107 protein-coding genes and 3 pseudogenes (1 of these 110 cut by a window edge) are annotated in these 112018 nt (G+C 63.8%); 56 read left to right on the top strand and 54 right to left on the bottom strand.

The window, feature by feature from the left end; all coding sequences use genetic code 11:
* Window positions 1-1002 carry the 3' portion of a LysR family transcriptional regulator gene (locus AC1DW2_RS03080; protein WP_477005212.1) on the top strand. Its footprint begins 141 nt before the window's first position, so 1002 of the gene's 1143 nt are visible here — the last part of the coding sequence; its start codon lies beyond the left edge, outside the window; it ends in the stop codon at window positions 1000-1002.
* 74 nt (window positions 1003-1076) lie between these two features.
* On the opposite strand, the gene AC1DW2_RS03075 is transcribed toward AC1DW2_RS03080, so the two are convergent.
* Together AC1DW2_RS03075 and AC1DW2_RS03070 are read right to left on the bottom strand one after the other, a co-directional pair.
* Window positions 1077-1586, bottom strand: a complete 510-nt coding sequence (locus AC1DW2_RS03075; protein WP_014498377.1) for a YkgB family protein — start codon at window positions 1584-1586, stop codon at window positions 1077-1079.
* 45 nt (window positions 1587-1631) lie between these two features.
* Window positions 1632-2168 (bottom strand): carboxymuconolactone decarboxylase family protein, encoded by a 537-nt coding sequence (locus AC1DW2_RS03070; RefSeq protein WP_477005211.1) that lies wholly within the window; start codon window positions 2166-2168, stop codon window positions 1632-1634.
* Between the two features lie 129 nt (window positions 2169-2297).
* On the opposite strand from AC1DW2_RS03070, the gene AC1DW2_RS03065 reads away from it, so the two are divergent.
* The gene (locus tag AC1DW2_RS03065; protein ID WP_477005210.1) at window positions 2298-3293 is read left to right on the top strand and encodes an AraC family transcriptional regulator; all 996 of its coding nucleotides are present in this window, start codon (window positions 2298-2300) and stop codon (window positions 3291-3293) included.
* Between the two features lie 29 nt (window positions 3294-3322).
* On the opposite strand, the gene AC1DW2_RS03060 is transcribed toward AC1DW2_RS03065, so the two are convergent.
* The 4 genes from AC1DW2_RS03060 to AC1DW2_RS03045 form a co-directional block, all read right to left on the bottom strand.
* Entirely contained in the window at window positions 3323-3640 is a 318-nt protein-coding gene (locus AC1DW2_RS03060; protein ID WP_071916798.1) for a hypothetical protein, read from the bottom strand.
* A gap of 111 nt (window positions 3641-3751) precedes the next feature.
* The gene (locus AC1DW2_RS03055) at window positions 3752-4672 is read right to left on the bottom strand and encodes a DUF427 domain-containing protein (protein ID WP_208089006.1); all 921 of its coding nucleotides are present in this window, start codon (window positions 4670-4672) and stop codon (window positions 3752-3754) included.
* A gap of 161 nt (window positions 4673-4833) precedes the next feature.
* Entirely contained in the window at window positions 4834-10353 is a 5520-nt protein-coding gene (locus tag AC1DW2_RS03050) for a trifunctional serine/threonine-protein kinase/ATP-binding protein/sensor histidine kinase (RefSeq protein ID WP_477005209.1), read from the bottom strand.
* Between the two features lie 512 nt (window positions 10354-10865).
* The gene (locus AC1DW2_RS03045) at window positions 10866-11393 is read right to left on the bottom strand and encodes a YkgB family protein (protein ID WP_208089005.1); all 528 of its coding nucleotides are present in this window, start codon (window positions 11391-11393) and stop codon (window positions 10866-10868) included.
* Between the two features lie 476 nt (window positions 11394-11869).
* Between AC1DW2_RS03045 and AC1DW2_RS03040 the strand changes: the two genes are divergently transcribed.
* From AC1DW2_RS03040 to AC1DW2_RS03015, 6 genes are all read left to right on the top strand, one after another.
* Window positions 11870-12235, top strand: a complete 366-nt coding sequence (locus AC1DW2_RS03040) for a response regulator transcription factor (RefSeq protein WP_063980875.1) — start codon at window positions 11870-11872, stop codon at window positions 12233-12235.
* On the top strand, window positions 12232-12891 hold the full coding sequence (locus AC1DW2_RS03035; protein ID WP_208089004.1) for a sigma-70 family RNA polymerase sigma factor: 660 nt from the start codon (window positions 12232-12234) through the stop codon (window positions 12889-12891). The genes AC1DW2_RS03040 and AC1DW2_RS03035 overlap by 4 nt, the downstream gene beginning before the upstream one ends.
* A gap of 56 nt (window positions 12892-12947) precedes the next feature.
* Window positions 12948-13928 (top strand): L-histidine N(alpha)-methyltransferase, encoded by a 981-nt coding sequence (gene egtD / locus AC1DW2_RS03030; protein WP_441498328.1) that lies wholly within the window; start codon window positions 12948-12950, stop codon window positions 13926-13928.
* Window positions 13929-14062: 134 nt separating this feature from the next.
* Window positions 14063-14317 carry a hypothetical protein gene (locus AC1DW2_RS03025; protein WP_063980878.1) on the top strand — a complete coding sequence of 85 codons (255 nt, stop codon included), beginning with the start codon at window positions 14063-14065 and terminating at the stop codon, window positions 14315-14317.
* Window positions 14318-14354: 37 nt separating this feature from the next.
* Window positions 14355-15041, top strand: coding sequence for an HWE histidine kinase domain-containing protein (locus tag AC1DW2_RS03020; protein ID WP_477005208.1), 687 nt, complete (start codon window positions 14355-14357; stop codon window positions 15039-15041).
* A gap of 19 nt (window positions 15042-15060) precedes the next feature.
* A complete protein-coding gene (locus tag AC1DW2_RS03015) occupies window positions 15061-15573 on the top strand; it encodes a YkgB family protein (RefSeq protein WP_208089001.1) in 513 nt (170 codons plus the stop codon).
* 48 nt (window positions 15574-15621) lie between these two features.
* Here the strand turns inward: AC1DW2_RS03015 and AC1DW2_RS03010 are convergent.
* Window positions 15622-15891, bottom strand: a pseudogene (locus AC1DW2_RS03010) (TMEM175 family protein); the annotation flags it as partial.
* Window positions 15892-16257: 366 nt separating this feature from the next.
* Between AC1DW2_RS03010 and AC1DW2_RS03005 the strand changes: the two are divergent.
* The 7 genes from AC1DW2_RS03005 to AC1DW2_RS02975 all read left to right on the top strand — a co-directional run bounded on the left by AC1DW2_RS03005 (window position 16258) and on the right by AC1DW2_RS02975 (window position 23208).
* On the top strand, window positions 16258-17904 hold the full coding sequence (locus AC1DW2_RS03005) for an ATP-binding protein (RefSeq protein ID WP_477005207.1): 1647 nt from the start codon (window positions 16258-16260) through the stop codon (window positions 17902-17904).
* Between the two features lie 2 nt (window positions 17905-17906).
* Window positions 17907-18521, top strand: coding sequence for a response regulator transcription factor (locus tag AC1DW2_RS03000; protein WP_166078228.1), 615 nt, complete (start codon window positions 17907-17909; stop codon window positions 18519-18521).
* Window positions 18522-18785: 264 nt separating this feature from the next.
* Window positions 18786-19799: a helix-turn-helix transcriptional regulator gene (locus AC1DW2_RS02995; RefSeq protein WP_477005206.1), complete on the top strand. Its 1014-nt coding sequence runs from the start codon at window positions 18786-18788 to the stop codon at window positions 19797-19799.
* A 186-nt stretch (window positions 19800-19985) separates the two neighbouring features.
* Window positions 19986-20855, top strand: a complete 870-nt coding sequence (locus tag AC1DW2_RS02990) for an alpha/beta fold hydrolase (RefSeq protein ID WP_477005205.1) — start codon at window positions 19986-19988, stop codon at window positions 20853-20855.
* Between the two features lie 41 nt (window positions 20856-20896).
* Window positions 20897-21871, top strand: a complete 975-nt coding sequence (locus AC1DW2_RS02985) for a zinc-binding alcohol dehydrogenase family protein (protein WP_477005204.1) — start codon at window positions 20897-20899, stop codon at window positions 21869-21871.
* A 32-nt stretch (window positions 21872-21903) separates the two neighbouring features.
* Window positions 21904-22674, top strand: coding sequence for an SDR family oxidoreductase (locus AC1DW2_RS02980; protein WP_071916786.1), 771 nt, complete (start codon window positions 21904-21906; stop codon window positions 22672-22674).
* A gap of 123 nt (window positions 22675-22797) precedes the next feature.
* On the top strand, window positions 22798-23208 hold the full coding sequence (locus AC1DW2_RS02975; RefSeq protein WP_063980886.1) for a DUF2000 family protein: 411 nt from the start codon (window positions 22798-22800) through the stop codon (window positions 23206-23208).
* 29 nt (window positions 23209-23237) lie between these two features.
* Here AC1DW2_RS02975 and AC1DW2_RS02970 read toward each other — a convergent pair whose 3' ends face one another.
* From AC1DW2_RS02970 to AC1DW2_RS02955, 4 genes are read right to left on the bottom strand one after another with little or no spacing between them, the layout of a single operon-like run.
* Window positions 23238-23450 (bottom strand): hypothetical protein, encoded by a 213-nt coding sequence (locus AC1DW2_RS02970; RefSeq protein WP_071916785.1) that lies wholly within the window; start codon window positions 23448-23450, stop codon window positions 23238-23240.
* Window positions 23451-23495: 45 nt separating this feature from the next.
* The gene (locus tag AC1DW2_RS02965) at window positions 23496-23762 is read right to left on the bottom strand and encodes a DUF6510 family protein (protein WP_224580600.1); all 267 of its coding nucleotides are present in this window, start codon (window positions 23760-23762) and stop codon (window positions 23496-23498) included.
* Between the two features lie 5 nt (window positions 23763-23767).
* Complete coding sequence (locus tag AC1DW2_RS02960) at window positions 23768-24529, bottom strand: ferredoxin reductase (RefSeq protein ID WP_477005203.1); 762 nt, start codon at window positions 24527-24529, stop codon at window positions 23768-23770.
* A complete protein-coding gene (locus tag AC1DW2_RS02955; RefSeq protein WP_477005202.1) occupies window positions 24516-25133 on the bottom strand; it encodes a sulfite oxidase-like oxidoreductase in 618 nt (205 codons plus the stop codon). Before AC1DW2_RS02955 ends, AC1DW2_RS02960 begins: the two co-directional genes overlap by 14 nt.
* Before the next feature lie 222 nt (window positions 25134-25355).
* Between AC1DW2_RS02955 and AC1DW2_RS02950 the strand changes: the two genes are divergently transcribed.
* The 12 genes from AC1DW2_RS02950 to AC1DW2_RS02895 all read left to right on the top strand — a co-directional run bounded on the left by AC1DW2_RS02950 (window position 25356) and on the right by AC1DW2_RS02895 (window position 35396).
* Entirely contained in the window at window positions 25356-26894 is a 1539-nt protein-coding gene (locus tag AC1DW2_RS02950; protein ID WP_477005201.1) for an amidase, read from the top strand.
* A 246-nt stretch (window positions 26895-27140) separates the two neighbouring features.
* A complete protein-coding gene (locus tag AC1DW2_RS02945) occupies window positions 27141-27749 on the top strand; it encodes a cytochrome P460 family protein (protein WP_208088991.1) in 609 nt (202 codons plus the stop codon).
* Between the two features lie 24 nt (window positions 27750-27773).
* The gene (locus AC1DW2_RS02940) at window positions 27774-28355 is read left to right on the top strand and encodes a cytochrome P460 family protein (RefSeq protein ID WP_477005200.1); all 582 of its coding nucleotides are present in this window, start codon (window positions 27774-27776) and stop codon (window positions 28353-28355) included.
* Window positions 28356-28417: 62 nt separating this feature from the next.
* The gene (locus AC1DW2_RS02935; protein ID WP_166345429.1) at window positions 28418-29692 is read left to right on the top strand and encodes a beta-propeller fold lactonase family protein; all 1275 of its coding nucleotides are present in this window, start codon (window positions 28418-28420) and stop codon (window positions 29690-29692) included.
* Between the two features lie 231 nt (window positions 29693-29923).
* Complete coding sequence (locus AC1DW2_RS02930) at window positions 29924-30715, top strand: urease accessory protein UreD (protein ID WP_477005199.1); 792 nt, start codon at window positions 29924-29926, stop codon at window positions 30713-30715.
* A gap of 26 nt (window positions 30716-30741) precedes the next feature.
* On the top strand, window positions 30742-31044 hold the full coding sequence (locus tag AC1DW2_RS02925) for an urease subunit gamma (RefSeq protein WP_477005198.1): 303 nt from the start codon (window positions 30742-30744) through the stop codon (window positions 31042-31044).
* A gap of 6 nt (window positions 31045-31050) precedes the next feature.
* Window positions 31051-31629 (top strand): HupE/UreJ family protein, encoded by a 579-nt coding sequence (locus AC1DW2_RS02920; protein WP_477005197.1) that lies wholly within the window; start codon window positions 31051-31053, stop codon window positions 31627-31629.
* Window positions 31626-31964, top strand: a complete 339-nt coding sequence (locus AC1DW2_RS02915; RefSeq protein ID WP_477005196.1) for an urease subunit beta — start codon at window positions 31626-31628, stop codon at window positions 31962-31964. The genes AC1DW2_RS02920 and AC1DW2_RS02915 overlap by 4 nt, the downstream gene beginning before the upstream one ends.
* Before the next feature lie 12 nt (window positions 31965-31976).
* Window positions 31977-33680: an urease subunit alpha gene (gene ureC, locus AC1DW2_RS02910; RefSeq protein ID WP_477005195.1), complete on the top strand. Its 1704-nt coding sequence runs from the start codon at window positions 31977-31979 to the stop codon at window positions 33678-33680.
* A 23-nt stretch (window positions 33681-33703) separates the two neighbouring features.
* Window positions 33704-34402, top strand: a complete 699-nt coding sequence (locus AC1DW2_RS02905) for an urease accessory protein UreF (protein ID WP_477005194.1) — start codon at window positions 33704-33706, stop codon at window positions 34400-34402.
* On the top strand, window positions 34399-35088 hold the full coding sequence (gene ureG / locus AC1DW2_RS02900; RefSeq protein ID WP_477005193.1) for an urease accessory protein UreG: 690 nt from the start codon (window positions 34399-34401) through the stop codon (window positions 35086-35088). The genes AC1DW2_RS02905 and ureG overlap by 4 nt, the downstream gene beginning before the upstream one ends.
* The gene (locus tag AC1DW2_RS02895) at window positions 35085-35396 is read left to right on the top strand and encodes a chorismate mutase (RefSeq protein ID WP_477005192.1); all 312 of its coding nucleotides are present in this window, start codon (window positions 35085-35087) and stop codon (window positions 35394-35396) included. The genes ureG and AC1DW2_RS02895 overlap by 4 nt, the downstream gene beginning before the upstream one ends.
* A 77-nt stretch (window positions 35397-35473) precedes the next feature.
* Here AC1DW2_RS02895 and AC1DW2_RS02890 read toward each other — a convergent pair whose 3' ends face one another.
* From AC1DW2_RS02890 to AC1DW2_RS02870, 5 genes are all read right to left on the bottom strand, one after another.
* Window positions 35474-35827: a hypothetical protein gene (locus AC1DW2_RS02890; RefSeq protein WP_477005191.1), complete on the bottom strand. Its 354-nt coding sequence runs from the start codon at window positions 35825-35827 to the stop codon at window positions 35474-35476.
* A gap of 188 nt (window positions 35828-36015) precedes the next feature.
* Window positions 36016-36795, bottom strand: a complete 780-nt coding sequence (locus AC1DW2_RS02885; protein ID WP_477005190.1) for a copper chaperone — start codon at window positions 36793-36795, stop codon at window positions 36016-36018.
* Between the two features lie 9 nt (window positions 36796-36804).
* Entirely contained in the window at window positions 36805-38457 is a 1653-nt protein-coding gene (locus AC1DW2_RS02880; protein ID WP_477005189.1) for a tyrosinase family protein, read from the bottom strand.
* A 236-nt stretch (window positions 38458-38693) separates the two neighbouring features.
* On the bottom strand, window positions 38694-39731 hold the full coding sequence (locus AC1DW2_RS02875) for a thermonuclease family protein (protein WP_477005188.1): 1038 nt from the start codon (window positions 39729-39731) through the stop codon (window positions 38694-38696).
* Between the two features lie 243 nt (window positions 39732-39974).
* On the bottom strand, window positions 39975-40469 hold the full coding sequence (locus AC1DW2_RS02870) for a hypothetical protein (protein WP_071917756.1): 495 nt from the start codon (window positions 40467-40469) through the stop codon (window positions 39975-39977).
* Between the two features lie 284 nt (window positions 40470-40753).
* Between AC1DW2_RS02870 and AC1DW2_RS02865 the strand changes: the two genes are divergently transcribed.
* The 3 genes from AC1DW2_RS02865 to AC1DW2_RS02855 all read left to right on the top strand — a co-directional run bounded on the left by AC1DW2_RS02865 (window position 40754) and on the right by AC1DW2_RS02855 (window position 45908).
* Window positions 40754-43810, top strand: coding sequence for an ATP-binding protein (locus tag AC1DW2_RS02865; RefSeq protein WP_071916770.1), 3057 nt, complete (start codon window positions 40754-40756; stop codon window positions 43808-43810).
* Between the two features lie 347 nt (window positions 43811-44157).
* Complete coding sequence (locus AC1DW2_RS02860) at window positions 44158-45378, top strand: OpgC domain-containing protein (protein WP_477005187.1); 1221 nt, start codon at window positions 44158-44160, stop codon at window positions 45376-45378.
* A 41-nt stretch (window positions 45379-45419) separates the two neighbouring features.
* Window positions 45420-45908, top strand: a complete 489-nt coding sequence (locus AC1DW2_RS02855) for a DUF2059 domain-containing protein (protein ID WP_208088978.1) — start codon at window positions 45420-45422, stop codon at window positions 45906-45908.
* Between the two features lie 10 nt (window positions 45909-45918).
* Here AC1DW2_RS02855 and AC1DW2_RS02850 read toward each other — a convergent pair whose 3' ends face one another.
* The 6 genes from AC1DW2_RS02850 to AC1DW2_RS02825 all read right to left on the bottom strand — a co-directional run bounded on the left by AC1DW2_RS02850 (window position 45919) and on the right by AC1DW2_RS02825 (window position 54660).
* Window positions 45919-47415: a sugar ABC transporter ATP-binding protein gene (locus tag AC1DW2_RS02850; protein ID WP_477005186.1), complete on the bottom strand. Its 1497-nt coding sequence runs from the start codon at window positions 47413-47415 to the stop codon at window positions 45919-45921.
* Complete coding sequence (locus tag AC1DW2_RS02845; protein WP_477005185.1) at window positions 47412-48509, bottom strand: hypothetical protein; 1098 nt, start codon at window positions 48507-48509, stop codon at window positions 47412-47414. Before AC1DW2_RS02845 ends, AC1DW2_RS02850 begins: the two co-directional genes overlap by 4 nt.
* On the bottom strand, window positions 48506-50629 hold the full coding sequence (locus AC1DW2_RS02840; RefSeq protein WP_477005184.1) for an ABC transporter permease: 2124 nt from the start codon (window positions 50627-50629) through the stop codon (window positions 48506-48508). Before AC1DW2_RS02840 ends, AC1DW2_RS02845 begins: the two co-directional genes overlap by 4 nt.
* Window positions 50630-50706: 77 nt before the next feature.
* The gene (locus AC1DW2_RS02835) at window positions 50707-51723 is read right to left on the bottom strand and encodes a sugar ABC transporter substrate-binding protein (protein WP_477005183.1); all 1017 of its coding nucleotides are present in this window, start codon (window positions 51721-51723) and stop codon (window positions 50707-50709) included.
* Between the two features lie 41 nt (window positions 51724-51764).
* The gene (locus tag AC1DW2_RS02830; RefSeq protein ID WP_166078254.1) at window positions 51765-52736 is read right to left on the bottom strand and encodes an ABC transporter permease; all 972 of its coding nucleotides are present in this window, start codon (window positions 52734-52736) and stop codon (window positions 51765-51767) included.
* A 40-nt stretch (window positions 52737-52776) separates the two neighbouring features.
* Window positions 52777-54660, bottom strand: a complete 1884-nt coding sequence (locus AC1DW2_RS02825; protein WP_477005182.1) for an AMP-binding protein — start codon at window positions 54658-54660, stop codon at window positions 52777-52779.
* A gap of 279 nt (window positions 54661-54939) precedes the next feature.
* Between AC1DW2_RS02825 and AC1DW2_RS02820 the strand changes: the two genes are divergently transcribed.
* On the top strand, window positions 54940-55884 hold the full coding sequence (locus AC1DW2_RS02820; protein WP_028148873.1) for a helix-turn-helix domain-containing protein: 945 nt from the start codon (window positions 54940-54942) through the stop codon (window positions 55882-55884).
* Window positions 55885-55929: 45 nt separating this feature from the next.
* On the opposite strand, the gene AC1DW2_RS02815 is transcribed toward AC1DW2_RS02820, so the two are convergent.
* Window positions 55930-57135: an ABC transporter substrate-binding protein gene (locus AC1DW2_RS02815; protein ID WP_477005181.1), complete on the bottom strand. Its 1206-nt coding sequence runs from the start codon at window positions 57133-57135 to the stop codon at window positions 55930-55932.
* Between the two features lie 165 nt (window positions 57136-57300).
* On the opposite strand from AC1DW2_RS02815, the gene AC1DW2_RS02810 reads away from it, so the two are divergent.
* The 3 genes from AC1DW2_RS02810 to AC1DW2_RS02800 all read left to right on the top strand — a co-directional run bounded on the left by AC1DW2_RS02810 (window position 57301) and on the right by AC1DW2_RS02800 (window position 60774).
* Window positions 57301-58068 carry a FadR/GntR family transcriptional regulator gene (locus tag AC1DW2_RS02810; protein ID WP_085403530.1) on the top strand — a complete coding sequence of 256 codons (768 nt, stop codon included), beginning with the start codon at window positions 57301-57303 and terminating at the stop codon, window positions 58066-58068.
* A 68-nt stretch (window positions 58069-58136) separates the two neighbouring features.
* Window positions 58137-59750, top strand: a complete 1614-nt coding sequence (locus AC1DW2_RS02805; RefSeq protein ID WP_477005180.1) for an acyl-CoA synthetase — start codon at window positions 58137-58139, stop codon at window positions 59748-59750.
* Between the two features lie 16 nt (window positions 59751-59766).
* Complete coding sequence (locus AC1DW2_RS02800) at window positions 59767-60774, top strand: zinc-dependent alcohol dehydrogenase family protein (protein ID WP_477005179.1); 1008 nt, start codon at window positions 59767-59769, stop codon at window positions 60772-60774.
* On the opposite strand, the gene AC1DW2_RS02795 is transcribed toward AC1DW2_RS02800, so the two are convergent.
* Entirely contained in the window at window positions 60771-61460 is a 690-nt protein-coding gene (locus tag AC1DW2_RS02795) for a helix-turn-helix domain-containing protein (protein ID WP_477005178.1), read from the bottom strand. The two genes, AC1DW2_RS02800 and AC1DW2_RS02795, sit on opposite strands and share 4 nt — an antisense overlap.
* On the opposite strand from AC1DW2_RS02795, the gene AC1DW2_RS02790 reads away from it, so the two are divergent.
* The 5 genes from AC1DW2_RS02790 to AC1DW2_RS02770 all read left to right on the top strand — a co-directional run bounded on the left by AC1DW2_RS02790 (window position 61459) and on the right by AC1DW2_RS02770 (window position 65252).
* Window positions 61459-61599, top strand: a complete 141-nt coding sequence (locus AC1DW2_RS02790) for a hypothetical protein (RefSeq protein WP_231143863.1) — start codon at window positions 61459-61461, stop codon at window positions 61597-61599. The genes AC1DW2_RS02795 and AC1DW2_RS02790 overlap by 2 nt on opposite strands.
* A 272-nt stretch (window positions 61600-61871) precedes the next feature.
* Window positions 61872-62060: a hypothetical protein gene (locus AC1DW2_RS02785; protein WP_477005177.1), complete on the top strand. Its 189-nt coding sequence runs from the start codon at window positions 61872-61874 to the stop codon at window positions 62058-62060.
* Between the two features lie 249 nt (window positions 62061-62309).
* On the top strand, window positions 62310-63113 hold the full coding sequence (locus AC1DW2_RS02780; RefSeq protein ID WP_477005176.1) for an MBL fold metallo-hydrolase: 804 nt from the start codon (window positions 62310-62312) through the stop codon (window positions 63111-63113).
* 156 nt (window positions 63114-63269) lie between these two features.
* Complete coding sequence (locus tag AC1DW2_RS02775; protein WP_477005175.1) at window positions 63270-64289, top strand: alpha/beta fold hydrolase; 1020 nt, start codon at window positions 63270-63272, stop codon at window positions 64287-64289.
* A gap of 15 nt (window positions 64290-64304) precedes the next feature.
* Complete coding sequence (locus tag AC1DW2_RS02770; protein WP_477005174.1) at window positions 64305-65252, top strand: fatty acid desaturase; 948 nt, start codon at window positions 64305-64307, stop codon at window positions 65250-65252.
* Between the two features lie 56 nt (window positions 65253-65308).
* Here AC1DW2_RS02770 and AC1DW2_RS02765 read toward each other — a convergent pair whose 3' ends face one another.
* Entirely contained in the window at window positions 65309-65542 is a 234-nt protein-coding gene (locus tag AC1DW2_RS02765; RefSeq protein ID WP_477005173.1) for a hypothetical protein, read from the bottom strand.
* A 138-nt stretch (window positions 65543-65680) separates the two neighbouring features.
* Window positions 65681-66664, bottom strand: a complete 984-nt coding sequence (locus AC1DW2_RS02760; protein WP_477005172.1) for a helix-turn-helix transcriptional regulator — start codon at window positions 66662-66664, stop codon at window positions 65681-65683.
* An 84-nt stretch (window positions 66665-66748) separates the two neighbouring features.
* Between AC1DW2_RS02760 and AC1DW2_RS02755 the strand changes: the two genes are divergently transcribed.
* Both AC1DW2_RS02755 and AC1DW2_RS02750 read left to right on the top strand, forming a co-directional pair.
* Complete coding sequence (locus AC1DW2_RS02755) at window positions 66749-67393, top strand: glutathione S-transferase family protein (RefSeq protein WP_354175988.1); 645 nt, start codon at window positions 66749-66751, stop codon at window positions 67391-67393.
* Between the two features lie 17 nt (window positions 67394-67410).
* On the top strand, window positions 67411-67845 hold the full coding sequence (locus AC1DW2_RS02750; protein WP_477005171.1) for a DUF6157 family protein: 435 nt from the start codon (window positions 67411-67413) through the stop codon (window positions 67843-67845).
* On the opposite strand, the gene AC1DW2_RS02745 is transcribed toward AC1DW2_RS02750, so the two are convergent.
* The 4 genes and pseudogenes from AC1DW2_RS02745 to AC1DW2_RS02730 all read right to left on the bottom strand — a co-directional run bounded on the left by AC1DW2_RS02745 (window position 67846) and on the right by AC1DW2_RS02730 (window position 71690).
* On the bottom strand, window positions 67846-68631 hold the full coding sequence (locus tag AC1DW2_RS02745) for an enoyl-CoA hydratase/isomerase family protein (protein ID WP_085403538.1): 786 nt from the start codon (window positions 68629-68631) through the stop codon (window positions 67846-67848).
* A gap of 12 nt (window positions 68632-68643) precedes the next feature.
* A complete protein-coding gene (locus tag AC1DW2_RS02740) occupies window positions 68644-69753 on the bottom strand; it encodes a cyclic nucleotide-gated ion channel (RefSeq protein WP_085403539.1) in 1110 nt (369 codons plus the stop codon).
* A 159-nt stretch (window positions 69754-69912) separates the two neighbouring features.
* Window positions 69913-70130: pseudogene (locus AC1DW2_RS02735) on the bottom strand (hypothetical protein).
* Window positions 70131-70244: 114 nt separating this feature from the next.
* The gene (locus AC1DW2_RS02730) at window positions 70245-71690 is read right to left on the bottom strand and encodes a TAXI family TRAP transporter solute-binding subunit (RefSeq protein WP_477005170.1); all 1446 of its coding nucleotides are present in this window, start codon (window positions 71688-71690) and stop codon (window positions 70245-70247) included.
* Between the two features lie 402 nt (window positions 71691-72092).
* On the opposite strand from AC1DW2_RS02730, the gene AC1DW2_RS02725 reads away from it, so the two are divergent.
* Together AC1DW2_RS02725 and AC1DW2_RS02720 are read left to right on the top strand one after the other, a co-directional pair.
* A complete protein-coding gene (locus AC1DW2_RS02725; protein WP_038942474.1) occupies window positions 72093-72440 on the top strand; it encodes a DUF3307 domain-containing protein in 348 nt (115 codons plus the stop codon).
* Between the two features lie 309 nt (window positions 72441-72749).
* Entirely contained in the window at window positions 72750-73163 is a 414-nt protein-coding gene (locus AC1DW2_RS02720; protein ID WP_028148857.1) for a hypothetical protein, read from the top strand.
* Here AC1DW2_RS02720 and AC1DW2_RS02715 read toward each other — a convergent pair.
* Together AC1DW2_RS02715 and AC1DW2_RS02710 are read right to left on the bottom strand one after the other, a co-directional pair.
* Complete coding sequence (locus AC1DW2_RS02715) at window positions 73160-73483, bottom strand: YkgJ family cysteine cluster protein (protein WP_477005169.1); 324 nt, start codon at window positions 73481-73483, stop codon at window positions 73160-73162. The two genes, AC1DW2_RS02720 and AC1DW2_RS02715, sit on opposite strands and share 4 nt — an antisense overlap.
* A 5-nt stretch (window positions 73484-73488) precedes the next feature.
* Window positions 73489-74187, bottom strand: a complete 699-nt coding sequence (locus AC1DW2_RS02710; protein WP_135214676.1) for a helix-turn-helix transcriptional regulator — start codon at window positions 74185-74187, stop codon at window positions 73489-73491.
* Between the two features lie 113 nt (window positions 74188-74300).
* On the opposite strand from AC1DW2_RS02710, the gene AC1DW2_RS02705 reads away from it, so the two are divergent.
* Together AC1DW2_RS02705 and AC1DW2_RS02700 are read left to right on the top strand one after the other, a co-directional pair.
* Window positions 74301-74561 carry a hypothetical protein gene (locus AC1DW2_RS02705; RefSeq protein ID WP_477005168.1) on the top strand — a complete coding sequence of 87 codons (261 nt, stop codon included), beginning with the start codon at window positions 74301-74303 and terminating at the stop codon, window positions 74559-74561.
* Between the two features lie 68 nt (window positions 74562-74629).
* On the top strand, window positions 74630-75358 hold the full coding sequence (locus AC1DW2_RS02700) for a glutathione S-transferase family protein (RefSeq protein WP_477005167.1): 729 nt from the start codon (window positions 74630-74632) through the stop codon (window positions 75356-75358).
* A gap of 254 nt (window positions 75359-75612) precedes the next feature.
* On the opposite strand, the gene AC1DW2_RS02695 is transcribed toward AC1DW2_RS02700, so the two are convergent.
* The 9 genes from AC1DW2_RS02695 to AC1DW2_RS02655 all read right to left on the bottom strand — a co-directional run bounded on the left by AC1DW2_RS02695 (window position 75613) and on the right by AC1DW2_RS02655 (window position 84580).
* Complete coding sequence (locus AC1DW2_RS02695; protein WP_071916746.1) at window positions 75613-76764, bottom strand: ABC transporter substrate-binding protein; 1152 nt, start codon at window positions 76762-76764, stop codon at window positions 75613-75615.
* Window positions 76765-76854: 90 nt separating this feature from the next.
* On the bottom strand, window positions 76855-77274 hold the full coding sequence (locus tag AC1DW2_RS02690; RefSeq protein ID WP_071916745.1) for an acyl-CoA thioesterase: 420 nt from the start codon (window positions 77272-77274) through the stop codon (window positions 76855-76857).
* Between the two features lie 25 nt (window positions 77275-77299).
* The gene (locus AC1DW2_RS02685) at window positions 77300-78061 is read right to left on the bottom strand and encodes a 3-hydroxyacyl-CoA dehydrogenase (RefSeq protein ID WP_038933541.1); all 762 of its coding nucleotides are present in this window, start codon (window positions 78059-78061) and stop codon (window positions 77300-77302) included.
* A gap of 25 nt (window positions 78062-78086) precedes the next feature.
* On the bottom strand, window positions 78087-79970 hold the full coding sequence (locus AC1DW2_RS02680) for a feruloyl-CoA synthase (RefSeq protein WP_477005166.1): 1884 nt from the start codon (window positions 79968-79970) through the stop codon (window positions 78087-78089).
* A complete protein-coding gene (locus tag AC1DW2_RS02675) occupies window positions 79967-80776 on the bottom strand; it encodes a crotonase/enoyl-CoA hydratase family protein (RefSeq protein WP_071916743.1) in 810 nt (269 codons plus the stop codon). The genes AC1DW2_RS02680 and AC1DW2_RS02675 overlap by 4 nt, the downstream gene beginning before the upstream one ends.
* A gap of 247 nt (window positions 80777-81023) precedes the next feature.
* Complete coding sequence (locus AC1DW2_RS02670; RefSeq protein WP_477005165.1) at window positions 81024-81485, bottom strand: DUF3237 domain-containing protein; 462 nt, start codon at window positions 81483-81485, stop codon at window positions 81024-81026.
* A gap of 12 nt (window positions 81486-81497) precedes the next feature.
* Window positions 81498-82817, bottom strand: a complete 1320-nt coding sequence (locus AC1DW2_RS02665; RefSeq protein ID WP_071916741.1) for a TRAP transporter large permease — start codon at window positions 82815-82817, stop codon at window positions 81498-81500.
* Window positions 82818-82819: 2 nt separating this feature from the next.
* Window positions 82820-83329, bottom strand: coding sequence for a TRAP transporter small permease (locus AC1DW2_RS02660; RefSeq protein WP_071916740.1), 510 nt, complete (start codon window positions 83327-83329; stop codon window positions 82820-82822).
* A 234-nt stretch (window positions 83330-83563) separates the two neighbouring features.
* On the bottom strand, window positions 83564-84580 hold the full coding sequence (locus AC1DW2_RS02655) for a TRAP transporter substrate-binding protein (protein WP_247316117.1): 1017 nt from the start codon (window positions 84578-84580) through the stop codon (window positions 83564-83566).
* Window positions 84581-84840: 260 nt separating this feature from the next.
* Here AC1DW2_RS02655 and pobA point away from each other — a divergent pair, with 260 nt between their 5' ends.
* Both pobA and AC1DW2_RS02645 read left to right on the top strand, forming a co-directional pair.
* Window positions 84841-86010 (top strand): 4-hydroxybenzoate 3-monooxygenase, encoded by a 1170-nt coding sequence (gene pobA / locus AC1DW2_RS02650; protein WP_477005164.1) that lies wholly within the window; start codon window positions 84841-84843, stop codon window positions 86008-86010.
* A 231-nt stretch (window positions 86011-86241) separates the two neighbouring features.
* A complete protein-coding gene (locus tag AC1DW2_RS02645; protein ID WP_477005163.1) occupies window positions 86242-86661 on the top strand; it encodes a PaaI family thioesterase in 420 nt (139 codons plus the stop codon).
* Window positions 86662-86807: 146 nt separating this feature from the next.
* On the opposite strand, the gene AC1DW2_RS02640 is transcribed toward AC1DW2_RS02645, so the two are convergent.
* Window positions 86808-87692: a LysR family transcriptional regulator gene (locus AC1DW2_RS02640; protein WP_477005162.1), complete on the bottom strand. Its 885-nt coding sequence runs from the start codon at window positions 87690-87692 to the stop codon at window positions 86808-86810.
* A gap of 121 nt (window positions 87693-87813) precedes the next feature.
* On the opposite strand from AC1DW2_RS02640, the gene AC1DW2_RS02635 reads away from it, so the two are divergent.
* Window positions 87814-88449 carry a pyridoxamine 5'-phosphate oxidase family protein gene (locus tag AC1DW2_RS02635; protein ID WP_477005161.1) on the top strand — a complete coding sequence of 212 codons (636 nt, stop codon included), beginning with the start codon at window positions 87814-87816 and terminating at the stop codon, window positions 88447-88449.
* 192 nt (window positions 88450-88641) lie between these two features.
* Here AC1DW2_RS02635 and AC1DW2_RS02630 read toward each other — a convergent pair whose 3' ends face one another.
* From AC1DW2_RS02630 to AC1DW2_RS02620, 3 genes are read right to left on the bottom strand one after another with little or no spacing between them, the layout of a single operon-like run.
* Window positions 88642-89373, bottom strand: coding sequence for an ABC transporter ATP-binding protein (locus AC1DW2_RS02630; RefSeq protein WP_247316114.1), 732 nt, complete (start codon window positions 89371-89373; stop codon window positions 88642-88644).
* On the bottom strand, window positions 89370-91139 hold the full coding sequence (locus AC1DW2_RS02625; RefSeq protein WP_477005160.1) for a branched-chain amino acid ABC transporter ATP-binding protein/permease: 1770 nt from the start codon (window positions 91137-91139) through the stop codon (window positions 89370-89372). Before AC1DW2_RS02625 ends, AC1DW2_RS02630 begins: the two co-directional genes overlap by 4 nt.
* A gap of 5 nt (window positions 91140-91144) precedes the next feature.
* Window positions 91145-92185 carry a branched-chain amino acid ABC transporter permease gene (locus tag AC1DW2_RS02620; protein ID WP_477005159.1) on the bottom strand — a complete coding sequence of 347 codons (1041 nt, stop codon included), beginning with the start codon at window positions 92183-92185 and terminating at the stop codon, window positions 91145-91147.
* A 177-nt stretch (window positions 92186-92362) separates the two neighbouring features.
* On the opposite strand from AC1DW2_RS02620, the gene AC1DW2_RS02615 reads away from it, so the two are divergent.
* Window positions 92363-92884 (top strand): MarR family winged helix-turn-helix transcriptional regulator, encoded by a 522-nt coding sequence (locus AC1DW2_RS02615; protein WP_038933532.1) that lies wholly within the window; start codon window positions 92363-92365, stop codon window positions 92882-92884.
* A gap of 196 nt (window positions 92885-93080) precedes the next feature.
* Here AC1DW2_RS02615 and AC1DW2_RS02610 read toward each other — a convergent pair whose 3' ends face one another.
* The 9 genes from AC1DW2_RS02610 to AC1DW2_RS02570 form a co-directional block, all read right to left on the bottom strand.
* Window positions 93081-94364, bottom strand: coding sequence for a glycerate kinase type-2 family protein (locus AC1DW2_RS02610; protein WP_477005158.1), 1284 nt, complete (start codon window positions 94362-94364; stop codon window positions 93081-93083).
* Window positions 94365-94547: 183 nt separating this feature from the next.
* Window positions 94548-95777 (bottom strand): ABC transporter substrate-binding protein, encoded by a 1230-nt coding sequence (locus AC1DW2_RS02605; protein ID WP_063980937.1) that lies wholly within the window; start codon window positions 95775-95777, stop codon window positions 94548-94550.
* A gap of 240 nt (window positions 95778-96017) precedes the next feature.
* On the bottom strand, window positions 96018-97244 hold the full coding sequence (locus AC1DW2_RS02600; RefSeq protein ID WP_063980938.1) for an ABC transporter substrate-binding protein: 1227 nt from the start codon (window positions 97242-97244) through the stop codon (window positions 96018-96020).
* Window positions 97245-97386: 142 nt separating this feature from the next.
* The gene (locus AC1DW2_RS02595; RefSeq protein WP_071916729.1) at window positions 97387-98616 is read right to left on the bottom strand and encodes an ABC transporter substrate-binding protein; all 1230 of its coding nucleotides are present in this window, start codon (window positions 98614-98616) and stop codon (window positions 97387-97389) included.
* A gap of 40 nt (window positions 98617-98656) precedes the next feature.
* Window positions 98657-99676: a branched-chain amino acid ABC transporter permease gene (locus AC1DW2_RS02590; protein ID WP_028151939.1), complete on the bottom strand. Its 1020-nt coding sequence runs from the start codon at window positions 99674-99676 to the stop codon at window positions 98657-98659.
* 2 nt (window positions 99677-99678) lie between these two features.
* The gene (locus tag AC1DW2_RS02585; protein ID WP_063980940.1) at window positions 99679-100557 is read right to left on the bottom strand and encodes a branched-chain amino acid ABC transporter permease; all 879 of its coding nucleotides are present in this window, start codon (window positions 100555-100557) and stop codon (window positions 99679-99681) included.
* A 12-nt stretch (window positions 100558-100569) separates the two neighbouring features.
* Window positions 100570-101283 (bottom strand): ABC transporter ATP-binding protein, encoded by a 714-nt coding sequence (locus tag AC1DW2_RS02580; protein WP_014498266.1) that lies wholly within the window; start codon window positions 101281-101283, stop codon window positions 100570-100572.
* Window positions 101280-102077, bottom strand: coding sequence for an ABC transporter ATP-binding protein (locus AC1DW2_RS02575; protein ID WP_166345288.1), 798 nt, complete (start codon window positions 102075-102077; stop codon window positions 101280-101282). The genes AC1DW2_RS02580 and AC1DW2_RS02575 overlap by 4 nt, the downstream gene beginning before the upstream one ends.
* 66 nt (window positions 102078-102143) lie before the next feature.
* Window positions 102144-103010: an IclR family transcriptional regulator gene (locus tag AC1DW2_RS02570; protein WP_028151937.1), complete on the bottom strand. Its 867-nt coding sequence runs from the start codon at window positions 103008-103010 to the stop codon at window positions 102144-102146.
* Window positions 103011-103140: 130 nt separating this feature from the next.
* Here AC1DW2_RS02570 and AC1DW2_RS02565 point away from each other — a divergent pair, with 130 nt between their 5' ends.
* The 7 genes and pseudogenes from AC1DW2_RS02565 to AC1DW2_RS02535 all read left to right on the top strand — a co-directional run.
* Window positions 103141-105237 (top strand): 3-hydroxyacyl-CoA dehydrogenase NAD-binding domain-containing protein, encoded by a 2097-nt coding sequence (locus AC1DW2_RS02565; RefSeq protein ID WP_208088863.1) that lies wholly within the window; start codon window positions 103141-103143, stop codon window positions 105235-105237.
* Window positions 105238-105396: 159 nt separating this feature from the next.
* A complete protein-coding gene (gene pimA / locus AC1DW2_RS02560) occupies window positions 105397-107079 on the top strand; it encodes a dicarboxylate--CoA ligase PimA (protein WP_477005157.1) in 1683 nt (560 codons plus the stop codon).
* Window positions 107076-108263 carry an acetyl-CoA C-acyltransferase gene (locus tag AC1DW2_RS02555; protein WP_063980945.1) on the top strand — a complete coding sequence of 396 codons (1188 nt, stop codon included), beginning with the start codon at window positions 107076-107078 and terminating at the stop codon, window positions 108261-108263. Before pimA ends, AC1DW2_RS02555 begins: the two co-directional genes overlap by 4 nt.
* A gap of 52 nt (window positions 108264-108315) precedes the next feature.
* Complete coding sequence (gene pimC, locus AC1DW2_RS02550) at window positions 108316-109506, top strand: pimeloyl-CoA dehydrogenase large subunit (RefSeq protein WP_063980946.1); 1191 nt, start codon at window positions 108316-108318, stop codon at window positions 109504-109506.
* A 163-nt stretch (window positions 109507-109669) separates the two neighbouring features.
* Entirely contained in the window at window positions 109670-110812 is a 1143-nt protein-coding gene (gene pimD / locus AC1DW2_RS02545; RefSeq protein ID WP_477005156.1) for a pimeloyl-CoA dehydrogenase small subunit, read from the top strand.
* Between the two features lie 161 nt (window positions 110813-110973).
* A complete protein-coding gene (locus tag AC1DW2_RS02540; RefSeq protein ID WP_477005155.1) occupies window positions 110974-111747 on the top strand; it encodes an SDR family NAD(P)-dependent oxidoreductase in 774 nt (257 codons plus the stop codon).
* Window positions 111748-111828: 81 nt separating this feature from the next.
* Window positions 111829-112018: pseudogene (locus AC1DW2_RS02535) on the top strand (IS5/IS1182 family transposase); the annotation flags it as partial.

Genomic DNA, 112018 nt, shown 5'->3' with positions numbered 1-112018 from the left:
CCAGAGACTTTACCTTCGGGAGTGGCCTCCCTTGCTGGAGATCGATTTAAAGCTCGCCGTGAGCCGACAGAAGCCCGGCTGGAAGCTAAGCACTTTATCGATTATCGTTATAAAATGGATTTCGCAGATGTGGCCCTGTTTCGCAGCATCGTGACCGCCGGTAGCCTGTCTGCTGCGGCGCGAGAGATGGGCACAACGCCGATGTTGGTCAGTCGAAGGCTCGCAGCGCTCGAAGCTGAGCTGGGCGCGCGTCTGTTTCATCGGACCACGCGCTCGCTATCGCTCACCCCTGAGGGCGAGGCCTTTTTGCCTCACGCCGCCGCCCTGATAGCCGCCCGCGATTCAGCATTCGAGTCCGTGTCGTCCGCCGGCTCGGGCCTCTCAGGCGTACTCAAGGTCACCGCGCCGAACGTCATCGGCCATGCCGTCATCGTACCCGTCGTGGCCAAGCTGATCGCGGACAACCCGGCGCTTCGGGTCAATCTTGTCCTGAGCGACGATCGCGTCGACATCGCTTCGATGGGTCTCGACGTTGCGATCCGCGTTGCGCCGATGAAGCCTTCCGACATGATCGCAACAAGGCTCGCCGACAATCCCTACATCCTCTGCGCATCGCCAGCCTATATCGCTCGCTTCGGCGAACCGGCAACGCTGGGCGATCTGGTGAGCCACCCCTGCATCAAGCTTCATGCGATGGAGACCTGGCCGTTCGTACGTGGAGGTGAATTGGAGCAGATCCGGATCGCCGGCCCGCTGTCGGCCAGCACGGTCGACGCTGTTCGAGCGGCTTGTCTTGCGGGCGTGGGGGTCGCCATGATGACCTATTGGGATGTTTACGAGCAGATTGAACGCGGAGAGTTGAAGCGGATCGTTCTGGCGGATGCCGCGCCGGTTGAGCTTGGGATATGGGCGGTTTTCCTGACTCGCGCGCAAATGCCGGTCCGGGTAAGAGCGTTCATTGATGCTCTGCGAAAGCGGCTGCTTGCGGGCACACTGCCGTGATCGTCGCGACGTGCAATCGCCGGCGAGCGGGAAAGCTCGCCGGCGACGTGTCGCCTTGGGCAGAGTGCAACCTGTTACCGCGTCAGGCGAACCAGATCCTGCCTTAGCAGATAGAAGGAGACTGCGAGCAGCACGACGTCCTTCATCAGGAAGGGCACGTTGCCCGTCATCGCGGGGAAGCCTCCCGCGGCGAGGTCCCAGCCCTCCGGCATGAAGGGAATGATGGTGACTGTCGCGATGAAGGTGCCGGTCGAGCCGAGGGCGCCGAGCACGCCAAGCCGGTGGCTCCAGAAGCCCGCGAGCAGCAGCGCGCCGAAGGTCCATTCGGAAACGCCGAGGAAATAGCTGGCGCCGGCATGGCCGAACACGGGATAGAGCCACCAGATCAATGGGCCGTTGCTGATGAACGGGACCAACCGTTCGAATTCGTACGGAAACCACTTCTGGTAACCGAAGAAGAAGAACATGATCACCATCGAGGCGCGGACGACATGGTAGTCGAGATCTTCCGCGAGTAGGCCGGATCCCTGCAGGGCGCGAACGAGAGGATTTTGGGCAGTGTGGGTGTTGGCAAGCATGGTCATGGTCGTGATCCCTGATGTGAGATGAGCGACGTGGCGGCCGTCGCGTTAGGCGACCGCCGGGAAGTCGATCTCGGTGTCGTTGATGCGGTTGAAGACGTTGGTGAACACGGTGGTGGCAAAGGCGAGGCTGATGTCGACGAGCTGCGCGTCGCTGTAGCCGGCGGCCTTGATCGCGACGAAATCCTTGTGGCTGACGGTGCCGCTGGTGCGCGCAAGCTTGTCGACGAAAGCGACCAGCGCATCGCGCTGGGCATCACCGGTGGGCCGGCCATCGCGGATCTGCTTCAGGACCTCCGGCGCCAGGCCGACGAGCTTTGCGAGATGGCTGTGGGCGGCGACACAATATTCACAGCCGGCGGCTTCGCTGATGACGAGCTTGATGATCTCCTTGTCGGACTTGGTCAGTCCGCCGGAGGCGAGCACAGTGTCGGCAGCGAGCACGGCCTTGAGCGCAGCGGGGCCATGGGCGGCGATGGCCGCAAAGGTGTTCGGCACGCTGCCGATGGCCTTCTTGATCTGGGCATAGACCTGGCCGGAGGGGCCGGCGTCAGTTTCGAGGTTCGGGACGGAAAGTCGGGACATGGTGGCACTCCGTGTTGGGTGGTGAACGATTGCGGAGTGACAGTAGGGTCGCGATGTGAGATGTTGAATGCTTGATAGGCTTGTATATATGCTCAATCGTCTCAAATGACGTGCTGAGAGGTGAATACGATGGATTGGCTGAGCCGGCTGTTTGAGATGATGCCGGTGCGCGGCCGTCTGGACCTGCGCTGCTCCTACGGCGCGCCCTGGCGGATCGAGCAGGGGCCGGGCGAGGTCAACGAGATCCCGTACCATGCGGTGCTCGCAGGCTCGGCGGTGCTGGACGATCCGGCGGGAGGCCGGCCGTTGCTACTGGAGGCCGGCGACATTCTGCTGCTGCCGCGCAACCCCCGGCACGTCATGCACGACGGCAGCGGAGCCGCGCCGCTGAAGGCCCGCAACCGCGCGTCACTCAACTTCACGATCAGCGAGAATCCCGGCTCGGACGCCCGGCTCGATCTGCTGTGCGGACATTTTTCGATCGCCCCGCCGCACGACCGGCTGCTGCGCAACTATCTGCCGCCGGTGCTGATCGTGAGGGCCGGCGCGCAGGCCGGAGAGCGGGACACGGCGGGGCAGCTCGCGGGTCTCGTTGCCTTGATGCGCGGCGAGACCGCAGACGATCAGCTGGGTGGCCGCGCGATGCTGAACGCGTTGTCGATGGCGATGTTCGCGCTCGTGCTGCGCCTCGCCAGCGAGACCGGGGACGCGCCACGCGGGCTGCTTGCGCTCGCAGGTCACCCACGCCTCGCGCCGGTCGTTGCGGCCATGTTCAATGCGCCCGCGCGCGCATGGACGCTGCCCGAGCTCGCGCAGCTCGCCAACATGTCGCGTGCGACACTCGCTCGTCAATTCCAGGAGAAGGTCGGACGTTCGCCCAGCGAACTGCTGACCGACATCCGCATGACGCTGGCAACGAACGAACTGAGGAAATCCTCGCTCTCGACCGGAGCGGTGGCTGAAGCGGTCGGATATCTGTCCGAGGCGGCGTTCCAGCGGGCGTTCAAGAGCCACATGGGCATCACGCCCGCGCAATGGCGAAAGGCTGCGCAGACGCCTGCGACGATTGACGAGCTGGAGCTGGCGAAGAGCGCAGAGACGGCATCGGCTGGTGAGAATGCCTAGGCAGGCGAGCGTGAGGTGGCCGGGCTAGCTCAGCATCCGCGGCAGATGATGAGCTTGCGATCCAGCATCTGATCGCGCTGCTGCTGCTCGCGCTCCCAGGCCGACAGAGCATCCGATTGAGGCGCATCGGCCCGGCTCGGCTGACGGTGGCCGACCGGAGCGAGCCAGGGCAGGCGCGACGTCGGCTCGGCCGAGGCGAAACGCGCGGCGGCCCGCGACGGCAGATCGGGGAGGGCGTCGAGAGAGCTGTTCCGGTCGGAGGCATGTGCGGGCGACAGCAAGCCGATCAGGAGAAGGCCCGCAAAAGCGGAGCGGATCGAGCGTGTCTGGTTCGAACGATGGGACATTGTGGCGCTCCCGTAGTGGAGGCTCGGGATGAGCGGCTCCGTTGAGGGCCACAATAATCGTGGACGCGAAACGCTGAATGCTGTGCGATCTCGAAGATATGCTCGTTCGTCTCACGAGCGTCGATGGAGGGGACTGGTTGCAGCTTCAGCGGGCCGGCCACCAGGCGTTGGCTCGGCGACCACCTCGGCGATGTCAAGATTACGATCGGGGCCGTGTGGAACCACCAATTGGCCGGGTTCGAGACGAAGCTGCGTGCCATCGAGATGGACCGTCACGATGTCCGGCTCGAACGATACAAAATTGGAGATGCGGCGGACTTCGGGATAGGCGTCGGGATACGACCATGCCGCCTGGCGCGCGTCTCCGATGGAATAATAGCTGCAGAGGCCCTTGTACGGGCAGAAGGTCTGGAGCTTTACCGGAGTGAGGGCAGACTCATCGATGTCGGCACGTGGAACATACCAACGGGGTGCAAAGCCGGACTCGTAAAGGACCAGCGGCTGCTTTGTATCGGCGATGACCCGGCCCTGGTGGTTGACCACGAGGTTACGAGAGGTCTGGCGGATGTCGATGCGGTGATAGGGATCGGCGGCATGGCCCACGATGCGTTCGTCTTCCTCGTAGAAGGCATCCATGGCCCGCCAGGCAAAAGCGATCAGACCCTGCAGATCGCCTGCATGGGCGGGCAGGTTGGTGTGCCGCCATGCTCCGCGCGCCGTGATGCGTTGCTCGTCGACTCGAACGCTGTACCAAGACGTCGGCCCAAGATCGGCGTGTTGAGTGATGTGCTCGGTGCGTTCCAGCACATGTGGGGAAACATCGGCCTCCGCGAAATAGGCCACGGGATAACGGCCCGGTTCGAAAAGCAGGAGCACCCGTTCGCTATCGGCGATCCAGCTTCCCCCAAAGCGCACGCGGAGGCGGCGGCGTAATGGTTCGACGTACAAGATTCGCTTGGGCAGCGGCTCGGGGACGAGAAAGCGGCCGATTGCTCCCGTTGAAAGCGGGCCTTGTTGCCAGGACAGTCCCAACTGATCTCTCCTTGCAGCGCACCGTCGGTCGGTGGCGGACCTGTTCCGGCCCGTGCTTGGCTTCGCCGGCGCGATCCGATGGCTATATTTCGTCCGCGGCCCGGCCTTGGTTACAGGTCATCCCACCAATTTTGTGGTGTGATGACGCCAGCCGAGATGATTCAACCAACCGTAAAGCCGTCATCGATCGGAACAGTGAACTGGAAGACGGCTCCGCGCGGTTCGTTTGCAGTCGCCCAGAGCCTGCCGCCATGCGCAATGATGATCGAGCGGCATATCGACAGTCCGACACCGAGGCCGCCCGACTTGGTCGTGTAGAAGGGTTCGAACAGCCGCGCGAGGCCCTCCGTCGACAAGCCCGGTCCCGAATCCGTGATCGATACGCGTATGCTCTCGGCATCCGCTCTCGCGGTCTGGATCAACAGCTCGCGCTTGCCCCCCGTTGTCTCGCTCATGGCCTCGATGGCGTTCAGGATCAGGTTGAGCGTGACCTGCTGCAGCTCGACGCGATCCCCGATGACCTTGGGCAGACGATCGGCGAATACCGTCTGGATCGACACATCGTGCCGCGCTGCTTCGGCCTGCGTGAGTTCGATGACTTGGCCGATGACGTTGTTGATCGCCAGGGCATCCCGTTTGGGCGGTGATTTTTTGACGAGATCCCGGATTCGCTCAATGACCTCGCTGGAGCGAATGCCGTTCTCGATGGCGCGTGTCAGCGCCCTGCGCGTCTGCTCCAGTGCCGGTGGTTGGTGATCGAGCCAGCTCAAGGCCGCTTGTGCGCTGGCGATGACGGCGGTGTTCGGCTGATTGACCTCGTGGGCGATCGACGCCGTCAGCTGTCCCATCACCGCCACGCGGTTGGCGTGGGCCAGCTCCATCTGAGCCTCGCGGTAACGCTGCTCGTTCTCGCGTGCCTCGGTTTCGGCGCGCTTGCGCTCGCTGAGATCCAGCACGAAGGCAACGCCTTGCTCCTGCTCGTCGTCGAACAAGGCTCCGCCGGTCAGCACCGGCACCCGGCTGCCGTCCTTGCGGAAGAACGCCTTTTCGAACGGGTGGACAACCCGCGTCGCCTTCAATTCGGCCCGGGCGCGGTCGGTGCGCTCCTGCCATTCGGGCGGCGTCAGATCTGCCCAGCGCAACCGGCCTGCGGCGAGATCCTCGCGATCATATCCCATGGTCTTCAGGAACGCGTCGTTGGCATCGAGAATGTCGGGGGTGTGATCGAAGATGAAGATCCCGATGATGTTGGCCTCGACCAGCCGGCGGATCCGCGACTCCCGCTCCTGAAGCTCCCGGTACAGACGGGCATTGTCGAGCGAGGTCGCGGCCTCGGATGCGAGAAACTTGAGAATCGCGATCCGGGCGGGTGTGAAGACGCGCGAGGCGAGATTGTTCTCGAGATACAGAAATGCCACCGCCCTGCCTTGCTTGACGAGCGGCACGCACAAGGCTGATCGGACGTGCTTCTTCTGGATGTACTCGTCGCCGCCGAACGCGCTGCTCGTCGAGGCATCGTCGAGCACGACGCTTTCCTGGGTGCGAGCCGTGTAAAGCACGATCGACATCGGGACTTCGGCGGCGGAGATCGGTGAATCGGCGAGATCGAGAGTGATCGAACCGCCGCCAGTCACCGCGTCCGCCCGAATTCTCAGCTCGGAACCCCTCGGTAGAATCAGCACTCCGCGTTCCGCACCCGCATGCTCAATGGCCGAACGAAGCAGGGTCTCCGTGAGCTTCTCCAGCACGATCTCGCCTGAAACAGCCTCCGACACCTTGAGAACCGTCGCAAGGTCCAGCTGTTCGACAGGTGCACCGATCGTCCCTGCGGCGCTGAGCGCGGATCCTCGCTCCCGCAGGCCCGGATGGAGTTTCTCGAGCTGGCTCACCTTCGCCTCGGCGCCCCAGCGCGCGTAACAATCGCGCGCTTTTGTCAGGTAGGACAGAACTACCGTTCGAATGCCGCGCGCCTCGTAGAACCCTGCTGCGCGTTCCGCAGCGATCGCTTCGATCTGGGCGCAGCCGGATTCTTGCGCCAATCGGATCGATTCCTCGTACAGTTGTTCCGCCTCGAGTTCGCGACCTTCGATGCGCGCAAGCTCCGCCGCGACGAGCTTCTGCCGGGCAGCGTAATTCGCGGGGCAACGGTTGGACCAGACTGTCAGCTTGCGGTGGTGTTCGCGGAGGTCGTTGAGGCGTCGCTCGCGATCCTCGGGGCGCGATGCGTGATAAGCCCCGGCATGAGCGAGCGCCGTGTAGAACCGGTATTCGGTGAAATCCGAATAAGAGCGGGCGCACCATGAGAGCGCTTCTGCGCGTGCGGCGAGGGCAATCGCGACATCGTCACGTCCGGCAATGACTTCGATCTGAATTTGCGTCGCGTAGTAGAAGAAGGCGCTTATCGGTTCGCTCGCATCCGAGGGCTGAAGCGCCGCGKGGCTCTCGAAGTCATTCCGGCCATTGCGCCCCATAAGGCTCTGCGCCAGATCTCGTTGCCTGATGAGGCCCTCCGCAGCCAATCGGACGCCCAGACCCTCGGCGAATGCCAGAGACCGCTCGGCGCGCGAGCAGACGTCCATGAGCGGATCGCCGCAGAAGAGATCCACCGATATCAGTCCGCGATGCGAATACGCCGCGAATGCCAGATCTCCGGTCGTCAAGCAGATTGCGAGTGCGCGCCGAATGAACGGCCGTCCCGATCGGATCGGGAGAATCCATGGGGTCACGTGAAGGCCGAATACCAAAAGCGCCCGGCCGCTCAGCCCTGTCTGCGGCTGCCTGTCAGCAAGGGCTGCGCCAAATTGTGATAGCCGGAATCCAAGTTCAGCATCGGTTGAATTGCTCGCGAGCACGCCGAATATGGCGGTCAGCGGGTAGCACGCTTCAGGGCTGGTCCCGTGCTGGAGCGTCAGTCGAGTGGCCTCCAAGAGCATGGTGTCGGAGAGGTTGCGATCGGTGAGAAACGCAGGCGTGAGGAGGTCGGCCAGGACGCCCATGGTCGCACGATGATCCGGATCGGTCATCGGCGGTAGCGCATGAAGCTGCTCGTCGGACAGCTTTTCGGTCAAGCTCCGCAGGCGTCGCCGATCCTCGTCCACCTCGCTGCGGCTGGGATGAGGAGACCAGTCAATCCCGGTTCTGCGCAAAAATGCGAGGCAAACGTCGACCGCGCGCTCGAGCTGTCCCGCGGTGGTGTATAGCTGCGCCTGGAGTCTGGCGACCTCGGCGCTCGCCTGAATGTCCGAACAGCTCTGCGACAGGACCGTCAATTCCGCTTCCGCCGTGTTCAGCTCGCCGAGTAGGAATTTGCATTCGGCGTGGAGCAGGCCGATCGCGAAGGCGTCCCGGCTGCACCGCGGATGCCCTTCCTCTCCGAGCAGTTCGCGGGCGATTTCAAGGTAGGTTGCCGCCGCGTGGTAAGCCGTTGCATTTCGGGCGCGCCGGCCCGCGGCGAGATTGACGGCAATGACCTGTTCGCGTTCAGCGCCGTTCGTCAAAGCGGCGATGCCGCGGTTCAGCTGGTTGGCGACGATATAGACGCGCTCGTTGGTTTCGTCGGGCGTCAGCTGCGCTGCCAGGACCAGACCGATCCGAAGGTGCAGGGTCGTTCGCCTGTCCTGGTCCGGTTGAAGCGCATAAGCGGCCTCTTGCACGCGATCGTGCACGAACGCGTAAGAGCTCTTGAGGCGTCGGACCAGCTCGAGACGCGTCGCGTCTCGCAAATCAGCGTGCAGCGTCTGCTCCGATGCTCCGTGCACGAGGCAGAGCATTGCGATCTCGGCGCTGTTGCCCAGGCAGGCCAGCTCCAGCAGGGCCCGACGTGTCTCGTCGCGCAAACCGCTCAGCTTGCCGACCATGAGACGCGCGACGTTTTCGGCGTAGCTCTTTTCCTTGATGCGTTCGAGATCCCAGTGCCACTGTCGCCTGTCATGATCGAAGGCCAGTAGTTCTTCTTCGGCCAGTGCCCGCAGAAACTGCGTGAGAAAGAACGGATTCCCGTTCGTCTTCTCGTATATCAGCTGCGCCAGGGGCATGGCGTATGCCGGCTCGCAGTGAAGTGCATCCGCGGTGAATTCCTCGACGGCAGCGCTGGTGAGGGGTGCCAGGTCGATTTCCCGCACCCGTTTACGGGAGGCCCGAATTTCGACGAGCCGTTGTGCCAGCGGATGTTTGACGTCGACATCCTTGCGTCGATAGGCGGCAATGAGAAGCAGATTTTGCAGGTCGGATCTGTTCAGAAGAAACGCGATCAGATCCAGTGTGGCCACGTCGAGCCACTGCAGGTCGTCGAAGAAAAGCACGAGTGGATGGTGAGGCTTGGCGAAGATGCCAATGAAGCGTCGAACGACGAGTTGGAAGCGTCGCTGTGCGTCTTGCGGGGGGGCATCCGGGACAGGTGGCTGATCCCCGATCACCAGCCGCAGCTCCGGTACGAGATCCACCATCAGTTGACCGAGATTGCCCAGCGCTTCGTGCAGTGCGCTACGCCAGGGTGCCAGATCGGCATCGCTCTTGGCGAGGAGGCCTCGGATAAGGCCTTGAAGCGCATGCGCGAGCGTCGCGTAAGGCATATCGCGCTTGTGCTGATCGAACTTGCCGGAGGCGAAGAACCCTCCTAACGGGATCAAGGCCTTGTGCATTTCGTCGACGAAAGCGGACTTGCCGATACCGGAGGGGCCGGACACCAGGATCAACTCGGGCGTGCCGCTCCGGGTGACGCGATCGAACGAGGTGAGCAACGCCTCGATCTCGTGCTCCCTGCCGTAGAGCCGTTCGGGAATCAGCAGGCGGTCCGGTGTATCGGTTTGGGCCAGGACGAAATCATCGATTCGTCCCTGCGCTTCCCATTCGGCGAGTGACCGTTCGAGGTCGCTCTTGAGACCGGCTGCGGTCTGGTAGCGGTCCTCGGCCGTCTTGGCGAGGAGCTTCATGATGATCGCCGACACGGCATAAGGCACGCCATTGACTCGTTCGGCGGGCGGAACGGCACGTCTCGCGATGTGGCTGTGCACCCATTCCATCGGACTGGCCGCGGTGAACGGCAGTGCGCCCGTCAGCATCCGGTAGAACGTCACGCCGATTGCGTACAGATCGCTGCGGGAATCGACGGACCGGTTCATGCGGCCGGTCTGCTCGGGCGCCATGTAGGCCAGCGTGCCCGCCATGGTCTCCGGTGGTTCGAGCTGCTGTCGCTCGCGCGGCAAGCGAGATGCGAGGCCAAATCCGGTGATCCTGACCTCGTCTGCCCCGGTCACCAGAAGATTGGCCGGCTTCAAATCCTTGTGGACCAGGCCCTGCCGATGCAGCTGATCGACGGCGGTGGTGATGCCGAGAGCCAATCGCAGAAACCGGGTCAGCTTCATCGGCGCGCCGAGCAGTTGTTCGAGCGGCTCGCTGCCGGGATCTTCCAGTATCAGCAAGATTCGACCACCGTCGCGGATCAGCTCCAGCGGCCGTACGGCCCAGGTCCCATCGAGTTCGTCGCGCAAGGCGTATTCATGGGCGAGCCGGTCGAGGACCGCGGCCGGCGGATGTTCCGTCGCCGCCCTTACGGTCAGGACGCTGTTGACGTCTCCATCGGCGCCCCGGCGCCATTCACGGCAAAAGACGCGCTCGCCGTCGTCCCATGACGCCTTGAGACCGGCATTGCCATTCGTGGATACCCGCGAGGATACGTCCATCTGCCGGACTCCGGAACTAGCCGGCCAGTCGATTGAAAAGGAGGGAAAGGTGTTCACCTGTCCCGTTCGGGAACGTACTCCCAACGCCAATCCCCAACAATAGCCGGGATCGGAGCCGCGGTATGGGCCACATTCCGATTTCGGGGCGTGGCTCAACCAACTGCAAAGCCGTCATCGATCGGAATAGTGAACTGGAAGACGGCTCCGCGCTGCTGGCTTCAGGCTGTTCACTCTGCGAACAACCTGGCTGAAGTTCCAGACCCTCCAGCTTTGAGCGTGGGGGAATTGCGGGATTCTTCGAAAGGTCATTCAGCGAGGACAGTGTCAAGATCTGTAAGCCGTCGCCGCAAACCTACGCTCGAATGGAGAATGAACTTGGCGTCCGTCCCTCGCAGCTCTGCATGATCGCCTGCCACGCTTGGGATACGCGCAACGCCGTGGCGGCCGGCTGGGAAGCTGCGTTCATCAGGCGGCCCGGCACGCTGATCCTGCTCTTCCAGTGCTGCCCGGCGCTATTGCATCGCTTCCTGTCGAACAATCCCGTTCTGAGCCGGCGATACGTCGGCTGCTGCCCGGAGGAGGTCCCGCTTGAGCAGATAGACGGAAGCCGCAAGCAGTACGACGTCCTTCATGAGGAAGAGGAACGGCAACGTGGCCGCAGGAAAGCCGCCGGCCGGCGCGGCCCAGGCGTCGGGGAAAAACGGAATGATCGTGACGGTGGCGACATAGGTCGCGCATGAACCCAGCGACCCCAGGACCGCCAGTCTTCTGTTCCAGAAGCCGAGCAGAAGAAGCAATCCAAACAGCAATTCCGCTGAACCCAGGAAGTAGGCCGCGCCGCGCACGCCAAACACCGGATACAGCCAGAAGATCAGCGGACCATTGCTGATGAACGGAATCAACGCGTGCGCTTCGTAGTCGAACCATTTCTGGCAGCTGAAGACGAAGAAGACGATGATCATCGCCACACGCGTGGCATGGTAGTCAAAATCACCTCTGACCAGATCGAGCTCGGACAGTTTCTTTATGAGATGGTCCATCTGATGTCGTCTCATCCTCGAGGTCGCGGATTGGCGGCAAGGGCGGCGTCGACGTCTGTCGTTATCCGAACGGTAGCCAAGCTTCGAAGGACGCGCTGTGCGCGGATTATCGTGCTTTTTTCAAACTTGCGCTGTTCGGCCGCAGGCGGCCGGGATCGGCGTGGCCTGACATCGCGTCGCCCTCGGTGGCTCGCCCTTGGCGCCGCAAACCCATACCAAAGTATGGGTCTGTGCATCACAATCGCGAGATTGTCGGAGGCACCCACCGAACGCATGCTCGAGGCCGACATGCGCAACCGATCATGGCGCAGCTACTGGATTTTCCTCTGTTGGGGAGACCGAACATGTGCCTCTCGCGAACAAGCATCGAACGCCACGACAGCAGCCGCCTGGTCAACTGGAGAGCGGCTTGCGCTTCAATCGCCCGTGTTGCGATCGCGTTTCGATGATGATCGCGTCTTGCGAGGGTAAGTCAGGTGAAGGTCCCTTACGTAGGTGTCGTCGATGACGACGAGGCCCTGTGCCTGTCTTTGGTGGATCTGATGCGATCGATCGGCTACCGCTCCGAGCCGTTTGACAGGGCCGAAGCGCTGCTGAGCTACGCCGGCCGGTTCAGCTTCGACTGCATCATTGCCGACGTTCACATGCCTGGAATGGGTGGGCTCAACCTCGTTCGCGAGCTCCAGCAGCAGAAGGTCGGAGCGCCGGTGATTCTCATTACCGCGCTTCCTCACAAGCAGCTGGACGCCGAAGCGGCCTCGATCGGCGCATTCTGCCTTCTCAGAAAGCCGTTCGAAACGAGCGCGCTGCTTGAGTGTCTCGACAGGAGCCTTCGAAGATGAAAGCGCTCTCGGGTGACGACATCACGTCCTCTATGGCGACGCCATCGTCCTGCGGCGACGATCCCGGGCGTGCACGACCCCGGGGGGATACGGATCCGCCGCGTCATGATCGCCGGAAGGCGGCCCGTTGGGAGAGATGGAACGATTGTTCGGAGCGATGGGGCCGGCTCTTGCTTGCGGCGCGAGCAGGGGATGGAGACGCATATGAGCGATTGCTGCGGGAGCTGGATCTGTGGCTTCGGGCCTACTACGCGCGCCGGCTTCCCTATCCCGCCGCCGACGATGCGAGGCAGGAGGTGCTCCTGGCCATTCACGCGAAACGCCACACGTTTGCGGCCTCGAAGCCCTTCGGCGCCTGGGTCACGGCGATTGCCCGCTATAAATGGGTCGATCGTGTGCGCGATGCGTCTCGCTACAGCGCGCTCGCGCTCGACGAAGACATCGCAATCGAGGATCACGAAGGTGCCGCGATCAGCGCTGCCGCGCTGGACCAGCTGCTTGGGCGGTTGAAGCCTGCGCAAGAGAGCGTGATCCGCCTCGTGAAGCTCAATGGTCTGAGCATCGCGCGAGCGGCCGGTGCGACCGGACAGTCGGCGGCCCTGGTCAAGATCAATATCCATCGCGGCCTGAAGAAATTGTCCACATTGGTCTCCTGACGTCATTGCGGCCGCGGGCCGGGCCGACCGAGACGTCGTGCGAAGGAAAGCCGAAATTGCTTCAACTCCAGAACGAAATGCGATCTACGGTGGCCGACCTGACGGCGGCGTTCCGCTATGACATCATGGAAGGGCTGAGCCTCGCGCCAAAGGCAATTCCGGCGAGATGGCTTTATGACCGCCGCGGATCGGCTCTGTTTGAAGCCATCACGCTGCTGCCCGAATACTACCCGACTCGAACCGAGCGATCGATCCTTGCGTCCGCAGCATCGGAAATCGCCGCGCTCGCGGGGCCGGGCCGCGCAGTCATAGAATTCGGCTCAGGCTCGTCGGCAAAGACGCGACTGTTGCTGGCAGAGACGGAGCCTTCTGCCTATGTGCCGATCGACATCTCGGGCGAATTCCTCCGGGAGGTTGCGGCAGGCCTGACCCATGCATTCCCGGGGCTGCCGATCTATCCAACCGAGGCCGACTTCACTTATCCCTTTTCTTTGCCGGAAGAGATTGGGGCGACCGCGCGCCTCGGCTTCTTTCCGGGGTCGACGATCGGAAACCTCACTGTGCCTGCGGCGGTCGATCTGTTGCGGGCGATGGCGGTGACCCTGGGTGCCGGATCGATGCTGCTGATCGGCATCGATCGTATCAAGCATCAGGATGTTCTGCTGCCGGCATATGACGACACGCAAGGGCTGACGGCCGCATTCAATCTCAACCTCTTGCATCGGATCAATCGCGAGCTGGGCGGCTCGATTCCCCTGGGCGCCTTTCGCCATTTGGCACGCTGGAATGATGCGGAGGCGCGTATCGAGATGCATCTGGAAGCCACGCGCGACGTCCGCTTCGAGGTCGACGGTCGCGTCTTCTCGTTGTCGAAGGGCGAGACCATCCACACGGAGAACAGCCTCAAATACGGGCGGAGGGATGCCTTCGTCCTGCTGCAGGCCGGCGGATGGCATCCCGTCGCCGATTGGAGTGACGACAGCGGGCTCTTCTCGGTCATTCTCGCGGAGCAAAGGCCCGCGCCGGCGGCGCCCTAGGATGAATCGGGGCGCAGACGGAATCATTTCCAACAATATCGCCTCAATCGGCGCAATCCACGAACAGCGAGGCTCGTACACATGCTGCATAATGTGCGCGTCATCATGGCAATCAACTGCGTTGAGGCGCGACCATGCAACTCCGTTCATCCCTCATCCTGAGCTTCGCCGCCATACCTCTAACCGCCCTGGCAGATCCACTCCCGGCGCCGTCGCCGAAAGCGCCGAGCCCGGCTGAGACCGTCCAGGTGCAGCCGCGCGGAAATGAATTCATGCCGAATTCAGTCGCCGAGGATGCGTTGCAGAAGCGCATTACCGACTTCAACCGGAAACTGGAAGGTCTGGACGCAGATCTCGACAAGAAGCTGAAAATCTGCCGCGGGTGTTGATCGAAATCCGGTTCAGCAAACAGCGATAGGTCTGCACATGAGGCACACTGTCACCGGTTCGTTCCACGACGGCGGAAGCGGGTGCGCGCACTTTGAGCGGATCGCTCCGATCCGGGATGACGAGCTCGAGCTTGTCGTCAGGGAATTGCAGCATCGCATGCGCAATATCCTCAGCATCGTTCTGTGCTTCGTGAACAACACTGATGCGAATACGACCGCCGATTTTCGCGAGGCGCTCTCGGCACGGATCGCGACCCTGTCCGACGCCTACAGGATGATCGAATCCGCGGGAGAGCAGCGCGTGTCTCTCGCGGCGATGCTGGAGCGAACGCTCAAACCGCACGCGATGTTTCACAGAGGCCGCATTCTGCTCGCGGGGCCGGACCTCACGCTGGAGCCGCACTTCGCCTTGGCGCTGCACGTCATCATTCACGAGCTGGCTACCAACGCGAGCAAGTACGGCGCGCTGACATCGACGGCAGGAGCCGTCGAGGTGATCTGGGAGAGTCCGCCCTATCTCGGCGGACAAGGTCTTGCGATCCAGTGGCGCGAGCGCGGCGGACCGATTGTGACCAAGCCAGAACGCAGAGGCTTTGGCACGCAACTGATCGCAAGGGCCCTGCCGGGCGCGCAGGTCGATCTCGACTTCGCACCCGACGGTCTTGTCTGCCGGCTTCTGATCGATCTCGGTCAGACGCTGACCACGCAAGGGCCTGTCAGTTAGGATCAGGAGGATCGACACCATGAGTACATTGGCGAGTGCCCCGCGCAAATCGTTCGCAAGCAGGCTGCCGATATCGGGGCTGCTTGCGGGAGACCTGGATTACCACATTGTCCGGGCGTCGATGGTGATCCTGTTCTTCTTCTTCGGCTACCAGAAATGGTGGGCGTACGAGGCGGATCGCCTGGACCCCTTCATCAGCAACGGTCCGCTGATCTGGTGGCTCTATCCCGCTTTCGGCCATCAAGGTGCCAGTTGGTTCCTCGGCGTCGCCGAATGGACCTTTGGTGCTTTGATATTCGCGGGCTTCTGGAGCAAGCGCCTCGGGATTCTGGGCGCCCTAGGGTCGACCGGCACCTTCATCGCAACAGTCACGATCATTCCGTTTATGCCGGACGGTTGGGACGCTGCTGCAGGCGGCTTTCCGGCGATGACTGGCAACGTTCCGTTCCTGATGAAGGATGTCGTGCTGCTTGCGGTATCGTTGTATCTGCTGAAGCAGGATGCGGCCCGTGTCCTGCGACTTGAGGCTTGAGATACAGCGGCGCCAGCTTTGAGCTCGCGATCCAAACGGCAGCAGCGATACGGAAAACAGATGAGCGAAGTTTCCCCAGATCAGTCGGGGTGTCGCCGCGCTGGCATAGTGCAGAAGATGGTGATGGTTCACCCAGACGATGGCGATGAAGAGATAGCTGACTGCGTAGCCGATGACGCTCGGCCAGAGTTCGAATAGAGCATCGAGGCTCGGAGCGTGTGGCGGGCGCAGGTCCAGGGCGAGAATTGTAATAACGACTGCAAAAACCGCATCCGAGAGGGCATTCAGGCGTTCTGTCTTCGGAGAGTCCGCGGTCATCATTCTCGTCCTTTGCCGATGCAGGCCTGCCCGGCAGTGTCTCGACGCCCCGATCGGGCCTGAACAGCAGGCGAGTCATGCCGACGGCGAGCGGGGCGCAATGCCGTTGCTCCGCACTTTCGTGGACATTCGGAGCAAACGTCGCATCGGTTACACCTGCTTCGAAAAGAATCGGGGCGAATGCGCAACGACGTGCATGGCGCGGGCTCGTGAACCGCGGCTCTCGCGACCAAACTTGGCAACGTTCGCAAGTCCCGTTACATGTTGCGGCGTACTGACGCGCTCTCGTCCCACCCCTCGATACGCAAGCGGCGGGGTGATGCGTCGAGACGTCTGGAAATGATTTTCACGACGAGACATCTCGGTATGAGGCTTGATAACGAGACGCACGAACTGGATCTGGTCGCAAAGGCGTTTCAGATTATCTCGAGAGAAATCAGCTATCAGGGATTGGCCAAGGCTCTTCTCATGGAGGCGCTGAGTTACTCCGGGGCCAGTCGGGGGGCGATCCTGCTCAGCGGACAAAGAGAGTTGCTTGCCAAGGCCGATGCGAGCTTCCCGCGCGAGAGGGCGAACTTCCTTGCCTCCTTCCCGCCGCACGCCGAATTCCGCTTGCCGAGCGACCTTGCCGAACAGGTGCTCGATCGAAAGCAAACGGTCGTGAGGCAAGCCGGCGCGGAGAGCTCGGCACTGATCGATCCCGCAAACCCGCCGTCTGGAAAGATAGCGCAGCTGTGCCTGCCGTTGATTCACCAGCACTGGGCGATTGGCGTTCTCTATCTCGAAGCGGATGGAGATGCGGAGATCTTCACGCCGCGATGCGTCTGGGTGACATCCATGCTGGCCAATCAGGCCGCCGTCTCATTCGAATCCGTCCGCCTGTTCGAGGCGCTGCGCGAGACCAATATGTGGATGGTCAGAGGTCAGCAGATCGGCGGGATGGGCAGCTATCGCTGGAACACGCGCACCCTGCTCTCGCGCGGATCGCGCGAATGTTACCGCATCCTGGATATCGACCTGGACGTGAACCCCGTCCCATTCGAGGTGTTCAGGAGCCGGGTCCATCCCGAGGATTATCCCGCGCTGGAGCAGGACCTCACCGAGGCGATCAGCACGAAGTCGCCCTTCACCCACGAGTACCGCGTGGTCCACCGGGACGGCAAGACGTTGCATGTCGTGGCCGTTGGGCAATTCGATGAGGGCCCCACGGGAGACCTCGAGCTGGAAGGCATCATCACGGATGTCTCGCAACGGAAGGCGGCGGAGCAGGCTCTCGCCGACGCGCGAAACGAGCTTGCGCGGGCGACGGGTCTGACGTCCCTTGGCGAGCTCGCCGGCTCGATCATTCACGAGATCGATCAGCCGCTGACGGGCATGATCATGAGCGCGGAAGCTTGCCTCCGATGGCTCGCCCGGGATCCCGTTCAAGCCGGGGAGGCCCGGAAATCGGTCGCGCGCATCATCAGGCAGGCACGCCGGGCTGCGGAGGTTGTGACCGGGGTCCGCTCTCTGGTGCGGGGCACGCAGGTCCATTTTGCCGAGTTCGATATCAACGATGCGGTTGCGGAGGTTCTGCTTCTGTCGAACAGGGAAATCGAGCGGGCCGGGGTCATCGTCCGTACCGACTTCGATCGATCATCGCCGCGTGTCGAAGCGGACCGTGTTCAGGTCCAGCAGGTCGCGCTCAATCTCGTGCGCAATGCGATCGAGGCCATGGCCGCGGTCGAGGACGGGAACCGCATTTTGGCCCTCTCTTCGGGGGTCGCCGATGGTATGATTTCCGTGGCAATCGCGGATACGGGGGGCGGCATCAGCCCGGCTGATAGAGAGCGGGTCTTCGAGACGCTCTATACGACGAAGGGAGCGGGACTCGGTCTGGGACTGTCGATCTGCCGCAAGATAGTGAAACTCCACGGAGGACAGCTATGGGTGGAAGAAAACGGGAGGTGCGGAGCGAAGTTCACCTTCGCTCTCCCGCTTCGCCAGGCGGTTCAGACGTCGGAAAGCCGGTAGACATGCCTCCTTCCGGCGTTGTGCATATTGTCGACGATGACCGCGCGGTTCGCGAGTCCCTTGGCGACCTGCTCGAGTCCCTGCACTACAAGGTCGCCCTGTACGGATCTGCTTCGGATTTCCTCAAGGTTGAACTGTCGGACGCCCCTGCGTGTCTGGTGCTCGATGTCAGATTGCCCGGCACGAGTGGCTTGGAGCTGCAGGAGTACCTGACGAAAATCAATGTCGGAATCCCGGTGATCCTGATGACCGCCTTTGGCGACATTCCCATGTCGGTAAGAGGCATGAAGCTGGGGGCGGTCGATTTTCTCACCAAGCCGATACGAGATCAGGATCTTCTCGATGCGATCACGGCCGCGATCCGAAAGGACATCGATCGGCGCGACGACAGCGCGCACCTGGCGCAGTTGCAGGAGAAGTTTGCACTGCTGACCACGCGCGAGCGGCAAGTGATGACGCTGGTGGCATCCGGTCTGATGAACAAGCAGGTCGCCAGCGAGCTCTCGATCAGCGAAGCGACAGTCAAGATGCATCGTGGCAGCGTGATGCGGAAGCTCGGGGCAAAAACCGCGGCAATGCTCGTGCGAATGGCCGAAGCGCTCCAACTCCAGGGCTGAAGCTTCCCCTCCGGGACTGGCATCTCGTGCTGAATCACCTCGGCGCCGTCCCTGCACGCGACCCATACCTAAGTATGGGCCGGAACAGCACAAGCGTGAGATTGTCCGCCAGCGCGATGAAAAGCATGTTGCCCCTGTGCGGTGCTGCCAGCCGGCGTTGGCAGCGCGCCTTGACCGGAGAGGTAACGCCACGTGCAGCTTGCGGCTTCAACGCCCGTATCCAGGCGATCAGGGCATCTCCTCCGTGCAGAAATTCGTTGACGATTGGACGCGGCCATCCGGAGCACAGAACAGGGCACGACGATGGGGATGTACGTATCAAATTCGAATGAGAGCACGCCAAGGATGGCGGTCTCCGCTTCGCCAATCCGGCCGGTGAATGAGACGCAGTCTTCCAGGCCGTCCGACGCGGCGCTTCATCCGACGGTCAGCATAACGCCTTCCGAGCCGGTGAAGCGCCTTGGGATAGGCTGGCGCTGGTGGTTTTCGGAGAGCGTTCACCTCCCGGTCGGCAACAGGATCGAATTTCGCTTTCAGGGATCGAGACATCTCCTGGCGTTGTACAACGAGGGAGCACGGAAAAGCGGTGAGACCTCCATCGATGGCCTCTGCTCGTCGAAGCTGCGAGGCTCCGAGCACAGGCTGACCTTTGTCCCGGCGGGACGCGCCTATCGGGAATGGCATGAGGCCGCCTCGTCTGCGCAGGTGACGTTCCTCTATTTCGATCCCGCCGCGCTTCACAAGTCCGACGACGGTGCGGCCGGGCTCGCGCCAAGAATATACTTCGAGGATCCGCTGGTCTGGGAAACCGCCTCCAAATTGAAGAAGGCGATCGAGAGCGCCGAGACGAATTGCGCGCCCTACCTCGAAGCGCTCTGCGGCGTGCTCGCCCACGAGCTTTCCAGGTCTGATCACGATGTTGTTCGCGAACCGGCAGCGGTCAGTCGTGGAGGTCTCGCGGGTTGGCAGAAGCGTGTCGTGGTCGAGTACGTCGAGGGGCATCTGGGAGAACAGGTCTGCCTCCTCAAGCTCGCCGAGCTCGTCAGGCTCAGCGTTCACCACTTCTGCCGCGCTTTCAAGAAGTCGTTCGGAATCCCGGCCTACCAGTATCAGGTGCAGCGACGCATGGAGTTCGCCAAGCTGCGGCTGGCGGATCGCGCGGTATCGATTACGGACATCGCACTCAGCCTGGGCTATGCGCAAACGAGCTCCTTCAGCTCCGCCTTTCGCAAAGCGACGGGTTGGACTCCTACGGACTATCGCAGGGAGTTCGAATGAATAGATCCGAGGCACGATAAATCGGGCAGAGCAGGCGACAGGCAGTCTCGTACGGGCAGAAATCCCCGGGGAACCTGTAACCGGATCGTCCCGAGTCACGAATGTCCAGGTGAGACCGCCTCGGATCGGCTGCCATCGGAACATCGATTTCACCGGGCGCAACAGGTGTCGAGGGAGGGACCGCAGATGACGAGCATTCGATACCGCAAGGCGGACGTGGACGGACTGAACGTATTTTACCGGGAGGCTGGACGGGCTGACGCGCCCGCCTTGCTGCTGCTGCACGGATTTCCGACCGCCGGCCACATGTTCCGCGAGTTGATCCCGGCGCTCTCGGATCGCTTCCGACTGGTGGCGCCGGATTTGCCCGGGTTCGGCCAGTCCGACATGCCGGCTCGCGAAAGCTTTGCCTATACGTTCGCCACATTGGCGCAGGTGATCGAACGGTTCACGGAAGTCATCGGACTCGCCCGTTTCTCGCTCTACGTCTTCGACTATGGTGCGCCGACGGGCTTTCGGATGGCTCTTCGGCATCCCGAGCGCATCGTTTCCATCATCTCGCAGAATGGCAATGCCTATGAGGAGGGATTGAGCGAAGGCTGGAGCCCGATCCGGGCCTACTGGCAAGATGCGTCGCAAGCGAATCGGGCGGTGCTGCGATCATTCCTTTCGCCGGAGACGACGGTCTGGCAATACACCCACGGGGTGCCTGACGCCTCCCTGGTCTCCCCTGACGGATACACGCTGGACAACCATTATCTCGGGCGCCCTGGCGCGGACGAGGTCCAGCTCGATCTTTTCGGCGACTACAGGACCAATGTCGCCATGTATCCGGAATTCCAGGCCTACTTCCGCAAGCACAAGCCGCCCTTCCTGGCGGTCTGGGGCAAGAACGATCCCTTTTTCCTGCCGGCGGGTGCGAATGCGTTTCAGCGCGACATGCCGGGTGCGGAAGTGCGCTTCTTCGACACAGGGCACTTTGCGCTCGAGACTCATGCGCGGGAGATCGCAGCGGCGATCGGCGATTTTCTTAGCCAGCTGAATTCGAATGGGTAACCGCCGCTTCCCTCGCCGCGAGAAACGTCAGGAGAGCCGTCATGCGCGCTATCGTTCTTGAAAAATTCGGTGGCCTGGACAGCCTCGTCTATCGGGACGTTCCGGAGCCGGAGCCGCAGCCTGGTCATGCCGTCATCGAGGTCAAGGGATTCGGCATCAATCATGCGGAAATGCACATGCGCCGGGGCGAATGGGCCGAAGCGGCGGCTATCAGCGGCATCGAATGCGTCGGTCTCGTCAAGTCGTGCCCGGGCGGAGAATTTCCGGTGGGCGCCAAGGTGGCCGCATTGATGGGCGGTCTCGGCCGGACCATCAACGGCAGCTACGCCGAATACACGCGTGCGCCGGTCTCGAATGTCGCATTGATCGATGCGGATTTGCCCTGGGCCGAGCTCGCAGCGATCCCCGAAACCTTCGCGACGGCATGGACCTGTCTCTTTCGAAATCTCGATCTCGCGAAAGGTCAGCTTCTCGTCATTCGCGGAGCGACGTCCTCGTTCGGTCAGGCCGCACTCAAGCTTGCGGTCAATGCCGGCGCGCGCGTCATCGCGACGACGCGCAGCCGGGAGCGCTTTGCCATGCTGGAGAAGCTCGGAGCCGCGCGCTGCGAAATTGAACGGCGCGATCTCTCAAAGCATCTGCCCGAGGCGAAGCAGGTCGACGCAGTCCTGGACCTCGTCGGCAACAGCGTCGTGCTCGACTCCCTCGCCATGCTTCGCCGCGGCGGCCGCTCCTGTCTGGCCGGCTGGCTCGGTGGACTTGATCCGATTCCGGATTTCAACCCGCTGCTGCAGATGCCGAGCGGCGTCTACCTGACCTTCTTCGGCAGCTTCGTGTTCGGCACGCCCGGGTTTCCGCTCTCCGACGTGCCGCTGCGGGAAATCGCCGCCGACGCCGCGGCCGGCCGGCTGGACGTCAAGCCGGCGCGGATCTTTCGCTTCGACGAGATTCGCGAGGCGCACCGCGTCATGGAGGCGAACGAGGCGGTCGGAAAGATGGTCGTCGTTCGCGACTGATATTTACAAGTTTGGTATTCGGGAGGGTTCATATGTCGAAATCAGTCGCCATCGTGACGGGGGCGAGCCAGGGAATCGGCCGGGCGACTGCGGTGCGCCTGGCACGCGATTTCTCGGCGCTTGTCCTGGTGGCGCGAAACCGCGCCAATCTCGAGGACACCGCAAGGGCGGTCCGGGCCGCCGGCGCCGGGGTGCTGGTGATCGATGCCGATCTGGCCGAACCTCGTGCCGCTCAATCCGTCGTCGACCAGACCTTGGCGGCGTTCGGCCGGATCGATGCCCTGCTCAATATCGCAGGCGCGGTACCTCAGGTCGATCTGTTCGAGACGACGGAGGCACAGTGGGACGCCGGACTGGCGTTGAAGCTGCATGGCGCCCGGCGGCTCACGATCGCCGCCTGGCCGTCGCTCATGGCTGCGAAGGGGGCGGTGGTGTTGATGTCGGGAAACTCGGCCTCTTTCCCCAAGGCGCCCTATGCCGCGGTCGGCACCATCAACGCTGCAATCGTCGCCCTGGCAAAGGCGTTCTCCGACAAGGGAATCAGCGATGGCGTCCAGGTCAACAGCGTCCTGCCGGGGCCGGTGATGACGGGCCGCCGCCGCTCCTACCTCGAGCACTGGGCGCCCCTGCACAACATGACCGTCGAGGAAGCCACGGCGAAGTTTCCCAAGGACGCCGGGATCGCGCGTTACGGCGAGCCGGAGGAGATTGCCGAGTTGATGGCGTTCCTCGTATCGCCCGGCGCGCGCTGGATGACCGGCTCGGCATTGCGGATGGACGGCGGCGAGGTGAAATCGATATAATCGGTTTGCACCCGAAGGGCGTCCGCGGAAATGGGCCACTTGCAAAAGCGTTCGATGCGCGCAAGCATGGAGTAAGGGCTCTTTCGCACTTCGCGAACGCTGAGGAATGGCGACAAAACCGTCATGCAGTTTGACACCAAGATCGCGGTCGTGGTCCGCACCGACCTTGAGCCGTGGCAGAAGCTGAATGTGGCCTCCTTCCTCGCCAGCGGGATCGCGGCGGCTTTCCCGGCTTGCATCGGCGATCCCTACGAAGACGGCTCCGGGACGAAATATCTGCCGCTGATCGGCCAGCCCATCCTGATCTATGGCGCCGACCGCGCGGCGCTGTCACGTGCGCTCGATCGCGCGCTGACGCGCGGAGTGACGCCGGGGCTCTATACCGAGGACATGTTCAGGACCGCTCACGACGCCGCCAACCGCGAGGTCGTGAAGGCAGTTTCCCGCACAGACCTGAATCTGGTTGGGATTTCCATGCGCGCCGAGCGCAAGGTGATCGACAAGATCGTCGACGGGTTGAAATTTCACGGCTGACGCTTCCCGATCTGCCCCGGCCGTCCTTTTCAGTCTTCGCCGGATCTGGCTCTGAGGAGCTCGTCGCGGCGCCTGATCAGAATCTCGAGCCGTGCGGCCTGATCGTCAATTCGCTGGCCGACAAGCTCTTCGCTCATCGCGGCGACATGTGAGGCCGACTGTTCAATCAGCTCGCGAAGTTTCGCCGCCGTGGCGGCAATCTGGCGCTCGATTTCAGCGAGGTGGACGTCTTCACCGTGCATGTCGGGTCTTTGATTCGGAGTTTGGCGGGCGATCGGGCGCGGTCTTCAGAAGTACAGGTGACGGGCACCGTGCATTTCAAGGACACATCCCCTCTGAGTGCGCGTCGCCCTCATCAGATCGCTTCCGCAATCGGCGCACTTGACGAGCGCCTCCACGGGCCCGCCGTCGACAGCGAGAGCGCCAAGGCAGGACACGGTGTTGCATGCCGCGCACCGGATCTTCGTCAGGGTGATGTCAAAGGCAAAGGCTTCTTGAAGCAAGTGTGTGCCGGGATCACCGCCAAGAATGAGGTCGGCGATGTTGTCTGCCATGGCGATCATGCTCCTGTTGGCCCGAAACGTTCGGTTCTTATGGCGAGAGGGTCGAAGCCGAGCTTCACGAGCATGCTCGCGATGCCTTCGACAAACCCGGTGGGACCGCAAATGAAGAACGTGGGATTCTCCTCGCGCGTAAAGCTGTTCTCTGCGAGCAGCGCCTCGTTGACCCGTCCCCGATGTCCGTTCCAGTCGCTCGGATGCTCGCGGGTGAGCGCATAGACCAGGCGCAGGTCACGATCGCTGTGAGCCATCGTATCGAGTTCATCGCGGTACACGATGTCGGCAAGGCTGCGTGCCGAATAGATCAATGATGCCGGTATGGGTGCGAGCAACCTCCTGCGGTGGCGCAACATGGCCATCAAAGGCGTAATCCCGGTGCCACCCGCGACCAGGCAAATCGGTCCACCGCGCGTTTGGCTCCAGATGAAATGCCGCCCAATGGGTCCACGAAATTCGAGAGCGTCACCAACCCGCAATTCGTCGAGGAGATAGGACGACACCTCACCGTCCTCGATCCGTTCGACGGTGAGAGTGAGCAGCTTTTCTTCCGGAGGCGATGCGATCGAGTAGCTTCGTTCGGCTTGATAGCCGTCATCGGCGGTGAGACGGATGTCGACGTGCTGGCCGGGCCAGTGCCCGGACCAGTTGGCCGGCTGCAGGATGATGCTCTTCACCCGGCTTGTTACGGCCACGATGGCCTGCACGCGACCGGTCTGCCACGCGATCCTGGGCTGCTGCAGAGGCGCATCAGTCGCCGTCATAACGTTGCTCCCGCCAGGGATCGCCATAGTTGTGATAACCACGCGATTCCCAGAACCCGGGCTCGTCCTTGGGCATGAAGCGGAGCCTTCGCAGCCACTTTGCGCTCTTCCAGAAGTAAAGATGCGGCACCAGAAGTCGCGCCGGGCCGCCGTGCGCCGGGGCGAGCGGCAGACCCTCATAGCGGGTCGCGATCATCGCCTTTCCCGCGACCAGGTCGGCCACCGGAAGGTTCGTGGTGTATCCGCCGTCGCAATGCGCCATGACATAGGCGTCCGGCGGCTCGCTCACCCCGACCACCTTGAGAAGATCGTCGAAGCTAACGCCCTGCCAGACCGTGCTGAGCTTCGTCCATTTGGTGACGCAGTGAATGTCGACCGTGATCGTGGTCTGGGGCAGTGCCTCGAATTCGTCCCAGGTCCATTTCCCCAGCAACGACCCGCCGAGTTGAAGCGCAATCTTCCAGTCGGCGACACGGATATCCGGCGTGGGGCCGGCGGACAGCACCGGGAAGTCGGTCGTCAGATACTGGCCCGGCGGCAGCCGGGCGGCTTCGGGTGTCTGTCGCTTGGATTTGAAGCCGCGAGAAGCGGGAGGTCGGTCCATGGAAGCGTGCCCTTGTGCGGTGACGCGCAGGATGTCCCAACGCGCGTCGGCGTAACCTGCAGCCCACGTCAGCGCACATGAACCCTGATCGATGCCTTGTCGATGGCCGTCGCGGTGAATGCATCAAGATTGCGAAAGACGAAGCAATCACGGCTGCGCAGGCAAGAACTGTTTCAATGTCAAATGCGGCCTCGTCCTAAAGTGGTTCAGAAGGAGGAGACGATGTCGAGCGTGAGCCGGTCCTTGCATTCCGACGAACTCGCTTACCTCACCGCGCACGAACTGGCAGCTCGCATCCGGCGGCGTGATCTGTCGCCGGTTGACGTGGTCGATGCGTTCATCCGGCGCATCGAAGCGCGCAACCCGAGCCTGAATGCGCTGGTCTATCTCGATTTCGACGGCGCCCGCACGAGAGCGAAAGAGGCCGAGCGCGCATTGGTCGCCGGCGACTCGTGGGGGCCACTGCACGGCATCCCGTCGGCGCTCAAGGATCTGTTCGACTTCAAGCCGGGCTGGCCTGCAAGCCTGGGCGGCATCCGCGCGCTCAAGCATCACGTCGTGAACGGTTACTGCGTGTTCTGCGAGCGCATGGAGAAGCGTGGGGGTGCCGTGTTCCTCGGCAAGACCAACAGCCCTCTCATGGGATTCCGGGGCACCTGCGACAACTACCTCTTTGGTCCCACGCGCAACCCGTTCAATCTTGCCAAGAACACGGGCGGCTCATCCGGAGGAAGCGCCGCGGCGGTCGCCGATGGACTGCTACCCATTGCAGAAGGTACGGATGCCGGCGGCTCAATACGAATCCCATCCGCTTGGTGTGGAGTCTATGGCTACAAGGCGTCGTTCGGACGCGTGCCGTTTCTCGTGCGTCCCAACGCGTTCGGCGTGGCCGACTCTCCGTTCCTGTTCGAAGGACCCATCACGCGGACGGTCGAAGATGCCGCCATTGCGCTGAACGTACTTGCCGGCCCTGATCCGCGCGATCCCTTCAGCCTGATCGAGCCGCCCGTCGACTTCACTGCGGCGACCCGTCGTTCGATCCGGGGCCTCAAGATCGCCTATAGTCCGGATCTGGACGTCTTTCCGGTCGACGGAAAGGTCGCGGCGACGGTCCGCCGTGCGGTACAGGCGTTCGAGGAAGCCGGCGCTCACGTGGAGGAAGTGAAGCTCGGCATCGTCCGCTCGCAACGGGAGCTGAGCGACGTCTGGTCGCGTCTCTACATGCTTCTGAACCTGCAGGCGATCGAGAACATGAAGCGCGACGGCATCGATCTGTTCGGCAAACATCGCGACGACTTTCCGCCTGAATACATGGATTGGGTCGAAAAGACCAATCGCATGTCGGGGCTCGATTTCTTCCGCGACCAGGCCGTCCGGTCGGAGGTTTACGATGCCTTCCAGAACGTCCTTGAAAGATTCGATCTGTTGGTCACGCCGACCGTCGCGTGCCCGCCGGTCGACAACGCCAGCGACGGCAACACGGCTGGACCGAAGTCGATCAATGGTGTCGAGATAGATCCTCTGATCGGATGGGCCCTGACCTACTTCGTCAACTTCACCGGTCATCCGGCAGCCTCGATTCCGGCGGGTCTGTCGGATGGACTTCCGGTCGGGATGCAAATCATAGGTCGGCGAAACGCCGACTTCGACGTGCTGGCCGCGAGCGCGGCCTTCGAGCGGCTTCGCCCCTGGCAGGACAATTACCGGATCTGCCGCGAGCGCCCCCTGAGAGCAGCCCCGCTTTCAGACCTCACCCGCTGACCTTGCACCCTCTCGGTCGTTTCCATGGCCGTCCGCGCCGCGATCGCGGCGCCGATTGGGGCCGCGCGTCTTCGTCCGCAGCGTCAACCTCTTCACCGATCGCAGGTTCGGCACGGAATGCATCAAGATGGCCAAAGCGGAAGCAATCCCCAGCGTGCAGGATCTTCCGCGACTGGCTAAGTCATCTCTCGACAGGTCAATCGTGCCGGCGCCTCGCGCGTTCGGCCGCAGTCGCGGGAGAAGACAATGCGCGTGAGAGTCCAGGCAGCAGCGGCGGTCATCGTAGGCAGTGCGGTCGCAACGATCCTGTTCTTCGGATCGCTCAAGGATAGCAATGCCCAGAGCAATACGCGCTACCTGCCGGAATACACCGCGGACGGGCAGTTGCTCCTGCCGAAGAATTTCCACGAGTGGGTCTATGTCGGCTCGCCGCTGACGCCAAATGCCCTCAACGGCGGGCAGGCGAACTTCCCGGAATTCCACAACGTCTATATCGAGCCGGGCTCGTACGCGATCTACAAGAAGACCGGCGAATTCCCCGAGGGGACGATCCTGTTCAAGGAGCTGCAGCTGACGTTGCCGCAGGAGAACGCCGACGGCTCGCGAACGGAGGCGTCGGGACGGGGTTACTTCCCGGGCAAGTGGAATGGCGCCGACGTCACCGTCAAGGACTCGAAGCGCTTCGCCGACACCAACGGGTGGGGCTATTTCAACTTCAATCACCACGAACCGAAGGCGCCGACGGCCAAGGTGAAGTCGAAGGACGAGTGCGCCTACTGCCATATCGCCAACGCCAAGAAGGACGAGGTCTGGACCCAGTTCTACCCGCTGCTGGACAACAAGGACGCGCGGTGACCGCGTGATCGGCGGAAAATCGGCATGAAAATCCTCAAAGCCGCTTGTGTCGCCGTCGTCGTGATCCTCGGGATCGCGTCCGCGGTCAGGCAGTCACAGTTGCGGGCGAACGCGGCGGATGGCGTTTCGACCGGTGCGAGCGTTGCCGACCGCGACGGGCATCTGCACGTGCCCGATGATTATCGTACGACCTATCAAATCCTCGGAAGCTGGGCGATTGCGGCAGACGACACTCACGGCTCGAAGGAGCTTCACGTCGTGTACGCCTCGCCCGGAGTGATCGACGCCTATCGGAAGGACAAGCGCTTCCCCGACGGAGCGGTGCTGGTCAAGGAGGTGTTCAAGACGGCGACCTCTGAAATGACGACCGGTACCGTCAGCCGCGCCGATGCTTTGAAGGGGTGGTTCGTGATGGTGAAGGACTCCGCGAACCGACACCCGGAGAGCGCGTTGTGGGGCGACGGCTGGGGATGGTCCTGGTTCGACGCGGGCGATCGCTCAAAAACGACGACGACGAATTACAGGGCGCAATGCCAGGCGTGCCATGTGCCCGTGCGGACGTCCGACTGGGTTTACATCGATGGATACCCTCCGTTGAAGCCATAGCGATGGTGCAGGTCACCGAAAGTCATTCGATTTACCAAAGCCAATCATCAAAGGAGCGAGAGATGGCTAAAGAGGCGACGACGAGCGAGATGGGAATGTCGAAGGGGCAGACTGGCCATCTCTATATCCAGACCAATGAGATCGATAACGCCATTATTCACTACACGCGGCAGGCGGACGGCAAGCTGGCCGAGGTCGCGCGTATCAAGACGGGCGGCGCCGGCTCCGGTGAATTCAAGCCGATCAGCGGCCAGGACAGCGCGCCCAACTCTTACGAGGGTGCGGGAAGCGTCATCATTACATCCGATCGGCGCTTCTTGTTTGCGACCAATGGCGGAGACAATTCCGTTTCGAGCTTCCGCCTGGAGAGCGACGGTCGTCTCACGCTGCTCGACGTGAAGTCGACCGGCAACCCGGTCGAGGGCAGGAGCGGCACGGCCAAATCGCTGGCTTTCGCTCCGTCGACGCGCACCCTCTTCGTGCTGCACGCGTTCGGACCGGATCATCTTCGGCTGATGTCGGTCGATGCCGAAGGCATGCTCAAGACGCGGCCCGAGCGATACACGGTGAACACGTACAGCAAGCGGAACCGCGTCTCCACCATGGTCGTGGTCTCGCCCAACGAGGAGCTTGTGCTTGTCGGCACCACTTTCGATGAGCCGATCGCGCTTACCGGCTTGTATCCCGACGGCTCGCCGATTCTCTGGGTCCAGCGCGCCGGCGGCGCGTTGCACTCGATCGCGTCGAATGCACCGGATCCGGACGGCCTCGCCGTGTTCGCCCTGCAAAAGGACGGGTCGCTCGGCACGGCCAGGTTCTACGATGCGAAGGGCGGTTCTCCGTTCTACATCGCGTTCCTGAATCAGCGTCCGAATACGTTCGTGATCGGCTATGCCGTCGGTGACGGATGCTCCATCTGCACCATCGAGAAGAACGGCTCGATCGAGATCGGCCCGCTCGTCAAGATCGACACCAGCGCGGGCCTGCCGTCCGAGCTGTGCTGGCTGGCCGTCGCGCCCGATGATCGCACGATCTACGCAACGAATTTCGGCTACAGCAACATCAGCAGCTACCGGATCAATGGTAGCGGCCTGGAGATCGCGTGCGATCCGGCGTGTCCGAAGGTCCCCGGCGACGGCACCGCGAGGGGATTGAACGGAACCGTGACGAGCGGTCCCAGCGATAGCTGGATCTCGCCCGATGGCGCCTATCTCTATCAGATCTACGGCAACGCCTCGAAGCTGGTCAGCTACAGCACCCAGCCGGACGGTTCGCTGAAGGAGATCGGCAGCGTCAAGATCCCGTACAACGGCTCCCAGGGTCTTGCGGGTTTCTGATCCCGGTTTCGCGACATGAGGTCCGGGCGTGGCCGGCATTGCCGTTCCACGCCCGGCCTCTCCCTCGCCGATATGCGAGACACACACGGTCAATCATGAGCCCCGAGACGGATGTTTGAAGCAATTCATGAGCGCTCTCGCGGGACATCCGCGGCTCATCCCGGCCAGCCGGGCGAAGGGCAGGGCGCCACGGAAAGATTCGATCTGCAGCGCGCTGCCGGGGAGGCTCGCGTGGTGTTCTCCGGCGCCGCAAACGGCACGGAGATCATCGACGTCTATCAGAAGTTTCCGATGGCCGTTGCCTTCCCGAATGTCGACGATCGTCGGCGCAAGGAGGCGGTCCTCATCAATACCTCGGGCGGTGTCGCAGGCGGCGACGAGATCAGGATCGAGGTGGTCGCTCAAGGGAATGCGTCGGTCGCGGTGACCACGCAGGCCGCGGAGAAGGTCTATCGGGCGCTGGATCGGCCTGCGCGAATCCGGACGCGGTTAAGGGCTGAGGGAAATGCCCGGCTTGCGTGGCTTCCGCAAGAGACGATCGTCTTCAACCAGGCACGCATTGCGCGGCAGACCGAGATCGATGTGTGTTCGGGCACCGAATTGATTGCCCTCGAATGGCTGGTTCTTGGCCGCATCGAGAGCGGCGAGGAGGTTCTTGCCGGACATATCCTGGACAGTTGGCGCGTCAGGGTCGACGGCCGTCTGGTATGGGCGGATGGCTTCCTCGCCTCCGACCAGGCGCTCCTGCAGCTTCGGAAGACGGCGCTGCTCTCGAACTGGAAGGCGATCGCAACGATGATCTATTTCGGTCCGGGTCTCGAGGCCCGGCTCGAGAGATTGCGCGAGATCGGTGCTTCGCTGGAATGCGCGTGCGGCGTCACGATCGTGGGCGCGATCATCGTGGTCCGGGTCGCCGCGATTGCAAGCGTGGATCTCAGGCGAGGTCTGCGCCGCTTCCTCGATCAGCTCGACCATGAGCTCGGATCCGGTCCCTTCGGAGTGCCGAAGATGTGGTCCTGTTAGCAACGCGGCCAAGTGGGAGGAGCATCTTGAATCTGACGCCACGGGAACGAGACAAGCTGATGATAGCCCTCGCCGCGATCGTTGCGCGCGGCCGGCTCGCGCGAGGCGTCAGGCTGAATTATCCCGAAAGCATCGCATTGATCTCGGATGCCATCATGGAAGGTGCCCGCGACGGACGATCGGTCGCGGATCTCATGTCCGAAGGCGGCCGGCTGCTGCGCCGCGACCAGGTCATGGAGGGCATCCCGGAAATGATCCGCGAGATCCAGGTGGAGGCGACGTTTCCGGACGGGACCAAGCTTGTCCCGGTGCACAACCCGATCCGATAGGAGCTGATGATGCGTATCATCCCGATTTGCGTCGCCGCGTTGAGCCTGCTTGCCGCGCCGGCCTTCGCTCATCCTGTTCCCGGCGCGGGCAGTTCGTTCGACGCCGGTCTCGTCCATCCGTTCAGCGGCGCCGATCATCTGATTGCGATCACCTTGGTGGGAACGTGGAGCGCGCTCGTGGGCGGATCCGCGAGAGCCGTGTGGCCGCTGACCTTTCTGATCGCGATGCTGGGCGGCTTCGCCGCGGCAAGCGCAGGACTTGAGCTGGGATTTGTGGAGGCGGCGATCAGCCTCTCGGTGGTGGCGCTGGGAGTGTTCGTCGCGTTCGAATTCAGGATGCCCGTCATGTTGGGCGCGGCGGCCGTCGGCCTGTTCGCGTTCTTCCATGGTCACGCCCACGGAACTGAAGCCGTCTCGATGCTTGTTCCCTACGTGATCGGCTTCACGACGGCGACCGCCGCTCTTCTCCTGACCGGCATGGTCATCGGGTTCTCAGGAGGAAACGCCGCCAGAAGAAGCTTGCTTCGCGCGGCGGGCGTTTGTGCCGGCCTTGTCGGGCTGCTGCTGCTTGGAGGCGTGGCATGATTCCCGGGGAGGTCATTCCGGCCAAAGGCGACATCGTCCTGAACGGGGACAGGACGGCACTGTCGATTGCCGTAGCCAATACCGGCGACCGGCCGGTCCAGGTGGGCAGCCATTATCACTTCGCCGAAGTGAACGCCGCACTCGTGTTCGATCGATCCCTTGCCCGTGGGTGCCGCCTCGATATCCCGGCCGGGACGGCCGTGCGGTTCGAGCCGGGTCAGTCGCGCGAGGTCTCATTGATTCCGTTTGCCGGAGCGCGGCGCATCTACGGTTTCAGCGGCGGCGTGATGGGACCTCTGGAATCGGCGACCGGTGCGTCCGGCGCCAACGAATAGGGTGAGGAAGACATGTCCCACACGATGAGCCGCGCGGCCTATGCGCAGATGTTCGGCCCTACGGTCGGCGACAAGGTGCGCCTGGCGGACACTGACCTGTTCATCGAGCCCGAGAAGGACCTCACGATCTATGGCGAGGAGGTCAAGTTCGGCGGCGGCAAGGTCATCCGCGACGGCATGGGACAATCGCAGCTCACGCGCGCGCAGGGGGCGGTCGATACGGTCATTACCAACGCGCTGATCCTCGATCACTGGGGAATCGTCAAGGCCGACATCGCGATCAAGGACGGGCTCATTGCCGCCATCGGCAAGGCGGGCAACCCCGACATCCAGCCGGGTGTCTCGATCATCATTGGGCCGGGGACGGAAATCATCGCGGGCGAGGGCAAGATCATCACCGCCGGCGGAATGGATACGCACATTCATTTCATCTGCCCGCAGCAGATCGACGAGGCGCTCTTCTCGGGCGTCACGACCATGATGGGTGGTGGGACCGGACCCGCCGCAGGGACGACGGCGACGACCTGTACGCCGGGGCCATGGCACATCCATCGGATGCTCGAGGCGCTGGATGGGTTCCCGATGAACTTCGGCATTTTCGGCAAGGGCAATGCGAGCCTACCCGCGGGCCTGGTCGAGCAGATCGAAGCCGGCGCGTGCGGCCTGAAGCTGCACGAAGACTGGGGCGCAACGCCCGCATCGATCGACTGCTGTCTCTCCGTCGCGGACGACATGGACGTGCAGGTCATGATCCACACCGATTCCCTGAACGAAGGCGGGTTCGTCGAGCGCACGATCGCCGCGTTCAAGGGCAGGACGATCCATGCGGCTCATACGGAAGGGGCCGGCGGCGGGCATGCGCCTGATATCATCAAGGTCTGCGGCGAGAGCAACGTCATTCCGGCCTCGACAAATCCCACGCGTCCCTACACCGCGAACACGCTCGACGAAGCACTCGACATGCTGATGGTGACCCACCATCTGGACCGCCGCATTCCGGAGGATGTCGCCTTCGCGGAAAGCCGCATCCGAAAGGAGACGATCGCCGCCGAGGACATCCTACACGATCTCGGCGCGTTCTCGATCGTGTCGTCGGATAGCCAGGCGATGGGGCGCGTCGGCGAGGTGATCACCCGGACATGGCAGACCGCCGACAAGATGAAGAAGCAGTTCGGGCGGTTGCCGGAGGAGACCGGGCAGAACGACAATTTCAGGGCTCGGCGCTACGTCGCGAAATACACGATCAATCCGGCCATCGTGCAGGGAATGTCACGCCATGTCGGTTCGGTCGAGGTCGGGAAGCTCGCGGACATCGTCGTCTGGGATCCGGCGTTCTTCGGGATCAAGCCCGACATGGTCTTGAAATCCGGCATGATCGTCGCCGCGATCATGGGCGACCCCAATGCATCGATACCGACGCCTCAGCCGGAATATTACCGGCCGATGTTCGGCGCCTTCGGCCGTTCTCCCGGCAGAAATTCCGTGGCCTTCGTCAGCCAGGCCTCGCTCGAAACGACGAGACAGCTGGGTCTGGCCAAGCAACTCCTGCCGGTCTCGAACACGCGGTCGATCGGCAAGCATTCCATGATCCTCAACGACGCGCTGCCCCTCATGGAGGTCGATCCCGAAACCTACGAAGTGCGGGCCGACGGACGGCTGCTCACGTGTCCGCCGGTGAATGTGGTCCCGATGGCGCAGCGCTATTTCATGTACTGACGCGTTGCCGGCATGGTGGTGCGATGACCGACCAGACTTATGGACATACGGCGCTGGCGTTCCTGAGGCTGCAGAGCTGGCTCTCGCCGTCGTTCCCGAACGGGGCCTACAGCTACTCGCACGGACTGGAGTGGGCCGTGGAGGCCGGCTATGTCTCCGATCGGCGCAGCCTGATCGATTGGCTCGAGGCGGACCTTTGCTACGGCTCCGGCCGAAACGAAGCCATCTTCTTCAGCGAAGCCTACCGATGCGTGGCCGAGGGCGCCGAGGATCAGCTCCCGGATCTGGCCGAACTCGCAGCCGCTTCCCGCGGCACATCCGAATTCGTGCTCGAATCCGCACAGCAATCGTCTGCGTGCCTTATGACCCTTCGCAGCGTCTGGCCGGATCGAATTCTGGACATGTTCTCCGACCCGAAATGCCCGCCGGTGCTGGCTGTCCTGCTCGGAGCGCGGGCGGCGCGCGAGCGGATTGCCGTCGAAATCGCGCTGCCGGCATTCCTGCACAGCTACATCGCCAATCTGGTGAGCGCGGGGGTGCGGTTGGTGCCTCTCGGCCAGACCGATGGTCAGCTCGCCATCGCGGCGCTTGAGCTGCCGATCCTGTCGCGCAGTGAAATCGCAAGCCGTGAGACGGTCGACGATCTCGGTTCGGCGGGCCTGATGGTTGAGCTCGCGTCCATCGCGCACGAGCTCCAATATACGAGGTTGTTCCGGTCATGAAGACGATTGAACGCGAGAGCAGGTCTCTCCGCACACCTGGCATTCCGGCAACCAACGGGCCGCTGCGCGTCGGCATCGGCGGCCCTGTCGGTTCCGGAAAGACGGCGCTGGTCGAGGCGCTGTGCAAGCACCTGCGCGATTTCTACGAGATCTACGTCATCACCAACGACATCTACACCAAGGAGGATCAGCTCATCCTGACCCGCGCGCAGGCATTGGCGGCAGAGCGCATCATGGGGGTGGAGACGGGTGGCTGTCCGCATACGGCCATACGGGAGGACGCCTCGATGAACCTGGCGGCGATCCACGACATGAACCTGAAGTTTCCGGACGCGGAGCTTTGCTTCGTCGAGTCGGGCGGCGACAATCTCGCCGCCACCTTCAGCCCGGAGCTTGCGGACCTGACCGTCTACGTGATCGACGTCGCCGCAGGAGAGAAGATCCCGCGCAAGGGAGGGCCGGGGATCATGCGATCCGATCTGCTGGTGATCAACAAGATCGATCTGGCTCCCATGGTGGGCGCGAATCTGGAGATCATGGAAGCGGACGCGCGACGGATGCGAGGCGCGCGACCGTTCATCTTCTCCAATCTGAAGAGTGGCCAAGGTGTCGATGAGATCGCGGGCTTCATTCTGCAGAAGGGCGGGTTGTCCGCCGCGGCGCTGTCTGGAGGTGCCGATCGATGACGGATGATGACCAAGCGTTTGCCGGCGATCTCGCCAGGCTGCGCCGCAGCATCGACAATCTGGATGCGGCGATGGTGCACCTGCTCGCAGAACGCTTTCGCTGCACGGATGCGATCGGAGAGCTCAAGGCCAGGCATGGACTGGAATCCCGGGATCCCAGACGTGAAGCGGCGCAATTGAAGCGGCTTCGCATCCTCGCCGCACAGAGCGGGCTCGATCCGGATTTTACCCGGAAGCTGCATGCCCTGGTCGTTCGAGAAGTCATCACCAATCATGAGGCGGTGAAGTTCGAGTCGGGAGCCGGCTAGGAACGATCGCTTTTACAACGACCCATTTCACGGTGAGACCGGACAAGGCGCGACATTCCACTGGTGATGCGCGGTCGTTACGCGGACTGGTCGACCAGGCTGCCGGGCTGCTGGCCCTTCTTCTCCAGCTGCTTTTCGATGGCGTCCCGGATCTTCTGCTCCACCGCCGCTTTCTGGTCCGGGGTCATGTTGGCGAGGTCGGCCTCGCTGAGATTCATGCTCTTCAGAATGGCCGCCCGCATACGGTCGAAGGGATTCATCTTCGCGTATTTCAGGAATTCCTGCACGACGCTGCTGTCGCCCGATGCGCCATCCTCGCTTGCTTGCGAGGGCCCACCATTGTCGGTCACCGGCGGCTTCGATGCACCGGTCGTTGAGCCGGCTTTTGCAGGCTGGTAGCCGAAGATTGATGCTCCTGGCGTGACTTGCATGTTCGGCCCCTCGAGACGATCGCGAAGGGCAAGCAACGTGCGTGCCAAATCAATTTGTTCGATTTCCCGATGTTTCCGGGCTCGCGCTCATCGGCAGCTTGAAAAAATTGCCGGTGCGGCGGTGTCGCCGGCAAAGTTTGCCCGGTCGCCTACGGGAATCGCGTCGTCGCGCGTGCCGTCGGCACCGATCAGGTTGCCTTCACTCCGGCGCTCTCCGAGCGTCGCCAAAGGCCAAGCCTGAACCATAGCAGCCTGGCAGCGGTCGATGGCCATCGTACCTCCCAGGCCGGGCGCCGCGGTTTGTCCAGGCGCTCGGCGATCAGAAATGCACTGGTCGCGGCCATCGCCGGCAAATGCCCGCCTTGCGTCGCCAACGGAACGAGCATCAGCGCCCAGCAGGCTCCGCAACACCAGATCCCCTGGGTGACGCCATATCCGAGAGCAGCCAGATCGGCCCTGATCCCATACGCCGCTAGCGGCGGCTGGTCGTGGCAGTGGTTCAGGCAAATCTGTTTCCCGGGGGAGAATTGCCAGACCAGGACGAGCGATCCCACCAGTGCGATCGTGACGATCGATGATGATTGCACCAGTTGCAGCGCCAGCACGGCCAGCACGATGGGAACGCCACAGGCAACCCAGATGGCGCAATATCCGATCATGAAGAGCGCTATCGACCGCATGCGTCGACGCGGCAGGCTTCGTGCACGCACGTGCCCGATAGCGCCCGCGAGCATCGGCATCATCATCGCCGCGACCATCAGCATCCATTCGCCGGCGAGTGTTGCCGGCGAATAGAACGTCATGGCAAGGGCGAGCTGATCGAGCGACAGTGCCGGCCAGACATCGCTGTTGCAGAAGGCGACGAGCCTGCGCTGGTCCGACGACGCCACGACGGCCGCCCACGCGGTGGCCGCCGCGACGGTGAGCGGAATACGGATTTGCAGACGCTCGTAGGCCGCGGGCGTCATCAGCGGCCTTCAATCGCCCTGTCGGACGATGCTGATGCGGCCGACACTCACGTCGGCCGACTGCTGCACCGGCGCGACGGCCTGGAGGCGAACGCCGACCTTTGCGGGATCGGCAGTGCCCGAACCGGCGAACTCCGAATAGGGCTTGGTAATGTTCAGCGCGTACGACAAGCCGTCTCCCGCGTGCCCGGTATCGGTCTCCGTCGCCTTGGTGATGCCGAACAGCCCGATGCTCCCGACCTGCCGCTCGAAGGACGGCGCGCCGTCCTTCCCCGCAAACTGCAGATAGACCTGCAGCACGGTGGCGTCGGAATATCCGCGCACATTCTCCAGATTGAGAAAGACCTGCTCCGCGCGTGCCCCGGGCGCAGGGCCGGCAGCCAGCCTGGCGGCAACTTTCGTATGCGTACGCGCATCGAGCTGGACGGAGGTCTCGGCACCTTTCCCTGCGACGGGAAGCGATTGGGCATTGGCGCCAAGCACCTCAACTGTTGCTCCAGTCGATCTCGCCATCGCGACCGCTCCGGATGATGTCGCTGTCCTGCCGGCGACGGCCGCCAATGGCGCGCCTGCCGGCGAGAAATCGCTGTAAGTATAGCCCACCCCGGCAAAGTCCGACATCTGTTCCGGCGTGTACTCCCACGGCGAGCCGTCGGGGAGAGGAACGACAAATTTGTGCTGGCCGAGGCTGGCAGGTCCCTTCTTCCAGCTGGCTTCTTCCGGATCCGTGTTTTGGGAATCGCTCTGCCTCCAGCTTTGCCACAGCCGATCGATATTCGCGTGGTGCAGCCAGAAGATGGGATCCAGGCCGGCCGTCACCGGTGACGACATCAGTCCCGGCAATGGCCTCGTGCTCGCCTCCGGGAACATCTTCTCGCCGCCGACAAGGCCGTGAACCTGGTCGTGCGGTTGACTTTCGATGTCGCCATGCTTGGTGCCGCCGTGCTCGAAGCCGGTGTCGATGCCACCGAAGCCGCGGTCGCCGCCACTTGCCACACCGGTGAACTCGTGAACGTCCATCGCGTCCAGGTTCACGGCGTCGAGCGGGACGAAGACCTTGCCGGGCTGCGAGGGATCGCCGGGTCCCCACCGCTGTTCAATGAAGAGGGGATTGTTGCCTGTGCCGTCTGGCCAGTCCGGGCCGCCGAATGCCGGCGGCAAGCCATCCTGACCGGGTTTGAAGTAGTTCCAGTAGGGCAAGGTCCAGTCAGGCGGCCCGCCGAGCGTCACGACGGTCGAACGAATGAGCTTCTCAAACCCGATCAGATAGCCGCGGTGCCACGGCAGAAAATACCAGCTGCCGTGCTGACATTGCTGCCAGAACTCGTCGAAGTCGGCCTGGGCAGGAACCTGCTCGGCGGGCGCTTTGTAGCCGTAGAACTCCCACAGGCCCTGATGATAGCCGTGCATGCCGGCCCAGAAGCGCCAGCTGGTTCGATCGTTGAGCGGCTTCGGCCTCAATGCGCCAACCGCGCGCGCGTACCAGAGAATCGGATCCGCCCAGTCGGCGCCAAGTTCCCACACGTTCTGTCGAACCAGCATGCCGTTCTCCATGTCGCTTGACTGCGGCGCCGGCCCGCCGAGAGAACGGGCAGGCGGCTCCGCCGGATTGATCTTGCTCTCATCCACCGGCTCGCTCTGAGAGCCGGCATCTTGGGTCACTCGGACTTCTGCCGAGGATGCTCCGCAATGGCCGCGGTCAGGAAAATAGACGAAAAATCTATGGTTGTGTAGTATCGAATTCTAACCGTTAGCGCGAGCAGTCTTTGATCGGCCAGGCTCGGCCGCCCGAAATGCCTGCAACGACAGGAGAATAGCGGCGCATGAACGTGCGAGCTCACGGCCGGCAACAATCTGCGACAAAACGCCGTTGATCCCGGTCGGCCGCGCGCGCCTCCTCAGAACGTCGTGATCGGCTTGCCGTCCGCCCCCACGAGACTCGACGGCGCCTCGCCGAACACCAGCCCCTCCGGCTGAAACTTGATCGTCTTGCCGCCCTCGACGAAGTCGGCGAAATTGCGCGGCGTGGCCGAGTGCACGCCGTTGGTCAGGAAGTCGTCGATCTCGTAGCAGGTGTCGGGCTTGCCGCCGGAGCCTTCGCCCAGAAACTTCTGGAAGGTCTGGCTCGTCACCTTGGCCTTCTTGCGCGCCGACCAGTTGGTGTAGCGGCGATAGAGCTTCGGCAAGATCACGGGGCCCTTGTCGGTCGCGAGCACGTCGGTCTCGTTCTTCCTGGGTTCGCGCAGGTCGAAGTCGAAGGCGGGAATCGTCCTGGCGAGATGCTTCCAGACCGGCAGCTTCTGCGCGCGTGCGGGCTTCGCGAGCGCGAGGAAGGCCTTGATCTCGTCGTCGTTCATCGAAGAGTAGAAGGTTGGATAGGCAAAGCCCTGTTCGACCAGCCAGTGGTTGATGTCGATGGTCTTGCCGGCGACCGTCACCTCGATGTCGCCGACCAGCCGGCCATAGGTGTCGAACACCTCGTTCGGCGCATCGACATGGGTGAACACGCGGCAGGCGAGCGTCGGCCCGCCGGCGCTGCTGAGGAAGTCGTGCAGTGCCTTGCTCGTCGTCGCGCCAAGAAACTGCCGGTAGGGGTGTGTGACCTCGTGATAGGCCTGCCGCTTGGCGTCGCTCAGGCCCTTCTTCTCGGCGGCCGAGAGCGGCGAGGGCTGATAATGCAGCTCCGGCGCGTCGATGCCCTGAAGGCGAATGGTGAGCTTGCCGTTCTTGATCGGCGCCGTCGCGGTCCGGCCCTTGACCTTGGCGCCCTCGAAGACGTGGGTCGGCTGGAACGGCACCGAGTCGTTCTTGCGGAAGCGGATCGCCTCAGGGGCGACATTCACCACGACCTTGGTGGTGTCGGCGTCCGACCGGCCCTCCGGCCAGAACTGGCTGACATCGATGGTGCCTACGACCTCTAGCAGTCCAACCGGCATCGGGCGCTCCTGTCAAACGAACGCGGCGCCTGCCTCAAGCAGGCGACTCGCACGCACACTGGCAGGTAGCGGATCATCTTCGTGCGACAGGCCCGTGACGGGGCGCGGCCGCGAGACAGTGCAGCGCGGCCTTCGAGCGGAGAGGGCGGGGCATGATTGGTCCGTCGTGCAACGCATGCTGTGGCGACGACGGACCATCTTCGATTGGTGCGGAAGCCTCCACGCTGCTGCTCCCGCTCGGAATCAGGGACGGTACGGACAGACCATCGTCAGGTGGAGCAGCGTCGGCGCCTGGTCCTCGCCGTTGTCGTATTCCCACTCCAGCCGGATTTCGTGCCGGTCAGCATAGGCGTCGCTCGCCGCGTGGGTGATGATGTTCGTCTTCATCGGGATCGGCGGCTCGGAATTGAAGCACTTCCGCACGCAGGCATCGAGCAGCGCGCATCGCGTCAGCGGGATCACGCCGGGCTCGTCCTTGGACAGCGGGACCGTATTCAACTGCGTGGTGAGGTCGACGCGAGCCCGTCCCTTCTCCTTGTGCCAGTACGCCGCGCTCCCGTCCGGCCATTTGTCCGCCGGCGTCAGGATCAGATGGTACTGGCCGTACTCCAGGGTCGGCACGTGGATGTCCGGCGACGCCTTGAGGATGTCCACGCTCCTCTGCATGTTTTCCTGCGGGAAATAATTGTCGTTCATCAAATCTTTGAATGAAGCCCCGGTGTAAGTTCTCGACCCCATCGTCTTTTCCCTCAATAGGTCCTTGGCTTTGTGAAAATACATACAGCTCCGCGACGCCGGTTAGTTTTGCCAACCCGGCTTCACCGAATATATGCCCCATCTTTGCTGGGATTTGCATAGGCTACCACTCAGGACTGTGTTTCGTCCAGATCGCCAACCGCACCGTGCTCCGCTAACGGCGATGGGCAAGTCCGATTGCTAAGCGGTTCTTGATAGGTATTCTTACCACGAGTTGCTCGCGGGCGCTGGACGACAGCGACGCCGCGATCCTTGAAGGCGCAGGAATGCATTGCTTCGCGTGCCAGTCGGCGATTGATTCGGACGATAGCTGGTGCTCCAAGTGTGGGGCGGCGGTACGTCGGCGTGCTGATCCCGACAGCGAGCGGCGGTTTGTGACAATTCTCCGAGCCGACGTCATCGACTCCACAGGGCTTGTTGCCGAATTGGAGCCGGAGGAGGCCGTCTCACGCCTGGAGCCAGCGCTGGCGGCCATGAGGGGCGCGGTACGCCAGTTTGGCGGCATCGTCAGCAAGGAGTTGGGGGACGGCTTGGCCGCTGTCTTTGGTGCCCCGATCGCCGACGACAACCATGCTCCGCTGGCCTGCCATGCGGCCATCGAGCTTGTCCGGCGGGTCGGCAGTCTTGGCGATCCCGGACTTCAGGTTCGGGTCGGCCTCCATTCGGGGCACGTCGTCGCCTATATGGTCGCCAGCGAATTTTCCAAGGTCTACGAGATCGGAGGAGCCGCTCAGCATCTTGCCGCGAGGCTGGAGGCCGCGGCCGAGGCCAATCGGATCTACGTGTCGGAGGCCTGCCAGAAACTCGCGGATGGACATGTCCGATTCGAAGCCTTGGGTCGCAAGGTGCTGCGCGGTTTCAACGAGCCGCTGCCGGTCTACCGTGTCGTCGGAGCGAGCGACCTTTCAAGCTGGCGGGTGCGACGAGCGCGGAGCGTTTCGCGGTTTGTCGATCGCACGACTGAGCGGGCCCTTTTGGCACGTGCCGCGGAGAGGTCCAGTGCAAGCCGGCAGACGGTCCTGCTGATCGGCGATGCAGGCATCGGAAAATCGCGGCTCGCGCATGAGTTCGCCCAGGAGCTCAAGGCCGATGGCTGGCGGCTGATTGACGCCGAGTGTAGTCCGAACCTTCAGGGCGTGCCGTTCAGCGCGCTCAAGCGCACCATACTTTCGATCTTCGAAGTTGCCGCCAGAGATTCGGATAGTCTGGTCGACATCCGAAAGGAGTTGCCGGCAATCCATCAGCTCGCGATCGATTCCATATTGGATATTCCGGTCGCGGATCATCGCTGGAGTGAGCTGGAGCCTTACGCGCGCGCGCGTGCCATTTCCGATGCAAGTTGCGCCATCGTGCAAAGCCTGGCCTTTCAACAGCGTACGGTTCTTCTCATCGAGGACCTGCACTGGATCGACCGAGCCAGCGATGCGGTTGTTGCTGCAATCGCGTCGTTACAGAGTCCCAACCTGATAGTTTTTCTCACGAGCAGGCCGAACGGCATGCCCGAGTGGATCGCACGCTGCCATGCGGAAGTGATTGCAATGCGCCCCCTGGATGACGATTCGGGATTGGCCATGTTGGCCGATATGCTCGGACCGTCGGCGATGAACACCGATTTGAAGAACCGGATCATCTCTCATACTGCCAACGTTCCTCTATTTCTCGAGGAAGTCTGCCGTGGACTGAAAGATAGTGGCACGCTTCGCGGTCAGTGGGGTGACCTTGCGCTCGTTCGACCTATTGACGAGCTCGGCATCCCTACCAGCATTCAGGGGGTGATTGCGGCGCGGCTCGATCGTGTCTCAAGGCAGGAGCGCTCGGTTCTCCAAATAGCGGCGGCGCTGGGGCCGCGCTCAAGCGTGATGATGCTGCGGAACGTCGCCGCGCTGCCCGAAGACATTCTCCAGGATTGCCTCGGAGCGCTCGACCGAGCCGAGATCCTCGTCAGGATCGATAGTGAACTTGAGGACTCGATCGAGTTCCAGCACGAGATGGTCCGCCAAGTGACCTACGAGTCGATGGTCGAAAAGGTGCGCGAGAACATACATGGGCGAATACTTGCGGCCTTCGAAAGCGACGAGACATGGAGCGACGGTCCTGACACGCTTTGCTACCACGCGATGCGCGCGAAGGATTGGCTGAAAGCGTTCGGGTACGGGAGAGGTGCCGCGCAGAAATGTCTTGTGCGCTCGGCGTATGCCGATGCGGTCGACTATTTCGGGATCGCGATGAGTTCGCTCGACAAGATGCCGATGACTCTCTCGCGGGAGGCAGATGCAATTGACCTCCGGATGGAGGCGCGAATGGCATTCATCTGGTCCGGTCAGGTTGCCGAGTGGATCGATCTCGGAAAAGAGGCCGAACGCCGGGCTAGTGGAATTGACGACATCGGAAGAAAGGTCGCCGCCATGACCGTCATGGCGGGTGGACAGAATTTCTACGGAACGCCAACTGAAGCGGTTGCGCTCGGCCAGGAGGTCGTTGGCCTCGCCGAGAAGTCAGGCAACCCGGGTTGGCGCAACCTTGCACAATACAATCTGGGACAGGCCTATTTTCTCGCCGGTCGATATCGCGAAGCGGAGCAGATGTTGGCGCAAGGCCGCGCTAATCTCATGGGACCCGAAGCGAGCGCGCCGTTTGCCACTCCCCCAAAATACACACTGCTCCTCTGCTGCATGATGAAGAGCTTCACCCACACCGTCATGGGCGAACTCGACGCCGCCGAGCAGTTCCAGCAACAAGCTTCGGCGATCGCGGAAGAGACCAACCGCCCCTACGACCGCGTCGCCGCCGCCTATAGCGGCGGCTGGCTGATGCTCGGGCGCAACGAGCCGGCCGCGGCCGCTGCCATTCTCGAAGATGGTTTTGTGCTGGCGCAGAAGCACGGCATCCGGCTGTTCGTGCCGGTGCTCGCCTGTCACCTCGGCATCGCCTATCTGGAGCAGGGGCTGTTCGACCGGGCGCGCGGCATGCTGGCCGAGGCGCGCGAGGAGGCGAAGGCGGTCGGCTATACCTCGGCGGTGCTGCGCAGCTCGATCTACCTTGCGCTCGCAACCTTCCGCCTCGGCGACGTCCAGGCTGCGCAAAACATGCTGCGCGAGGCGCGCAACACCGCTCGCCAGCAGGGGTTTTCCGGCCTCGAGGCCGAGGCCCTGTTCGGCGAGGCCGTGGTGACGCCGCCGACGGATGCGGCGAACAAGGCCGCGATCATCGTCGCCCTGCGCGCGGCCATCGCGATCGCCTCCGAGAGCGGCGCGCTGCCGCTCCAGCACAAGGCCGAGGCGATGCTGACCGAGATGCTCGCCCGGGGCGGCGAGCTGACCTGACCCTGCTCCCTCCCTGGCGTGCGATCGTACCGCCGGGCTGATTTTTTGCCCGACGGGTCGTTTGAGTTTCGCAGGCAAAGCAAGGACTTAAGAGACCGTCTCTACTGTGCATGGGGTTGTTTTCGACATTTTGCAGGGAGGACCACCACCTCCCGCCGGCGCCGTTCAAGGTCTCATGATTTGCCGGACGCGGTCTGCGCGCCCGATGACGAAGCCCCTTGCACGGACGCCAAGGTCGGCTACCGTCGGCACTAGCCGCAGGGCCAGGTGACTTTTGATTTACATTTTTTAGCATCCGATCTATCGGCGCCGCGACGGCGCGACGCCCATCCGGACGAGGCGGGGCCATGATCACACGGGACCAGTCAGCTTTGTTGGCGCCGGTCGAGCGCGATTTGCGGCTCGATCTCTTCCGCGGCATCGGGTTGTGGATGATCTTCCTCGATCACATCCCGCACGACGTCGTGGCCTGGCTGACCTTGCGCAACTACGGCTTCAGCGACGCCGCCGAGTTCTTCGTCTTCATCTCCGGCTACCTCGTCGGCTGGATCTACGGGCCGATCGTCGCCGGCGGCTGGTTTCTCGCCGCGCTGAAGCGGCTGTGGCGGCGCGCGGGCGAGATGTACGTTGCCCACATCATGCTGTTCCTGCTGTTCACGGCGCAGATCGCGCGCACGGTCAGGAGGTTCGACAACCCGATGTATGCGGACGAGTTCAACGTTCACAATTTTCTCGACCATCCGGACATCCTGATAGGTCAGGCGCTCTCGCTGCGCTACAAGCCGGTCAATCTCGACGTGCTGCCGCTCTACATCACGCTGGTGCTCGCCGCGCCCTTCATCGTGTGGGGCCTGGTGCGCCGGCCGAACCTGACGCTGGCTGCCTCCGTGGTGTTGTATGTGTTGGCGCGCCGGTTCGACTGGAACATCGCCTCCTATCCGCCGGGCACGACCTGGTACTTCAACCCGTTCTGCTGGCAGCTGATGTTCGTGTTCGCCGCCTGGTGTGGCGTCGGCCAGATCGACAAGATCGCAACATGGGTGTGGTCGAAGGCGGCGATGACGCTGGCCGCGGCCTGGCTCGCCTTCGCGCTGCTGATCGTGATGACCTGGCACATCCCTGCGCTCGAGGCGCTGATCCCGAAATGGATGATCAAGGCGATCTACCCGATCGACAAGACCGATCTCGACATGCTGCGCTTCACGCACTTTCTGGCGCTGGCGGTCTGGGTGATCTATTTCATCCCGCGCCACTGGAAGGCGTTGCATTCGAAATGGGTGCACCCGGTCATCCTCTGCGGCCAGCATTCGCTGCCGATCTTTTGCCTCAGCGTGTTCCTGTCGTTCTCGGCGCATTGGATCCTGATGCAATTCACCAGGGGCGTCTGGGAGCAACTCGCCGTCTCATTCGCCGGCTTCGTCATCATGTTCGGGGCGGCGTGGCTGCTCGACCGCGCCGAGCGGGTGCCCAGCCTCTTCGTCAAGGCGACGGATGTCGACGACGAGCGGGAGGCCGCCGGCGAAGGCGCGCCGGTAACGATCATCGGCGCGGCTCCGGCTCGCCGCTGAGAGCACATCGCGTCGCCGGGACGATTTTTCGGGAGAGATGCATGTCGAGATTTTTGTTGACGATTGCCGGCGCCCTCCTGCTCCTCGTCTGCAACGCGTCGGCGCAAGGGCCGTCGCCCGAGGCGATGGATGCTGCGCGAAAACTCGTCGCCACGCTGAAGATCGCAGATCAGTATCGCGCGGCGCTCCCGCAGCTCCTGCTCAAGCTGAGACCCGTGGTCGCACAGGACCGGCCTGAGATCGAGCGCGATTATGACGCAATGACGGCGCCGGGCTCCGACATCTACGCGCCGTTCTTTGCCTCGATGATCGACCAGATCGCCGCTCTCTATGCCCAAAACTTCACCGTCGACGAGCTGCGCCAGATCGAGGCGTTCTATGCCCAGCCTGCTGGCCGGAAGTTTATGGAAAAGTCCGATGCGCTGGCGCAGGCGAGCGCGCAGATCGGCCAGGACGTCAGCCAGAAGGCCGCAGATGAACTAAAGCTGCGCCTCATCGAGGCGCTGCGCCAGAAAGCGCACAAGCCGTAGACCGTCATGCTCAGTGAATCGCGGCGTACATGATTCTCTCCTCCGTCGCCTCCAATGCGGAGAATTCCTCCACGACCTTGCCCTGGCGCGAGACCAGGATGCGGTCCGAAAGCGCCATGATCTCGGGCAGGTAGGATGAGATGACGACGACCGCCTTGCCCTCGTCGGCAAGCTGGTTGATCAACTCGTGGATCTCGACGATGGCGCCGACGTCGACGCCGCGCGTGGGTTCGTCGAAGATGATCAGGTCGGGCTCCTGAACCAGTGATTTGGCGATCACGACCTTCTGCTGATTGCCGCCGGAAAGCTCGACCACCTTGCCGTCGTCGCCGATCGCGCGAACCTTGAGCCGTTCGATCCAGGTCCTGCCGATCGCCTCGTTCTCTCGCCGCGACAGCATCATGCGGCCCTTGGGAAATTTCGACAGCAGGCCGAGATAGATGTTGCGTGCGATCGAGGACGTCTCGAAGAAGCCTTCGACCTTGCGGTCCTCGGTCACATAGGCGATGCCGGCCTGCACCGCCGGCGCCGGCACCCGGTAGCGCACCGGCTTGTCGTGCAGCAGGATCTCGCCGCCATGGAAGAAGTCGCGCTTCAGCACGCCGGAGACGATCTTGAACGTTTCGGTGCGGCCTGCGCCGACGAGGCCGAATACGCCGGTGATCTGCCCCGCGAATACCGACAGGGAATTATTCTTCACCATCGGCGCCATCTTCAGATTCTGCACGGTGAGCACGCGCGCGCCGGGCGGCCGCACGCTGCTCTTTCGCGCACCGTAGAGCGTGTTGGAGAGGTCGCGCCCGACCATGGCCTGCACGATCGCCGCGCGGTCGAAGTTGGCGGCATCGTCGGTGACGACGTGCTTGCCGTCGCGCAGAACCGTGATGCGGTCGGCGAGCAGCAAAGCTTCTTCCAGGGCGTGCGAGATGAAGACGATCGAGACGCCGCGCTTCTTGAGATCGCGAACGAGGTCGAAGAAGTATTTCTTTTCCTCAGGCGTAAGCGACGCCGTCGGTTCGTCGAAGATGATGACCTTGGCGCGGTGCAAAACCGCGCGCGCGATCTCCACCATCTGCTTCTTGGCGGCGCCGAGGCCGCCGACGGTGGCGGTCGGCGTGACGTCGAAATTGAGCGATTGCAGGAACTGTTGCGCAGCGATGTAGATGCCGCGCAGGCGGTTATAGAATTGCTCCTGCCCGAGAAACAGATTCTGCGCGACAGTCATGGTCGGCACCAGGCTGTTTTCCTGGAACACCATGGCGATGCCGAGATTGCGCGCCTCCAGCGGCGTCCGCGGCGCGACGTCGGCGCCGTCGACCGTCATGGTGCCGGACGTCAGCGTCACCACGCCGGCCATCACCTTGGTCAGTGTCGATTTGCCGGCGCCGTTCTCGCCGACCAGCGCGTGGATCTCGCCGCGGCGGAGGTCGAAGTCGACCCCGTCGATGGCGGGCACGCCGGCGTAAAGTTTTGTGGCCTTGCGCAGCGAGAGTGCGATGTCGCTCATGAGCGGAACTCCTCGGCAAGACCGGACAGCGGCAGTCGCAGCACGCGGCCCGGTCCCTTGGCGATCAGGACGAGATCGCCGCCCATCTCGATCGCCGCAACGATACCGTGATTGGCGCCGTCGACCCGGCTGTGCAGCGAATAGAGCGGCTGGCCATCTGCATCGAGCCGGATGACGAGGCCATAGGAGCGCGGCGGCGCCCACGGCTTGATCACGCCCATGGTCTTGATGTGTGCACCCTGCATCGGCTCCTTGAACGAGAAGCCGGAACGCAGGCGCGGCGCAACCCAGTAAGCCGGATCGATCTCGGCCATCATTCGCTTGCGGTAGGCTGGCTCGCGCAGCACGAACTCGATGAGCTGGGTGCGCGCCGTGAAGGCGGTGAGCCAGTAGCCGCCGCCCGCCGCCTTCGACAGCCGCGAGGGGTAGACGGGAAGGTGAGCGAGCACGGTCCGCGGCGGTGCGCCCGGTGCAACAAGGACGAGCCGGTGGCGCCAGCTCTCGCTGACCAGCACGCCGTTGCCATGCACGCAGGCACCGAAGGCATGGCCGAGCCCCTGAGCCAGCGGTGTCACGGTCTTGCTGGCGGGATCAAGCCTGAACACCCTGCCGCTCCGGTTGAGCTCCATCAAATCGCGTGCCCAGTCATCGACGCCGCATGTCGCCGAGCCGTCCGTCGCGATCAGCGTGCCGTCGTCCGCTAACGCGAGCGCGTTGACGGCGTTGAACGCGCCATCCGCAAGCGTCACGCTTGGCCGCTCGGCCGAGGGGCTTGCGTAGAGCCGCACCTCGCGCCCCCCGAGCGCGACCGCAAGACCGCCGCCGGGGAGGGCACACAGTGCCGAGATCGGCCGCTCGAAGCTGCGGACCTCCGATGCCGTGCCGTCATTCAGAGACATCAGCCGCGGGCCCGCCGCGATGAAGAGCTTGCTTCCATCGGTGGCGAGATCCTCCGGCGCCTCGCATGTCAGCAAGGTTTCGGCGGATTCCAGCTTCTGGTTGGGCTTCAATGCGCCGTCGAAGGACGGCACGGTGATGGTGGCGTCGCCGCGCCCGAGAAAGCGGTTGGCGAACTCTCTGACGGCCGCGATCACGATTGCTTCCCCCATCGCTTGTCATACTGGACGAAGTTCGGATCGGCATTGTCGAGCTTGTAACGACCGATCCGGTTGTTGAGGATGCCGCCGAGATAGAGATAGCCGCGATGCTCGCGCATCGAGGTGATCATCGGATGGTTTTCGCCGCGCAGGTCCCAGAACGATTCGACGATCTTGCCCTGCTCGTTGAACTTGACCACGCAGCCGGTGTTGATGTTGGGGAACAGCCATTCGTCCACCGGCACGCGCTTGCCCATGCGGCGGCGGAAGCCGGGCATCTTCCAGGCGAGGTCGAGCGAGGGGCTGCGCATGCCGACCAGTGCCAGCCAGTAATTGCCGTCCGAGGCGAGATTGATGTTGTCAGGGTAGCCCGGCAGATTGTCCATGACCACCTCGACCTTTCCCTTCTTAGGGCCTGCGAAGTAGTAGCGCTTGATCGAGCAGCCGAAGGTTTCGGCGAATAGAATCGACTGGCCGTCGCTGGCGACGCAGATGCCGTTGGGGAATTTGAGCCCGCGCAGTTCGGTGCGCGTCACGCCGGTCTTGGTGTCGTAGGAGATGATGCGGCCATTGCCGCGCGCCTCGAGGCCGTCGATCGGCCACTCGTCCATCTCGTAACGCACGGTTGCCTCGGAGAAGAAGATCAGCCCGTCGTCGGTGATGTCGAGATCGTCGGCGAGCCGCAGGCGGCTGTCGTCGTTGACCGAGCGCATGCTGCGATTGGTCTCGTCGGTCGCCTTTTCCACCGTGCCGTCAGGCTTGATCCGGTAGAGCCCCATGCCGCCGATGCAGACGTAGAGATTGTCCTCGCGGTCGAAGGCCATGCCGAGTGGTTGGCCGCCGATATGGGCGAACACTTCCATCTTCTGATAGTCGGGTGCGAGGAAGCGCATGATGTCGCCATGGCGCGATCCCGCGTACAGATTGTCGTGGCGATCGAGGATGACGTCCTCCGGCGCCTCGATGCGGCCGAGGCCGATCGACTCGACGTTGCGCAGCTTGTCGTTCTGCTCGAACGGGCCGCCTTGTCCGATCTCGGTCGGCGGAGGCGGGGGCAGCGCGTGATAGGTTGGCGCAACGTAGACTTTGCTGATGATGCGGGTTCGGTTCTTCTGCCAGCGGATATCGACCATCGCGGCGACCAGCAGGATGCCGGCAAGCGCCATCCGGTTGACGCCGCCACGTGCATTCATGGTCGTCAGGCCATTGGTGATCAGGAGCACGATCAGCACTCCGACTGCCGACTTGGCGACCGAGCCCTTGCCGCCGCCGAGCGTGATGCCGCCGAGCACTGTCGCCGTCAGCACGATCACCTCCAGGCCAACGCCGATGTCGCCGCCGACGGTGCCAAGCCGCGACGCGAAGAACAGCGCGCCGATGCTGGTCAGCACGCCGCTTGCGACGTAGCAAAGCGCGATGGTGCGGCGGACGGGAATGCCGGAATTGTAAGCTGAGCGACGCGAGCCGCCGATCGCGGTGATGTGCCAGCCCGGGCGCAGCCGGGTCATGAAGATATGGCCGAAGATGGCGATGACGATATAGACGAGCGCCACGGTCGGAATGCCGAAGATGCTGCCGCTGCCGATGAAATCCCAGGACGGGATGTCGGGGAAGGCCGACGCGATCGCGTTGGAGTAGCGCTGGATCAGGAGATCGTAGGCCGAGCGGTAGATGATCAGGGTGATCAGCGTGGTGATGAAAGCGCGCAGCCGCAGGTATCCGATCAGGATGCCGTTGACGGCGCCGAGCAGTGCGCCGCAGAGCAGGGTGGCGGCCACCACCGCCGGGACCGGCCAGCCCAGCACGTCGAGCAGATAGAGGGCACAGAAATCGGTCAGTGCGAAGATCGAACCGACGGAGAGGTCGATGCCGCCGACGATGACGACCAGCGCCAGCCCGAGCGCGATGAAGCCGATCTCTCCAGCCTGGCGCGCGGTATCGGCAAGGCTCGCTGGCGACAGGAAATTGTCGATGGACCGGCTGAGCGCGAGGCCGACGATCAGGAGAAGGATCACCGGGATGGCTGTCTCGGTCCATCGCTTGGACAGGATTTCACCGAGCAGATGGTCAGGCCAGTAACGGTAACGCAGGCTTGTCAGAGTGTCGCGCATCGGCATTCCGGGACCTTGCAAGTTTCGGGACCACGTCCCGGACGTGAGATCGTCCGGGACGCCAGGGTCTTGCGTCGCGACAATTATTTCTTGAGGTCGCTGAGATTCCAGCAGGCCATCTGGCTATCGGCGTTCTCCTTGGTGATCGGAATCAGCGTGGTGTATTCCGAGCCCTTGACGGAGCCGGGCTTGACGCCCGACGACAGCAGCCATTTGATGGTGCCGGCCATCTGCGCGGCCTGGGTCGGCACGTCGTAGCTCATGTTGAGATCGAACGCGCCCGACTTCACCAGTTCACAGGCGCCCTTGCGCTCGCCGCCGCCTGAGGTCGCGACAAACACCTTGCCGGTGAGGCCGGCTTCCTTGACCGCCGCCGCGGTGCCGATGTCCATGCCATCCCAGAAGCCGACGATGCCGCAGAGATCGGGATTCTGCTTCAGCACCGTTTGGGTGATCGCCTTGGCCTTGGCGGCGTCCCAATCGGCGGCTTGGCTCGACACCACCTTGATTTCAGGATGCTTGGCGAGCACGTTCTCGACGCCCTTCAGCGTATAGGCGCTCGCGGCGGCTGACAGCGCACCCTGGATGATCGCGATCTTGTTGGACTTGCCCTCGCAGGCCTTGACCACGCCTTCGGTCTGGCGCTCGCCGATCTCGACCCAGTTGGCGCCGACGAAGGCGGAGCTGCGATAGGCCGAGCCCATGTTGATCTGGATGACGTAGATGCCTTCGTTCTCGGCGCGCTGCAGCAGCTTGGCGTAGGTCTGCACGTCCGGATTATGAACCACCATCACCGCCGGCTTCTCCGAGATCAGCGAGGTGACGGCCTGCGCGCCGGCATTGGTGTTCCAGTTGGCGTCGCGGATCACGAACTTGACGCCGAACGGCTCGAGCTCCTTCTTTAGTCCGGCATACCAGCCCTCGGTGAGGTCGAAATTCATGGCGACCGGCACATAGGCCACGGTCTTGCCGGCCAGCGCCTCCTTGAACGGCTTCTGGAACGGCTCGTCCAGACCCTGCTGGGCGAGGGCCGGCGCGGTCATTGCCGCAAGACCCAGTGCGGCAGCGATTGCCTTTGTCGGGGTGCCGAAATGCTTCATTGCTTCCTCCTTGGTTGTGGTTGTCGTTATTGTTGGATCGCTCAGATGTCGCCCTGTTGTGCCGTTTCCTCGTTGCGCGGATTCAGGAAGGAATCCGTGATGACGGCGAGCAGCAGCACCACGCCCTTGATGAGATTCTGCCCGGCGTAGGAGATGTCCATGATGGTCATGCCGTTGAGCATCGTTCCGATAACGAGCGTGCCGATGACGACGTTGAGCACGCCGCCACGGCCGCCTGATAGCCCGATGCCGCCAAGCACGACGACCAGGATGACGTCATAGATGAGCGTCGAGTTGAAGATGCGGGTCGGCATCGAGTTGACGGATGCCGCCATCACGAGGCCGGCAAAGCAGCCGATCAGGGCGGTGATCACATATTGCAGGACGATGATCGGGCGTGAGGGAATGCCGGTGACACGCGCGGCGTAGGGGTTGTCGCCGATCGCATAGATATAGGCGCCCCAGCGCGTCTGGCGCAGCAGGAACGCGACCACGATGCAGGCGATTGCGAACATCCAGATCGACGTCGGAATGCCGAGAATAGTGCCTTGTCCGAGCCGCTCGAAGCCGTCCATGCCCGGGCTCCATTGCACGACGTCGAGTTGGAACAGCGCGGTCTGCCCGAGCCCGGCCAGCAACAGGCCCGTTGCCAGCGTCGCAAACAGCGAAGGGACTTCGGCATAGGCGATCAGCCAGCCGTTGACGAGGCCAAAGGCAATCGTGAGCAGGACGGCGGTCAGCAGCGAGGCCGGTAGCGAATGACCGTTCTGCACCATCTGGAGCACCAGTCCCGGCGGCACCGCAAGGGCTGCGATCAGCGAGATGTCGATGCCGCGTCCGATCACGACGATTGCCATGGCAAGGCCGAGGATGCCGAGCACTGCCACGTTCTGGAGCAGCGTCAGCATGTTGTCCGCCGTCAGAAAGCCGCGCAGGAAGATCGAAAACACAAGGAACAGCAGCGCAAAGACTGCGAAGACGATCTCTTGCTGATTGAAACGAAAGCGCTTCATCCCCGTCTTGCCTTTCTTCGACCCGGCTGTTGCGCGACCGTCAGGACGATCGGTTCTCGATGCGATAGGTTTGTGGAAGCGTTGCAAGGCTTTCGACGAGCATCTTTGTTCGATCCAGATCACCGGAATGGACCGAGATGCTGACGACTGTGTTGAGCTTCTCGTCTTTCTCGACGAGGATATCTGCCGCGGTGTCGGGGCCGAAGATGCGATCGATCTCGGTCCTGACCTTTTCCCGAACGGCGAGATCGCGAAGCGTGGGCTTGAAGATCTTCCCGACGGCGGTAACCGGAAGAGCTTCGAGCAGGACGACGCGCTTTGGCCTCGCAGGAGGCTCATTGACGTTGTGTTCGAGATGCTCGCGCAATTGCGCCAGATCGATTGTCTGTCCGGGGGAGGGCACCACGAAGAGAACTGGAACCTCTCCCGCGTAGGCGTCGGGCATGCCGACGGCCGAGCTCATCTGGACTCCGGGGAAGGCGTTCGCGACGTCCTCGATTGCGGCAGGGTCGATGTTGTGACCGCTTCGTACGATGAGGTCCTTCTCGCGCCCCGTCAGCACGAGGCGTTGATCCGGGGTGAGATAGCCGACGTCGCCGGTGACGATCCAGTGGTCGTCGGTGAGCACGCCCTTGTCGTGCTGGGGATCGACGTATCCGGGAAACACCTGCGGTCCCCTCACGAGGACAAGACCGCTGGCGAGAGGCGGACACTCTGTCTTCAGTTCTGCATCAGCCAGAGCGACGATTTTGGTCTTTGCGAACGGCGCCCTGAAGCCGACGCTGCCTTGCACGGGAGTGCCACGGCCGGGATTGAAAGCGATCGCGGCCGCGGTTTCTGTCATCCCGTAGGTCTCGAACAAGGTAATCCCGGTCCGCGCCTGAAACCTGTCGCTGACAGCCTTCGGCGCCACGGCCCCGCCGGTGAGCGCCATGCGAACGGTGCTGACATCGGAGGACCCGATCGGCACCTCGGCAAGAGCGGCAATCGAAGTCGGCACTCCGCTCACGATGGTCGCGCGGAAGCGCTCCACGGTGTGCCAATAGTCGCGAATCGCGTCGGGGCTTCTGAGGCTGTACGGTGAGGGGATGATCACATGACCGCCGGCAGCGAGAATCGACAGGCCGAGCGTCATGGTGCCGCCGACGTGAAACAGCGGAAAACCGTTCACGGCGGCATCCAGCTCATCCAGTCCGTGGACCTGCGCAAAGCTCCAGGCCGCATGGATCTGGTTGCCATGTGTCAGCCGAACCAGCTTAGGTCGTCCGGTGGTCCCGCCGGTGTGGAAGAGGGCGCAGATCGCATTGCGATCGGTCGAAGGTGCGAAGTCCAGTGTGCCGCGCGCGCTCGCGGCCGTCTCATTGAAGTTTAGAAATCCTCCAGGCAGCGGACCGTTCGCGCCCATCACAAAAATGGTCTTCAGCGACGGGACGCGCTTCGCGACGTTGGCCGCCTTGGCCCAGATCGCGCGATCGGCCGCTTCGGCCGGGATCACCAGCACCGTCGCATTCTGCGCCTCGAGCAGGTCGGCGATTGCGTCTTCGTTCAGGAGATAGTTGATCGAGCTGGCGACGCCCGCGACCTGGGCGCCGAGCAATGCGGGGAACAGTGGCGGCAGGATCGGACAGAGGAACGCGGCGGTCCCGCCGCTCTCGCCGATCCCGTGCGACCGGAACAGATTGGCCGCGCGGATGATCTCCGCAAGCAATTGCCGGTGCGTCAGCGTCGCGTCGCCCGGCTCGCGCGAGCCTTTGGTCAGCACCGTCAGTGCGGGCCGATCGGGATGCAGGTGCGAGGTGGCTTCGAAGAGATCGAGCAGATTGCGGGAAGGGACCAGCGAATCGTAAGGCCGCTGCTCCAACGCCTCGATATCGGCGATGGTTTTGACCGGCTGCGTGAACCGCGTTGTGATTTGCGATGACAAGGCCCTGCTCACGGGCATCGCCATTCGGGCGGCACGGCAAGCTGTGCAGCAGTTGACTGGACCTGACGCAAGCGAACGTTTCCCGCCTATTTTGTGGACTGCTTTTTGTTCTTCATAGGCCACATGCCGGAGCGCGGCTTGCTCCGGAGCGCAAAGCTTTTGCTTCTCCGCGCAAACGGTCTTGCGTGTAGGCGGCGGCCCTCTAGAATCTCGATGCGTGGCCAGCTTGTGCGATGCACAAACGACGTTCATCATGGCGGCGCAACGGATGGGCGGACGATGAACCTGGTGTTTTCGACAGACGATCTGGAGCCGTCCAAACGCTACGCCGCGTGGCAAGGCGCGATCTGCGACGTCTACGTCCATGTCGACGTGAACGCCGAGGAGCGGTCCGACTATCACGGCTTCATTCGCGAGGCACGGTTCGGCGCGGTGACGATGACCGACGTCCTGCTGTCGGAGCAGCGCATCTCGCGCCGCGAACGGCATATCGCAAAGCTCGACAAGGATTGCTACTACGTCGAATTCGTTCAGCAGGGCCGGGTCAACGTGCTCCAGGCCGGCCAGACCTTGCTGTCGAATCCCGGCGTGAGCGCGATCTTCTCGGCCTCCGAGGCCTATGATCTCGAATGCGTCGGCAAGGTGCGATCGCTCTATCTCGAGATTCCGCGCGCGGAATTCTCGGCGCGCTTCAGCGAGGGGCGGCTGCCGGTCGTCACGACGATGGCCACGAGCCGCGGCCTTGGCCGGATCGCCGCCGAGTTCTGTGCGACGCTCGCCGCGGAGGGCGCGCCGCTGGACGAGACCGCGAGAACGCGACTGGGCGGTGAGCTGATGGACGTGCTGGCGCTCGCGCTCGACATGGGCGAGCGGGACGAATTCTCCGAGGATGCGAGCGCTGCGCAGGCCCGCCTGCGCTCGGTCAAGGCCTGGATCGAGGCGCACCTCACCGATGCGGATCTGTCGCTGGAGAAGATTGCGAAGAGCAATGGCGTCTCGCTCAGGCATCTGCATTATCTCTTCCGGCTGACCGATGTCTCGGTGTCCGAATGGATTTTGGATCGCCGGCTGCAGCGCTGCTACGATGTGCTGACCCGTCCCGAGCTGCGCTCGCTGTCGATCACCGAAGTTGCCTATCAGCTGGGCTTCAGCAGTTCGTCCTATTTCAGCACGGTGTTCCGCAGGAAGTTCGGCCACAGCCCGTCCGACCTGCGACGGCGCTAGAGAACCTGCACCGCGCGCGGCGATGCAGGTCCGTCATCGTCAGCGTTACTTCGCCAGCGGGCAGCCGCCGTCCTTCAGCGGACGGAAGGCCTGATCGGCGGGCACTTCCGCGAGCAGCTTGTAATAGTCCCACGGGCCCTTGGATTCCTCGGGCTTCTTCACCTGGAACAGGAACATGCTGTGCACCATGCGGCCGTCCTCGCGGAGTGTGCCGTTGTCGGTGAAGGCATCCTTCACCGGCAGCTCGCGCATCTTGGCCATCACGGTCTTGGTGTCCTTGGTGCCGGCGGCCTGCACGGCCTTGAGGTAGTGCAGCGTGGCGCTGTAGGTCGCGGCCTGGTTCATCGTCGGCATGCGCTTGATGCGCTCCTGGAAACGCTTGCCGAAGGCGCGGGTCTTGTCATTGAGGTCCCAGTAATAGGCCTCGGTGATGATCAGGCCCTGCGCGAGCTTGAGCCCCAGGCTGTGCACGTCGGAGATGAACATCACGATCGCAGCCAGGTTCTGGCCGCCGGCGACGATGCCGAACTCGCCGGCCTGCTTGATCGCGTTGATGGTGTCGCCGCCGCCGTTGGCGAGCCCGATGATCTTGGCCTTGGAGGCCTGGGCCTGCAGCAGGAATGACGAGAAATCGGCCGTGTTGAGCGGATGCTTGACGCTGCCGAGCACCTTGCCGCCGGCTGCCTTTACCACATCGCCGGTGTCGCGCTCGATCGAATGACCGAACACGTAGTCCGCGGTGAGGAAGAACCAGCTGTCGCCGCCGTTCTTGACGATGGCGCTGCCGACGGTGTGGGCGTTGGAATAGGTGTCGTAGGTCCAGTGCGCGGTGTAGGGCGAGCAGGATTTTCCGGTGATGTCGGAGCTTGCTGCATCGGTCACGATCATCACCTTCTCGTACTGCTTGGACAGCTCCATCACCGCGAGCGCGGTGGCCGAGGTCGGCAGGTCGATGATCATGTCGACGCCCTCGGTCTCCCACCATTTGCGCGCGATGGTGGAGGCGACGTCGGGCTTGTTGAGCACGTCGGCCGCGACCATGTCGATTGGCTTGCCGAACATCTGGCCGCCAAAATCCTCGATCGCCATCTTGGTGGCCTCGACATTCCCCTGGCCGCCGATGTCGGAATAGACCGAGGAGAAGTCGGAGAGCACGCCGATCTTGAGCGGGGTCTGCTGGGCGGAGGCGGGGACGATCAGGGCAGCCGACAGCAAGCCGGCCGCAGACACGAGTGCTGCGATAGGTCTCATGGATACGTTTCCTCTTGTACGGGACTATTCTGTCCCTTTGTCCGACAAAGTTAGAGCGAGGTTCCCAAGGAGTCAATTTGCTGCATCTGCGGCATGAATGACGCAGTTTGACGCGTCTTCGGGGCGATCCTATAGTTTGTCGGACAATCGCCATTGGGGGCTACCGTGCCGATTTCGCCGCTCTTCCGCCCGATCGATGTCGCGCCGGCCTATCAGAAAGTCGCCGACGCCATCGAGCGCGAGATCGTCAATGGGCGCATCAAGCCCGGCGATCCCATCGGCACCGAGCATGATCTGGTGCGCCAGTTCGGCGTCAACCGCTCGACCATTCGCGAAGGCATCCGTGTGCTGGAGGAGGGCGGCTTGATCAGCCGCGATTCCTCGCGCCGTCTGCACGCCTGCCTGCCGCGCTACACCAAGCTCGCAAGCCGCCTGAGCCGCGCACTGGTGCTGCACGAGGTGACGTTCCGCGAGCTCTACGAGGCCTCGATGACGCTGGAGGTGGCGAGCATCGAAGGCGCGGTGGAGCGCGCGACCGAAGAGAACCTCGCCGAGCTCACCAACAATCTCGTGCGCAGCGAGGCCGTGGTCGGCGATCCCGCCACGCTCGCCGAATGCGATGCCGAATTCCACGTGCTGGTCGCCAAGGCCTCGCAGAACCGCGTGCTCCAACTCGCACGCGAGCCGGCGGCGCAGCTGTTCTATCCGACCACAGAGATGATCGTGACCGGTGTTGCCGAAGGCGGCCCACGCCTCGTCGCCGCGCACCGCCATCTGATCGAGGCGATCCGCCGCCGCGACCGCGAGGCGGGCGTGCTCTGGACGCGCCGGCACTTGCAGGACTGGCGGCGCGGTTTCGAGAAAATCGCCTCGCTCGATCGGTCGGTCGAGCACATGTACATGGAGCACGCCCAGGCGGCCCGGCGCAGATAGGCGCCTGATGAAGACGCAAGATTTCAGTCAAGAAATCCAACAAATAAAGACATCACACGGAGGAGCACATGACCGGCGACATCGCGGCCACCATCTCGAAAGCGCGCGAGCATTCCATCGGCGACCTCTTGCGCCGTTCGGCGGGGCGCGAGCCGAACAAGCTCGCAGTGAGCTGCGGCCATGTCAGCTGGACGTTTGCCGAGATGGACGCCATCTGCAACCGGCTCGGACGCGGCCTGCTCGGTCTCGGCGTCAGCAAGGGCGATCGCGTTGCCGTGCTCTCGCGCAATTCGCATGCGTTTGCGGCGTTGCGCTTCGCGCTGGCGCGGATCGGTGCGGTGCTGGTGCCGATCAATTTCATGCTCAACCCGGATGAGATCAATTTCATCCTGAAAAGCTCCGGCGCGAAGCTGCTTGCGACCGGCCCCGATTTCGTCGAGCCGGCAAAGGCCGCAAGCGCCAGGGATTGCGCGGTCGAGAAGATGATCTGGCTGCCGGGCGAGGATCCGGCATCGGCGCCCGCGGGCCTCACCAGTTTCGACGATCTCCTCAGCCCCGACGGCTCGTTCCTGGAGGCCTCGGTCGACAGCCGCGATCTCGCACAGATCGTCTACACCAGCGGCACGGAATCGCTGCCCAAGGGCGCGATGCTGACCCATGAAGCCGTGATGTGGCAGTACGTGAGCTGCATCATCGACGGCGGCATGAGCGCGGACGACAAGTTCCTGCACGCGCTGCCGCTCTATCATTGCGCCCAGCTCGACGTCTTCCTGGGGCCGCAGATCTATCTCGGCGCCTCCGGCGTGATCACGGGCAAACCGACCGCCGACAACATCCTGGCGCTGATCCAGGCCCACAAGATCACCTCGTTCTTCGCGCCGCCGACGATCTGGATCGCGATGCTGCGCTCGTCGAATTTCGACAAGACCGATCTGTCGACGCTTCAGAAGGGTTATTACGGCGCCTCGATCATGCCGGTGGAAGTCTTGCTCGAACTGCAGCGCCGACTGCCCAACGTGAAGTTCTGGAATTTCTACGGCCAGACCGAGATCGCGCCACTCGCGACCGTACTGCGGCCCGAGGACCAGCTGCGCAAGGCCGGCTCGGCCGGCAAGCCCGTGCTCAACGTCGAGACGCGCGTGGTCAACACAGCGATGGAAGACGTGAAAGTCGGCGAGGTCGGGGAGATCGTGCATCGCTCGCCGCATCTGCTCTCCGGCTATTATAATGACCCCGTGAAGACCGCGGCGGCATTCACCGGCGGCTGGTTTCACTCCGGTGATCTCGCCACCGTCGATGCCGAGGGCCACATCACGGTGGTCGACCGCGTCAAGGACATGATCAAGACCGGCGGCGAGAATGTCGCAAGCCGCGAGGTCGAGGAAATGGTCTACCGTATCCCTGCGGTCTCCGAGGTCGCCGTGGTCGGCCTGCCCGATCCGCGCTGGATCGAGGCGGTGACCGCGATCGTCGTGGTCAAGACTGGCGAGAAGCTGGATGAGGACGCCGTCATCAAGCACTGCGCCGGCCAGATGGCGCATTTCAAGGTGCCCAAGCGCGTCATCTTCGTCGACAGCCTGCCGAAGAACCCGAGCGGCAAGTTGCTCAAGCGCGAGCTGCGCCAGCGCTTCGTTGGCGGCGAGACGCTCGACAAGGCGATCCAGAAGAATTTTGGGACGTAAGCACGGAGCGGTCGCCATGAAGGTCTGGCAGGTCGCGCGCGACTGGTCGATCGAGGGGCTGGAGCTGGTCGATCTGCCCGAGCCCACGCCTGGCCCCGGCCAGGTCGCGGTGCGGATGAAGGCGGCATCGCTCAACTATCGTGATCTGCTCACGGTGCAGGGCAAGGGCGGCGTCACGAGATTGCCGCTGATCCCGTTCTCGGATGGTGCTGGCGAAGTCATCGCGGTTGGCGACGGCGTTGCCCGCGTCGCGGTTGGCGATCGCGTCTGTCCGATGTTTTTCCAGTCCTGGATCGACGGGAAGGTGTCGGCGACCAGCCGCCGCTATGCGCTCGGCGGCTCGCGGCCGGGCGTATTGCAGGAGGTGATGCTGCTCGATGCCGAGGGCGTCAGCCGCATTCCATCGCACCTTTCATTCCTGGAAGCGGCGACGCTGCCCTGCGCCGGCCTCACGGCGTGGCGAGCGCTGTTCGAGGAGGCCAGGGTGAAACCCGGTGACACCGTGCTGGTGCAGGGCACCGGCGGTGTCTCGATCTTCGCGCTGCAATTCGCAAAGCTCGCCGGCGCGAGCGTGATCGTGACGTCGTCGAGCGACGAGAAGCTCGAACGCGCCAGGGCGCTCGGCGCCGACCACACCATCAATTATCGTTCGGTGCCGGAATGGGGCAAGGCGGCGGCCGATTGGACCGGCGGCGGCGTCGACCACGTCGTCGAGGTCGGCGGCAAGGATACCTTTGCACAGTCGCTCGAGGCTATCAGGGTCGGTGGCAACATTCTGGTGATCGGCGTGCTCACCGGCTTCTCGCAGCAGATCGCGATACCGAGCCTGTTCTCCAAGAACCTGCACGTTATCGGCCTGTCGGTCGGCAGCCGACGGATGTTCGAGGGAATGACAGCCGCGATAGGCCGCAACGGCATGAAGCCGGTGATCGACCGTGCGTTCGGCTTCGATGCCGTGCCGGACGCACTGCGGCTGATGCAGCAGGGCGGTCACTTCGGCAAGATCGTGGTTGAGTTTCCTTAGCCCATCTCGCGGGAGAGCTTCCTGACGTCGTCGGGCGTCCGTCCGAAGCGGCGGCGGAACGCGCGATGGAAGTAGGAAACGTCGTGAAAGCCGGCGAGGTGTGCGATCTCGATGATCTTGCGCGCGCGCAAGTTTGGATTTCGAAGCAGCCGCTCGGCGCGCAGCAGCCGTTGCTCCAGCACGAAGCCGCTATAGGTGATGCCGGCCTGCTCGAACATCAACTGGATCGTGCGCGGGCTGATCCGGTGCGCGGCTGAAAGGACGCTGAGCGACAGCGCGGGGCTGTCGAGCTGCGCCAGGATGTCGGATTTGAGGGTTTCGAGACGCGCCGCCGCAAGGCCGCGCATGCGAGCTTGCTCGGCGACATCGCCGCGCGCTCCGATCATCAGCACGGAGAGGTCGAACAAATGCTGCGAGACCGCATCGAGCTCCGCGGGCGCGAGCTTGTCGGCATAAGTGTGCGCGAGGTCGTAATATCGCAGGAACATCGACGTGATCGGATTGGCGCCGGGGATCGACTGCGCGATCAGGTCCTCCGCATTCGGGCACGCGCGCAGCAGCGCCTTGCGCGGCAGCAGCGCCGTCTGGAAGTTGCCGTGTGTCGTCTGGGTGATATGAGCGCCCTTGATCGAGGGGGCGCCGATCGTGACGTCGCCGGCGGCGACCTCCAGCGGACGTCGTCCCATGGCCCCGCTCAGCGCCGAATTCGGCGACATCGTGATCACCAATTCGTCGTTCGTCCCCAGCGATACGAAGGACATCGGCGTGCCGAACGAGGCCGAGAGTCGGAGACGCGGAAGGATGGCCGGCGAAATGGTCCGGTGAACGCGTCCTTCCCCGATCGGAACGAAATCCACGTCGGCGACCTGGCGGCAAAACTGCTCGCGCCATCTTTCATAGACCTGGCCATTCGGGTCGCCATCGAATGAGAGTTGAGGCTGGATCATCGATCGGGAAGGGCAGATTAGTTGGCGATTTACGGCAGGTTGTATCGTCAGGCCGGTGCGCCGCAACCGCAAAAACGCTGGATTGCGTGATAAGCCACTCGCAATGACGCGCTGTGACCGCGACCTGGTGCCGCAGCCCGGTGTGCCGAGATGAAGAAGCGCGAGTGCGAGCAGCGCCCGGTGCTTGAGCAGCATGGTGAACGCATCAGGCGCGTGTCGGGGTCATCCTCCTTGCAGCCGCGCGAGGCGGGGTCGTCGATCGCCTTTGCGGGGATCATCAGCACGCAGGCGATCGCGATGGCGCCGAACGCGGCCGCCAGCACGAACTCGGCGACATAGCCGAACTTGCGGCCGAGATAGCTCGACAGAGGCGGGGAGCGGAGCGCGATGCCATCGAGACGTTGAGCGACTGCCGGCGGAAATGGTCTTGCACAAGCAGGGCTGACAAGACGGTCTGACATGACCGGCCAACTGGCGCGGGGGCGGACCGGAAAGTAACATGTGCTAGCCGGGTTGGTTCCTCCGCACTCGCGAGGAGGGCTACGGCGTCATCTCGTGGGTGTCCCCTCCTTCTTCTGGATCACGGCCATGCCTCTCTGGACCTGCGAAACCTGCGGCGCGCAATTTTCAGACAGCGGAAATCCGCCCGCATCCTGTCCGATCTGCGAGGACGAGCGGCAGTTCGTGAACTGGAAGGGCCAAACCTTCCTCACACGCGAAGCGTTGGCGGAACGGCACCGCCTTGCCTGGCGGGACGATCTCGGCCTCACCGGCATCGGGTCCGAGCCGAGCTTCGCCATCGGCCAGCGCGCGCTGTTGGTGCCGCTCGGCGACGGCTGTCTGATGTGGGACTGCGTCCCGCTGGCGACGTCGGAAGCCATCGCGCATGTGCGCTCGCTGGGCGGGCTGAAGGCGATCGCGATCTCGCATCCACACTACTATGGCGCGCTTGCCGACTGGAGCGAGGCGTTCGGCGGCGTGCCGGTCTATCTGCATGCCGACGATCGCCAATGGGTGACGCGTCCGCATCCCTCGATCGTGCATTGGACCGGCGATCAGCAGCGCATCTCCGACGATGTGCTGCTGCTGCGCACCGGCGGTCATTTCGCGGGCGCCACCATGCTGCACCATGTGCGCGGTGCGGAGGGCAAGGGTGCGCTGCTCACCGGCGATATCGCGCAGGTGACGATGGACCGGCGCTTCGTCAGCTTCATGTACTCCTATCCGAACTACATGCCGCTCAACGCCGCCGCGGTGCGGCGGATCGCGGCCGCTGTGGAGCCGCTCGCCTTTGACCGCATCTACGGCGCCTGGTGGGGCCGCAACATCGCTTCAGGTGCCAAGGCCGCATTCGCAGCGTCCGTGCAGCGATACATCGCGGCCATCGCCTGACGCGCGACGACCAAACCCCCTTGTTCTGATCTAATAACTGTACTATAAGTACAGATATTAAGCGCGACGCAACGATGCGTTTGCCGGTCCGGCACGAACAATGCATCGTTGTCTCGGCGGGCGCATGCTGCGGCCGCGTTAGCGGGAGTTGGACGCATGACGGGGCAGCGCGACTACGAGATCTTTGAGGCCGGCGACGTCACGCTTCAGTCCGGCGCCGTCTTCCCCGCGATGAAGCTCGCCTACAAGACCTACGGCACCCTCAGCCCCGCCAGGGACAACGTCATCCTCTACCCGACCTCGTTCAGCGCCCAACACTACGACACGGAATGGCTGATCGGGCCCGATGGCGTGCTCGACCCTACGCGCTACTTCATCATCATCCCGAACCTGTTCGGCAACGGCCTGTCGTCCTCGCCGTCGAATTCCGGCGAGGCGCCATTCCCGCAAATCACCTATCATGACGCCATCGCGATCCAGCACCGGCTGCTGACCGAGCGTTTCGGCATCACAAAACTCGCGCTGGTCTATGGCTGGTCGATGGGCGGCATGCAGACCTATCATTGGGCGGCGCTGCATCCCGACATGGTCGCGCGGGCCGCGGTGGTCTGCGGCAGTGCGCGCTGCGCGCCCTATAATTACGTCTTCCTCGAAAGCGTGAAGGCCGCGCTGACCGGTGAACCCGCCTTCCGCGACGGCCGCTTCGTCGAGAAGCCCGTTGCCGGCTATCGCGCCATGGGACGCGTCTATGCCGGCTGGGCGATGTCGCACGGCTTCTATCGCGACGAGCTCTGGCGCGAGGCGGGCTTCACCTCGCTGGAGGATTATCTGGTCCGGAACTGGGACGCGACCTTTGCCCGGCGCGACGCCAACGATCTCCTCGCGCAAGCCGGAATCTGGCAGCGCGGTGACATCAGTCGTTGCGCTTCATTCGGCGGCGATCTCGACCGGGCGCTGGCCGCGATCAAGGCGCATATGCTGCTGATGCCGGGCGCGACCGACCGCTATTTCGATGTCCGCGACAATGAGGACGAGCTCGGCAGGCTGGTCAACGCAAAATCGGCGGTGCTGCATCCGATCCCGTCGCTGCACGGCCATCGCGCCGGCAACCCCGTCAACAATCCGCGCGACCAGGCCTTTCTCAGGGCCGAGGTCGCAGAGCTTCTCAGCAAATAGGGCGAGTCCTCGATCATGACTGACGCGACCGTTTCAGAGCCCGGCCATCGCCTGAAGCCACTGAGCCCGGCGATGCTGCGCGAATTGTCGGTGCGTTCCAATCTCAGGGGGGCTGCGAAAAGTCTCAGCCATTACGGCCTGGTCGTGCTGGTCGGCGCGCTGGTCTGGAAGGTCTCTTCAGCCTGGGGCGTGTTATGGGCGCTGCCGCTGATGGCGGTGCAGGGCTATTTCGTCGCCTTCCTGTTCATGGCGCTGCACGAGACCGCGCACAAGACCGCGTTCAGGAGCCGTGGCCTCAACCTTGCGGTCGGCTATCCCTCGGCCTTCATCATCGGACAACCTTACGAATATTACTGCCTGTTTCACTGGGACCATCACCGCTACACCCAGGATCCGGACAAGGACCCGGAGCTGATCGTCGGCGTGAAGCCGACATCCGACACGCAGCTTGCGCTCGCCTATAGCGGCCTGCTTCAGGTCGCCGGCCGCCTCCGGTTGATGCTCGGCCACGCCGTCACCGGCAAGGTCACCGTGCCCTGGATTCCCGAAAACAAGCGCGCCGTCATCGTGCGCGAGGCGCGCGCCTATGCCGGGCTCTATGCGCTGCTGCTCGCGCTCTCGCTGTGGTTTTCCTCAGCGTTGCTGCTCTGGGTCTGGATCGTCCCGCTCGTGATCGGGCAGTCCTTCCTGCGGCCCTATCTCTATGCCGAGCACACCGGCTGCGACCGTACCCGCAGCGCCTTCCAGAACACGCGCACCACCTACACCAGCGCGATCGTCAAATGGTTCGCGTGGAATATGCCCTACCACGTCGAGCACCACGCCTATCCCTCGATCCCGTTTCACGCGCTGCCGAAGCTGAACGAGATCGTCGACGACGAGATCGTCCATCGCGGCCGCGGCTATATCAGGACGACGCGCGAGACCTGGGCCTGGTTTTGCCGGCATCGGCAGATTGGTTAACCCAATGCAAAACTCCGGCCGCAGTGCGACCGGAGCTTTGTCGAGGGCATCAGATATCAGTAGATCCCGTAGGCGCAGACATTCACGACGCGGACGCGCAGGCCATGGCGGGTCCGGACGACGCGCTCCTGGTAGCAATTGCTGACGCCGGTGTTGACGTAGACGCCGCCAAAGCCCCAGCCGTGACCCCAGTGATGATGGAAGCCGTGGGCCGATGCCGCGGTGGGCGCGAGGGCGGCAACACCGAGCGAACCAGCGGCGATCAGACCAAGAGCAAGCTTACGAAACATTTTCATTCTCCAGTGTGGCGCTAAGGCCGTTGTTGTGTCCCTGCTTCTCCGTCGGGCTGAGACGCGAACGCGTTCAGGGCGCGAGGCAGGAATCGTGTTTCAGGAATGTTTCGTGGGCTTCGGCGAAATGCGCCGCTGTCAGGCTTTTCGCGCCGCTACGCGATAGCGCGCAGCCATCGCCTGCGTCATCTCCGCCATCTTCTCGCGGAGATCGGCGGGCTCCAGCACTTCGGCTTCGGACCCCAGCCGCAACAATTCGGATGCCGCGTGCCATGACGTCTTGCCGGTCGGCACGCGCGCGATGCGCCAGCCCTCCGCATCCGTGGTCTCTTCAAGTTGCGTGCGCGCCTTGACGTAAGGCTGGCTCAGCGCGTCGAGCAATTTGACGCCGAACGGCGACAGTCGCACGATCGCGACATTGGGATGCATCTCGGCTTCGAGGCGAAGCGTCGCGGCCTGCCAATAGGCGGCGAGATCGAACGCGGCGGGACGATCGAAGCGATCGTCGAGCGCGGTACAGTCCAGCACGCGCGCGATGCGATAGGTGCGCGTGCTGCCGTCGACGTGACCGGCGAGATACCAGCTGCCACCTTTCAGCACGAGCCCGAGCGGTGCGACGCGGCGCTGCTTCTCCGCGCGCCAGCTCTGGTAGCGGATCTTGATCAGCGTCCCGCGCAGAGCCGCGCCGGCAATGGTGCGCAGATGTTTGGGCTCTTCCGTCTCGCCGAACCAGCCGGGTGCGTCCAGGTGAAAACGCTCCTGCATCCGCCCGGCATCTTCGCGAAGGTTGGCAGGGAGTGCCGCCATCAGCTTGTTCTGCGCGGCGATCATCGCCGCGTCCAGCCCGAGCGCCGCGGCCGGTCCCGGCAGTCCCGCAAGGAAGAGGGCCTCCGCCTCGTTCTGCGACAGGCCGTTCAGACGCACGCGATAACCGTCGAGCAGGCGATAGCCGCCCTCCGCGCCGCGGTCGGCATAGACAGGGACGCCGGACGCCGCGAGCGCGTCGATGTCACGATAGATCGTGCGCACCGAGACCTCGCAGGCTTCCGCAAGCTCGGGCGCAGTGACCTGCCCCCTGGCCTGGAGGGTGGTGAGGATCGACAGCATTCTGCTCGCGCGCATGATCCCTTAAACCATACCTGACACAGGATGTCAGGTATGGTCCGCTACAAGCGCCATCGCCAGCCGGCCAGATGGAGACCTGTTATGACCGATCAAAACCGCATCACCCTGTATTATTCACCGCAAAGCCGCGCCACGGGCACGCGGGTGCTGCTGGAGGAGCTGGGCGCGCCCTACGATCTCCATGTCCTCAACATGAAGGCTGGCGAGCAGCGCCAGGGCGCCTATCTCGCCATCAATCCGCTCGGCAAGGTGCCGGCGGTCCGCCACGGCGAGGCGCTGGTGACCGAGCAGGTCGCGATCACCATCTATCTCGCCGATCTGTTTCCGCAGGCGGGGCTGACGCCCGCACTGAACGATCCGCTGCGCGGTCCCTACCTGCGCTGGATCGCCTATTACGGCGCATCGTTCGAGCCGGCCCTGATCGACAAGTTCATGCAGCGCGAGCCGGCGCCGATCATGCAGTCACCCTATGCCGATTACGACACCATGCTGGGCGCGCTCGAGGCGCAGCTTTCGAAAGGACCGTATCTGCTCGGCGAGCGGATGACGGCTGCCGATATCTTGTGGGGTGTCGCGTTCAGCTGGACGATGATGTTCGGCATCGTGCCGAAAAAAGATGTATTCGTTCGCTATGCCGAACGCATGACCTCGCGGCCCGCGTTCCAGCGGATCAATGCCGCCGACGATGAGATGGCGGCGCAGCATGCCGCGGCTGCAGGTGGTTGAATGATCCAGGGTTGCAGATGACAAAGTCGATCCACACGACCAACTGCTTCAACACCTTCATCCGGGTCGCTGAAGACTGTCCCGCGCATACTGGCGAGGAGCCGCCGCTGCGCGCGGGAAAGCCGACGGTGGCGTGCCTGCAATACGAGATGATCGCCAAGGCACCCTACAAGCACACCTCCGACGACGTGATCTTCGCGACGTCCGCGCCGGGACGCGAGCTCGATGTGAAGGCGACGAAAACGGAGAGGCATGCGGCCCGCGAAGCGTTCTTTTCCCGGGGGCAGGCGTGCATGAGGGCGTCGAGCCTGGGCAAGCGCTTCGGCTGGGGCGTTCATGCCGACAGCGAGGGCCGGATCGCGATTTACGCCGTCGACAGCAAACGCTACCAGGCGCTCGTCCGCGATCCCAAGCTCACGCAGGTGCGCGCGATGCGGTCGCAGCGGGCGTGATCAGAATTTTGGCGGCCGTTTTTCCGCGAACGCCTTGATACCCTCCTTGATCTCGTCGCCGCGCATGCTGTCGCGGTGGCGCTGATCGGCGGCCGCTTCGTCCAATTCGCCACGGGCGAATTCGTTGATGGCGCGCTTCATGCCGGCCATTGCCTGCGGCGCGTTGCCGGCGAGAACCGTGGCGAGCTTGTCGACCTCCTCGTCCAGGAATTCCACCGGCACCATGGCGGTGAGATACCCGATGCGTAGCATCTCCGGCGCGCTGATCTTCTGCGCGGTGAGGAACAGCTTTTTCGCATTGTCGACGCCGAGCCGCGTCACGTAACGCTTGATGCCGTTTCTGTAGTAATGCAGCCCGAGCCGCGCCGCCGGCATGAACATCTCGGCGGTGTCGACGCCGATGCGGAAATCGCAGGCGAGCGCGAGGTCGGTCGAGCCGCCATAGACGCCGCCATTGAGCCGGCAGATCGTCGGCACGCCGAGATCCTCCAGCCGGTTGACGACGACCTCGAACGCCGAGCCCGCGCTCTGCTGCTCGTTGGCGCTGACCGCGCGCTCGGCAACCGAGTTGAGGTCATAGCCCGCCGAGAAGGCCCGCCCCGTGCCGGTCAGCACCAGCACGCGGATATCAGGATCGGCCTCGATCCGGTCGAAAAGCCTGACCAGCTCGCCGAGATCCTCGGCCTGGAGCCGGTTGAGATGTTTGGGCCGGTTGAGGCGGATGGTGGCGCGTGCGCCGTTGCGTTCGAGCACGGGGCCTGAGGCTGCGTCGGCTGTGTCCGACATTCTTGTCTCCATTTATTTGTTTTCGAGTGTGCGGCGCTTGGCTTCCGCATCGATGGTCTCGGCGAGATCGGGGTGCCGCGCCATCAGCACGCGGAAATCGACGAGGTCGAGCACCAGCAGCCGCGACACCTTCGTGGTCGAGACATTGGCGCCGCGCTTGTTGTTGCCGAGCAGCGCCATCTCGCCGAAGAACGCGCCCTCGCCGAGCTGGACCTTCTTGCCGGGCAGGTCGACCTCGACCTCGCCGGCGGCGATGAAATACATGCAGTCGCCCTGCGTGCCCTTGCGGATGATCATGGTGCGCGCCGGCAGCTCCATGGTGCGCAGCATGTGGGTGACGTCGGCGATGGCGGCAGGGCCGAGCGCTGCGAAGAACGGCACCTTGCTGACGGATTCCCAGGTCTTGAGGAAATTGTCGCGCCGGGTCTCGGCGGCAAAGCCGGTCGCCAGGATACCGGTCCACAGCCCGAACACGCCGAGGCCCGAGATCATCACCATCGCCGCCACGATGCGCCCGAGCGGCGTCACCGGCACGACGTCGCCATAGCCCGTCGTCGTCAGCGTGACGACAGCCCACCACAGCGCGGCGGGGACGCTGCCGAAAGTCTGCGGCTGCACGTCCCGCTCCAGGAAATATTCGGCGACGGAAGCGAGGAACACCACCATCAGGAAGATCACGAGCACGCTGACCAGCGGCCCCGATTCCAGCACCAGCACCCGGCGCAGCTGCCGCAGGCCCGGAATGCCCGGCACCACCTTCAACACCCAGAGCACGCTGAGCAGCCACGCCGTCTTCGGCTCAATGCCGATCAGGAGCGCGACCGGCACGGCCAGCGCGCCTAGAGCATCGACCACTCCGGCAGAGGAGGTCATGTAGAGCGACAGGCGCCCCGTTTGTGCCATGTGGCGCAGCCGGACCACCCATTCGAACACGAAATAGACGAGGCAGGCCCATAGCAGGGCGTCGACCCAGCGGTGCACCGTCTCGTAGGCCGGGTTGACCGTCAGCAGCACCATGCTGAGCACGCCGAGGCCGACCGCCACGTAGGCCGCCTTGGTCATGTTGCGGCCGGCCGTGGCGGCCACGAACTGGGCCAATGCGGGGATCAGCGGCTTGGACATGCGGGAAGGCGGGCTCGGTCGTGTCTCTTGCGGTCCCGGCTGGGACGCTGCCGCCAAAGTGCCCGCCCGGGCAGGAGCCGTCAACGACGGGCAGGGGGCTGCCCGCAGCATCGTCGGACAGGCACGCGGCAAGCCCGGTGCCATGGTGGATCCGGGGCGCTACCTGAAATGCGGCGGCTCGTCGTAGCCGCGGCGGCTGCTGAAAAAAGCAACATCATCAGGCCGATGCCGACGACGATGGCGAAACCCGCTCCCAGCGCCAACGCCACATAGCCTTCCGTCGGGATCGGCTCGCCCTCGATCGCCATTGCGGAATAGGCGAAATATCCAGCCGCTACCAGCATGCCCAGAAGGATTATGACGAGGAGTGTACGCATCGCGCGTGCTCCGGTTGTATCCGGGAGCAAACGGTTGTGGATGGGGGACGGTTCCCGGTTTCAGCCCGGGGATTCGCGGCAAGGCGCCGCTGCGAAAGCCGTCAAATCGATAGGTCAGGCACTCTGAGCTGTCTTCACCACGACGATCTTGCTCTCGTCCTGCTGGGGAGGGGCCGTATCCTGGGCGACCTTGTCGGCCTCGCCGCAGTGGCGTTTGAGATAGTCGCGGCGCATGCCGATCTCGTCGCGGACGAACTCGTAGCCGAGCTTGAACGTATCGAGTCCGTCGGTACTGATCGTGCCGTCTCTGAGACCTATGACGGCGCCGCGCAGAATGCCCTCCAGCTCGTCCTGGAGACATTCGAGCTGGTCCAGCGAATGGGCGTGCTCGATGCGTTCGCCGACGTCGAGGACGGCGGTGGAAAGCTCGCCAGCCTTCTCCGGCGCGATGCGGGTAATCTTGGCGTAGATCGCGGCGAAGATCGAGCCGATCACGCTGAGCGCGGCGGCGCCCAGATACATCAGGTCGCTGTACTTATCCATGAACGACTTGGTGTCGTCGTTGATGTAGTCGGCCGCCCCCTGATGCGCCATCACGTAGGCATCCTTCTCGACGGAGGCCGGCTCGATTCGGCTGGCGAAGCCGTTGTCGAGCCCGAGCGCGGATTTGTTCTCATAGACGACGCGCGCGAGCTCGCCCGCCGTGCTCGCCGACATCCTTGATTGCGCGACCAGCAGCCATTCGAGCCCGATCGTGTCGAGGTCGTCGTCGGGAATTTCCGGCGACGCAGACAGCGTGCTCGCAGTCAGCGTTTCGCTGGAAATGCCGGGAATCTTGCGCGCCAGCGCCTTGGCCTCGTCGATCGCGTTCAGCGTGAAGCCGCCGCGCTTGGCGACCTGCTCATAGGCCTTGTCCCGCACTGCCCTGGAGGCATGGACGATGGCGATCACCGCGCCAAAGCCGCTCGCCGGTGCAAACAGCTTCTCGAGCGTCGCACCCTGCGGCGCCATCTGGATCCTGGCGGCATCCGGACCGTCGGAGATGTCGAGGATGCTGCGGACGAAGGCGAGCGAGGATTCGTTCTCGGCGAGGACGGCAACCTTCTTCTTCTTCAGCTCGGCGAGCGATTTGATCTTCTTGTTGCCGGGACCGAGCAGCAGCACCAGATCGTGTTCGAGGATCGCCAGCGTGCGCGCCCGCAGCGGCACCTTGGCGTCGGTGCGAAGGACGGCGAGGTCGGCCTGCTTGCGGTCGAACTGTGCGAGCGCCTTGGCATTGTCTGCGTTGTTGACGATCTTGATCCGGAAGCGCGAGGCGTTGTTCTTCAGCAGCGTGGCGAGCTTGGCGGCGAACAGCGCTTCGTCGCTGTTGGGGGTGCCGACGGCCAAGGTCAGCGTCTCCGAATTGTGCAGCATGGCGCGGCCGCCCCAAACGGTGGCGAGCGACAGCAGCAGGGTCAGCACGACGTAGAGAAGGACCTGCTGCTGATTGGTTTTGATCACCTTGGGGCGCCGCGGCGGCGGTTCGGTCGGTGACGAGGTTGGGCCTTCAGTACTCATGGCAGCACTCCGGCCCTATTCCTGAGTGGCGGACGGCTCGCGGATGCGATCGCGGCGGGCGCCCTGCAATTCCTAAACGTCTGAAAAAAGAACGATATTCTCTGCCGACAATGATAGCGCGCCGATGCCGGGATGCAAAATTCGAGCCGGAGGTAACCTTACTCGATCTGGCCGCGGCGATTGGTCATCCTATCACCAGTTAGCCACAGTTGGCGATTTTCCAGTTCCCCCCGGCTGCATTCCGTCGCGGGAGATGTCATAAATCACACGTCCCGGCGATTTGACCGGTCCAAAAAGAAGTTGCGCTAACGCTCCGATCTTTCTTGTCACGTCAATGAGGGCGTCAGCTTGTCGTTTCCACCCATGTCATCGGCGGTTCCGGTCGAAGCGCTCATTGGCTGGATGTTGCTGCTCACCTTCAAGCACATCATCGCCGATTTCGTGCTCCAGACCGCCTGGATGGCGCACGGCAAGGACCAGAAGCACGGCTGGGCTTTGCCGCTTCTGGTGCATTGCCTGATTCACCTCGCGGTTGCGCTGCCGCTGATCCTGATCGTGGCGCCGCGATTCTGGTTCGTCGCGTTCATCGACTTCGCGATCCACATCACCATCGACCGTGCCAAGGGGTTCGTCTCCGCCAATTTCGGTGTCGACCTGGCGCATCCCTGGTTCTGGACCCTGATCGGCGTCGACCAGGCCCTGCATCATTTGACCGGTTTCGGCCTTTCCATCTTCATGGCGGCGAACTGAGGCCGGCGGGCCCGCGGATAGTCGTCGATCGGCATCGGGCATCCACGTTCTTCATGCCGCGTGGCCAGCCGTGGATGGCCGGGACAAAGGCGAGCGGAAGCGACGCCGTCCTTCGGACGGCTATGCCCGGCCATGACGCCGTGGAGGCATTGGCGTCCCGACTTATCGGCTCAGATGTGGTGGCCCGACCCCCATTCGGGCGCCTCCGATTCGCGACGAGGGCGCAAGGACCCCGGGTGACTACCGGGCGGCGTGGTTAACCTTTCATTAGAGAATTGCGCTGCATCTTCGGCAACGAGGAGAACCGCAATGTTTTCAAGCCGCGACGCATATGAAAGCGATTTCTGCCCGGTCCGCGACGAGCTCCTTGGTGAGATGTATCGCGCCAGCGAGAGTGGCCTGCCGAGGCTGGTTGAGAGTGTTTCCCCTGACGCGCGCGCCAGGCTGGCGCTGTTCTGCTATCGCCGCAGCCATCTGCACTCGCTGGCGGTCGCGATCGCAGCCAGCTGCAACGAGCGTGACCTGATCGACAACGGTGGCCGCGTCGGCTCGACGCTCTACGCGCTGTCGCGCGAAAGCACGGTCAAATCGTCGCCGTCACTGTCGGGGGGCCGCAAGCCGATCACGCTGTCGACCAAGCCGCTCTCGGTGCTTGCACCGCTTGAGGACGGGTTCGACGACGAGGTCAGCGAAGCCGTTCCAGCTGTAGCCGTTCCAGCCTAAGCGGCCTCGATTACCGGCAGTCCGAATTTCCGCCGCGCCATCGCGCATTCGGCGTCTCCCGGCATGCAGGTGCGGCACACCTCCGGCCGGACCTCGTAAATGCCGCAGGCCGTCTGCTTTCCAATCTCGCCCCGCAACGCCGAACAGCGATCGCCCTCGCAGCGCATGCCGGATTGGCGCGCGTTGATGAGCGTCTCGGGGATTGCGGCAAGCTCCTCGTCGCTCTCGATCGAGAAGCGCGGCCAGTTCTCCGAATAGCCACAGCAGGCGCCGCAGCTCTGGCACCAGCTCGACAGGTCGACGGGGGAGGTCTCTTCCATCGCGCTCACGTGTCCTTCGGCGGGCCCCAGACCAGGCTCTGCCGCCATCTTGCGCGCAGCACGTCGCGCCGCTCCGGATATTTATCGTCGAGATAGTTCGCATCCACGACGCGATCGGTGCGGAAGCTGCGGAAGTCGCCGCGCAGCTCGCACCAGGCCGCAAGCAGGCGCACGGCTTCGAGATAGCCGACCGAGATCGGCCAGATCATGCGCTCGCTGGGGCGGCCCTGCTCGTCGCGATAGCGCAGCATGATCTTCTTGCCTTCGTGGATCTGGGTGCGCGTGCGCGCCATGTCGAGGCGATCCGGCTCCCTGTTCCAGCTCGGCCGCGCGCGGCTTGCCGGCTCCAGCACGAAGGGACGCAAGCGCTCAGGCACGGTGTCGGCGATCTTGGCCATCAAATCTTCGGCCGCGCGTGCCAGCGCGGAATCGGCATGGCCCGCGACCCATTGCGCGCCCAGCACCGCCGCCTCGATCTCGTCGGGTGTCAGCATCAAGGGCGGCAGGTCGAAACCCTTCTCGAGGATATAGCCCATCCCGGCTTCGCCGCGGATCGGCACGCGCTGGCCGATCAAGGTTGCGATGTCGCGATAGATGGTGCGCTTCGAGGTCTCGAGCTCGGCCGCGATCGCGTCCGCGGTCAGCGGCTTACGCGTGCGCCTCAGCACCTGGATGATCTGAAACAGCCGGTCGGCGCGTCTCATGGCAATTCTCTTATCGGGTGACGGATCAGAAAATGGCGCGCTGCTGCTGACAGGATGTTGGCAGCAGGGGGTGTCTATACCGGGACAACACATCGACTGAAGAGGATTTGTCCATGATCATTCCAACCCATTTCGGCCCGGCGATTCCGATGTTGCGGGCACAGGTCTGGTCCGCCTGGGCGCTCAGCCGTCTCGTTTCGCTCGATCTCATGGCCGTCGACCTCCGATTTGCTCTCGCAAGCGTGATGGCACGCTTGCTGACGCAGGCTGCGGACGCGCTGGCCCGCCATGTCATGGCCCACGCCTGGCGGGGGGCCCGTTTCGCAGAAGATATCACGGCTGCTGCCACCATGGTGGCAGCAGCCGGTCACTAGGTTCCCTCAAAGTTTCGCAAGCCCAAATTTCGCAAGCCCAAATTTCGCAGGTCCAGGAGAGAGTTCGCATGATCACGCTTTATGGCTTTGGCGCCGGCTTCGGCCTGCCGGAAATCAGCCCCTTCGTCACCAAGACCGAGGTGCAGCTCAAGATGGCGGGACTGCCCTATCGGAAGGAGCGGGCGATGCCGCCGGCCTCGCCCAAGGGGCAGCTGCCGTTCATCGACGATGGCGGCGAGGCGGTGGCCGATTCCACCTTCATTCGCGCCCATATCGAGCGCCGCTATGGCTTCGATTTCGACGCCGGGCTGTCGCTGACCGAGCGGGCGCAGGCCTGGGCGTTCGAGCGCATGATCGAGCATCACGTCTACTGGGCGCTGGTCGGGGCGCGCTGGGTCGATCCGGTCAATTTCGCCAAGGGGCCCGCGCATTTCTTCGACGGCGCGCCGGAGCACAATCGCGAAAAGTTGCGCGAGGATGCGCAATTCCGTGTCGCCGAGAACTATCTGCTCTCGGGCCTAGGCCGCCACGCGCCCGATGACGATGTGGATCTCGCGGTACGTTCGCTGTTCGCGCTCTCGGTCCAGCTCGGCGACAAGGCCTACCTGATGGGCAACAAGCCCTGCGGTGTCGATGCCACCGCCTTCGGCGCGCTCGCCGGAATCCTGACGCCCTTCTTCGAATCCGGCCTGCGTCAGCGCGCCGAGGGATTTGCGAACCTCACCGCCTATGTCGATCGCATGATGGACGATTATTATCCGGAGTTCGCCTGGACCCCGCTGCGGCAGGCGGCTTAGCGCTCACAAGACCGTAGTTCTCGAGGCGCTGAACTCTCCACATCGTCATGGCCGGGCTTGTCCCGGCCATCCACGCCTTGCGGTACGGTGCAAAGAACGTGGATGCCCGGGCCTTCGCCGCGCCGAAGCGGCTTCGGCCGCGCAGGCGGGACAAGCCCGGGCATGACGACCTCGGTAGGCAATTCGCCCCAGAAGAAAAACAAAAGAGCCGGCCATCAGGCCGGCTCTCGTCGTCTCGAAACTTTCGCCGCACCTTATCTCACGAGCGTGTACTTGCCGTTCTTCACCGTGAGCAGGATGCGCGAGCGCTCGTCGAGGCCGTAGCGGTCCTTTTCGGTGAAGTTGTAGACGCCCTGGCTCGCTGCCAGCTCCTTCTCCGACAGCAGCGCCTGACGGATCGCTTCGCGGAATTCCGGCGTGCCGGGCTTTGCGGTTTTCAGCGCCGTCGGAATGATGCGCTTGAGGATCTCGAACGCATCATAGGAATGACCGGCGAACTGGCTGCGGCTGTTCGGGCCGTACTTGGCCTCATAGGCGGTATTGAGCGCGAGGCCCGGCTTCTTGGTGGCGGCCTCGTCGGGCTGGTCCTCGGGGTCCATGACGGGACCGGAGGCCATCAGCACGCCTTCCGCTGCTTTGCCGGCGATGCGGATGAAGTCCATGCTGGCGGCGCCATGGGTCTGGTAGATCAGGCCCTGATAGCCGCGCTCGCGCAGCTCGGTCTGCGGCAGCGCGGCCGCGGTACCGGAAGCGCCGACCAGGATCGCGTCGGGGTTGGCGGCGACGAGCTTCAGCACCTGTCCGGTCACTGACGTATCAGGGCGGGCGAAGCGCTCCTCATCGGCGATGGTGATGCCCATCGGCACGGCCTGGGCCTTCAGGTCGTTGAACCAGAGGTCGCCATAGGAGTCGGAATAGCCGATATAGCCGACGGTCTTCACGCCCTTCGACTTCATGTGGTCGTACAGCACCTTGCCCACGATCGGGATCGGCTGCGGCATCGCCACCGACCACTTCATGCGCTCAGGCGTGATCGGGAACGGCGCCAGGCCGAAATGCGGAATGCCGGCCTCGTTGGCGACGTTGGAGACCGCGATGGTCGGCGGCGTCAGTGCCGAGCCCATGATGATGTCGGCCTTGGATTCGGTCACGAAGCGGCGGGCGTTGGTGGTCGCCGTGGTGGGATCGCCGCCGTCGTCGAGCACGATCACCTTCAGCGGCACGCCGCCGATCTCCTTCGGCACGAATTCCAGCGCGTTGCGCTCGGGAATGCCGAGCGCCGCACCCGGGCCGGTCGTGGTGGTGGTGATGCCGATGGTGATTTCGCTGGTCTGGGCCAGCGCAGGCAGAGCCGGCAGGGCAAGCGTCGCCGCGGCGAAGGCGGCGGTCAGGTAAAAGCGTTTCATCTATTCCTCCCTTGACGTGTTTCTTTGAAAGCAGAAATCGGGGGGTAATTCAGCCCCCTCTTTTGGTGATGCGGCGATTTAGCTCCAGACCTAGCTCCCCGTGAATTTGGCTACCATTTCGGCCGGAAACGGTGCCGATTTCAGCTTGTCGGGGTTAACGGGATCGCGGCCGACCAGGACGCGGGTCTCAAAACCCTCGAGCGCCAGCGCCTCGCCCTTGTAGACGCTGTGCTTCACCTCGAAGCTCGAGCGCTTGATGCTCTCGATCCTCGTTTCGATGGTGATCCAGTCGCCATAGGTCGAGGGGATGTAGAACTTGGCCCGCGTATCGACCATGGGGATACCCACTAGGCCGTATTTGCGGACCAGGTCCTGCTTGGAGAAGCCGGCGACCTCGAACAGGGTCGAGGTCGAATCGTCGAACATCGCGAAATAGCGCGGGTAATAGACGATGTTGGCGGGATCGCAGTCGCCCCACTGGATCTGGACGTCGCGCCGGTTCACGAACATGCGATGGCCTTGCTTTCGTTGCGCCTTACTTCGGCGCCATGCGCAGCGAGCCGTCGAGGCGCACCACTTCGCCGTTCAGGTACGAATTCTCGACCATGTGCAGCGCGAGCGCGGCGAACTCATCGGCGTGGCCGAGCCGGCGCGGGAACGGGATTGCGGCGGCGAGCGAGTCCTGGGCTTCCTGCGGCAGGTTGGCGAGCAGCGGCGTCAGGAACAGGCCGGGCGCGATCGTCAGCACGCGGACGCCGAACTGCGCGAGCTCGCGCGCGATCGGCAGCGTCATGCCGACGATGCCGCCCTTGGAGGCCGAATAGGCCGACTGGCCGATCTGGCCGTCATAGGCGGCAACGGACGCCGTATTGATGATGACGCCGCGCTCGCCGGTCGCCTGCGGCTCGAGCTTGGACATCTCGGTTGCGGCGAGGCGCAGCATGTTGAAGGTGCCGATGAGGTTGACCTTGATCACCTTGTCGAAATCGGCAAGGGCCATCGGCCCGTCGCGGCCGACCACGCGCTTGGCGACGCCGATGCCGGCGCAGTTCACCAGCACGCGCGCGGGTCCATGCGCCTTGGTCGCCTGCGTGATCGCAGCTTCAGCCGAGGCGGCATCGGAGACGTCGCAGGTCACGGCGACGCCCTTGAGCTCGGCGGCGACGGTCTCCGCGAGCTTGGCATTGAGGTCGAACACCGCGACCTTGGCGCCCTGCGCCGCCAGCTTTCGCGCGGTCGCCGCGCCCAGTCCCGATGCACCGCCGGTAACGATGACTGCCTGATCCTTCAACAACATGGCGTTCTCCTGTAGCGATGGTTTCTTAGCCGACCGATATCACACGGTCCGATGGATTGGCAGCGTAGAGCTCCTCGATCAGCGCGTCGCGATGTTCCAGCACCGCGCGCTGGTTGATCGAGCCCTTGTCGGTGACTTCACCCTTGTCGATCGAAAGCGGTGTATCCAGCAGGATCGCGCGCGTAATCCGCGTCGAGGAACCGGTGGCCGAAGCCAGAAAGCGCGTCAGGCGCTCGTGGAAGGCTTCACGCACCAGCCGGTCCCGGGCGGTGACGGTGAGATCGTCGGCCGGCAGCGTCGGGTTGATCAGCCGGCAGCCGTCGAGATCGAGCAGCACCAGCGCGGAGATTTCGTCGCGGTTGATGCCGGCGATGACGACGTCGCGCACCAGCGGCGCGCAGGCCGCGACGAAGCGCGCGCGCAGCGGGCCGACGCTGACCCAGGTTCCGCTGCCGAGCTTGAAGTCTTCGCTGACGCGGCCGTCGAAATCGAAGCCGGCGTTGAGATCGTCGGGATCGACGGGCTTGAGCGCGTCGCCCATCTTGTAGAATCCTTCCTCGTCGAAGGATTTCGCGGTGATGTCGGGCTGGCGCCAATAGCCGGGCATCACGTTCGGCCCCTTGGCACGCACTTCCATCTTGCCGTTGTTCGGCACCAGCTTGGCGTCATTGCCCGACACGGGCAGCCCGACATGGCCGGAGCGGCTGGTGCGCGGATTGACCGACATGAAGAACGGCGCGGTCTCGGTGGCGCCAAGGCCCGTCAGCATCGGCACGCGGTAGCCCTTCTCCTTCACCGCGAGCTCGTCGAGGCTGTTCCAGACGAACGGCGACAGCGCGGCGCCCGAGAAGAACATCGCGTGCAGGCGGTCGAAGAACTTTGCGCGCAGGCCCTGGTCGTCGCGCAAATACGGCAGCAGCGATTCATAGCCCTTGGGCACGTTGAAATAGACCGTCGGCGAAATCTCCTGGAGATTGCGCACGGTCTCCTCGATGCCGCCCGGCACCGGCTTGCCGGCGTCCAGATACATCGAGCCGCCATTGTAGAGCGTCAGCCCGATATTGTGATTGCCGCCAAAGGTATGATTCCAGGGCAGCCAGTCGATGATGACCGGCGGCTCGTCCTTGAGGAAGGCGAGCGTCTCGCGCAGCATCACCTGGTTGGCGCAGATCATGCGCTGGGTGTTGATGACGGCCTTGGGATTGCCGGTGGAGCCCGACGTCAGCAAGAACTTTGCGATCGTGTCGGGGCCGATTTTGTCGTGTATCGCGTCGAGATCGCCGTGGAGCGGCGTCGCCATGAGGTCGGCGAGCAGGGTGACGTCGCGGCCCGGCACGCTGCCCCAGGACGCGGCGATCTCGGTGCCGAGCGTGACATTGGCGGCGAGCGCATCCGCGAACTTGCCGGCGTCCTCGGCAAAGACGAGGCCGGGCGTCAGCAGCTTCATCAGGTAAGAGAGCTTGCCGTAATCCTTCGACACCAGCGAATAGGCCGGCGACACCGGGCAGAACGGAATTCCGGCATAGAACGCGCCGAACGCGAGCAGCGCGTGGTCGATCGAATTGCCTGAGAGGATGACGACCGGCCGCTCCGCCGACAGGCCGCGCGCAATCAGGCCGGAGGCAATGTGCCGGCTGGCGGCGAGCAGCTCGGCGTAAGTGATCTTGCGCCAGCCGCGGCCGCCTTCGCGCTCGGCCATGAAGACGCGGTCCGGCGTCGTCGTCGCCCAATGATGCAAGCGGTCGGTGAGGCGGACCGGATAGTCGCCGAGCGGCTGCTTTGGCCGCAGGTAAATCGTGCCGTCGTCGCGCCGCTCGATGTTGACGACGGGATCGCCGAACGAAATGGGCCGCAGCGGGGAAGTGCTCGCGCCGCGCTCCATGCTGGAAGAGGACGGCTGTCCGCTCATGACTTCGGCTTCACCTTTGCGGTCTTGTGTTCGAGGAATTCGCGGATCCTGCGTTTTGCCTCTTTGTCGCTCTGCGCAACGGTTGCCATCAGCGATTCCATCAGCAGGCCGGCCTGCGGATTGGCCTCCGCGATCATCGGCAGCGCCTGGAGCACGGCGAAGTTCGTCAGCGGCGCGTTGGAGGCGACCTTGGTCGCAAGCTCCAGCGCCTTGCCGAGCCCGTTGCCGGCCTCCGTCACGTATTGCGTAAAGCCGTAGGAGGCGCCTTCGGTCGCGCTGTAGACGCGGCCGGTCAGCATCATGTCCATCATCCTGGCAACGCCGATCAGCCGCGGCAGCCGCACCGAGCCGCCGCCGCCGACGAAGATGCCGCGCTGCCCTTCCGGCAGGGCGAAATAGGTCGAGGGCTCGGCGACGCGGATATGGGCGGCGCAGGCCAGCTCCAGCCCGCCGCCGATCACCGCGCCCCGGAGCGCAGCGATCACGGGCACGCGGCTGTACTGGATGCGGTCGAACACCCGGTGCCACATCTGGGAATGCAGGAGGCCGCCGGTCGCGTCGTGGTCCTGAAGCTCGGAGAGGTCGAGGCCGGAGGAGAAATGATCGCCGATGCCGTGGATGACGACCGCGCCGATATCCTCGGGCAGGGAGGCAAAGCACTCGCCGATTTCGAGGATAATGCCGTCATTGAGCGCATTGCGCTTGGCCGGCCGGTTCAGGCCCACGGTCAGAACCCGGTCCGCCCGCTCGATCCTCAAAAGCCCGGAGGCGCCCGCGTTAGCGGTCTCGGCGTTTCCCTGTGTCATTTGCGTCCTTGTCAGAATAGTTATGTTCTATAACGAATTCTGGGGGAGTCAAGGAGGGCGGGGAGGATATCACCCCCGGCGGGGATTGAATTGCCTGGATCTCATCCGGCGGTCAGGGGTCTCTACGGCCTTGTGATACGCTGCTGTTGCCTCCGTCATTGCGAGCGCAGCGAAGCAATCCAGAGTCCCTCCGCGGAAAGATGCTGGATTGCTTTGCTGCGCTCGCAATGACGAGGTGGCAGCTTTCTCACACCACCTGATGCACGTCGATCACGACGCGGTCGGCATGACGTGCGGCTGAGCCGACAAAAATGTGCTCCATCAGCCAGCGATATTTTTCGTGCCCCGTCTCGAACTTCGGGACCGTGCGGAAATAGATCAGCTTCGGATCGACCGGCTCACCGCGCTTGAGCTTTTGCAGCAGCTCGACCGGGCCGAACCGCATGCCTTTGTTCTCGACATAGACGATGGCGCCGTCATCGGTCTCGAAGGCGTATTTCGCTTCGAGATCGATCAGCTCGTTGGGGCGGATGGTCTGGAAGTCGGCGCCGAACGGCAGCACCTTGCCTGTGATCGCGCCCGTCACCTCGCCGCCGATAATCGGGATGATGCGGCGGACCCCAATGCCGGTCTCGCCGGCGGTGACGACGTCGCCGATCTTTGCGGTGACGGTGAAGACGTATTTGGTCTCGAGCAGCGGTGTGGTCATCGCTTCACCTCGTCAGTGCGCCATCATCCGTGTCGGCAGCCAGGTCGCGAGCAGCGGGAACGCGATCAAAATTACCAGCCGCACCAGGTCCGTCGCCACGAACGGGATCACGCCCTTGAAGATGGTGGAGAAGGAAACGTCCTTCACCACGCTCTTGATGACAAAGACGTTCATCCCGACCGGCGGATGGATCAGGCCGAGCTCGACGGTCATCACGATGATGACGCCGAACCAGATCGGATCAAACCCGAGATGCGTGATGACGGGAAAGATGATCGGCACAGTGAGGATGATCATCGCCATGGCGTCCATCAGGCAGCCGAGCACGAGATACATCACCATGATCAGCGCCAGCACGCCGTAGGGGCCGAGGCCGAGACCGGTGAGGAATTCGGTGACCTTCTGCGGCGTCTGCGTCACCGTGAGGAAGTAGCCGAAGATCAGCGCGCCGATCAGCACGGTGAACACGGCGGCCGCGGTGCGCGTCGCCTGCAGCAGCGAGGCCAGGATCTTCTCGCGGTCGAGCCGGCCGGTGACAACGCCGATGATGAAGGCGCCCGCGGCGCCGACGCCGCCGGCTTCGGTCGGCGTGAAGCGCGGCAGGAAGGGCAGGCCGTAGAGGCCACCAATCACGAACACGAACAGCAAGACCGGCGCCCAGATGTCCTTCAGGCCCGCAAATCGCTCGCGCCACGGCAGCACCTTGCCCTTGGGCAGGAAGTCCGGGCGGAAATGGCCGATCAGGAAGATCGTGATCATGTACATGGTCATCGCCAGGAGGCCCGGAATGATGCCGGCGATGAAGAGCTTTCCGATGTCCTGCTCGGTGATGATGCCGTAGACCGCGAGCACGGTGGACGGCGGCAGCATCGCGCCGAGCGTGCCGCCGGCGGCGATCACGCCGGTGGCGAACGACTGCGGATAGCCGAAGCGGCGCATCTCGGGATAGGCGACCGCGGAGAAGGTCGCGGCGGTCGCGACGGAGGAGCCGCAGATCGCGGCAAAGCCGCCGCAGGCGCCGACGGTGGCGATGCCGAGCCCGCCGCGCAGATGCCCGACAAAGCCGTTGGCGGCGCGGAACAGCTCGCGGCTCATGCCTGAATTGCTGACGAAGGACCCCATCAGCAGGAACATCGGGATGACGCCGAAGGTGTAGTCGGTGACCGTGCGCATCGAGGTCTGGCCGACCAGCTTCAGCGCCGCCGTCCCGTTGACGAGATAGGCGAAGCCGGTCACGCCGACGAGGCCCATGGCCATGCCGACGGGCACGCGCAGCAGCATCAGGACGAACAGGGAAACGAAGCCGATTAAGGCGACGGCATCGGTGCTCATGATTACTCCGTCGCCTTCAATTTGGGATCGTGCATGTCTTCGGGATGGAAGATCAGGCGGTAGGTGCGGATCGCGATCAGCAGCACCGCGGAGACGTCGCCGATCCAGGCGACCGCGAAGAACGGCCAGGTCGGCATGTGCATGTCGAAGGTCTGGACGTTGTCGTTGTAGGTGCCGCGCACCTTGTCGAACAGCGTCCAGGTCTGCACGGTGACGACGAACAGCAGCACCAGCGTCGCGAACACGTCGATCCAGCGCTGATAGCGCGGCCCGACATTGCCCCAGACGAGGTCGACCGTGATGTGGGTGCCGCGATAGGACGTCGCCGCGATGCCCCAGAAGATGAGAATGCCGAGCAGCATGCGACCGATATCGAACGAGTCGGGGATCGAGTAGTTCAGCGTGTTGCGCAGCAGCACCGACAGGAAGATGTCGAGCGCGACGATGCCGACGAAGCCGGCCGCGATCCATTCGATCGTGTCGATGATGCGGTCCATCCAGGAGCGCTTCATGGGAGGTGTCACGTCGTGTGCTGTCATTGTTTGATCTCGGTCTCGCCGCGCACTTCACCTCGCCCCGCTTGCGGGGAGAGGTCGAATTCGAGCGTCGCTCGAATTCGGGTGAGGGGGACTCTCCGCGAATCGAGCTGTCACCGTCTCTGCGGAAGCAGCCCCTCACCCCAACCCTCTCCCCGTAAGAACGGGGAGAGGGGGAAGAAGAGAGCCGGCCGCGGCCGCAGCTTGGCGCTACTCCGCCAGCGCGTTGTACTTCTTCAGCGACGCCTTCAGCTCGCTAAGCGCCGCGTCCGGATCGGCGCCGGCCTTCTTGGCGCCGTCGCCCCAGGTCTTGACTAAGGGATCGGCGGCTTTCTTCCAGGCGGCGGTCTGCTCCGGCGTCAGCTTGTAGACCTCGTGACCGGTCTCGGCCTTCACCTTGTCGATGCCCGCATCCTCGAACTTGCCCCAGTGCTCGCCGACCACGCCGGCCATCTCGGTCGAGCAGTTCTTGTCGATCGCGGCTTTCTGCTTGTCGGACATTGCGCTGTATTTGTCCTTGTTGATCACGAACACGAAGGTCGTGGTGTAGAGCGGCGCCTCCATGTCGTACTTGGTCACCTTGTCGATGCCGAACAGCACGAGGGAGCCCCAGGGGAAGGTGACGCCGTCGGCGACGCCGCGCTCGATGATGTCGCGCACTTCGGGCGCAGAGGACTGCACATTGGTGCCGCCGAGCGAGGTGACGAAATTCGCCATGGTGGCGTGTGCGGGACGGATCTTCAGGCCCTTCACGTCCTCCGGCATCACGATCTTTTTCGTCTTGGAATGGAACGACGAAGGCGAGTGGACGAAGGCGAGGCAGTATTTGACGTCCTTCATCTCCTTCTCGGCATATTTGCGGTACCAGGCGTCCAGGCCCATCGAGCCGCCCTTGGCGTCCGAGATCAGGAACGGCAATTCGCCGGCGCCGACGATCGGGAAGCGGCCGGGCTGATAGCCGGGATTGACGTAGGTGACGTCGGCGATGCCGTCGCGCGCCATGTCGTAATGGTCGAATGCCTTGCCGAGTTGCTGGGCGGGAAACACCTTGCCCGTGATGGTGCCGCCGGAATCCTTATTCACCGCGGCCACCCAGTCTTCCAGCGACTTCTGCAGCGGGTGCGACGCCGGCACCCAGTGCGAAACCTTCAGGTCGAAGGTCTTGTCCTGCGCGAACGCGGGGCTCACGCTTGCTGCCAGCAGCAACGCCAGACAGGCTTTCCTCATCGGTCGTCTCTCCCTGTTTCGACGGCGGGCTTCGATGGCCCGGTCTCATTAATTAACATGTTATCTAATTTGCCGGCGCGTTCAAGCCGGAACTGGCGCGGCGTGCCGCCGCGTCATCTACGTCAGCCATGTTGCATGGATTTGTCGCTGCTCGGGCGCACTCCCCTTTTGCCCAACGATTATATGATATAATTATCTTGCGCGGACCGACACGACAAGCGAGCCGCGGCGAAAACCTACAGGATCGGGAGGAGCAAGTATTGCGGACAAAAGTCGCAATCATCGGGGCCGGGCCGGCCGGATTGTTGCTTGGGCAACTTCTGCACCAATACGGCATCGACAGTGTCATTCTGGAGCGGCAGAGCCCGGACTACGTGCTGGGCCGGATCCGTGCCGGCCTCCTCGAGGAGGGAACCGTCGCGCTGCTCGACCAGATCGGCGCCAGCGCGCGGGCGCATGCCGAAGGCCTGGTGCATGAAGGCATCGAGCTCGCCTTTTCCGGCCGCCGTCACCGCATCGACATGAAGGCCGCGACCGGCAAGACGGTCATGATCTATGGCCAGACCGAGGTCACGCTCGACCTGATGAACGCGCGCAAGGCCGCTGGTCTCACCTCGATCTACGAGGCCAAGGACGTGCAGCCGCATGATTTCGACGGCAGTCGGCCACGCGTCACCTATGTCAAGGACGGGGTCACCCACACGATCGATTGCGACTTCATCGCCGGCTGCGATGGCTTTCACGGCGTCAGCCGCGCCAGCGTCCCGGCCACGGCGATCGAGGAGTTCGAGCGGATCTACCCGTTCGGCTGGCTCGGCATCCTCTCGGAGACGCCGCCGGTCAGCCACGAGCTGATCTATTCCAACCACGCTCGCGGCTTCGCGCTCTGCACCATGCGCTCGACACACCGTAGCCGCTACTATGTGCAGTGCTCGCTCGACGACCATGTCGACCAGTGGCCGGACGACCGATTCTGGGACGAACTGAAGCGCCGACTGGACCAGGAGGCGGCCGACAGTCTCGTCACCGGCCCCTCGATCGAGAAGAGCATCGCGCCGCTGCGCAGCTTCGTCGCGGAGCCGATGCGATTCGGCAGGATGTTCCTGTGCGGCGACGCCGCCCACATCGTGCCGCCGACCGGCGCGAAGGGGCTGAACTTAGCTGCCAGCGATGCGCATTATCTGTCGAACGCACTTCGCGAATTCTACGACGAGAAATCCAACGCCGGCATCGATGCCTATTCCGCCACGGCGCTGGCGCGGGTCTGGAAAGCGGTGCGCTTCTCCTGGTGGATGACCTCGATGCTGCACAAATTCCCCGACACCGGCACCATCGGCGGGCGCATCCAGCTCGCCGAACTCGACTACGTCACGCAGTCGCAGGCCGCGATGACGTCGCTGTCGGAGAATTATGTGGGGCTGCCGTTTTAGGACGGTGCCGTCGGTGCCGTAGGGTGGGCAAAGCGTAGCGTGCCCACCAGCACTACCTTCGGTGAGGGACGGTGGGCACGGCGCTGCGCGCCTTTGCCCACCCTACGGCACTGTTCTCAACAATGAGCATCATTTCAAACACCCACGCAAATTCCGTTTAAAACATTGTAGGCGATGAAATCGTCATCCACATCGCGTTCAATGGCGCCAGCCAGCAACACGAGACACGCTATGACCGACACCGACATCCCCGACGGCTTCGAGCCGCTTTCGCGCAAGAGTCCGCTCACCGAGCCGTGGGAGCCGCTCTACGCGAAGAAGACCGACAAGGCCGTGATCATCGGCCTGCGTCTCGCCAAGCCGCACACCAACGGCCGCGGCCTGATCCATGGCGGCCTCATCGCCGCACTCGCGGACAACGCCATGGGCTATAGCTGCGCGCAGATGACGAACTGGACCACCTCGTTCGTCACGATCTCGCTCACGGTCGATTTCGTCGGCTCCGCCGAGATCGGCCAGTGGCTCGCGATCGAGAGCGACGTGATCAGGACCGGCAAGACGATCTGTTTCGCGCAATGCCTGGTGAAGGCCGACGAAGCCGTGATCGCGCGGGCCAGCGGGACGTTCAGGGTGGTGCCGAAGAAGGGGTAGAGATCTCGTGTCCCGGACGCGGTGCGGCGCGAAGTGCCGCTCCGCAGAGCCGGGACCCATCCATCCGCAGCCCATGCGCTGGCCTTCTGAGTCCCGGCTCTGCGCAGCAACGCTACGCGTTGCAGCGCGTCCGGGACACAGGCACCTCACCCAAACTTCCACTCCGCCGTCTCCACCACCAAATCAATGAATGCACGCACCTTGGCCGAGAGCAGGCGCGAGGTCGGATAGACGATGTGGATCGGCAGCGCCGGCTGCTCGTATTTCGCCAGCACGATTTTGAGCCGCCCGCGCTTCAGGCCCTCCGCGGCCTGATAGGCCAGCACCCGCGTGATGCCCCCGCCGGCTTCTGCATATTGCAGGGCGGCGTCGGCGCTGTTGCTGGTAAAACGTGGCGTCGGCGTCCACTCGATATCGCGGCCGTCCTGCACGAAGTGCCAATTGGCGTAGGGGCCGAACGCGATGGTCTGGTGCGCGAGCAATTCCTGTGGCGTCTTCGGCTCGCCGTGGCGCTTCAGGTAGCCCGGCGTCGCCACCGTGATCCGCCGCATCTCGCCGACCTGGCGTGCGACCAGCGAAGAATCGGCGAGATGGCCGATCCGCACCGCGGCATCGACCGCGTCCTCGACGAGATTGACGAGGTTGTCCGAGAGCCTGAGCTCGGCCGCGACCTCCGGATAGCGCTTGAGATAATCGGTCATGACCGGCGAGACATGCAGCCGCCCGAAGCCGAGGGGCGCCGACACCACCAGACGGCCGCTCGGCCGGTTGCGCTCCTCGCGCGCGGAGCCGTCGGCCTCCTCGACATCGGCGAGGATGCGCCGCGCGCGCTCCAGATAGCGCGTGCCGACATCGGTCAATCTCACCTGCCGGGTGGTGCGCTGCAGCAGCCGCGCGCCGAGATGCTCCTCCAACGCCGCGATCAGCCGCGTCACGGCCGACGGCGACAGCTGCAGCTTGCGCGCCGCCGGCGCAAAGCCGCGCAGATCGGCGACGGTGACGAAGACGTGCATGGCTTCGAGGCGATCCATGGTATTATTGCATATATCGCAATGATGAAGTGTCAAGTGGCAAGATTGTTTTGCCCGCCGGAAGGTCCACCTTAGATAGCGAAAGACGCAGGGATGCGCCGGGATTTCAGGAGATGTTCCGATGACGGCAACTCACACCTACGCCAGCGACGTGGCGTTCACGCCGGCGGTGAAATCGATCCAGACACGAAAGGGATCACGCGAAGGCTATGCTCATGCCGAGCAGCGCGGATGGCGCACCGAGGTCGACGAGAACCTTGCGGCGTTCCTGGCTGACGCCAACAGCTTTTATTTCGCGACCGCGTCGGGCGATGGCCAGCCCTACATCCAGCACCGCGGCGGCCCCAAGGGGTTTTTGAAGGTGCTGGACAAGCAGACGCTGGCTTTCACGGACTACGCCGGCAACCGGCAATACATCACGCAGGGAAACCTGTCCGAGAATCCCAAGGCCTATATCTTCGTGATGGACTACGCCCATCGCCGCCGCGTCAAGATCTGGGGCGAGGCGCGCGTCGTCGAGGACGACGAGGCGCTGACGACGTCGCTGATGCCCAAGGGGTACCGCGCGCGCCCTGAGCAGGTGATCCTGTTCAAGATCGCAGCGTGGGACACCAACTGCCCGCAGCACATTCCGCAGAAGTTCGATGCGCCGGATGTCGCGGCAGCGCTGGCGGCGAGGGACCAGCGGATCGTGGAGCTGGAAGCGGAGGTCGCGGCGTTGAAGGGAAAAGCGAGTCTGCCTTCAAGCGAAAGCTAGCGCGGCTCGCAAGGTACACCCTCTCCCCCTGCGGGAGAGGGTGGCTCGCGGCGTAGCCGCGAGACGGGTGAGGGGCGTCTCTCTACCGGCGATGGTCCCACGTCGTCATTCGTGGAGAGAACCCCTCATCCGGCGCGCTTACGCGCGCCACCTTCTCCAACGAGGGAGAAGGAAGAGGAGCCAGCCAAGAAATCAGATCACACTCGCGCCTTCGTGCTGGAAGCCGAGGTAGCTGGCCGCCACGCGCTCGTTCGCCGCGACATCGCTCGCCTTGCCGCTGAGCACGAACTCGCCGAGCTCCATCACATAGGCCTGGTCCGCGATCTTCAGCGCGGCCTGCGCGTTCTGTTCGACCAGCAGCACGGAGACGCCGCTGGCGCGCAGCTCGGTGACGATGCGGAAGATGTCGGCGACGATGATCGGGGCGAGGCCGAGGCTCGGCTCGTCCAGCATCAAGAGCTTCGGCTCGCCCATCAGCGCGCGGCCCATCGCGAGCATCTGCTGCTCGCCGCCGGAGAGGGTGCCCGCCAACTGCTTGCGCCGCTCCTTCAGCCGCGGAAACAGCGTGTAGACGCGTTCCATCGAGGCTTTCGCCTTGCTGCGCTCGATGCGGAAGGCCCCAAGCTCGAGATTGTCCTCGACATTCATGGTCACGAACAATTCGCGGTGCTCGGGGACGAGGCCGAGCCCCATCGCGACGCGGTCCTCGATGTCGAGCCGTGACAGATCCTGCCCGGCGAAGGCGACGCGGCCCTTCAGCGGCAAGATGCCCATGATGGCGGAGAGCAGCGTGGTCTTGCCGGCGCCATTGGCCCCGACGATGGTGACGATCTGGTTGGCCCCGACCTCGAGCGAGACCGAGCGCACGGCCTCGACCTTGCCATAGGCGACATGTGCGTCGGCGACGGACAACAGCGCGCTCATGCCGCCACTCCGAGATAGGCCTTGATCACTTCGGGATTGGTCTTGATCGTGGCGGGCGTGCCTTCCGCGATCTTGGTGCCGAAATCGAGCACCACGATGCGGTCGGCGAGGTTCATCACGAAGCCCATGTCGTGCTCGACCAAGAGCACGCTCATGCCGCCGTCGCGCAGCTCGCGGAGCAGCGCGGCAAGGCGCTGCTTCTCCATGTGGCGCAGGCCGGCGGCCGGCTCGTCGAGCAGCAGCAGCATCGGATCGACGCACAGCGCACGCGCGATCTCGACGATGCGCTGCTGGCCGAGCGAGAGCGAGCCTGCGAGCTGATGCATCTGCTCGGCGAGGCCCACGCGCTCGATCTGGCGGGCGGCCTCCGCGAGCAGCTTCGCTTCATCGGCGCGGTCGAGCCGCAGCATCGAGGAGATCGGTCCCGAATGGCCGCGCAGATGCGCGCCGATCGCGACATTCTCCAGCACGGTCATATCAGGGACGAGCTTCACATGCTGGAAGGTGCGGGAGATGCCGAGCTTGACGATCTTCTGCGGTGGCGCCCTGTCGACCTTCTTGCCGAGCACCGAGATCGAGCCTGATGTCGCCGACAGCACGCCGGTGATCAGGTTGAATGTCGTGCTCTTGCCGGCGCCGTTCGGTCCGATCAACGCGACGATCTCTTTCGCCTGCACGTCGAAGGAGACGTTGTTGACCGCGATCACGCCGCCGAACTGTTTTCGCGCCTTCTCGACCTGGAGCAGGACGCCGGACTGGTCGGCTGCGCGGGTGCGCTGCTCCAGTTTCAGCGAGGTGTCCGGCTTCCTGCCGCTGGTTCGCTCGGGCAGGAACGACATCAGCCAGGGCCAGACGCCGCCKGGCGCAAGCTGGAGCAGCGCCACCAGCATGATGCCGAACACGATGGTCTCGACCTGTCCGGAGCCCGGCAGGATCAGCGGCAAATAGCTTTGCAGCACCTCCTTCAGGACCACGACGATCGCCGCGCCCAGCACACCGCCCCAGACATAGCCGGCGCCGCCGACCACCGCGATGAAGAGATATTCGATGCCGGCCTGCGCGCCGAACGGCGTCGGGTTCACCGCGCGCTGGAGATGCGCATAGAGCCAACCGGAAAGGCCGGCGAGCACCGCGGCGTGGATGAACACCAGGAGCTTCGCGCGCGGCGTGTGCACGCCGAACGCTTCGGCCGCGACGTGTCCGCGGCGCAGCGCGCGGATGGCGCGGCCGGTGCGGGAATCCAGCAGGTTCATCGTGAGCAGAGCCGAGAGGATGACGGCAACCCAGATCGCGTAATAGATCGAGCCGGGCGAGAGCATCTTGAACGAGCCGATCGACAGCGGCGGGATCGCCGAGATGCCGTCGTTCCTCCCCAAAAATTCCAGCTTGCTGAAGAGATAGAACAGGCCTAGCCCCCAGGCGAGCGTGCCGAGCGGCAGATAATGGCCGGAGAGGCGGACCGTGACGAGGCCGAGCAGCACGGCCAATAGTCCGCTGACCAATAGCGACAGCGGCAGGGTCAGCCACGGCGACAGGCCGTAACTCGTCGACAGCACCGCGGTGGTGTAGGCGCCGAAGCCGACGAAGGCTGCCTGACCGAACGAGGTGAGGCCGCCGACGCCGGTCAGCAGCACCAGGCCCATCGCGACCAAGGCGGTCAGGCCGATATTGTCGAGCAGCACGATCCAGAACGGCGGCATGCCCGGAACGAACGGGATCGCCGCCATGAGAAGCGCGAAGACGAGGATGGGAAGCCGGCTCTGCATGCGCGTCAGTCCTTCTCTTCCTCGACCGCGGGCGCGGCGAGCGAGCGCAGCAGCAGCACGGGGATCAGCAGCATGAAGACGATCACTTCCTTGTAGTTGGAGGCGTAGAAGGACGAGAACGCCTCGACGATGCCGACGACCAGCGCCGCGACGGCGGTGAGCGGATAGCTGACGAGGCCGCCGATGATCGCGGCAACGAAGCCCTTGAGGCCGATCAGGAAGCCGGAGTCGTAATAGAGCGTCGTGATCGGCACGATCATGATGCCCGACAGCGCGCCGATGACGGAGGCCAGCAGGAAGGCGATCTGGCCGGACAGCGTGGTGCGGATGCCGGCAAGGCGGGCGCCGAGCCTGTTCACGGCGGTCGCGCGCAGCGCCTTGCCGTAGAGCGTCAGCCCGAAGAACAGCCAGAGCCCGACGATGAAGGCGACGGTGATACCGTAGACGGTGATGCTCTGGCCGGTGAAGCGCAGTGCGCCGGCGGTGAAGGAGCCGGACAGCACGGCAGGTCCGCGCTGGCCTTCGGCGCCGAAGAACAGCAGGCCGAGGCCCTGCAGCGCGAGGTGGACGCCGACCGATGCGATCAGCAGCACCAGTACGGAGGTGTGCGCCAGCGGCTGGAACGCGATGCGGTAGAGGTAGAGGCCGATCATCGCCACGATCACCAGCGACAGCGCGATGCAGACCGCCACCGGCGGCTTTTGGGCGGCGAAGTAGATGGTCAGCGCCAGCACGATGGCCGGCAGCACGACGTTGGTGACGAGGCTGCGCACGATCAGGCGGCCGTGCAGCGCCTTGCGCGCCACGAACAGGTCGAACACGAAGGCGCCGATACCCAGCGCCAACGCGAGCTTTGCCGTGCCCGGCATCTGGCCCGCGGCCAGCGAGGCATAGGTCAGCGCGCCGTAGGTGACGAATTCGCCCTGGGGAATGAGGATGACGCGGGTGACGGCGAACACCAGCACCAGCGCCAGGCCGAGCAGCGCGTAGATCGCGCCATTGGTGATGCCGTCCTGTACCAGGAACAGCATGATGGTGGTATTCAAGACCGGACGCTCCCCCTCAAAGATCGGGACCGGGCTCCGCAATTGCGGTGGACGGTCCGCTCACAGCCATTGAAACGCTGACGATATTTGATATGGTCCATAACAATTATCAAATATAACTTCAAGGGTGGGGCGGACGACCCGCCCCGAATTTAGCGGGATCACGAGCACGAGGCGATGACCGTTTCCAAAACCGCTGAAAAGTCTTCTGAAAAGCCCGGCGACGCGGCCAAGGGCCGCAAGGACGCGGCCGAGGCCCAGCCTGAAGCCCTCCAGCTTGGCGAGCTCTCCGAGCAGCTCGGCTACGTGCTGAAGCGGGCGCAGCTCAAGGTGTTCGAGAACTTTTTGCGCTGCATGGCCTCGCTCCAGCTCACGCCGGCGCAGTTCTCCGTGCTGCTGCTGGTCGAGAAGAATCCGGGCCGTAACCAGACCGAGATCGCCTCGACGCTCGGCATCCTGCGCCCGAACTTCGTGGCGATGCTCGACAATCTGGAGAGCCGCGACCTTTGCGCGCGGATCCGCTCCACCAACGACCGCCGCTCGCACATCCTGGTATTGACCGACAAGGGCAAGGCCGTGCTGACCCGGGCGAAAAAGCTGGTCGCCACCAAGCACGAGTCCCGGCTGAACGAGCTGCTCGGGCAGTCCAACCGCGAAGCCCTGATCGGGATGCTCTCGAAGATCGCGAACGAGTTTTGAGGCCCGGCTGTCATCGCCCGGCTTGACCGGGCGATCCAGTACTCCGAGACGTTTGTGATCGAACCGATAGGCCGCGGCGTACTGGATTCCCCGCCTGCCGCCTACGCTAAAGCTTCGGCGCCCCTGGACCTCAACCCCGGCGAAGCCTTGGCGTAGCCGGGTCGCGGGGAATGACAGTGAGACCTGGGCAGGCGCCTCAATCCACCAAAATCACCCGGATATCGTTCACGTTCGTCAGCGTCGGTCCCGGCATCAGCAGATCGCCGGTCGCCTCGAAGAACGTCGTCGCGTCGTTGTTGTCCAGGTACGCCTGCGGCTGAAGCGCCAGCGCCTTCATCTTCGCGAACGTCGCAGCATCAATCAGCGCGCCGGCGGGATCGGTGGGATGGCCGGCGCCGCCATCGGCGCCGTCGGTGTCGCCGGCGAGAGCGGATATGTCAGGCGTGTCCTTCAACAGACCGGCGAGCGCCAGCGCGTATTCCTGGTTGGGGCCGCCGCGCCCATTGCCGCGCACGGTCACGGTGAGCTCGCCGCCGGAGAGGATCGCGAGGCGCTTGCCTTGCGCGCGTGCCTCAAGCGCAAGCCTGGCGTGATCGGCGGCGACCTCGCGGGCCTCGCCTTCGAGATCGGCGCCGAGATCGATGGTCTCGTAGCCGGCTTCCTTGGCGAGCTTCACCGCGGCGTCGAGCGATTGCTTGGGCCGCGCGATCAGCTCGAAATGCGCGCGCGCGAAGGCGGCATCACCCGGCTTGGCGCTTTCGTTGGCGGGATCGTCGAGCGCGCGGCGGACGGCGTCGTCGATGGCGAGCCTGTACTTCGCGACGATCGCGCGCGCATCCGCCAGCGTGGTCGGATCGGGCACGGTGGGGCCGGAAGCAATTGCGGACGGATCGTCGTGCGGCACGTCGGAAATCGCAAGCGTCACGATCTCGGCGGCATTCTTGCCGGCGCGCGCCAGCCGGCCGCCCTTGATCCGCGACAAATGTTTCCTGACCGTGTTCATCTCGCCGATCGGCGCGCCCGAGCGGAGCAGCGCCTTGTTGACCGCCTGCTTCTGCGCGAAGCTGATGCCGTCCACCGGCGCGATCCAGTTCGCGGAGCCGCCGCCGGTGAGCAGCACCAGCAGCAGATCGTCGGGCCCGGCCTCGCTCGCGAGCGCGAGCGTATCGGCGGCGCCCTTCAGGCCGGCCTCGTCGGGCACGGGATGGCCGGCCTCGACCACGCGGATGCGGCGCGTCGGCACGCCGTAGCCGTGGCGCGTGGTGGCGATGCCGACGAGGCGCTCCGGCGCGAGCTTGAGCGTGTCGAGATAATGCCGTTCGGCGGCCGCGGCCATCGCACCCGCGCCCTTGCCGGCGGCGAGGCAGATCACGCGCCCTTTAGGTGCGGGCCGCAGATGCGGCGCCAGAATCGTGCTGGGATGGGCGGCGGCAACGGCGGCGTCGTAAAGCGCGCGGAGCAGGGGACGTCGGTCGGTCATGGCGAAGGCCTTCAGCGAACTGAAATGATGGCGACAAAATCGCCGGCTCCCTGCCTACCGCATCAGGCGCCAAAGCGTAAGCGGGCTTTACCATCATTCGATTGTGCAATCGCGTGATCATAATCCGCGCGCAAGCAAAAGCCCCCTGCGATGGCTGCGCAGGGGGCTCTCTGTCGTTTGGGGTTAGCCGCCGACGTCGGCGCTGATCACGTCTCCGAACAGCTCCCACTTCTCGCCCTTGAACTTCTCGAGTTGAAGCTGGCTGATCGGCGCGAAATCGGTCGGCGAGGTGTTGACCTTCACGCCCGGCAGCAGCGCCTCGGTGCGGAAGTCCTTCACGTTCGCCGCCTGCTTCATGATGTTCTCGCGCGTGAGATTGTCACCGCACTGCTTCAAGACCTGGACCAGTGTCTGCGCCACGGCATAGCCGACGATCGTGCCCTTATCGAGCTTGTCGCCCTCGGGGAAGTATTTGGTCATGAACGCCAGAAACTCCTTCATGCCGGGATCGTTGTTCCACGCGGGATCCGACACGTCCTTGAGATAGTCGGCCGAGATGATGTCCTGACCGTTCTCGAAGCCGGCCGGCTTCATCACGCTGCCGACGGAGGCCGAGACGTTGTTGAGGAAGTGCAGCGGCTTCCAGCCGATCTCGGCATTCTTCTTGATCGCTTGCGCGGCGAATTTCGGCGTCGTGATGTTCATGAAGACGTCGGCGCCGGTCGACTTCAGCTTGACGATGTGATTGTCGATGGTCGGCTCGGAGGTCTCGTAGCTCTCTTCGATGACGATCATCGAGGCGGCCTTGGACCCTAAGCCGTCCTTGAGGCCCTTGAGATAGTCCTTGCCGTAATCGTCGTTCTGGTAAAGCACCGCGATCTTGGCGTCCGGCTTGTTCTTGAGCAGCCACTTCGCATAGATCTGCGTCTCGCTCTGGTAATTGGGCTGCCAGCCCATCGTCCAGGGGAAGTTCTGCGGATCGTTCCACTTGGTGGCGCCGGTCGCGACGAACAGCTGCGGCACCTTCTTCGAGTTCATGTATTTGTGGATCGCCGAGTTCGGCGGCGTGCCGAGCGAGTTGAAGATGAACAGCACCTCGTCGCTCTCGACCAGCTTGCGGGCCTGCTCCACCGTCTTCGGCGGCGAGTAGGCGTCGTCATAGGAGATGTAATTGATCTTGCGGCCGTTGATGCCGCCCTCGTCGTTGATCTTCTTGAAATAGGCGGCTTCGGTCCGCCCGATGATGCCGTAGGCGGAGGCCGGTCCGCTGTAGGGCATGATGTTGCCGATCTTGATTTCGGTGTCGGTCGCGCCGGTATCGTATTTCTTCTGGGCCGATGCAGTGGAGGCCGAGGCCGCAATGAGCGCAAGCGCCAGTGACGCGGCCGCAAGTTTGCCGGTGACAGCGGGCATTCCTATCTCCCTATTTTCTTGGTGTGTGTGCGTCCCTTTTCTTGGCTTGATGATTTTTGGCGGCGCGGAGGCAATTCAATACGATTTACCGGGAGCCTTCAACAGAAAGCCCCCGCGGCTGTGTCGCAGGGGCTGCTCCTTTAGTAGTCAAGGACCGGCGCGCGCTGGTGTGCGACTGCGAGACGGCGCCGCTGTCTTGAGTTGATTAAACAGCCGGTGGCGATTTTGAGTTGCGCGGCTTCAGTGGCCGAGCTCACTCGAGATGATGTCGCCGAACAGCTCCCATTTCCTGCCCTTGAACCGCATCATCTGGAGCTGCTCGATCGGGGCGAAATTATCGGCCGAGGTGTTGATCTTGATGCCGGGCAGCAGCGTGTCGGGCTCGAAATCCTTCAAGGAAGCGGCCTGCTTCATGACGTTCTCATGGGTGAGCTCGTCGCCGCACATCTGCAGCACCTTCACCATGGTCTGGGCCGCGGCATAGCCGAACACCACGCCGGCATCGAGCTTGTTGGCCTTGGGGTCGTACTGCGCGAGGAAATTATAGAACTTCTTCATGCCGTCATCGGCATTCCATTGCGGGTCGGAGCCGTCCTTGGTGTAGCTCGCCGACAGGATGCCTTGCGAGATCTCCAGGCCCGCGGGCTCGAGCACGCCGCCGACCGACGCCGAGACGTTGGAGATGATGTGGACCGGATGCCAGTTGATCTCGGCCGCCTTCTTGATCGCCTGCGCCGCGAATTTCGGCGTGGTGATGCTGAGGAAGACGTCGGCGCCCGAGGCCTTCAGCTTCACGACGTGCTCGTCGATCGCGGGCTCCGACGTGTCGTAGCCGTCTTCGAGCACGATCATCGACGCCTTGGCCCCTAAGCCGTCCTTCAGCCCTCTCAGATAGTCCTTGCCGAAATCGTCGTTCTGGTAGAGCACGCCGATCTTCGCGTCCGGCTTCTCCTTCATGATGTATTTGGCGTAGATGCGCGCCTCGCTGGCGTAGCTCGGCTGCCAGCCCATGGTCCACGGATATTGCTTCGGATCGTTCCACTTGGAGGCGCCGCTCGCCACGAACAGCTGCGGCACCTTCTTCTCGTTCATGTATTTGCGGATGGCGCCGTTGGTGGAGGTGCCGAGCGAGCCGAAGATCAGCAGCACGCCGTCGCTCTCGACCAGCTTGCGCGCCTGCTCCACCGTCTTCGGCGGCGAATAGCCGTCGTCGTAGGAGATGAACTTGATCTTGCGGCCGTTGATGCCGCCCTCGGCATTGATCTTGTTGAAATAGGCTTCCTCGGCCTTGCCGATCGCGGCGTAGGCGGACGCCGGCCCGCTATAGGGCATGATGTTGCCGATCTTGATCTCGGTATCGGAAGCGCCGCTGTCGTATTTCTTTTGCGCCAGTGCCGGGCTGCTCATCGCAGTGCACAACGCGAGCGCGGCCGAAACGGCCGCAACCTGAAATCGAACGACAGTCATCTTTCTCCACCCGGAATGGATCGGCGCCGCATTGAACAAGATTGACGCCTGACGTCAACAAAAAGCCCCCGCGGTCGCCCGCGGGGGCTTTGTCAGATTTGACTAGACTTGAACTGACCAGACTTGGACTATTGCGTCAGCGTCACTCGGAAGCGACGTCGCCGCTGATGATCTCGCCGAACAGTTCCCACTTTTCGCCCTTGAAGCGCTGCATCTGGAGCTGCGAAATCGGGGCGAAGTCGGTGGCGCTGGTGTTGATCTTGACGCCGGGCAGCAGGGTGTCCGGTGCGAAGTCCTTCAACGACGCGGCCTGCTTCATGAGGTTGGCGCGGGTGAGGTCGTCACCGCACATCTCCAGCGTCTTGACCAGGGTCGACGCCGCGCCGTAGCCGTAGACCATGCCGGTGTCGGTCTTGTCGGCGCCAGGCATGTACTTGTCGACGAACTCGTTCCACTTCTTCATGCCGGGATCGTTGTTCCACTGCGGGTCGGTGGAATCCTTGGCATAGGCCGCCGACAGCACGTCCTGCGAGGCCTCGAAGCCGGCCGGCTTCATCACGCTGCCGACCGAGATCGACACGTTGGTGAGGATCTGGAGCGGCTTCCAGCTGAGCTCGGCGGTCTTCTTGATGGTCTGGGCCGCGAACTTCGGCGTCGCGTAGATCAGCAGCACGTCGGGATTGGCGGCCTTGATCTTGACGATGTGGCCGTCGATCGACGGCTCGGAGATCTCGTAGCTCTCCTCCATGATGATCATGGACGCGCCCTTGGCGCCGAGACCGTCCTTGGTGCCCTTGAGGTAGTCTTTGCCGAAATCGTCGTTCTGGTAGAGGATCGCGACCTTGGCGTTCGGCTTTTCCTTCATCAGCCATTTCGCGTAGATCTGCGCTTCGCTCTGGTAGGAGGGCTGCCAGCCGATGGTCCAGGGGAAGTTCTTCGCGTCGTTCCACTTGGTGGCGCCGGTGGCGACGAACAGCTGCGGGATCTTCTTGGCGTTCAGGTACTTCTGGATCGCGGTGTTCGAGGGCGTGCCGAGCGGATTGTACACGGCCAGCACTTCGTCGCTCTCGACCAGCTTGCGGACCTGCTCGACGGCCTTCGGCGGCGAATAGGCGTCGTCATAGGTGACGAAGTTGATCTTGCGGCCGTTGATGCCGCCCTTGTCGTTGATCATCTTGAAATAGGCTTCTTCGGTCTTGCCGATGATGCCATAGGCCGACGCCGGACCGCTGTACGGCATGATGTTGCCGATCTTGATCTCGGTGTCGGACGCGCCGGTGTCGTACTTCTTCTGAGCAAGTGCTGCGCCGGAGGTGAGGGTCGCGACCGCCGTTACGAGTGCGGTGGTTCGCAGTATTCTTCCGAAAAGCAATTGGGTCTCCTTGGTTAAAACAACAGTCTGGATGGACGTTTCAGTTCTTCCTGAGCCGACCGGCGAGTTGCTGGCCCAGGATCGCGACTTGCCTTGCGCCATGCGGCACGAGGTAGATGACGAGGAACAGGAGCACGCCGAACACCGCGCCGGAGAGGCCCTTGGAGATGCCCTCCGCGATGTTCGGCACGAAGATGATGAAGGCGGCGCCGACGATCGAGCCGGGCAGCCAGCCGACGCCGCCGACGACCATGCCGAGGAACAGCGAGATTGCGAGCGTGATGGTGTAGCTGTCGGGCGCGACGAACTGCACCGCAATGGCGCCAAGCGAGCCGGCGATGCCGGTGATGGCGGCGGAGACGCCGAAGGCCAGCGTCTTGTACAGCGCGACGTCCACGCCCATCGCGGAGGCCGCGATCTCGTTGTCGCGGATCGCCATGAAGGCGCGGCCCGAGCGGGAACGCAGCAGGTTCACCGAGAAAATGTAGATCGCAATCACGACCACGAGCGTGAAGTAGTACAGCCACATGTCCTGCGACATCGGCAGGCCGAACGGCGCATCCGGCTTGGTGACGACGAGGCCCTGCACGCCGCCGGTCCAGTGCTCGAGGAAGTTCAGCTTGAGGAGCTGCGGCATGGCGGTGGCGAGCGCGAAGGTCGCAAGCGCGAGGTAGACGCCGGAGAGCCGCAGCGCCGGCTGCCCGAACAGGAAGCCGAAGCCGAAACAGACGACGCCGGCGATCGGCAGCGTCAGCGCGTAATTGACGTTGAAGTGCTCCATCAGCACCGCTGTCGTATAGGCACCGACCGCGTAGAACGCGCTCTGGCCGAGCGAGAACTGGCCGCTTCCGCCGGTCAGGATGTTCAGCGCCAGCACCGCGAGCCCGTAGATCAGGAGCATCGTCATCTGGAAGATGATGAAGTTCTTGACGAAAACGGGTGCGATCAGCAGTGCCGCGAGCACCACCAGCGAGGTGCCGGTGCCCAGCGTCATGGCCCGCTTCGGAACAGCCTCGACCGCCTCGTGGCCTTCTGCAACGACTTCTTCTGCAGCGCTCATGATCAAACTCGCTTGACGATGTGCCGGCCGAACAGGCCAGCGGGTTTGACGACCAGGACGGAGATGATCAGCGCGAGCGCGATCGGGAGCTTCAGCTCATTGCCGACGCCGGGGATGTAGGTGCCGGCGAGGTTCTCGAAGATGCCGACCAGGAAGCCGCCGACCACGGCGCCGAACGGGCTGGTGAGACCGCCGAGCACCGCGGCGGCAAAGCCGTAGATCAGCACGCCGCCCATCATGTTGGGCTCGAGGAACACGACGGGGGCGATCAGCATGCCGGCGATCGCGCCGATCGCGGTCGCCATGCCCCAGCCGAGCGCGATCATCCAGCTCGTGTTGATGCCGACGAGGCGGGCCGATTCAGGCACCGAGGCGGCCGCGCGCATGGCAAGGCCGATGCGCGTGTACTGGAAGAAGAAGTAGAGGCCGAGCAGCAGCAGCACCGTGACGCCGATCATGCCGGCCTGGTGGGTCGAGATCAGCTGGCTGCCCAGGAACGGCGCGGAGCCGAACGGGGTCGGGTACTGCTTGATGGTGAAGTCCCAGATCAGGCCGGCCGAGGAGTTGATGATCGCAAACAGCGCGATGAAGCCGGCGACGTTGGTCAGCACCGGCGCTTTCGCCAGCGGCTTGAACAGGATGCGCTCGATCGCGATGCCGGCGACGAAGGAGAGCGCCAGCGTGAGGATGAAGGCGGCCCAGTAAGGCACGCCCCACTGCATCAGCTGCCACGAAATGAAGGTCGAGAACATCGCCATCTCGCCCTGCGCGAAGTTGAGATGGTCGATCGCCTGGTAGATCATGACCACGGCGAGCGCCATGCAGGCGTAGATCGCGCCCGTGGCGATGCCGGCCAGCACTTGGTTGGTGAACAGCTCCATCGTGCCGGCTCCTCAGTAACCCAGATAGGATTTGCGGATTTCTTCGTTGTTCGCGATGTCCTTGGCATTGCCCGACATCACGATGCGTCCGGTCTCGATCACATAGGCCTGGTCGGCGAGCTCGAGCGCGAGCTGGGCGTTCTGCTCGACCACCAGGATCGACACCTTGTCCTCGCGATTGATCTTGCCGAGGATGCCGAACAGGTCGCGCACGACCAGCGGTGCCAGTCCGAAGGACGGCTCGTCGAGCAGCATCAGGCGCGGCCGCAGCATCAGCGCGCGGGCGACCGCGAGCATCTGCTGCTCGCCGCCCGAGAGCGTGCCGGCCTGCTGGGTGTGGCGCTGCTTCAGCACCGGGAAATGCGCGTACATGCGCTCGATATCGGAGACGATGCCGGCGCTGTCCTTGCGGGTGATGGCCCCGAGCTGGAGGTTCTCCTCGACCGTCATGGTCGTGAAGGTGCCGCGGCCCTGCGGCACGTGGGCGATGCCGAACCGCACGATGCTCTCGGTGGAGCGGTTGCTGAGCGGCTTGCCTTCGAACTCGATCGCGCCGGTGGAACGCACCATGTTGCAGATCGCGCGCAGGGTGGTGGTCTTGCCGGCGCCATTGGCGCCGAGCAGCGTCGTCAACGATCCTTCGTTGAGCGAGAAGGACAGGCCATGGAGCGCCTGGACCTGGCCGTAATAGGCGCGCAGGTCCTTGACGTTGAGCAGCGTCGTCATTGGTCCTTGCTCCCGAGATAGGCCTTGATGACGTCGGGGTCCGCCTGCACCTGGGCCGGCGTGCCTTCCGCGAGCTTCTTGCCGAAATTCAGCGCGACGACGTGGTCGGCGATCGACATCACGAGGCCCATGTGGTGCTCGACCAGCAGCACGGTCATGTGGCGGTCGTCGCGGATGCGGCGGATGAGGTCGCCGAGCAGATAGACTTCCTCGTGGTTGAGGCCGCCGGCCGGCTCGTCGAGCAGCAGGATCTTCGGGTCGGCCGCGAGCGCGCGCGCCAGCTCGACGCGTTTCTGCGTGCCGAAGGGCAGGCCGGACACGATGGTGTGGGCGACGTCCTCGAGCTTGAGATAGGCGAGGATCTCCTGCACCTTCTTGTTGACCTCGGTCTCGCTGCGCCGGACCCAGGCGAGCCGAAGCGAGTCGCTGATGATGTCGCTGGAGGTCTTCGAATGGGCGCCGACGCGGACGTTGTCCATCACCGAGAGGTTCGGAAACAGCGCCACGTTCTGGAAGGTGCGGCCGATGCCGATCTCGGCGATCCGGTGCGGAGGCCGCGACAGGATGCTCACGCCTTCCATCAGGATGTCGCCCGACGACGGCTGATAGAGCCGCGAGAGGCAATTGAAGAGCGTGGTCTTGCCGGCGCCGTTGGGGCCGATCAATCCGAGGATCTGGCCCTTGTGCATGTCAAAGGACACGCCGTTGAGCGCGATGATGCCGCCGAACACGACGCTGACGTCGCGAACCGCGAGCAGGGGCGATGTCCCCCGCGCGAGCTGTGCCTGCGTCATCTCGTCTCGCCCACACACGTCAGTGGGCGAAGGGGCGATGCGAACCGCTCCCGGTGATGACAAAGGCTATCTGAACCCCTCGGCCACACGCGCAACTTTTCCTCCTGATTTCAGCTTTTTGCTGACTTCTTTTTTGGATTGCGGCATCAGTCCCCCGAGTGCCGCTTCAATGTTCCTTACCATCGCCAGCAGACGCGGTCCAATGTCGTTGATCAAACGCTCTTCCGTGAAGCGGAATGCGGGCGCGCCGCAATTGAACGCGTAAGGTCCGGTTCCGTCGTTGAGCTTGAGCGCGACGCCGGCGGCGCCGATGTCGTCGTGCCAGTCGCCGACGGACATCGCGAAACCGTATTTCGCAACGGTCTCGCCGGAACGTTCCAATCCGTCGCGCATCTTCGGCCAGCGGCTGCCGTAATGTTCGCGCAGGATGCGGGACACCTCGGCGCGGCCTTCTTCGTCGAGCGCCCAGAAATAGGCGCGGCCCATCGCGCTGGTTGCAATCGGCACGCGGGAGCCGACGTCAAGTTGAACGCCGACCGTCTCGCTGCCGCGACTTTGCCCGAAATAGATCATGCTGTGACGGTCGCGGCCGCCGATCGCGACGGCGCCGCCGGTCGCGCGCATCAATTCCTCGCGAAATGGCTCGGACAAATGCCGAACGCCGAGATTGGATAACGCCGCATAACCGAGCGCCATCGCGGCGGGCGCGAGCTGATACTTCTCGAAACGGGGAACCGGTGTCAGATAACCGAGCTTCGTCAACGTGTAGGTCAGGCGCGAAACGGTCGGCTTGGGCAGGTTAGTCCGCGCGGCGATCTCCTGGTTGCCGAGAAGTCCGTCGCTGGGTTGGAATGCGCGCAATACATCTAGTCCGCGGGAAAGCGCGACGACGAAATTCCGATCGGTCGCAGTCTTCTTGCCTGTACGCTTCATCCCTGATCTGCTTCTTGCGCGGAGTCGTTGACAACGTCCGTGCTTCAAAATAACCCTGCCGTCAAGATGCGGAATTAAATTCCGCACCGCGAAATCGAACAAAAGTAAATCCCCACCAAGGAGGGAAGCCGTGAGCGAAGTGGTCAAGCTTGAGCGTCATGACGAAGTCGGGATCGTCACGGTCAACAGTCCTCCGGTCAATGCGCTGAGTGCCGCAGTGCGTGGCGGTATTCTCGAATGCATCAAGGCCGCGATCGCCGATCCCGCGATCAAGGGCATCGTCCTGACCTGCGCCGGCCGCACCTTTATCGCCGGTGCCGACATCACCGAGTTCGGCAAGCCCCCGAAGCCGCCCGCCCTCAACGACGTCCTCGCCGAGATCGAGAACTCGCCAAAGCCGGTCGTTGCCGCGATCCATGGCACCGCGCTCGGCGGCGGCCTCGAGGTCGCGCTGGCCTGTCATTTCCGCGTGGCCGTGAAGGAAGCCAAGCTCGGCCTGCCCGAGGTGAAGCTCGGCCTGCTGCCGGGCGCCGGCGGCACCCAGCGCCTGCCGCGCGCGGTCGGGCCGGAACTCGCAGTCAAGATGATCGTCGGCGGTGATCCGATCGGTGCTGCCGAAGCGCTCAAGAATGGCCTGATCGAGGAGATCGTCGAAGGTCCGGCCTCCGGCGGCGAAGCCTTCGTGCGCAAGCTGCTCGCCGAGAAGCGCCCGCTGCGGCGCCTGCGCGACGACGATTCCAAGCTCGCGGCGGCCAAGGCCGACCGCTCGATCTTCACCAATGCAGTCGCCGCCATGACCAAGAAGGCGCGCGGCCTGGAAGCGCCGTTCGCCGCCGCCGACGCCGTCGGCTACGCCATCGACCTGCCGTTCGACGAGGGGCTGAAGAAGGAGCGCGAGGGCTTCCTCAAGCTCGTCTCCAGCGACCAGTCCAAGGCGCAACGTTATGCCTTCTTCGCCGAGCGCGAGGCCAGCAAGATCGCCGGCGTCCCTGAAGGCACCAAGTCGCGGCCGGTGAACCGCGTCGCCATCCTCGGTGCCGGCACCATGGGCGGCGGCATTGCGATGTCCTTTGCCAATGCCGGCGTGCCCGTCACCCTGATCGAGACCGGCGAGGAGCAGCTCAAGCGCGGCATGGGCATCATGCAGAAGAACTGGGAAGCGACCGCGGCGCGCGGCGGCATCCCGGCCGACGCGCCCGCCAAGCGCATGGCGCTGATCAACGGCGTCGTCGGCATCGAGAACGTCGGTGATGCTGACCTGGTGATCGAGGCCGTGTTCGAGACCATGGCGGTGAAGAAGGAAGTGTTCGGTAAGCTCGACCAATACGTCAAGCCCGGCGCCGTGCTCGCCTCCAACACCTCCTACCTCAACATCGACGAGATCGCGAAGTCGACCAAGCGGCCGCAGGACGTGCTCGGCATGCACTTCTTCTCGCCCGCCAACGTCATGAAGCTGTGCGAGATCGTGCGCGCCGACAAGACCGCGCCGGATGCGCTGGTCACCGCCGTGACCATCGCGCGCAAGATCGCGAAGGTGCCGGCCGTGGTCGGCGTCTGCGACGGCTTCGTCGGCAACCGCATGCTGGCGCAGCGTGGCAAGCAGTCGGAGAAGCTGTTGTTCGAAGGTGCCTTGCCGCAGCAGGTCGACGCCGTGGTCACCAAATTCGGCATGCCGATGGGACCGTTCGCGATGGGCGACCTCGCCGGCCTCGACATCGGCTGGCGCTCGCGCAAGGACCGCGGCATCAAGTCGGAGATCGCGGACGCACTCTGCGAAGCCGGCCGCTTCGGCCAGAAGACCGGCAAGGGCTACTACAAGTATGAAGCAGGAAGTCGCTCGGCGCTGCCCGATCCGGAGGTCGAAAAGCTGATCGACGAGACGCTGCTCCGTCTCGGCCGCAAGAAGCGCGTCGTCAGCGACGAGGAGATCCTCGAGCGCATGATGTACCCGATGATCAACGAGGGCGCGAAGATCCTCGAAGAGGGCATCGCGGCGCGTCCTTCCGACATCGACGTGGTCTGGCTCTACGGCTACGGCTGGCCGATCTACCGCGGCGGCCCGATGTTCTGGGCCGACACCGTCGGCCTCAAGCACATCGCCGATCGTCTCTCCTTCTACGCCAAGGAGACCAACGATCCGAGCCTCGAGCCCGCGCCGCTGCTGAAGAAGCTCGCGGCCGAAGGCAAGACGTTCGCGTCGCTGGCCGCGGCGTCGAAGGCGGCGTGATGGCCGCTTCATCTCAACCCTCGTCATTCCGGGATGCGCCGCAAGGCGCAGGCCCGGAATCCATAACCCCAGCTGGTGGTTATGGATTCCGGGCTCGCGACTTTGTCGCGCCCCGGAATGACGGTCTCTGTTAGTTGCTCGCTCAACCAATCAAGAATAATGACCCATCCCGGCGAACAGTTTTATCCCGAGGGCGTGCATTGGGACGACACCATCGTCCAGGGCTCGCTGCCTGACCTTTTGTCGAACGCCGCCGCCGATTTCGGCCCGCGCACCGCGCTGGAATTCCGCGATCGTCCGATCAGCTATACCGAGCTCGCCGCCATGGCCGAGCGCGCGGCAGCGGCGTTCCTGCGCGCCGGCTGCGGCAAGACCAGTTCCGTGGCGCTGTTCCTCGGCAATACGCCGGACCATCCGGTCAATTTCTTCGGCGCGCTCAAGGCCGGTGCCCGCGTCGCGCATCTCTCCCCGCTCGACGGCGAGATCGCGCTGACGCACAAGGTCTCGGATTCCGGCTCGCGCCTGCTCGTCACCTCCAACCTCGCGGCGCTGCTGCCGACCGCGCTGAAGTTCCTGGAGAAGGGCCTGATCGATCGCCTGGTCGTCTGCGAGGACGACGATTGGGGCAAGCTCGGCACGCCGCAGGCGCCGATCCCCGATGATCCCCGCATCGTCACCTTCAAGAGCTTCGTCGAGGGCGCGACCGCGCCGGCTGGGTGGCCGTCCGTGACGGCGGACGACGTCGCGCTGCTGCAATATACCGGCGGCACCACCGGCCTGCCCAAGGGCGCGATGCTCACCCACGGCAATCTCACCTCCGCGGTGTCGATCTACGATGTCTGGGGCAAGCCGTCGCGTGCGGCGCGCGGCGACGTGATCGAGCGCGTGATCTGCGTGCTGCCGCTGTTCCACATCTATGCGCTCACCGTCGTGCTGCTGTCCTCGCTCAGCCGCGGCAATCTGATCTCGCTCCACCAGCGTTTTGATGTCCAGGCGGTGATGCGCGACATCGAAATCAAGCGCGCGACGTACTTCCCGGGCGTGCCGACGATGTGGATCGCGATCGCGGCGCTGCCTGATCTCGACAAGCGCGACTTCTCCTCGCTCGCCGTCATCGGCTCCGGCGGCGCGCCGCTGCCGGTGGAGATCGCGAATTTCTTCGAGCGCAAGGTCGGCAAGAAGCTGCGCAGCGGCTGGGGCATGACCGAGACCTGTTCACCCGGCACCGGCCATCCGCCCACAGGGCCGGATAAGCCCGGCTCGATCGGCCTGATGCTGCCCGGCATCGAGATGGATGTGGTCTCGCTGGAGGACCCCACAAAAGTTCTGCCGCCGGGCGAAGTCGGCGAAATCCGCATCAAGGGCCCGAACGTCACCAAGGGCTACTGGAACAAGGCGAAGGAATCCGCGGAGTCCTTTTCGGACGGCCGCTTCCTCACCGGCGACATCGGCTATGTCGACACCGACGGCTATTTCTTCCTGGTCGACCGCAAGAAGGACATGATCATCTCCGGCGGCTTCAATGTCTATCCGCAGATGATCGAGCAGGCGATCTACACCATTCCAGGCGTGCACGAGGTGATCGTGCTCGGCATTCCCGACCAGTATCGCGGCGAGGCCGCCAAGGCCTTCGTCAAGCTCAAGCCGGACGCAAAACCGTTCTCGCTCGACGAGCTGCGCGCGCAGCTCGCCGGCAAGGTCGGCAAGCACGAGCTGCCGGCAGCAGTCGAGTTCGTCGACGATCTGCCGCGCACGCCGGTCGGAAAATTGTCGCGCCACGAATTGCGCCAGCAGCAGAAACCAGCACAATCCACCCAACACCCATCAGGAGGTCGCTCTTGACCGACGCCGTCATCGTTTCCACCGCCCGCACCCCGATCGGCAAGGCCTATCGCGGCATGCTCAACGCCACCGAGGGTGCGACGCTGCTCGGCCACGCCATCGGCGAGGCAGTCGCTCGCGCCAAGGTCGATCCGAAGGAGGTCGAGGACGTCGTGATGGGCGCGGCGCTGCAGCAGGGCGCGACCGGCGGCAACATCGCGCGCAAGGCGCTGCTCCGCGCAGGTCTCCCCGTGACCGTCGCCGGCACCACCATCGACCGGCAATGCGCCTCGGGCCTCCAGGCCATCGCGCTTGCCGCGCGCTCGGTGATCTTCGACGGCGTCGAGATCGCGGTCGGCGGCGGCGGCGAGTCGATCAGCCTCGTGCAGAACGACAAGATGAACGGCTTCCACGCCCAGGATCCGGCGCTGCTCAAGATCAAGGGCGAGGTCTACATGCCCATGATCGACACCGCCGAGGTCGTCGCCAAGCGCTACGGCATCTCGCGCGAGAAGCAGGACGAATATTCGCTGGAGAGCCAGCGCCGCACCGCCGCGGCCCAGCAGGGCGGCAAGTTCAAGGACGAACTGGCGCCGATCACGACGCAGATGGCGGTCACCGACAAGGCGACCGGCGCCGTGTCGATGAAGGAAGTGACCTTGTCGCAGGACGAAGGCCCGCGCCCCGAGACCACGGCTGAAGGCCTTGCCGGCCTCAAGCCCGTGCGCGGCGAAGGCTTTTCGATCACCGCGGGCAATGCCAGCCAGCTCTCCGACGGCGCCAGCGCCTCCGTCATCATGAGCGACAAGGAAGCCTCCAAGCGCGGCCTCAAGCCACTCGGCATCTTCCGCGGCTTCGTCTCCGCCGGCTGCGAGCCGGACGAGATGGGCATCGGCCCGGTCTTCGCCGTGCCGCGCCTGCTCAAGCGCCACGGCCTCACCGTCGACGACATCGGCCTCTGGGAGCTGAACGAAGCCTTCGCGGTGCAGGTGCTCTATTGCCGAGACAAGCTCGGCATCGACCCCGAGAAGATCAACGTCGACGGCGGCGCGATCTCGGTCGGCCATCCCTACGGCATGTCGGGCGCGCGCCTGACCGGTCACGCCCTGATCGAAGGCCGCCGCCGCAAGGCCAAGTATGCGGTCGTCACCATGTGCGTCGGCGGCGGCATGGGCGCGGCCGGGCTGTTCGAGGTGTTGCAGTAATTTCACCGTCGTCCTGACGGCGACGAAACAAAGAAGCTCACAGGAGGATCCGATGGATCTCGCATTCACTAGGGAAGAGCAGGCGTTTCGCGAGGAAGTGCGTTCATTCTTCCGCGACAACGTGCCGCCGGATACGCGGCGCAAGCTGGTCGAGGGCCGTCACCTCTCGAAGGACGAGATGGTGACGTGGTGGCGCATCCTCAACAAGAAGGGCTGGGGCGTCAGCCACTGGCCGAAGCAGTATGGCGGGACGGGGTGGACCTCCGTGCAGCACTACATCTTCAACGAGGAGCTGCAGTCCTATCCGGCGCCGCAGCCGCTCGCCTTCGGCGTCAGCATGGTCGGCCCCGTGATCTACACCTTCGGCAACGAAGAGCAGAAGAAGCAGTATCTGCCGCGCATCGCCAATGTCGACGACTGGTGGTGCCAGGGCTTCTCCGAGCCCGGCTCCGGCTCCGATCTCGCCTCGCTCAAGACCAAGGCCGAGCGCAAGGGTGACAAGTGGATCATCAACGGCCAGAAGACCTGGACCACGCTCGCCCAGCACGCCGACATGATCTTCTGCCTCTGCCGCACCGACCCCTCCGCCAAGAAGCAGATGGGCATCTCCTTCATCGTGTTCTCGATGAAGTCGAAGGGCGTCACCGTGCGTCCGATCCAGACCATCGACGGCGGCGTCGAGGTCAACGAAGTGTTCTTCGACGACGTCGAGGTGCCCTACGAGAACCTGATCGGCGAGGAGAACAAGGGCTGGGACTACGCCAAATTCCTGCTCGGCAATGAGCGCACCGGCATTGCCCGGGTCGGCGTCTCCAAGGAGCGGCTGCGCCGCATCCGCGACTTGGCCGGCAAGGTCGAATCCGGCGGCAAGCCGATCATCCAGGACGCCGCGTTCCGCGAGAAGCTGGCGGCCTGCGAGATCGAGCTGAAGGCGCTCGAGCTGACGCAGCTCCGCGTCGTCGCCGACGAGGGCAAGCACGGCAAGGGCAAGCCCAATCCGGCGTCCTCGGTGCTGAAGATCAAGGGTTCCGAGATCCAGCAGACCACCACTGAGCTCTTGATGGAAGTGATCGGTCCGTTCGCAGCACCGTACGACGTGCACGGCGACGACGGCTCGAACGAAGCCATGGAGTGGACCGCCCAGATCGCGCCGAGCTACTTCAACAACCGCAAGGTCTCGATCTACGGCGGCTCCAACGAGATCCAGCGCAACATCATCGCCAAGGCGGTGCTGGGGCTGTGAGTCAACAATGACGGTGTCGTCCCCCGCGAAGGCGGGGGACCCAGTACGCCGCGGCGGTCGCGAGTACGGCAGGCGGCTGCGTTTACTGGATCCCCGCCTTCGCGGGGATGACGTCTGAGGGTAAGGCGACGGCAGGGCAATTCCCGCCGATTTGGAGAGAAACATGGATTTTGATCTGAACGAGGAGCAACGGCTTCTCAAGGACAGCATCGACGGCCTGCTGACCGATTCCTACGATTTCGAGAGCCGCAAGAAGTACATGAAGGAGAAGGGCGGCTGGAGCCAGGTCGTCTGGGGCAAGCTCGCCGAGCAGGGCCTGCTCGGCCTGCCCTTCGCGGAGGCCGATGGCGGCTTCGGCGGCGGCGGTGTCGAGACCATGATCGTGATGGAGGCGCTCGGCAAGGCGCTGGTGCTCGAGCCGTATCTGGCAACGGTCGTGATCGGCGGCGGCTTCCTGCGCCACGCCGGCTCCGATGCGCAGAAGGCCGCGCACGTGCCCGGGATCATCGACGGCAGCAAGACGCTGGCGTTCGCCCAGCTCGAGAAGAACTCGCGTTACGACCTGTTCGACGTCGCCACGACGGCGAAGAAGAAGGGTGACGGCTGGGTGATCGACGGCGAGAAATTCGTCGTGCTCAACGGCGAGAACGCGGAAACTCTCATTGTCACCGCCCGCACCAAGGGCGACCGCCGCGACAAGTCCGGCATCGGCGTGTTCCTGGTGCCGGCCAATGCCAAGGGCGTGACCAAGAAGTCGTACCCGACCCAGGACGGCCTGCACGCCGCCGACATCACCTTCACCGGTGTCGAGGTCGGCGCGGATGCTGCGCTCGGCAATCCCGACGACTCGCTCGCGCTGATCGAGCGTGTCGTCGACGAAGCCCGCATCGCGCTCTGCGCCGAGGCCGTCGGGCTGATGGACGAATCGCTCAAGACCACGGTCGAGTACATCAAGACGCGCAAGCAGTTCGGCGTCGCGATCGGCTCGTTCCAGTCGCTCCAGCACCGCGCCTCCGACATGTTCGTCGCCGCCGAGCAGGCGCGATCGATGTCGATGTTCGCGACCATGGCCGGCGATTTCGAGGACGCCAAGGAGCGTTCCAATGCGATTGCCGCGGCCAAGGTGCAGATCGGCAAGTCGCTGAAGTTCGTCGGACAGCAGGCGATCCAGCTCCACGGCGGCATCGGCATGACCATGGAGGCGAAGATCGGCCACTACTTCAAGCGCCTCACCATGATCGAGAACAGCTTTGGCGACACTGACTACCACCAGCGCCGCGTGGCGGATGGGAGCGGGTTGATCTGAGTTGATCGAGGCCACGCGAAGACTGTCATGCCCCGGCTTGACCGGGGCATCCAGTACTCCGCGGCGGCAGTTCGTTCACGCAACTTCAGCCGCGGAATACTGGATCGCCCGATCAAGTCGGGCGATGACATCGAGTAAATGGAATCAGCGGAGCAACAACAATGAAAAACACCCCGTTCGATCTCACCGGCAAGGTCGCAATCGTCACCGGCTCCAGCCGCGGCATCGGCCGCTCTTCGGCGGAACTGCTCGCAAAACTCGGCGCCAAGGTCGTGGTGTCATCACGGAAAGCCGACGCCTGCAAGGAAGTCGCCGACGGCATCATCGCGGCCGGTGGCGATGCCATCGTCATTCCCTGCAACATCGCGCGCAAGGCCGAGGTCGAGGCGCTGATCTCGGGCACGATCAAGCACTACGGCAAGATCGACATCCTCGTCTGCAACGCCGCCGTGAACCCGTATTACGGCCCGCTGCTCGACATCACCGACGAGGCCTTCGACAAGATCATGGGCAGTAACGTCAAGAGCAACATCTGGCTCTCGGCGCTCGCGATCCCGCAGATGGCCGAGCGTGGGAGCGGCTCCGTCGTCATCATCTCCTCGATCGGCGGCCTGCGCGGCTCGACCGTGATCGGCGCCTACGGCATCTCCAAGGCCGCCGACTTCGCGCTGTGCCGCTCGCTCGCCGGCGAATGGGGCCCGAAAGGCGTCCGCGTCAACTGCATCGCGCCCGGCCTCGTCAAGACCGATTTCGCCCGCGCGCTGTGGGAAGACGAAGCCAACCTCAAGCGCCGCACTGCCACCACGCCCCTTCGCCGCATCGGCGAACCCGACGAAATCGCCGGCGCCGTCGCCTACCTCGCCTCCGACGCGTCCAGCTTCATGACCGGCCAGACCATCGTCATCGACGGCGGCGTGACGACGGCAGCGGTGTAGCCTTCTTCCCCTCTCCCCTTGTGGGCCTGTTGCGTAATTCGTCAATTGTGATTCCCTAGGGCAAAGCCTTGGAGGGTAGCGATGGCGGTCAAGCGGACGGGACAGCCGAGCTTTGTGGAAGCGCTGATGCCGAAGGGCGCCGGCGCCAATGCGGCGCTGGATCGGCTGGCTGGCCTGGTCAAGTGGTACCGGTTCGAGAAGCTGATCGGCCATTTGCGGGATGAAGGGAGCCCCGGTCGACCAGGCTATCCGGTGCTGGTGCTGTTTCGTG

The sequence above is a fragment of the Bradyrhizobium sp. P3_C3 genome (assembly GCF_056402655.1).
The sequence above is the reverse complement of the archived record's forward strand: the minus strand, read 5'-3'. Positions and strand labels throughout refer to the sequence as shown.

What these genes read in the sequence shown, in the direction of transcription:
- AC1DW2_RS02950 (WP_477005201.1), top strand. Translation starts at nt 25,356, where the DNA reads ATGTCGAGCGTGAGCCGGTCCTTGCATTCCGACGAACTCGCTTACCTC.
- AC1DW2_RS02820 (WP_028148873.1), top strand. Translation starts at nt 54,940, where the DNA reads ATGAACCTGGTGTTTTCGACAGACGATCTGGAGCCGTCCAAACGCTAC.
- AC1DW2_RS02990 (WP_477005205.1), top strand. Translation starts at nt 19,986, where the DNA reads ATGACGAGCATTCGATACCGCAAGGCGGACGTGGACGGACTGAACGTA.
- AC1DW2_RS02975 (WP_063980886.1), top strand. Translation starts at nt 22,798, where the DNA reads ATGCAGTTTGACACCAAGATCGCGGTCGTGGTCCGCACCGACCTTGAG.
- AC1DW2_RS03070 (WP_477005211.1), bottom strand. Translation starts at nt 2,168, where the DNA reads ATGTCCCGACTTTCCGTCCCGAACCTCGAAACTGACGCCGGCCCCTCC.
- AC1DW2_RS02865 (WP_071916770.1), top strand. Translation starts at nt 40,754, where the DNA reads ATGCATTGCTTCGCGTGCCAGTCGGCGATTGATTCGGACGATAGCTGG.
- AC1DW2_RS02885 (WP_477005190.1), bottom strand. Translation starts at nt 36,795, where the DNA reads ATGACGCCCGCGGCCTACGAGCGTCTGCAAATCCGTATTCCGCTCACC.
- AC1DW2_RS02905 (WP_477005194.1), top strand. Translation starts at nt 33,704, where the DNA reads ATGACCGACCAGACTTATGGACATACGGCGCTGGCGTTCCTGAGGCTG.
- AC1DW2_RS02705 (WP_477005168.1), top strand. Translation starts at nt 74,301, where the DNA reads ATGATCATTCCAACCCATTTCGGCCCGGCGATTCCGATGTTGCGGGCA.
- AC1DW2_RS02675 (WP_071916743.1), bottom strand. Translation starts at nt 80,776, where the DNA reads ATGACACAGGGAAACGCCGAGACCGCTAACGCGGGCGCCTCCGGGCTT.
- AC1DW2_RS02790 (WP_231143863.1), top strand. Translation starts at nt 61,459, where the DNA reads ATGGCCCCGCTCAGCGCCGAATTCGGCGACATCGTGATCACCAATTCG.
- AC1DW2_RS02835 (WP_477005183.1), bottom strand. Translation starts at nt 51,723, where the DNA reads ATGAAGCATTTCGGCACCCCGACAAAGGCAATCGCTGCCGCACTGGGT.
- AC1DW2_RS02730 (WP_477005170.1), bottom strand. Translation starts at nt 71,690, where the DNA reads ATGAGTACTGAAGGCCCAACCTCGTCACCGACCGAACCGCCGCCGCGG.
- AC1DW2_RS02605 (WP_063980937.1), bottom strand. Translation starts at nt 95,777, where the DNA reads ATGCCCGCTGTCACCGGCAAACTTGCGGCCGCGTCACTGGCGCTTGCG.
- AC1DW2_RS02805 (WP_477005180.1), top strand. Translation starts at nt 58,137, where the DNA reads ATGACCGGCGACATCGCGGCCACCATCTCGAAAGCGCGCGAGCATTCC.
- AC1DW2_RS02830 (WP_166078254.1), bottom strand. Translation starts at nt 52,736, where the DNA reads ATGAAGCGCTTTCGTTTCAATCAGCAAGAGATCGTCTTCGCAGTCTTT.
- AC1DW2_RS02965 (WP_224580600.1), bottom strand. Translation starts at nt 23,762, where the DNA reads ATGGCAGACAACATCGCCGACCTCATTCTTGGCGGTGATCCCGGCACA.
- AC1DW2_RS03045 (WP_208089005.1), bottom strand. Translation starts at nt 11,393, where the DNA reads ATGGACCATCTCATAAAGAAACTGTCCGAGCTCGATCTGGTCAGAGGT.
- AC1DW2_RS03025 (WP_063980878.1), top strand. Translation starts at nt 14,063, where the DNA reads ATGCAACTCCGTTCATCCCTCATCCTGAGCTTCGCCGCCATACCTCTA.
- AC1DW2_RS02610 (WP_477005158.1), bottom strand. Translation starts at nt 94,364, where the DNA reads ATGACCGACCGACGTCCCCTGCTCCGCGCGCTTTACGACGCCGCCGTT.
- AC1DW2_RS02840 (WP_477005184.1), bottom strand. Translation starts at nt 50,629, where the DNA reads ATGCCGATGCGCGACACTCTGACAAGCCTGCGTTACCGTTACTGGCCT.
- AC1DW2_RS02540 (WP_477005155.1), top strand. Translation starts at nt 110,974, where the DNA reads ATGAAAAACACCCCGTTCGATCTCACCGGCAAGGTCGCAATCGTCACC.
- AC1DW2_RS02970 (WP_071916785.1), bottom strand. Translation starts at nt 23,450, where the DNA reads ATGCACGGTGAAGACGTCCACCTCGCTGAAATCGAGCGCCAGATTGCC.
- AC1DW2_RS02575 (WP_166345288.1), bottom strand. Translation starts at nt 102,077, where the DNA reads ATGACGCAGGCACAGCTCGCGCGGGGGACATCGCCCCTGCTCGCGGTT.
- AC1DW2_RS02690 (WP_071916745.1), bottom strand. Translation starts at nt 77,274, where the DNA reads ATGTTCGTGAACCGGCGCGACGTCCAGATCCAGTGGGGCGACTGCGAT.
- AC1DW2_RS02660 (WP_071916740.1), bottom strand. Translation starts at nt 83,329, where the DNA reads ATGAAGCGCTCCTGGATGGACCGCATCATCGACACGATCGAATGGATC.
- AC1DW2_RS02855 (WP_208088978.1), top strand. Translation starts at nt 45,420, where the DNA reads ATGTCGAGATTTTTGTTGACGATTGCCGGCGCCCTCCTGCTCCTCGTC.
- AC1DW2_RS02645 (WP_477005163.1), top strand. Translation starts at nt 86,242, where the DNA reads ATGACCGACACCGACATCCCCGACGGCTTCGAGCCGCTTTCGCGCAAG.
- pimA (WP_477005157.1), top strand. Translation starts at nt 105,397, where the DNA reads ATGACCCATCCCGGCGAACAGTTTTATCCCGAGGGCGTGCATTGGGAC.
- AC1DW2_RS02895 (WP_477005192.1), top strand. Translation starts at nt 35,085, where the DNA reads ATGACGGATGATGACCAAGCGTTTGCCGGCGATCTCGCCAGGCTGCGC.
- AC1DW2_RS03035 (WP_208089004.1), top strand. Translation starts at nt 12,232, where the DNA reads ATGAAAGCGCTCTCGGGTGACGACATCACGTCCTCTATGGCGACGCCA.
- AC1DW2_RS02875 (WP_477005188.1), bottom strand. Translation starts at nt 39,731, where the DNA reads ATGCCGGTTGGACTGCTAGAGGTCGTAGGCACCATCGATGTCAGCCAG.
- AC1DW2_RS02985 (WP_477005204.1), top strand. Translation starts at nt 20,897, where the DNA reads ATGCGCGCTATCGTTCTTGAAAAATTCGGTGGCCTGGACAGCCTCGTC.
- AC1DW2_RS02815 (WP_477005181.1), bottom strand. Translation starts at nt 57,135, where the DNA reads ATGAGACCTATCGCAGCACTCGTGTCTGCGGCCGGCTTGCTGTCGGCT.
- AC1DW2_RS02780 (WP_477005176.1), top strand. Translation starts at nt 62,310, where the DNA reads ATGCCTCTCTGGACCTGCGAAACCTGCGGCGCGCAATTTTCAGACAGC.
- AC1DW2_RS03005 (WP_477005207.1), top strand. Translation starts at nt 16,258, where the DNA reads ATGAGGCTTGATAACGAGACGCACGAACTGGATCTGGTCGCAAAGGCG.
- AC1DW2_RS02655 (WP_247316117.1), bottom strand. Translation starts at nt 84,580, where the DNA reads ATGAGGAAAGCCTGTCTGGCGTTGCTGCTGGCAGCAAGCGTGAGCCCC.
- AC1DW2_RS02745 (WP_085403538.1), bottom strand. Translation starts at nt 68,631, where the DNA reads ATGTCGGACACAGCCGACGCAGCCTCAGGCCCCGTGCTCGAACGCAAC.
- AC1DW2_RS02960 (WP_477005203.1), bottom strand. Translation starts at nt 24,529, where the DNA reads ATGACGGCGACTGATGCGCCTCTGCAGCAGCCCAGGATCGCGTGGCAG.
- AC1DW2_RS03075 (WP_014498377.1), bottom strand. Translation starts at nt 1,586, where the DNA reads ATGACCATGCTTGCCAACACCCACACTGCCCAAAATCCTCTCGTTCGC.
- AC1DW2_RS02670 (WP_477005165.1), bottom strand. Translation starts at nt 81,485, where the DNA reads ATGACCACACCGCTGCTCGAGACCAAATACGTCTTCACCGTCACCGCA.
- AC1DW2_RS03020 (WP_477005208.1), top strand. Translation starts at nt 14,355, where the DNA reads ATGAGGCACACTGTCACCGGTTCGTTCCACGACGGCGGAAGCGGGTGC.
- AC1DW2_RS02760 (WP_477005172.1), bottom strand. Translation starts at nt 66,664, where the DNA reads ATGCGCGCGAGCAGAATGCTGTCGATCCTCACCACCCTCCAGGCCAGG.
- AC1DW2_RS02710 (WP_135214676.1), bottom strand. Translation starts at nt 74,187, where the DNA reads ATGAGACGCGCCGACCGGCTGTTTCAGATCATCCAGGTGCTGAGGCGC.
- AC1DW2_RS02630 (WP_247316114.1), bottom strand. Translation starts at nt 89,373, where the DNA reads ATGAGCGCGCTGTTGTCCGTCGCCGACGCACATGTCGCCTATGGCAAG.
- AC1DW2_RS03060 (WP_071916798.1), bottom strand. Translation starts at nt 3,640, where the DNA reads ATGTCCCATCGTTCGAACCAGACACGCTCGATCCGCTCCGCTTTTGCG.
- AC1DW2_RS02585 (WP_063980940.1), bottom strand. Translation starts at nt 100,557, where the DNA reads ATGGAGCTGTTCACCAACCAAGTGCTGGCCGGCATCGCCACGGGCGCG.
- AC1DW2_RS02890 (WP_477005191.1), bottom strand. Translation starts at nt 35,827, where the DNA reads ATGCAAGTCACGCCAGGAGCATCAATCTTCGGCTACCAGCCTGCAAAA.
- AC1DW2_RS03065 (WP_477005210.1), top strand. Translation starts at nt 2,298, where the DNA reads ATGGATTGGCTGAGCCGGCTGTTTGAGATGATGCCGGTGCGCGGCCGT.
- AC1DW2_RS02945 (WP_208088991.1), top strand. Translation starts at nt 27,141, where the DNA reads ATGCGCGTGAGAGTCCAGGCAGCAGCGGCGGTCATCGTAGGCAGTGCG.
- AC1DW2_RS02765 (WP_477005173.1), bottom strand. Translation starts at nt 65,542, where the DNA reads ATGTTTCGTAAGCTTGCTCTTGGTCTGATCGCCGCTGGTTCGCTCGGT.
- AC1DW2_RS02685 (WP_038933541.1), bottom strand. Translation starts at nt 78,061, where the DNA reads ATGTTGTTGAAGGATCAGGCAGTCATCGTTACCGGCGGTGCATCGGGA.
- AC1DW2_RS02915 (WP_477005196.1), top strand. Translation starts at nt 31,626, where the DNA reads ATGATTCCCGGGGAGGTCATTCCGGCCAAAGGCGACATCGTCCTGAAC.
- AC1DW2_RS02680 (WP_477005166.1), bottom strand. Translation starts at nt 79,970, where the DNA reads ATGAGCGGACAGCCGTCCTCTTCCAGCATGGAGCGCGGCGCGAGCACT.
- pimC (WP_063980946.1), top strand. Translation starts at nt 108,316, where the DNA reads ATGGATCTCGCATTCACTAGGGAAGAGCAGGCGTTTCGCGAGGAAGTG.
- AC1DW2_RS02850 (WP_477005186.1), bottom strand. Translation starts at nt 47,415, where the DNA reads ATGAGCGACATCGCACTCTCGCTGCGCAAGGCCACAAAACTTTACGCC.
- AC1DW2_RS02935 (WP_166345429.1), top strand. Translation starts at nt 28,418, where the DNA reads ATGGCTAAAGAGGCGACGACGAGCGAGATGGGAATGTCGAAGGGGCAG.
- AC1DW2_RS02700 (WP_477005167.1), top strand. Translation starts at nt 74,630, where the DNA reads ATGATCACGCTTTATGGCTTTGGCGCCGGCTTCGGCCTGCCGGAAATC.
- AC1DW2_RS02940 (WP_477005200.1), top strand. Translation starts at nt 27,774, where the DNA reads ATGAAAATCCTCAAAGCCGCTTGTGTCGCCGTCGTCGTGATCCTCGGG.
- AC1DW2_RS02860 (WP_477005187.1), top strand. Translation starts at nt 44,158, where the DNA reads ATGATCACACGGGACCAGTCAGCTTTGTTGGCGCCGGTCGAGCGCGAT.
- AC1DW2_RS02870 (WP_071917756.1), bottom strand. Translation starts at nt 40,469, where the DNA reads ATGGGGTCGAGAACTTACACCGGGGCTTCATTCAAAGATTTGATGAAC.
- AC1DW2_RS02775 (WP_477005175.1), top strand. Translation starts at nt 63,270, where the DNA reads ATGACGGGGCAGCGCGACTACGAGATCTTTGAGGCCGGCGACGTCACG.
- AC1DW2_RS02800 (WP_477005179.1), top strand. Translation starts at nt 59,767, where the DNA reads ATGAAGGTCTGGCAGGTCGCGCGCGACTGGTCGATCGAGGGGCTGGAG.
- AC1DW2_RS02795 (WP_477005178.1), bottom strand. Translation starts at nt 61,460, where the DNA reads ATGGGACGACGTCCGCTGGAGGTCGCCGCCGGCGACGTCACGATCGGC.
- AC1DW2_RS02750 (WP_477005171.1), top strand. Translation starts at nt 67,411, where the DNA reads ATGACAAAGTCGATCCACACGACCAACTGCTTCAACACCTTCATCCGG.
- AC1DW2_RS02635 (WP_477005161.1), top strand. Translation starts at nt 87,814, where the DNA reads ATGACGGCAACTCACACCTACGCCAGCGACGTGGCGTTCACGCCGGCG.
- AC1DW2_RS02570 (WP_028151937.1), bottom strand. Translation starts at nt 103,010, where the DNA reads ATGAAGCGTACAGGCAAGAAGACTGCGACCGATCGGAATTTCGTCGTC.
- ureG (WP_477005193.1), top strand. Translation starts at nt 34,399, where the DNA reads ATGAAGACGATTGAACGCGAGAGCAGGTCTCTCCGCACACCTGGCATT.
- AC1DW2_RS02770 (WP_477005174.1), top strand. Translation starts at nt 64,305, where the DNA reads ATGACTGACGCGACCGTTTCAGAGCCCGGCCATCGCCTGAAGCCACTG.
- AC1DW2_RS02720 (WP_028148857.1), top strand. Translation starts at nt 72,750, where the DNA reads ATGTTTTCAAGCCGCGACGCATATGAAAGCGATTTCTGCCCGGTCCGC.
- AC1DW2_RS02725 (WP_038942474.1), top strand. Translation starts at nt 72,093, where the DNA reads ATGTTGCTGCTCACCTTCAAGCACATCATCGCCGATTTCGTGCTCCAG.
- AC1DW2_RS02920 (WP_477005197.1), top strand. Translation starts at nt 31,051, where the DNA reads ATGATGCGTATCATCCCGATTTGCGTCGCCGCGTTGAGCCTGCTTGCC.
- AC1DW2_RS03000 (WP_166078228.1), top strand. Translation starts at nt 17,907, where the DNA reads ATGCCTCCTTCCGGCGTTGTGCATATTGTCGACGATGACCGCGCGGTT.
- AC1DW2_RS02980 (WP_071916786.1), top strand. Translation starts at nt 21,904, where the DNA reads ATGTCGAAATCAGTCGCCATCGTGACGGGGGCGAGCCAGGGAATCGGC.
- AC1DW2_RS02740 (WP_085403539.1), bottom strand. Translation starts at nt 69,753, where the DNA reads ATGTCCAAGCCGCTGATCCCCGCATTGGCCCAGTTCGTGGCCGCCACG.
- AC1DW2_RS02715 (WP_477005169.1), bottom strand. Translation starts at nt 73,483, where the DNA reads ATGGAAGAGACCTCCCCCGTCGACCTGTCGAGCTGGTGCCAGAGCTGC.
- AC1DW2_RS02955 (WP_477005202.1), bottom strand. Translation starts at nt 25,133, where the DNA reads ATGGACCGACCTCCCGCTTCTCGCGGCTTCAAATCCAAGCGACAGACA.
- AC1DW2_RS02785 (WP_477005177.1), top strand. Translation starts at nt 61,872, where the DNA reads ATGAAGAAGCGCGAGTGCGAGCAGCGCCCGGTGCTTGAGCAGCATGGT.
- AC1DW2_RS02590 (WP_028151939.1), bottom strand. Translation starts at nt 99,676, where the DNA reads ATGAGCGCTGCAGAAGAAGTCGTTGCAGAAGGCCACGAGGCGGTCGAG.
- AC1DW2_RS02580 (WP_014498266.1), bottom strand. Translation starts at nt 101,283, where the DNA reads ATGACGACGCTGCTCAACGTCAAGGACCTGCGCGCCTATTACGGCCAG.
- AC1DW2_RS03015 (WP_208089001.1), top strand. Translation starts at nt 15,061, where the DNA reads ATGAGTACATTGGCGAGTGCCCCGCGCAAATCGTTCGCAAGCAGGCTG.
- AC1DW2_RS02615 (WP_038933532.1), top strand. Translation starts at nt 92,363, where the DNA reads ATGACCGTTTCCAAAACCGCTGAAAAGTCTTCTGAAAAGCCCGGCGAC.
- AC1DW2_RS02600 (WP_063980938.1), bottom strand. Translation starts at nt 97,244, where the DNA reads ATGACTGTCGTTCGATTTCAGGTTGCGGCCGTTTCGGCCGCGCTCGCG.
- ureC (WP_477005195.1), top strand. Translation starts at nt 31,977, where the DNA reads ATGTCCCACACGATGAGCCGCGCGGCCTATGCGCAGATGTTCGGCCCT.
- AC1DW2_RS02755 (WP_354175988.1), top strand. Translation starts at nt 66,749, where the DNA reads ATGACCGATCAAAACCGCATCACCCTGTATTATTCACCGCAAAGCCGC.
- AC1DW2_RS02640 (WP_477005162.1), bottom strand. Translation starts at nt 87,692, where the DNA reads ATGGATCGCCTCGAAGCCATGCACGTCTTCGTCACCGTCGCCGATCTG.
- AC1DW2_RS02665 (WP_071916741.1), bottom strand. Translation starts at nt 82,817, where the DNA reads ATGAGCACCGATGCCGTCGCCTTAATCGGCTTCGTTTCCCTGTTCGTC.
- pimD (WP_477005156.1), top strand. Translation starts at nt 109,670, where the DNA reads ATGGATTTTGATCTGAACGAGGAGCAACGGCTTCTCAAGGACAGCATC.
- AC1DW2_RS02695 (WP_071916746.1), bottom strand. Translation starts at nt 76,764, where the DNA reads ATGAAACGCTTTTACCTGACCGCCGCCTTCGCCGCGGCGACGCTTGCC.